The organism is Tepidanaerobacter sp. EBM-38 (genome assembly GCA_001896545.1).
Taxonomy (GTDB): domain Bacteria; phylum Bacillota; class Thermosediminibacteria; order Thermosediminibacterales; family Tepidanaerobacteraceae; genus Tepidanaerobacter.
On sequence record MPOT01000054.1, the window covers coordinates 1 to 115,343 of the forward strand.

The 115,343-nt window shown below is 38.7% G+C and carries 99 protein-coding genes and 1 riboswitch (1 of these 100 running past the window's edge); of the genes, 20 read left to right on the plus strand and 79 right to left on the minus strand.

Annotated features, from left to right (window positions below):
• From BUC45_RS05815 to BUC45_RS05920, 22 genes are all read right to left on the minus strand, one after another.
• A partial coding sequence (locus BUC45_RS05815) for an FGGY family carbohydrate kinase (RefSeq protein WP_296970947.1) occupies positions 1-522 on the minus strand: 522 nt, incomplete at its 3' end.
• A gap of 160 nt (positions 523-682) precedes the next feature.
• Positions 683-1,444 carry an SDR family NAD(P)-dependent oxidoreductase gene (locus BUC45_RS05820; RefSeq protein ID WP_296970948.1) on the minus strand — a complete coding sequence of 254 codons (762 nt, stop codon included), beginning with the start codon at positions 1,442-1,444 and terminating at the stop codon, positions 683-685.
• A 127-nt stretch (positions 1,445-1,571) separates the two neighbouring features.
• Positions 1,572-2,375 carry a 5-deoxy-glucuronate isomerase gene (locus BUC45_RS05825; RefSeq protein ID WP_281795519.1) on the minus strand — a complete coding sequence of 268 codons (804 nt, stop codon included), beginning with the start codon at positions 2,373-2,375 and terminating at the stop codon, positions 1,572-1,574.
• A 150-nt stretch (positions 2,376-2,525) separates the two neighbouring features.
• The gene (locus BUC45_RS05830; RefSeq protein WP_296970949.1) at positions 2,526-3,803 is read right to left on the minus strand and encodes a TRAP transporter large permease; all 1,278 of its coding nucleotides are present in this window, start codon (positions 3,801-3,803) and stop codon (positions 2,526-2,528) included.
• Positions 3,800-4,306 carry a TRAP transporter small permease gene (locus BUC45_RS05835; RefSeq protein ID WP_296970950.1) on the minus strand — a complete coding sequence of 169 codons (507 nt, stop codon included), beginning with the start codon at positions 4,304-4,306 and terminating at the stop codon, positions 3,800-3,802. The genes BUC45_RS05830 and BUC45_RS05835 overlap by 4 nt, the downstream gene beginning before the upstream one ends.
• A gap of 87 nt (positions 4,307-4,393) precedes the next feature.
• A complete protein-coding gene (locus tag BUC45_RS05840) occupies positions 4,394-5,398 on the minus strand; it encodes a TRAP transporter substrate-binding protein (protein WP_366749855.1) in 1,005 nt (334 codons plus the stop codon).
• A gap of 421 nt (positions 5,399-5,819) precedes the next feature.
• The gene (locus BUC45_RS05845; RefSeq protein WP_296970952.1) at positions 5,820-6,752 is read right to left on the minus strand and encodes a phosphoglycerate dehydrogenase; all 933 of its coding nucleotides are present in this window, start codon (positions 6,750-6,752) and stop codon (positions 5,820-5,822) included.
• Between the two features lie 454 nt (positions 6,753-7,206).
• The gene (locus BUC45_RS05850) at positions 7,207-7,941 is read right to left on the minus strand and encodes an amino acid ABC transporter ATP-binding protein (protein ID WP_296970953.1); all 735 of its coding nucleotides are present in this window, start codon (positions 7,939-7,941) and stop codon (positions 7,207-7,209) included.
• A gap of 61 nt (positions 7,942-8,002) precedes the next feature.
• Positions 8,003-8,731, minus strand: coding sequence for an amino acid ABC transporter permease (locus BUC45_RS05855; protein ID WP_296970954.1), 729 nt, complete (start codon positions 8,729-8,731; stop codon positions 8,003-8,005).
• A gap of 182 nt (positions 8,732-8,913) precedes the next feature.
• Entirely contained in the window at positions 8,914-9,768 is an 855-nt protein-coding gene (locus BUC45_RS05860) for a transporter substrate-binding domain-containing protein (RefSeq protein ID WP_296970955.1), read from the minus strand.
• Between the two features lie 141 nt (positions 9,769-9,909).
• Positions 9,910-10,096, minus strand: a riboswitch (Lysine riboswitch).
• A gap of 143 nt (positions 10,097-10,239) precedes the next feature.
• The gene (locus tag BUC45_RS05865) at positions 10,240-12,243 is read right to left on the minus strand and encodes a sodium-translocating pyrophosphatase (RefSeq protein WP_296970956.1); all 2,004 of its coding nucleotides are present in this window, start codon (positions 12,241-12,243) and stop codon (positions 10,240-10,242) included.
• A gap of 38 nt (positions 12,244-12,281) precedes the next feature.
• The gene (secG, locus tag BUC45_RS05870; protein WP_296970957.1) at positions 12,282-12,509 is read right to left on the minus strand and encodes a preprotein translocase subunit SecG; all 228 of its coding nucleotides are present in this window, start codon (positions 12,507-12,509) and stop codon (positions 12,282-12,284) included.
• A 265-nt stretch (positions 12,510-12,774) separates the two neighbouring features.
• Positions 12,775-15,687 carry an exodeoxyribonuclease V subunit beta gene (locus BUC45_RS05875; RefSeq protein WP_296970958.1) on the minus strand — a complete coding sequence of 971 codons (2,913 nt, stop codon included), beginning with the start codon at positions 15,685-15,687 and terminating at the stop codon, positions 12,775-12,777.
• Positions 15,687-18,152, minus strand: coding sequence for a PD-(D/E)XK nuclease family protein (locus BUC45_RS05880; protein ID WP_296970959.1), 2,466 nt, complete (start codon positions 18,150-18,152; stop codon positions 15,687-15,689). Before BUC45_RS05880 ends, BUC45_RS05875 begins: the two co-directional genes overlap by 1 nt.
• 137 nt (positions 18,153-18,289) lie before the next feature.
• Complete coding sequence (gene eno, locus BUC45_RS05885) at positions 18,290-19,576, minus strand: phosphopyruvate hydratase (RefSeq protein ID WP_296970960.1); 1,287 nt, start codon at positions 19,574-19,576, stop codon at positions 18,290-18,292.
• 140 nt (positions 19,577-19,716) lie between these two features.
• The gene (gpmI, locus tag BUC45_RS05890) at positions 19,717-21,252 is read right to left on the minus strand and encodes a 2,3-bisphosphoglycerate-independent phosphoglycerate mutase (RefSeq protein WP_296970961.1); all 1,536 of its coding nucleotides are present in this window, start codon (positions 21,250-21,252) and stop codon (positions 19,717-19,719) included.
• A 15-nt stretch (positions 21,253-21,267) separates the two neighbouring features.
• Positions 21,268-22,023, minus strand: coding sequence for a triose-phosphate isomerase (gene tpiA / locus BUC45_RS05895; RefSeq protein WP_296970962.1), 756 nt, complete (start codon positions 22,021-22,023; stop codon positions 21,268-21,270).
• Positions 22,024-22,065: 42 nt separating this feature from the next.
• Positions 22,066-23,250, minus strand: coding sequence for a phosphoglycerate kinase (locus tag BUC45_RS05900; RefSeq protein WP_296970963.1), 1,185 nt, complete (start codon positions 23,248-23,250; stop codon positions 22,066-22,068).
• On the minus strand, positions 23,231-24,283 hold the full coding sequence (locus BUC45_RS05905) for a sugar-binding domain-containing protein (RefSeq protein ID WP_296970964.1): 1,053 nt from the start codon (positions 24,281-24,283) through the stop codon (positions 23,231-23,233). The genes BUC45_RS05900 and BUC45_RS05905 overlap by 20 nt, the downstream gene beginning before the upstream one ends.
• 92 nt (positions 24,284-24,375) lie before the next feature.
• Complete coding sequence (gene gap / locus BUC45_RS05910; protein ID WP_296970965.1) at positions 24,376-25,389, minus strand: type I glyceraldehyde-3-phosphate dehydrogenase; 1,014 nt, start codon at positions 25,387-25,389, stop codon at positions 24,376-24,378.
• A 304-nt stretch (positions 25,390-25,693) separates the two neighbouring features.
• On the minus strand, positions 25,694-27,085 hold the full coding sequence (gene rpoN, locus BUC45_RS05915; protein ID WP_296970966.1) for an RNA polymerase factor sigma-54: 1,392 nt from the start codon (positions 27,083-27,085) through the stop codon (positions 25,694-25,696).
• A 307-nt stretch (positions 27,086-27,392) separates the two neighbouring features.
• The gene (locus BUC45_RS05920) at positions 27,393-27,887 is read right to left on the minus strand and encodes a general stress protein (RefSeq protein ID WP_296970968.1); all 495 of its coding nucleotides are present in this window, start codon (positions 27,885-27,887) and stop codon (positions 27,393-27,395) included.
• A 138-nt stretch (positions 27,888-28,025) separates the two neighbouring features.
• Between BUC45_RS05920 and BUC45_RS05925 the strand changes: the two genes are divergently transcribed.
• Positions 28,026-28,607 (plus strand): exonuclease SbcC, encoded by a 582-nt coding sequence (locus BUC45_RS05925; protein WP_296970969.1) that lies wholly within the window; start codon positions 28,026-28,028, stop codon positions 28,605-28,607.
• 91 nt (positions 28,608-28,698) lie between these two features.
• On the opposite strand, the gene BUC45_RS05930 is transcribed toward BUC45_RS05925, so the two are convergent.
• The 4 genes from BUC45_RS05930 to BUC45_RS05945 all read right to left on the minus strand — a co-directional run bounded on the left by BUC45_RS05930 (position 28,699) and on the right by BUC45_RS05945 (position 33,803).
• The gene (locus tag BUC45_RS05930) at positions 28,699-30,126 is read right to left on the minus strand and encodes an FG-GAP-like repeat-containing protein (protein WP_296970970.1); all 1,428 of its coding nucleotides are present in this window, start codon (positions 30,124-30,126) and stop codon (positions 28,699-28,701) included.
• Between the two features lie 111 nt (positions 30,127-30,237).
• Positions 30,238-31,251, minus strand: coding sequence for an aspartate-semialdehyde dehydrogenase (locus BUC45_RS05935; protein WP_296970971.1), 1,014 nt, complete (start codon positions 31,249-31,251; stop codon positions 30,238-30,240).
• Between the two features lie 342 nt (positions 31,252-31,593).
• Positions 31,594-32,778: an aspartate kinase gene (locus tag BUC45_RS05940; protein WP_296970972.1), complete on the minus strand. Its 1,185-nt coding sequence runs from the start codon at positions 32,776-32,778 to the stop codon at positions 31,594-31,596.
• Between the two features lie 11 nt (positions 32,779-32,789).
• Positions 32,790-33,803, minus strand: a complete 1,014-nt coding sequence (locus tag BUC45_RS05945; RefSeq protein ID WP_296970973.1) for an aspartate-semialdehyde dehydrogenase — start codon at positions 33,801-33,803, stop codon at positions 32,790-32,792.
• 642 nt (positions 33,804-34,445) lie between these two features.
• Here BUC45_RS05945 and BUC45_RS05950 point away from each other — a divergent pair.
• Positions 34,446-37,865 (plus strand): stalk domain-containing protein, encoded by a 3,420-nt coding sequence (locus BUC45_RS05950; protein WP_296970974.1) that lies wholly within the window; start codon positions 34,446-34,448, stop codon positions 37,863-37,865.
• A gap of 88 nt (positions 37,866-37,953) precedes the next feature.
• Here BUC45_RS05950 and nifJ read toward each other — a convergent pair whose 3' ends face one another.
• The 18 genes from nifJ to BUC45_RS06040 form a co-directional block, all read right to left on the minus strand.
• Entirely contained in the window at positions 37,954-41,481 is a 3,528-nt protein-coding gene (gene nifJ, locus BUC45_RS05955; RefSeq protein WP_296970976.1) for a pyruvate:ferredoxin (flavodoxin) oxidoreductase, read from the minus strand.
• Between the two features lie 438 nt (positions 41,482-41,919).
• The gene (locus BUC45_RS05960) at positions 41,920-42,765 is read right to left on the minus strand and encodes a DegV family protein (protein ID WP_296970977.1); all 846 of its coding nucleotides are present in this window, start codon (positions 42,763-42,765) and stop codon (positions 41,920-41,922) included.
• Between the two features lie 201 nt (positions 42,766-42,966).
• A complete protein-coding gene (locus tag BUC45_RS05965; RefSeq protein ID WP_296970978.1) occupies positions 42,967-43,785 on the minus strand; it encodes a purine-nucleoside phosphorylase in 819 nt (272 codons plus the stop codon).
• A gap of 155 nt (positions 43,786-43,940) precedes the next feature.
• Positions 43,941-45,119, minus strand: coding sequence for a phosphopentomutase (locus BUC45_RS05970; RefSeq protein ID WP_296970979.1), 1,179 nt, complete (start codon positions 45,117-45,119; stop codon positions 43,941-43,943).
• Between the two features lie 15 nt (positions 45,120-45,134).
• Positions 45,135-46,463 carry a pyrimidine-nucleoside phosphorylase gene (locus BUC45_RS05975; protein ID WP_296970980.1) on the minus strand — a complete coding sequence of 443 codons (1,329 nt, stop codon included), beginning with the start codon at positions 46,461-46,463 and terminating at the stop codon, positions 45,135-45,137.
• A 49-nt stretch (positions 46,464-46,512) separates the two neighbouring features.
• Positions 46,513-46,905 (minus strand): cytidine deaminase, encoded by a 393-nt coding sequence (gene cdd, locus BUC45_RS05980; protein ID WP_296970981.1) that lies wholly within the window; start codon positions 46,903-46,905, stop codon positions 46,513-46,515.
• Positions 46,906-46,927: 22 nt separating this feature from the next.
• The gene (locus BUC45_RS05985) at positions 46,928-47,647 is read right to left on the minus strand and encodes a GntR family transcriptional regulator (protein ID WP_296970982.1); all 720 of its coding nucleotides are present in this window, start codon (positions 47,645-47,647) and stop codon (positions 46,928-46,930) included.
• A 105-nt stretch (positions 47,648-47,752) separates the two neighbouring features.
• Positions 47,753-48,667, minus strand: coding sequence for an ABC transporter permease (locus tag BUC45_RS05990; protein WP_296970983.1), 915 nt, complete (start codon positions 48,665-48,667; stop codon positions 47,753-47,755).
• Positions 48,668-49,786, minus strand: a complete 1,119-nt coding sequence (locus BUC45_RS05995; RefSeq protein ID WP_296970984.1) for an ABC transporter permease — start codon at positions 49,784-49,786, stop codon at positions 48,668-48,670.
• Positions 49,783-51,309 (minus strand): ABC transporter ATP-binding protein, encoded by a 1,527-nt coding sequence (locus tag BUC45_RS06000; RefSeq protein ID WP_296970985.1) that lies wholly within the window; start codon positions 51,307-51,309, stop codon positions 49,783-49,785. The genes BUC45_RS05995 and BUC45_RS06000 overlap by 4 nt, the downstream gene beginning before the upstream one ends.
• Before the next feature lie 74 nt (positions 51,310-51,383).
• On the minus strand, positions 51,384-52,481 hold the full coding sequence (locus BUC45_RS06005) for a BMP family ABC transporter substrate-binding protein (protein WP_296970986.1): 1,098 nt from the start codon (positions 52,479-52,481) through the stop codon (positions 51,384-51,386).
• 237 nt (positions 52,482-52,718) lie between these two features.
• On the minus strand, positions 52,719-53,435 hold the full coding sequence (locus BUC45_RS06010) for an ABC transporter ATP-binding protein (protein WP_296970987.1): 717 nt from the start codon (positions 53,433-53,435) through the stop codon (positions 52,719-52,721).
• Complete coding sequence (locus BUC45_RS06015; RefSeq protein ID WP_296970988.1) at positions 53,428-54,201, minus strand: ABC transporter ATP-binding protein; 774 nt, start codon at positions 54,199-54,201, stop codon at positions 53,428-53,430. The genes BUC45_RS06010 and BUC45_RS06015 overlap by 8 nt, the downstream gene beginning before the upstream one ends.
• Positions 54,202-54,203: 2 nt before the next feature.
• Positions 54,204-55,088 (minus strand): branched-chain amino acid ABC transporter permease, encoded by an 885-nt coding sequence (locus BUC45_RS06020; RefSeq protein ID WP_296970989.1) that lies wholly within the window; start codon positions 55,086-55,088, stop codon positions 54,204-54,206.
• Between the two features lie 12 nt (positions 55,089-55,100).
• A complete protein-coding gene (locus BUC45_RS06025) occupies positions 55,101-55,973 on the minus strand; it encodes a branched-chain amino acid ABC transporter permease (protein WP_296970990.1) in 873 nt (290 codons plus the stop codon).
• A gap of 241 nt (positions 55,974-56,214) precedes the next feature.
• Positions 56,215-57,423, minus strand: coding sequence for an ABC transporter substrate-binding protein (locus BUC45_RS06030; protein WP_296970991.1), 1,209 nt, complete (start codon positions 57,421-57,423; stop codon positions 56,215-56,217).
• A 155-nt stretch (positions 57,424-57,578) separates the two neighbouring features.
• Complete coding sequence (locus BUC45_RS06035) at positions 57,579-58,484, minus strand: diaminopimelate dehydrogenase (protein ID WP_296970992.1); 906 nt, start codon at positions 58,482-58,484, stop codon at positions 57,579-57,581.
• Positions 58,485-58,815: 331 nt separating this feature from the next.
• Complete coding sequence (locus BUC45_RS06040) at positions 58,816-59,571, minus strand: carbon-nitrogen hydrolase family protein (RefSeq protein ID WP_296970993.1); 756 nt, start codon at positions 59,569-59,571, stop codon at positions 58,816-58,818.
• 325 nt (positions 59,572-59,896) lie between these two features.
• On the opposite strand from BUC45_RS06040, the gene BUC45_RS06045 reads away from it, so the two are divergent.
• The 7 genes from BUC45_RS06045 to yfcE all read left to right on the plus strand — a co-directional run bounded on the left by BUC45_RS06045 (position 59,897) and on the right by yfcE (position 64,692).
• Entirely contained in the window at positions 59,897-60,370 is a 474-nt protein-coding gene (locus BUC45_RS06045; protein WP_296970994.1) for a hypothetical protein, read from the plus strand.
• Positions 60,367-61,269, plus strand: a complete 903-nt coding sequence (locus BUC45_RS06050; RefSeq protein WP_296970995.1) for a GHKL domain-containing protein — start codon at positions 60,367-60,369, stop codon at positions 61,267-61,269. The genes BUC45_RS06045 and BUC45_RS06050 overlap by 4 nt, the downstream gene beginning before the upstream one ends.
• On the plus strand, positions 61,211-61,807 hold the full coding sequence (locus tag BUC45_RS06055) for an accessory gene regulator ArgB-like protein (protein WP_296970996.1): 597 nt from the start codon (positions 61,211-61,213) through the stop codon (positions 61,805-61,807). Before BUC45_RS06050 ends, BUC45_RS06055 begins: the two co-directional genes overlap by 59 nt.
• A 25-nt stretch (positions 61,808-61,832) precedes the next feature.
• Positions 61,833-62,549, plus strand: a complete 717-nt coding sequence (locus tag BUC45_RS06060; protein WP_296970997.1) for a LytTR family DNA-binding domain-containing protein — start codon at positions 61,833-61,835, stop codon at positions 62,547-62,549.
• A 143-nt stretch (positions 62,550-62,692) separates the two neighbouring features.
• Complete coding sequence (locus BUC45_RS06065) at positions 62,693-62,839, plus strand: cyclic lactone autoinducer peptide (protein ID WP_296970998.1); 147 nt, start codon at positions 62,693-62,695, stop codon at positions 62,837-62,839.
• A gap of 184 nt (positions 62,840-63,023) precedes the next feature.
• On the plus strand, positions 63,024-64,130 hold the full coding sequence (locus tag BUC45_RS06070) for a saccharopine dehydrogenase C-terminal domain-containing protein (protein WP_296970999.1): 1,107 nt from the start codon (positions 63,024-63,026) through the stop codon (positions 64,128-64,130).
• A 16-nt stretch (positions 64,131-64,146) separates the two neighbouring features.
• Positions 64,147-64,692, plus strand: a complete 546-nt coding sequence (gene yfcE / locus BUC45_RS06075; RefSeq protein ID WP_296971000.1) for a phosphodiesterase — start codon at positions 64,147-64,149, stop codon at positions 64,690-64,692.
• A gap of 26 nt (positions 64,693-64,718) precedes the next feature.
• On the opposite strand, the gene BUC45_RS06080 is transcribed toward yfcE, so the two are convergent.
• Positions 64,719-65,285, minus strand: coding sequence for a TIGR01440 family protein (locus BUC45_RS06080; RefSeq protein WP_296971001.1), 567 nt, complete (start codon positions 65,283-65,285; stop codon positions 64,719-64,721).
• A 213-nt stretch (positions 65,286-65,498) separates the two neighbouring features.
• On the opposite strand from BUC45_RS06080, the gene BUC45_RS06085 reads away from it, so the two are divergent.
• Positions 65,499-68,591: a DEAD/DEAH box helicase gene (locus BUC45_RS06085; protein ID WP_296971002.1), complete on the plus strand. Its 3,093-nt coding sequence runs from the start codon at positions 65,499-65,501 to the stop codon at positions 68,589-68,591.
• 11 nt (positions 68,592-68,602) lie between these two features.
• Positions 68,603-69,421, plus strand: a complete 819-nt coding sequence (locus BUC45_RS06090) for an SWIM zinc finger family protein (protein WP_296971003.1) — start codon at positions 68,603-68,605, stop codon at positions 69,419-69,421.
• A gap of 149 nt (positions 69,422-69,570) precedes the next feature.
• Here BUC45_RS06090 and larA read toward each other — a convergent pair whose 3' ends face one another.
• The 11 genes from larA to BUC45_RS06145 all read right to left on the minus strand — a co-directional run bounded on the left by larA (position 69,571) and on the right by BUC45_RS06145 (position 82,530).
• A complete protein-coding gene (gene larA / locus BUC45_RS06095; RefSeq protein ID WP_296971004.1) occupies positions 69,571-70,845 on the minus strand; it encodes a nickel-dependent lactate racemase in 1,275 nt (424 codons plus the stop codon).
• A gap of 170 nt (positions 70,846-71,015) precedes the next feature.
• Positions 71,016-72,017 (minus strand): Rpn family recombination-promoting nuclease/putative transposase, encoded by a 1,002-nt coding sequence (locus tag BUC45_RS06100; protein ID WP_296971005.1) that lies wholly within the window; start codon positions 72,015-72,017, stop codon positions 71,016-71,018.
• Between the two features lie 755 nt (positions 72,018-72,772).
• Positions 72,773-73,576 (minus strand): BtpA/SgcQ family protein, encoded by an 804-nt coding sequence (locus BUC45_RS06105; RefSeq protein ID WP_296971006.1) that lies wholly within the window; start codon positions 73,574-73,576, stop codon positions 72,773-72,775.
• 40 nt (positions 73,577-73,616) lie between these two features.
• The gene (locus BUC45_RS06110) at positions 73,617-74,450 is read right to left on the minus strand and encodes a PTS system mannose/fructose/sorbose family transporter subunit IID (RefSeq protein WP_276792050.1); all 834 of its coding nucleotides are present in this window, start codon (positions 74,448-74,450) and stop codon (positions 73,617-73,619) included.
• Positions 74,451-74,452: 2 nt separating this feature from the next.
• The gene (locus tag BUC45_RS06115; protein ID WP_296971007.1) at positions 74,453-75,202 is read right to left on the minus strand and encodes a PTS sugar transporter subunit IIC; all 750 of its coding nucleotides are present in this window, start codon (positions 75,200-75,202) and stop codon (positions 74,453-74,455) included.
• Positions 75,203-75,266: 64 nt separating this feature from the next.
• Entirely contained in the window at positions 75,267-75,740 is a 474-nt protein-coding gene (locus BUC45_RS06120; protein WP_213974634.1) for a PTS sugar transporter subunit IIB, read from the minus strand.
• A gap of 1 nt (position 75,741) precedes the next feature.
• Positions 75,742-76,161 (minus strand): hypothetical protein, encoded by a 420-nt coding sequence (locus BUC45_RS06125; RefSeq protein ID WP_213974635.1) that lies wholly within the window; start codon positions 76,159-76,161, stop codon positions 75,742-75,744.
• A 294-nt stretch (positions 76,162-76,455) separates the two neighbouring features.
• On the minus strand, positions 76,456-79,245 hold the full coding sequence (locus BUC45_RS06130; RefSeq protein ID WP_296971008.1) for a sigma 54-interacting transcriptional regulator: 2,790 nt from the start codon (positions 79,243-79,245) through the stop codon (positions 76,456-76,458).
• 38 nt (positions 79,246-79,283) lie between these two features.
• Complete coding sequence (locus BUC45_RS06135; RefSeq protein ID WP_296971009.1) at positions 79,284-80,645, minus strand: SEC-C domain-containing protein; 1,362 nt, start codon at positions 80,643-80,645, stop codon at positions 79,284-79,286.
• A gap of 168 nt (positions 80,646-80,813) precedes the next feature.
• Positions 80,814-81,995 carry a MalY/PatB family protein gene (locus BUC45_RS06140; protein ID WP_296971011.1) on the minus strand — a complete coding sequence of 394 codons (1,182 nt, stop codon included), beginning with the start codon at positions 81,993-81,995 and terminating at the stop codon, positions 80,814-80,816.
• Between the two features lie 28 nt (positions 81,996-82,023).
• A complete protein-coding gene (locus BUC45_RS06145) occupies positions 82,024-82,530 on the minus strand; it encodes a type 1 glutamine amidotransferase domain-containing protein (protein WP_296971012.1) in 507 nt (168 codons plus the stop codon).
• A gap of 608 nt (positions 82,531-83,138) precedes the next feature.
• Here BUC45_RS06145 and BUC45_RS06150 point away from each other — a divergent pair.
• The gene (locus tag BUC45_RS06150) at positions 83,139-84,233 is read left to right on the plus strand and encodes an ERCC4 domain-containing protein (RefSeq protein WP_296971013.1); all 1,095 of its coding nucleotides are present in this window, start codon (positions 83,139-83,141) and stop codon (positions 84,231-84,233) included.
• Positions 84,234-84,271: 38 nt separating this feature from the next.
• Here BUC45_RS06150 and pgmB read toward each other — a convergent pair whose 3' ends face one another.
• From pgmB to BUC45_RS06215, 13 genes are all read right to left on the minus strand, one after another.
• Entirely contained in the window at positions 84,272-85,534 is a 1,263-nt protein-coding gene (pgmB, locus tag BUC45_RS06155; protein WP_296971014.1) for a beta-phosphoglucomutase, read from the minus strand.
• A 13-nt stretch (positions 85,535-85,547) separates the two neighbouring features.
• On the minus strand, positions 85,548-86,297 hold the full coding sequence (locus tag BUC45_RS06160; RefSeq protein WP_296971016.1) for a response regulator: 750 nt from the start codon (positions 86,295-86,297) through the stop codon (positions 85,548-85,550).
• The gene (locus BUC45_RS06165) at positions 86,275-88,014 is read right to left on the minus strand and encodes a sensor histidine kinase (RefSeq protein ID WP_296971017.1); all 1,740 of its coding nucleotides are present in this window, start codon (positions 88,012-88,014) and stop codon (positions 86,275-86,277) included. The genes BUC45_RS06160 and BUC45_RS06165 overlap by 23 nt, the downstream gene beginning before the upstream one ends.
• Before the next feature lie 69 nt (positions 88,015-88,083).
• Positions 88,084-89,736, minus strand: a complete 1,653-nt coding sequence (locus BUC45_RS06170) for an iron ABC transporter permease (RefSeq protein ID WP_296971018.1) — start codon at positions 89,734-89,736, stop codon at positions 88,084-88,086.
• Positions 89,733-90,809 carry an ABC transporter ATP-binding protein gene (locus tag BUC45_RS06175; protein WP_296971019.1) on the minus strand — a complete coding sequence of 359 codons (1,077 nt, stop codon included), beginning with the start codon at positions 90,807-90,809 and terminating at the stop codon, positions 89,733-89,735. The genes BUC45_RS06170 and BUC45_RS06175 overlap by 4 nt, the downstream gene beginning before the upstream one ends.
• Positions 90,810-90,924: 115 nt before the next feature.
• Positions 90,925-91,959: an ABC transporter substrate-binding protein gene (locus BUC45_RS06180; protein ID WP_296971021.1), complete on the minus strand. Its 1,035-nt coding sequence runs from the start codon at positions 91,957-91,959 to the stop codon at positions 90,925-90,927.
• Positions 91,960-92,326: 367 nt separating this feature from the next.
• Complete coding sequence (locus tag BUC45_RS06185) at positions 92,327-94,258, minus strand: diguanylate cyclase (RefSeq protein WP_296971022.1); 1,932 nt, start codon at positions 94,256-94,258, stop codon at positions 92,327-92,329.
• A gap of 52 nt (positions 94,259-94,310) precedes the next feature.
• A complete protein-coding gene (locus BUC45_RS06190) occupies positions 94,311-94,535 on the minus strand; it encodes a hypothetical protein (protein WP_296971023.1) in 225 nt (74 codons plus the stop codon).
• Positions 94,507-94,689 (minus strand): hypothetical protein, encoded by a 183-nt coding sequence (locus BUC45_RS06195; protein ID WP_296971024.1) that lies wholly within the window; start codon positions 94,687-94,689, stop codon positions 94,507-94,509. The genes BUC45_RS06190 and BUC45_RS06195 overlap by 29 nt, the downstream gene beginning before the upstream one ends.
• 145 nt (positions 94,690-94,834) lie before the next feature.
• The gene (locus tag BUC45_RS06200) at positions 94,835-95,725 is read right to left on the minus strand and encodes an S-adenosyl-l-methionine hydroxide adenosyltransferase family protein (protein WP_366749857.1); all 891 of its coding nucleotides are present in this window, start codon (positions 95,723-95,725) and stop codon (positions 94,835-94,837) included.
• A 521-nt stretch (positions 95,726-96,246) separates the two neighbouring features.
• Positions 96,247-96,987, minus strand: a complete 741-nt coding sequence (locus BUC45_RS06205) for a hypothetical protein (RefSeq protein WP_296971026.1) — start codon at positions 96,985-96,987, stop codon at positions 96,247-96,249.
• A 22-nt stretch (positions 96,988-97,009) separates the two neighbouring features.
• Entirely contained in the window at positions 97,010-97,459 is a 450-nt protein-coding gene (locus BUC45_RS06210; RefSeq protein ID WP_296971027.1) for a protein-export chaperone SecB, read from the minus strand.
• Positions 97,449-98,072: a hypothetical protein gene (locus BUC45_RS06215; RefSeq protein WP_296971028.1), complete on the minus strand. Its 624-nt coding sequence runs from the start codon at positions 98,070-98,072 to the stop codon at positions 97,449-97,451. The genes BUC45_RS06210 and BUC45_RS06215 overlap by 11 nt, the downstream gene beginning before the upstream one ends.
• Positions 98,073-98,468: 396 nt before the next feature.
• On the opposite strand from BUC45_RS06215, the gene BUC45_RS06220 reads away from it, so the two are divergent.
• From BUC45_RS06220 to clpB, 6 genes are all read left to right on the plus strand, one after another.
• Positions 98,469-98,696 carry a DUF1659 domain-containing protein gene (locus BUC45_RS06220; protein ID WP_296971029.1) on the plus strand — a complete coding sequence of 76 codons (228 nt, stop codon included), beginning with the start codon at positions 98,469-98,471 and terminating at the stop codon, positions 98,694-98,696.
• Between the two features lie 46 nt (positions 98,697-98,742).
• Positions 98,743-98,958 (plus strand): DUF2922 domain-containing protein, encoded by a 216-nt coding sequence (locus BUC45_RS06225; RefSeq protein WP_296971030.1) that lies wholly within the window; start codon positions 98,743-98,745, stop codon positions 98,956-98,958.
• A 64-nt stretch (positions 98,959-99,022) separates the two neighbouring features.
• On the plus strand, positions 99,023-99,169 hold the full coding sequence (locus tag BUC45_RS06230) for a YvrJ family protein (protein ID WP_213974819.1): 147 nt from the start codon (positions 99,023-99,025) through the stop codon (positions 99,167-99,169).
• A 36-nt stretch (positions 99,170-99,205) separates the two neighbouring features.
• On the plus strand, positions 99,206-99,715 hold the full coding sequence (locus tag BUC45_RS06235) for a peptidoglycan recognition family protein (protein WP_296971031.1): 510 nt from the start codon (positions 99,206-99,208) through the stop codon (positions 99,713-99,715).
• A 107-nt stretch (positions 99,716-99,822) separates the two neighbouring features.
• A complete protein-coding gene (locus BUC45_RS06240) occupies positions 99,823-100,422 on the plus strand; it encodes a competence protein ComK (protein WP_296971032.1) in 600 nt (199 codons plus the stop codon).
• A 137-nt stretch (positions 100,423-100,559) separates the two neighbouring features.
• A complete protein-coding gene (gene clpB / locus BUC45_RS06245; RefSeq protein WP_366749836.1) occupies positions 100,560-103,139 on the plus strand; it encodes an ATP-dependent chaperone ClpB in 2,580 nt (859 codons plus the stop codon).
• Positions 103,140-103,194: 55 nt separating this feature from the next.
• On the opposite strand, the gene mgsA is transcribed toward clpB, so the two are convergent.
• The 8 genes from mgsA to BUC45_RS06285 all read right to left on the minus strand — a co-directional run bounded on the left by mgsA (position 103,195) and on the right by BUC45_RS06285 (position 111,549).
• The gene (mgsA, locus tag BUC45_RS06250; protein WP_276790309.1) at positions 103,195-103,602 is read right to left on the minus strand and encodes a methylglyoxal synthase; all 408 of its coding nucleotides are present in this window, start codon (positions 103,600-103,602) and stop codon (positions 103,195-103,197) included.
• A 27-nt stretch (positions 103,603-103,629) separates the two neighbouring features.
• Positions 103,630-104,475, minus strand: a complete 846-nt coding sequence (locus BUC45_RS06255) for an ATP-dependent Clp protease proteolytic subunit (protein ID WP_366749838.1) — start codon at positions 104,473-104,475, stop codon at positions 103,630-103,632.
• Between the two features lie 124 nt (positions 104,476-104,599).
• Complete coding sequence (locus BUC45_RS06260) at positions 104,600-105,781, minus strand: ABC transporter permease (RefSeq protein WP_296971047.1); 1,182 nt, start codon at positions 105,779-105,781, stop codon at positions 104,600-104,602.
• Entirely contained in the window at positions 105,782-106,465 is a 684-nt protein-coding gene (locus BUC45_RS06265; protein ID WP_296971048.1) for an ABC transporter ATP-binding protein, read from the minus strand. It abuts the gene before it with no gap.
• A 4-nt stretch (positions 106,466-106,469) separates the two neighbouring features.
• A complete protein-coding gene (locus BUC45_RS06270) occupies positions 106,470-108,107 on the minus strand; it encodes an efflux RND transporter periplasmic adaptor subunit (RefSeq protein ID WP_296971050.1) in 1,638 nt (545 codons plus the stop codon).
• Positions 108,108-108,266: 159 nt separating this feature from the next.
• The gene (truD, locus tag BUC45_RS06275) at positions 108,267-109,454 is read right to left on the minus strand and encodes a tRNA pseudouridine(13) synthase TruD (protein WP_296971052.1); all 1,188 of its coding nucleotides are present in this window, start codon (positions 109,452-109,454) and stop codon (positions 108,267-108,269) included.
• Positions 109,432-110,817 (minus strand): ATP-binding protein, encoded by a 1,386-nt coding sequence (locus BUC45_RS06280; RefSeq protein ID WP_296971053.1) that lies wholly within the window; start codon positions 110,815-110,817, stop codon positions 109,432-109,434. Before BUC45_RS06280 ends, truD begins: the two co-directional genes overlap by 23 nt.
• Positions 110,818-110,841: 24 nt before the next feature.
• Positions 110,842-111,549 (minus strand): nitrilase-related carbon-nitrogen hydrolase, encoded by a 708-nt coding sequence (locus BUC45_RS06285; protein ID WP_296971055.1) that lies wholly within the window; start codon positions 111,547-111,549, stop codon positions 110,842-110,844.
• Between the two features lie 287 nt (positions 111,550-111,836).
• Between BUC45_RS06285 and BUC45_RS06290 the strand changes: the two genes are divergently transcribed.
• Positions 111,837-112,955, plus strand: a complete 1,119-nt coding sequence (locus tag BUC45_RS06290; protein ID WP_296971057.1) for a polysaccharide deacetylase family protein — start codon at positions 111,837-111,839, stop codon at positions 112,953-112,955.
• 10 nt (positions 112,956-112,965) lie between these two features.
• The gene (locus BUC45_RS06295) at positions 112,966-113,691 is read left to right on the plus strand and encodes a pseudouridine synthase (protein WP_296971060.1); all 726 of its coding nucleotides are present in this window, start codon (positions 112,966-112,968) and stop codon (positions 113,689-113,691) included.
• 104 nt (positions 113,692-113,795) lie between these two features.
• Here the strand turns inward: BUC45_RS06295 and BUC45_RS06300 are convergent, their stop codons facing one another.
• Together BUC45_RS06300 and BUC45_RS06305 are read right to left on the minus strand one after the other, a co-directional pair.
• Positions 113,796-114,809 carry an alpha-hydroxy-acid oxidizing protein gene (locus tag BUC45_RS06300; RefSeq protein ID WP_296971061.1) on the minus strand — a complete coding sequence of 338 codons (1,014 nt, stop codon included), beginning with the start codon at positions 114,807-114,809 and terminating at the stop codon, positions 113,796-113,798.
• Between the two features lie 206 nt (positions 114,810-115,015).
• Positions 115,016-115,343, minus strand: the final stretch of a protein-coding gene (locus BUC45_RS06305; protein WP_296971063.1) for a sugar kinase. It continues 698 nt past the right edge of the window; the window shows 328 of its 1,026 coding nt (coding positions 699-1,026); its start codon lies beyond the right edge, outside the window — the gene reads right to left on this strand; the stop codon is at positions 115,016-115,018.

The window sequence follows — 115,343 nt, forward strand, 5'->3', positions numbered from 1 at the left end:
ACCGGATGCTATTGTCTTTGATTCAACGAATTCACCTGTTAGCTGTTCAAAGATATATTCTAATTGCGATGTAATGTAGGCAGCCTTCGAAAATATGTCGGGTTGAGATTCTTTAAGATGAATAATTTTCCATAGAGGATATATGCTGTGGATGGTACAGCCGGTTTTATTGTAAAAGCTTTGCCACAGCTGTTCATTTTTCCGATATTTTGCCACTGTCTCTGCAGGACGGGTATCAGCCCATGTAAATATCGGCGTAAGCGGCTTTCTGTGCTTATCCAGCAGTAAAAGACTGTGCCATATCCCGCTAAGACTAATTGCATCGATTCTATATGTCTGCGATGATAATATCTCCTTAATTTTACTTAGTAGTAAGTTATATACTCCTTCTGCATTTTGTGTAATCGTATTACTTATATTTTCATTGTATAAAATGCTTTTTACGCTCATTGGCCCTTCATCGCTGGAGTATATAGCTACTTTTAAAGCAGAAGTGCTGGTTTCTAAAGCCAATATATTCAAATAGTATCGCTCCTTAAAAATTACAGGGAATTTAAAGAATATTGAACGAATAAGAAATAAATCATCTCAATGAAAGAATTTTAATTTTATACTATCTATATTGAAAAATGAGTTTCAAACTACATCTAAATTTGCAATTTTCGATTTATAATTTGTACCTTTACATTACCAAATAACCACCATCAACAGGAATAATTGCACCATTTATATAGTCCGAAGCATGTGAAGACAGAAAAATACAACAACCCTTCATATCATTTGGAGTTCCCCATCTATGTTGGGGTATCCTGTTTGTGATTTCTTTAAACCTAGGATTTGAAGGATCAGTCAAAGCAGTATTCATGTCGGTATCCATATAGCCTGGAGCAATAGCATTTACGTTAATACCTCTACCTGCCCATTCGTTGCATAATGCTTTTGTAATTTGGCTAACTCCACCTTTGCTAGCTGCATATGCGGGTATTGTCATTCCTCCAAAAAATGAAATCATTGAAGCTATATTAATGATTTTCCCATAGCCAACCTTCAGCATTTCTCTTCCTGCTAGTTGGCAAAGTTCAAATGTCGCAGTTAAATTTACTTCAATTACATCATCCCAATCGCTTAAAGGAAAGGTTTCACTTTTATGTCTTCTCTGAATGCCTGCTGAATTTACAAGAATGTCTATCGTTCCACCAAGTAATTCCAAGCCTTCATAAAAAGCTTTTCGTCTGTCCTCACGGTTCTTTAAATCTACTTCTACACCATGACACTTAAAACCTTTTTCACAAAATTGCTCAGCAACATTGTTTACTTTTGCATTGGAGCCAAAAATAACTACTTCTGCACCTGCTTCCATTAAACCTTCTGCCATACCGTAACCAAGGCCGCGAGTTCCACCTGTAACAATCGCTTTTCTCCCAGTAATATCAAATAAATTCAATATGATATCCTCCTTGAAAATAGTTGTTAATATGAAAAATTAAGTAGACAAACCCTATTTTATCAGTAAATTCAGAATTATTATTTTGATTGTTTGTTTTAACGCCATTTTTTTAAATTATTTAGTTTCATTTTGCATTTTCAAACATCGGATCTGCAATAGCTAAATCATACCGCCTACTTTCCGGTGTAAAAGCAGCTAATATCCAAAAATATGTATTTATTGTTCCAGGGCTAGCTACTGTCGGATGATAACCACGAGGTACCTGCACGACTGTTCCAGTTTGAACTGTATGAATAACGGAATTTTCTATTTCTCCACTTTCTAAGTAGCTGATATGAAATCCAAATTTGGGTGCATCCATATCAAAATAGCAATATATTTCTTCTAGGTCCTTTTCATGTTGATGTGGAGGCCAGCTTGTCCATCCCCCATTACCGCCCCATGTTAAGCCACAAATAAGCCGTGATGCTGGAGTATTAGGATCTAGTGTGAACATAACTCTGCGGCTATATATGCCCTCTCCATGAATCTGATGTATATCGCCATAAGGTAAATTAGGATTATATTTACGAAAACTTGGTTGCCCTATTCCTTCGTATTTAGCACCTGCGATGTAAAAGATACAATCTTTCACAGCTGTGATTTTTATTGTATTTTCTGCAGGAATATAAAATGAATCGTACTTTTGCATCGTTTGTTTTAACACAGGATGCTCACTTAGTAATGCTTCACCACTTAATATAACTGGATGTATTTCCATTTCTCCACTTTCCAAAACATAACTTTCACCTGCTGGCAAATTCAGTCTATACATTTGTGCCACTTTGCAATCACAATTTTCTGGAACAATAACTTTATGAAAACCTGGCGCTTCCGGAGATTTTATACTCCAATTTTTCATATTTTCCTTATTTACGCAACCTTGCATATCTATACACACCTTTCATTTTTTATTCTTTTACATACATCTAATTGCCAGATTGGTTTATTTTATATTGTTTACAAGGCTTTTTTGTCATTGCCATTTTAGGTCGTATGTATCATGACTAAATTCCATTACAATCTACAATTTTAGTTGCTATTTAATTAAAAATGTGCTAATCCACGGGCAAAATACAACCGCAAAAAATACTGCAAGATATCCTATAAAGAAGGGTACCTGGCCTTTCGCAATTTGGTCCATTTTCAATTTTGATACACTTGCAGCTGAAAAAATATTTACAGCAACAGGAGGAGTCATAGTGCCAATTACATTAGAGATAGAAACAATCATACCAAAGTGAATTACATTTATACCAAGGCTTTCTGCAATAGGCCACAAAATAGGAACAATTAGAACCGCTGTTGCAATACCTTCTAAAAACGTACCAAAAATCAGTAATATTATTGCAACAATAAAGCAGAACATAGTTGGACCTAAGTTTAAACCAATAATAGTATCAACCAATTGTTTTGATATACCGGAAAAAGCAAATAACCATGAAAATGCTGTTGATGTTGCAATAATGAAAAGAACCATAGCACTACTTTTTGCAGAATCCAAAATAATCTGTACTAAGTCTTTCAATTGTATTTCTTTATAAATAAAAAATCCGACAATTAGCGACCAAACAACTGCAACGGCTGCAGATTCTGTAGGAGTCAAAGCTCCTGAATATATGCCACCTAATATGATAATAGGAAGCATCAACGCAGGGATTGCATTTACAAAAGCTTTTAAAAGCAATTTAGGGGTAGTTTTTTCCTGATTTTTAGGCCAATTTTCTTTATTAGCATAAATAAGAACAATTACCATAAGCACAAACATTATAACAATTCCAATGAACATGCCTGATTTGAACATATTTGTTACTGAAGCCCCTGTAATCGTTGCATAAACAACCATAATAATGCTAGGAGGAATAATCGGCCCAAGGCCTCCAGATACAACTAAAAGACCAGCTACTCTTTCCGGCGGATAACCAATTTTCACCATATCCTCATAAAGCATAACTCCAATAGCTATAACAGTTGCAGGAGCAGAACCCGAAAGTGCCGCAAAAAAAGCACATGACAACACAAGAGCTAGCGACATACCACCCCGTATATTTCCTACAATGGAATTAGAAAAATCCACTAAACGCTTAGAAATACCACCTTTTGTCATAATATTCCCAGCTAGAACAAAGAACGGAATCGCCATAATAGATGTAGATTCGAGACCCCCAAATAACCTCTGTGCAATAACAGAAACCGAAAGTGTAATATCAGGGCTGAACACTATAGCACACATAGTTGCTATACCTAATGACATTGCTATGGGTACTCCAATAATTAGTAAAACTGCAAAAGAGCCGAACATCAATATACCTGTCATGCCTTTACCACCTCTTTAGCTTTCTCTGGTTTAACTAGATTTTTAATCATCAAAATAACAGTGGCACCCTGCACTAATGTAATAATAGCAAAACTAATAGTTAAAGCAGCATATGGAATAGTCATTGGTAATTTCAAAGCCGGTGATGTTTGCCCTGATTCAATCTGCATCTGTAGCATGCCAATAGAGCTTTTAAAAATTATAACCGAAAAAAGGACAACTATAATTTTAGAAATGATTTGGACTACTTCTTTAGTCTTTCCTTGCAGTTTGTCCACTACGCCAGTAAAAGCTATCTGCGAACCATCTCTTAATCCAACTTCTGTCCCTAATAAAACCATATATATCATAGAATAAACAGCAGCCTCTTCAAACCAAGAAATCGGTAACTTAAATATATTGCGATTAACAACCTGCGCAAAAAAAGTTGTAACCATAATGCTGAAAGTAACAACTAAGACTGCGTTTTCTATACCTTGGAGAAATGTTAATATCTTCTTCATAAATCTCTCACCTTCTCTTGTTTGGCTTTAAAATCGGAAGCACCAGTAAAGGTGCCTCCACGTGTAATGCTTTATACTAAAATTCGACTAATTATTTACTGATGCAATTGCTTTGTCAACTGCAGCCTGCCATTCTGGATCAAAAGTAAACTTTCTCTTAGCTGCAGTTTCTTTATAAGCTGCCTTCAAGACATTAGTATCAATTGTATGGAATTCTACACCTAGCTCTTTCAATTTTTCCTCAGCTTCTGTATTCGCCTCTACAAGATACTGTCTCTGTGCTTCGTATCCTCTTTTAACACCTTCCAAGAAAGGTTCTCTCAAGTCTTCTGGAATCTTATTCCATGCATTGTCAGACATAGCAATTATGATATACACGAAAGCATGATTTGTATATGTAATATTCTTTGTAACCTCATAAAAACCATTTGCTAAGCAGTTCGAAATCGCATTTTCGCAAGCGTCAATTGTGCCCTGTTGAAGAGCTGTAAATTGTTCGCCAGCTGCCATAGCTACAGGCATAGCACCAAAGGATTCAAAAGCTGCCATATGATACTCATTTTGCATAGTGCGAATCTTGACACCTTTAAAATCAGATATATCTTTAATAGGCTTTTTAGAAAAAACATTGCGGAAACCAGATTCCATATACCCTATTACATGTAATCCTAATTCTTCTGCTTTTGCCTCAATTAAATCTCCAACCTCACCATCAACGGCTGCATGAGCTTGATCTGCATTATCCCATAAGTAAGCTTGGTCCAGAATGCTCATCTCAGGGATCCAGTTAGTTAATACGGAATTAGCCGCAGTTGCAATATCGAGATCGCCATTCATGGCTAATTCAACAGTACTGCGCTCATCACCTAGCGCTCCTCCAGCTACCACTTCAATATTAATTTTTCCGTTTGTTGATTTTGCAACTTCTTCAGCAATCTTCTTTGCACCTTTATAATAGTTTGATGATTCATTATCTACCATAGCAAATTTAAATGTTATGACTTCATTTTGTGCCGATTCACTTGTATTACTGGTTTCAGATGTTTTGCTATTATTGGAGCATCCACTAATTGCTATACTCGCTATAAGCATTAGAACAATTAATAAGGTAATATGTTTTTTCATTTCATAATCTCCTCTCATATTTAGCTAGTACATAATACGCTCAAATTTAGAGCATTATATATCATTAAATATTATAATTCATACCCGCCCCCTTCTTGATATGTGATTGCAAAGCCAATTAAAATTAATCTGATTATTCTCTTTCTATTATTCACCCCTTGCCACGTTATTAGGTTAACCTATATATAGATGCCTCCTTGCCCTGTTAGAACGTATCCGGCTACACATATAAGGAAAAAAATATATTAAATCCTTTTGATAGGAGCTAAGCCAAGCCTTTACTGAGCCAATAGTATGTAGTTCACCAATGACTGCCATGGTAATTATTCTAATATCGCTCAAGATGAAATTCTTGATTTTTTTGCGTTTCACATTATATATGTTAACTTTAAAATAACATTTCAATTAGATTCTTTGCCGAAGTTACAACCATACGCTCAGTTGCCTCCTTGGTATAGGCACCTATGTGAGGTGTAAGTATAAAATTGTCAAGTGCTAACAGCTTGTTTTGCTTATCTGGTGGTTCTTGAGAAAATACATCTTGAGCTGCACCAGCTATAATCCCATTTTTTAATGCATCATATAATGCATCCTCATCTACAAGTTCACCTCTTGCCGTGTTAACCAGATAAGCGGTTTGCTTCATTCTGCTCAAGGTTTTACTGTTAATGATTTTGTTTGTTTCTTCGTTTAATGGTAAATGAAGCGTTATAAAATCAGCCTTTTCCAGTATCTCATCTATGCTTGTCATTTTTACATTCATCGCTTTTGTAAGTTCTACATCATTAAAATAAGGGTCATATGCCATTATCTCCATATCTAATCCGGACGCCATCTTTGCAACTTCTCTTCCAATTGCGCCAAATCCTATAATTCCAACTATTTTTGCACCAATTTCGGTTCCTATCGCTCTGTCCCATCTGCCATCTTTTACATTTATAACAGCTTTTGGTATGCTTCTTGATAATGCGAAAAACAAACCAATTGCAAGTTCTGCTACCGAACGCGTATTGGTACCTTCTGCTCTTCTTACCTTTATCCCTAATTCTTGTGCAACATTTAAATCTATATTATCAAGACCAACACCATACTTGGATATCGCCTTGAGATTTTTTGCACTTCTGAGCACTTCTTCATCCATCGGATCAAGACCCACGATTACGCCATCGACATCCGAACATAATTCAAGCATTTGTTGCTTTGTTAGAGTTTTACCAGTATTGTTCTCTACTATTTCTAAATCATATTGACTAAAAATTTCATCTGCCTTATCTTTTGCACGAAAAAATGATTTGGGAGTAATTAGTATCTTTTTCTTCATACGAACCTCCAAGTATGTATTTATTTAGTAATCACTCTTGAAAATTAAATATAGGCCATGGGGTTGTACCATTTAATAGTGCTTTATTGATAGTTCATAACCTTTGTTTTGCCAAATGTGCTTGTTTCTTAGGCTATAAATATAAATTTTCTTTTTTATCATTTGTACATATTTCAGTTAGTTAATTATAACCTGAATATTTTCACTTACATACTACCATATTAGTATACTACTTGTCAATCATTATTTTTAATATGACTTTTGTTTACATTAATAATTAATTTGAGGCTATTACAAATAGAAAGGCAAGCAGAGTGGGATGCTGTAATTTTAAAATTAAAAGACGGTTTCCTATGGCTTAAATAGCTTAATTTTGGAAACCGTCTTTTTTAAACTTTTCTATTATTATGCGAAGGATATAAACATCCCATCGCGCTTCATCCAATTGTTATAACTATTTTAAAGTACGTCTTAAGAATTCTCTGGTTCGTTCTTTTACCGGGTTATTGAAAATTTGCTCAGGAGTGCCTTCTTCTTCAATAACACCCTTATCCATAAATACAACACGATCAGACACTTCTTTTGCAAATTCCATTTCGTGCGTGACTATAAGCATTGTGAGTCCGGTTTGGGCAAGTTTCTGCATGACCTTGAGAACTTCTTCCACCAATTCAGGATCAAGGGACGATGTAGGTTCGTCAAACAGCATAACATCCGGTTCCATTGAGAGAGCTCTGGCAATTGCAACCCGTTGTTTTTGTCCCCCTGATAATTGTTTCGGTTTTGCATTGATGTATTGTTCCATTCCAACAACTTGCAAGTATTTCATAGCAACTTTCTCCGCTTCTTCCTTTGAGCGTTTTAATACCTTTATCTGCCCTACCGTGCAGTTATTTAAAACATTGTGGTTATTGAATAAATTAAATTGTTGAAATACCATGCCTAATTTAGTGCGGTATGCGTAGATATCATGGTTACCCTCCAACATATTCTTGCCTTTATAAATTATCTTACCACCGCTTGGTTTTTCTAAAAGGTTAATACAGCGAAGGAGAGTTGACTTGCCTGAGCCGGACGAACCGATTATGCAGACAACTTCTCCTTTATCTACCGAAAAATTAATGTCCTTTAATACCTCATGAGTTCCAAAAGTTTTACTTAAATGTAATATCTCGATTATCTTTTCCATAACTCCCCTCCTCCACCATCGACAATGGCGAGTCCCACAATTTATATTTCACGGTTCGGTGTTATATTTGCACTGGATTGCCAATCACTGTAAAGTTTTCCGGACCGTCTATTTTCCTTTCCAAATAACGTAATATTCTTGTCACTGTAAAAGTCATAACAAAATATATAACAGAAGCAATAAAAAAAGTTTCGAAATACTTGTAATTATTGCCAACAATTGATTTTGTTTGGAAGAATAATTCTGTTACAGAAATTACATTAAGCACTGAGGTATCTTTAATATTTATTACAAATTCATTGCCTGTTGCAGGCAAGATATTGCGAATTACTTGCGGTAATATCACATTGACCATAGTTTGCATATGATTCATACCTACAGCATGAGCTGCTTCAAATTGCCCTTTATCTATAGATACAATGCCGCCACGAACAATTTCAGCCATATAAGCACCTGTATTAATAGATACAATCAAAAAAGCTGCTGTCAATTTATCCATGTCAAGACCTAATGCCTGAGCAGAGCCGTAATAGATTACCGTGGCCTGAACAATCATAGGTGTCCCACGAAATACTTCCACATAAGCATTTAAGAAGGCATTGATACATTTCAAAATTAGTTTTTTTACTCCTGATTCAGGTATAGGAACACTGCGTATAACACCAACTAATAGACCAATAAAAAATCCTATAATAGTGCCCGTTATGGAAATCAAAAGTGTCATACCGGCTCCACGCAGAAACATAGGCCAATATTTTAAGGTAATTCTGATTATCTGCTCAAAGCTCATATAAGTTTCCTCCTTTTGACACCGCTCTGTCTAGATTCTCGTTTTCTTAAACTAAGACTTTTTACATATAAACAAATGTATGAATTCGTGCTCCTTAAAAGTTATCAGTCTAGGCATACCAGCACTTACCCTGCTGCTTGCAGAAGCAGATGGATAAGCAATGGCATGCCATCGGATAAATGTTATTCTTCCGGCTGATTTTTGATAGCCTCATTCATGAGTTCTTCTTTTTCCGCATCCGAAATGCCTGCCAATATCCTATTTATCTCCTCAATTAATTCACTTCCCTTTACAAGACCCACAGCAATGGCAGTATCATCATCAGATGTTACAAAGCCATCGTCAAATTCAACAAATGTAAAGTTTTCATTGGCTGCCTCCGCACTGACAGCTTCCGGCTTTTCCGAAATATACCCGTCGATCATTCCTGATTCAAGAGCAACCCTCATTGCAGAGAAATCATCCATGGCCGGTTCCTTTATTACACCTTCAATTTGGTCAATTACCGTATAGTGGAATGTACTTATTTGAGCAGTTACTTTTGCGCCTTTAAAATCTTGGATAGAGGTAGCTCCTTCATACTTTCCTCCTTTTTTAACAACCATGACTAAATCTGATTTGTAGTAATTTGTCGAAAAATCTATGCTTTCTTTTCGCTCCGCCGTAGGTGACATACCTGCGATAATTGCATCAATTTTACCGGAAGTTAATGCGGGCAAAAGACCAGACCATTCAGTTTTGACAATAACCAGTTCTCTTCCCAAGCCATCGGCGATTCTTTTTGCAATTTCTACATCATACCCAGCTGCATATTCAGCGCAGCCATCTATTGGCACTGCACCATTGGAATCATCAAGTTGAGTCCAGTTAAACGGCGGATAATCACATTCAAGCCCTACTTTAAATGTTTTACCTTCCGTTGTATCCCCCACCTCCGGTGAATTTACACTTCCAGAATTATTACTTGACCCGCATCCTGTTAGCAACATAATGACTAATAAAAATATTGACATTATTGATATTACTTTTTTATTCATAATCTATACACTCCTTTTTTAATTTAAATTAAATTAATAAAAAAGATTCTTCATTTAATTCAGGATAACAAATACAAAAAGACCCGAGATGAACTCGGGTCTTAATAAACATGTTTCCCCAAATTCCTCCTCTTTCCCACCAACTGAGATAGCTCAACTCAATAAACCGGGCTGTTTATTGAGACAGTCCTACAGCTCTTAACTGCAGGCCCAGCAAATAACATGAGAGAATATTATTTGCTTCGGCAACACTTCCTTCTCCTTAATGTCATTGCTTTGCTCTCAAGCTTCACTAAGAATTGTTAAGCGTTGCGCCTCTACCCCACTTGTGAAAAGTGAGGCTTTGTATTCATTAAATTATATTTTCAGTTTACAACAAGTTACTATGTCTGTCAACCCATAATTGTTCGAGTTTCCGCATTTTTTTTGTAAACCACTATTTTTTGAAAGCAGAAACTATTTGTCAAATATTTATATAAACAAAGGTGCAAACACCAATGCTACAATAGTCATTAACTTTATTAAAATATTCAACGAAGGTCCTGATGTATCTTTGAAAGGGTCGCCCACAGTGTCTCCGACAACTGCAGCAGCATGCGTGGGGGTACCTTTCCCGCCAAAATGCCCTGATTCAATATACTTTTTGGCATTATCCCAAGCTCCGCCGGAGTTGGACATTTGAATAGCCAGCATTACTCCTGTCACCAAGGATCCTGCCAAGAGTCCTCCAAGTGCCTCAGCTCCAAACAGAAATCCTACAGCAAGAGGTGCGACAACCGCCATCATTCCCGGTACTATCATTTCTTTCAGCGCCGCCGCTGTGCTGATATCCACGCACTTAGCATAATCAGGTTTTGCCTTTTCTTCCATAATGCCGGGAATCTCTTTAAACTGACGCCTGACTTCTTCTATCATTTCAAAGGCAGCTTTCCCCACCGCTTCCATGGTCATTGCGGAAAATAGAAATGGCAGCATACCGCCTATTAAAAGTCCTACAATGACATCGGCTTCCAAAAGATTAATACCTTCCTTTAAACCTGCTGCTGTAGTGTAAGCAGAAAACAATGCCAAGGCCGTCAGTGCTGCAGAACCTATGGCAAATCCTTTTCCTATGGCAGCAGTGGTATTGCCTACTGAGTCAAGTTTATCGGTAATCTCACGAACCTCATGAGGAAGCTCTGCCATTTCTGCAATTCCACCGGCATTATCTGCAATTGGTCCGTAGGCATCAACTGCAACAGTCATACCTGTGGTAGAAAGCATACCTATGGCTGCCAATGCTATTCCATACAATCCCGAAAACCTATATGAAATAAGAATGGCAGCTGCAATAAACAATATAGGCAATGCCGTGCTTTTCATTCCCACGGCAAGTCCCGATATTATATTAGTGGCCGCTCCCGTTTGGGAAGACTCTGCAATTCCTTTCACCGGTGGTTTATCTGCCGATGTATAATATTCAGTCACCATCCCGATAATACTTCCGGCAACTATGCCTGAGGTAGTGGCAAAAAACGCATTTATCTCGCCCAATATTGATTGGCTTAAAAAGTAGGTGGCGATTATGGACAGAACTGCACTGATTAAAGTCCCATTTGTAAGAGCCTTTTGTGGGTCAGTTCCACTTGAAGCATTAACAAAAAATGTACCGATAATTGAGCTTAAAATACCTGCTGCCGCAAGCATTAGAGGAAGGATAATTCCCTTTATGCCAAAGGCTTCTCCGGTAGCAGCCGACACAGCCACAGCTCCTATGGCCATACCCGAAACAATGGAGCCTACATATGACTCGAATAGGTCAGCTCCCATACCGGCCACATCACCTACATTGTCACCCACATTATCAGCTATAACGGCAGGATTCCTGGGGTCATCCTCCGGTATGCCCGCCTCTACTTTACCCACCAAGTCGGCACCGACATCGGCGGCTTTAGTGTATATACCTCCACCCACCCTAGCAAAGAGGGCAATGGAGCTTGCGCCTAAGGCAAAACCATTTATGACATCAAAGCTCTTGACATCCAACGGATCTCCAAATAAATAATAAAGAATTCCGAGGCCTAAAAGACCTAGACCAACTACCGACATACCCATAACTGCCCCGCCTGAGAAGGCAATGCTGAGGGCCTTGTTTTGGCTTTCGCGAGCAGCATTGGCAGTCCTGACATTTGCTTTGGTAGCTATATTCATACCTATGAAGCCGGCCAATATCGATGCAATGCTGCCGGTAATATAACATATAGCTGTAGGCCAGTTGATAAAAAAGCCTACTACTACGAACATAACAGTTACAAAAGCTGACAAGATTCTGTACTCCCGGAAAAGAAATGCCATAGCTCCTTCATGAATGGCGCCGGAAATTTCCTGCATCTTAGCATTGCCTGCAGGGTTTTTAGTTACCCTGGCAGCAAGTATAAAGACAAAAGCTAGAGCTACAATCCCCATTACAGGGGCCCATATCACCAGGTTTTCCATTTGATAATTCCCTCCAGATTATTGAAAGTGTTTAAATACTAACGCAAAAAAATAATCATTATAATCGACATAGCCAGAAATACAAGTGCCAGAATCTCTGTGTATTTGGCTAACTTATCATCGATGCCCTTTTTCTTGCCAAACAGCTTTTCAGCACCGCCGGCAATACTTCCGGCCATACCGGCAGACTTGCCCGACTGCAATAAAACTAGTGCAATAAGACCAATGCAAATTAGTAGATAAACTATTGTCAAGAATATTTCCATGCCGCCTACCTCCTGTATAAGCTAATATTAGTGATTATAACACATGATTTTTTAAAAGACAACACAATTATTATAAATGATGTACTAATACATCCATGTTATCTAAATATGTGCTACACTATATTTTATATTACACATTAAATTACTTAATACTGTTCTATTATACAATATAATAACCTGATGATATGTTATTTTGAGTTTTAGCTTTAACTTCTGTTTAATAGAGCATTACTTATCCTCTCTAAGACCACCCTCTTTCCCATAATTATTCACATAATATCCCTTTATATGCACAAATACCACAAGCAGTTTTTATTTGTGTCTTTCCATTAAAATCATCGTTTTCTATCCGGTTTATGATGCTGCAGATCTGCGCTTTACATTCCTCTAATGAAGATAGTGAAATATCTAGTTCCACCATTTTTCCTTCAAATAGTGATGCAATAACAGCTTTCTTTGGTATTATGCCATAAATTTCAGATACTGCCAAGGCATAAGCCATTACCTGCAAGCGATAAGCTTTCATCAAATCTGAATCTATCATAGAATTGGTCTTAAAGTCTACTACCGTTGCCCCATCTTCTTCAAGTATCAGGTGATCAATCTTTCCCGTTATATAGCGCCGGTCACCTAAATGATACGTAAATGGCATTTCGGAATAAACGACACCCGGCGTATTGTACAAATCGCTTTCAAGGTAATTTTGCAGACATCTTTCGATAAATCTTCTGTCTTGAAAATTTAAGGGACAGCTGTTAATAGCCAAAATTTCTTCTTTATTATTCACTTTGATATTTTCTTTATGGATTTTTTCTATCAACTCATGGACGATTGTACCTCTTTCTCTTGCCGAAAGTCTCGATAAATCGCCGCAATCTTTATAGAAAAGTTTCTCCGGTATACCCAGCTGATTACTTAAATAATATCTTCGAGGGCATCTTGCAAACTCTCCTATTGATGTTACTGAAAAACTTCTCGGAACACTAATGTGCTTATTCCAATAAATTTGTTTTTTCCCAAGTTTTGGTTCCTTTTCCTGTAAATCTACAGTATTTACAGCAGCATCCGCCAACTCCCAAATTGTTTCTACAGAAATTCCATCATCTGCAGAATCTGTAATACTTTCTGGGTTCAGCCATTTTAAAAAGCTGTCCTTTTTATCGGATTTCATTTCGCCTGAAATCAGGAGATAGTCTCGTGCACGAGTAAGTGCAACATATAACAGTCTTTTAGCCTCTTCAATCTCCTTTTGATTTAAGTATTTTTTCAGCATTTCCCACTTGTCTCTGTCTTTTTTCAGTGCCAAACCTATTTTAGGTTCGAACAGTACTTCCGTAAAAATACCTGATATTTCTTGGCCGCTGTCCGCCAGAATAACTATGGGAAACTCCAAGCCTTTGGAAGAATGTATAGTAACGAATTTTACTACATCTTCCTCTTCGGACACATCTATGGCTTCCTGCTGCTCCCAGCCAAAATCCGAAAGTTCTTCTAAAAACTCTCTTAAAGTATAACCCTGTTCATCATAATCCCTGCATAAATCCAAAAACTTAAACACGTTCTCGACTTCAAGCAAGTCATTTTGAGCTGCAGCGGCTAAAAGCATGGTATCATCCGCAATCCTCTGAGCCAATTCTCTAAGTGTCGCTCTATCTTTTATTTTACACCACATTAGGATTAATTTAAAGGCTTCGGCAAGACTTTCGGAAATATCGTCATAGCTTGCATCTTCTCCAAGACCTGATATCAGCTCTTGTCGCATAAGTACATATTCCGCCAGTTCCTCATCACTTATTTTAAAAAGGTGTGCAAGTGTTCCATATAAATTTATGTTATCTTGAAAAGCTACGGTATTTAATGCACAGAGTATATTTTTTACACTGGAATCTTCCATAATGCTTCCGGTATCGGCCACATAAAACGGTATTTCATGGGCTTTAAATGCATTTACATAGTGCTTTATATGGGTCTTTCTTCTAAGAAGTACCGCAAAATCCCGGAAGCTGGGTCTGCGATATTTTTGGGTTTCTCTGTCAAATACCTTTACAGATTCATCGGAAATCATCTCGAGAATCTTTTTTGCTATCATTTCGCCTTCCTTCTGTCTCCGCTCACTCATAGTTCCCTGACTTTCCATCGTTAAAAAGCATATGTTATTTTGACCACCGTGGCGACGATTTGCTTTAATAGGTTCATACCCCTCCATAAGACTTTCGAAGCTTCGATTTACATGTTCGATTATACGCTCATCACTTCTAAAATTATCTTTTAAAGTTAGAGCTTGCCCTTGCCTTTCCAGGTCCTTTCGCAGCTTTTCAAAAAGTTCAACTCTAGCTCCTCTAAACCCATATATGGATTGCTTTTTATCACCCACAACAAAAAGATTGGTATCCTTGCCCAGCAGACGCAAAATTTCATCTTGAACAAAGTTTAAATCCTGATATTCATCAATTAAGATAAACCTAAATTTTCTCTGGTATTCACAAAGTATTGCCTTATTTTCTTTAAGCAAGTCCAAGGTTTTTTGTAAAATATCTTCATAATCTAGGAATGACTGCTCTTCTTTTTTTAAATTATACAATTTATATGTCTTTTCAATAAGCAGGGCAATAGCTTTTTCATCCTCAGTTTCAGCCATTGTATTTATAACGGCCGGACGCAGACCCTGATTTTGCATTTTACTCATTAGCTCATAAATCTCATTCGACAGTTTTGAAAAACCTAATTCTGATGTAAGTTGAAAAACAGATTTGTTTTCAAGATTATCTATTATTGTCTCTCGGATACTCTCTTTCATCCATGCCTTAGACCTATATTCTTCTATAACTTTAGCATCAGAATCAATACCAGCCTCCACGGGGTTTTCCATAAGAAGCCGCAGGCAAAAACTGTGTATTGTGCCGATATATGCAATGCCTAATTTTTCCAGGCCTTTTGAAAAATCTCCTTCATCTTTCCGTTTTATCATCTCTTTACGAAGGCGCTCTCTTATTTCTAATGCCGCTTTTTTTGTATATGTAATGGCCACAATTTCATCTATATTGGCAAGGCCTTGCTCTAAAATATAGAGAATTCGGTCAACGAGCACCTTGGTTTTTCCTGCTCCGGCTCCGGCTGTTACAACCAGATTTTGCGTTACGGTTTCAATGGCTTTTTTCTGTTCAGGAGTATATTCCATCAGTCTTCACCTTCCAAAGGACATATTCCGGTAAAATCACAAAAACTGCCATAAACATCAACCTTTGGGCATTTTTTAGGGTTTAGCAAAAACTTCGCTTCCCTTATATCATCAACATATGTCCTAATGGTAGCTCTCACTGCTTCCATCATATTATCCCATTCTTGCTGGCTCAAGATTCCTTTTTTTCGACGCTTAGATATGAACGGTAAATCCTCGTCCCTGACTAAGATATTATCAACGGCACCTTTTTTTATTGAAACAAATGCTCCACCTGCTACGGGCTTTTTAAGTAATTGCTCAGACACCATAATGTAAATAGGTAGTTGCAGATTTGTGCCGTCTTCTATCTTATTTATATCCGGTGTTGAACCTACCTTATAATCAAAAATTACCAATCTGCCCTTTGAATCCTCATCTATCCTGTCGATTTTACCCACAAGCTGAATATCCGGAGCAAAGTGCAGCGAAAAGTCGTTTTTATATCCGAAGCCCATTTCAATGAAGGCAGGTACAAAATCTCCCATCTGTTTTATATGCCATGCTAAATAGTTTACAATATTAGTTACAATGTCGCACTTTTCAATCTCCAGCAGCAATGGATGTGCAAAGCTGTCTTGGAGATTATAATTCTTTATAACCTCATCGGCAAGAGCCTTTATGTCATTTGCATATTCATCAATCATTGCAGCGTCCAATTTTTCCCGATGTCTTTTGAAAAATATTTCAAGTATTTTATGTATAACTGTCCCCCTAGCTATTGCCGTATACTCGTCTTCTTCCTCGACAGGCGATAGATTTAAAACTCTTGCGAGGAAAAATTTATACGGACATTCGCCATACATATTAAGTGCTGTAGTACTGAAAGGTATCTTGCAAAAATGCTCCTTTAGCCGCTGTTTCGTATTCCCGGTAATAACTCCTCGCTCTTGTGCAGCAATGTTTTCTAGCTTTTTACCGCAATACACCGACTCAAACCTAACATTTTCTATAGTGGCAGCCGACTTCTGACACAGCTCCTCAAGGTAAAGCGACATTAGCGAAGAAGTATTGTCTTCTAATATCATCGGATAAGAAAAATACCCTGCCGGACTTGATGATATTAAAAAGCCAAAAGACTCCCTCTCTCTTTCAAGTAATAAATCCAGCGTATCAAACTTATATCCTTTACGATTGAATTCTGCCCTATCTTTGTCCTTTAAAAGCCAATCCGGTCGGAAATCTCTTGGGAATTCCCCTTCGACCATGCCCGGAACATAAATCTTGTCAAACTTTAAACCTCTGAGCATAGCCGGAGGAAGTATCCATATCCCGTTTTTCAAAGTGCTATAGCTATAAACACTACTTTGCAGGTGAGTATCTAAAACGGTTGCAAAATCAGTAAATGATACTGCTTCTTCAGAAATCATTTTATCGGTTTCGTTCAGTTCGGTCAAAACACCTTGAAGCGACTGGAATGCATCTATATCACGCTTTACTACAGCAAGGTTATTATCATGAATATGGCAAAACTTTTCAGGATATCCCTGGACTTCTAGAAAATTCTCCAAATCAGCTATCCACTCGCTTATCGGTTTGCTTACCGAGCTGTCTTTTGCCCATTCTTCAGAAAAATAGTCGGTAAGCTCCCCATAACGAAGCAGTCTTAATAATGCTTTGATAAATGGATTTTGAAGCAGGACTGCCTGCTTATCCAAGGAGATTGGAATACACATTTCATCAAAAATATCACGGAGGAGATTTTCATAAGCATCTCTATTTCGCAAGACAATACATATATTTTCCGGCAAAAGCCCATCCTGCAGGTCCTGTAAAATAACGTGAGCAAGATTTATAATTTCAGTCCTGCGGTTTTGAGCCTTTACTGCCTTTACCTGTCTCATATTCACCGTTAAATCGGAATCAGTAATCTTAATTTTACTGCCTAAAGCTTCTAAGATTTTTTCCTGGATTATGGAAAATTTATGAAATTCCTTGAAGTGTATCGTATCATAATGTGCAATAAATTCACTTTTTAGGATATGTCTTCTACAAAGTATATAGCGATCCTCTTTATCATAGAAATGATTTTTTTCAAGAAAATCTTGATATGTTTGATAGATTATTGAAATGTCTTGATGGCAGGCCTTCTCATCTATAATTTTTTCAAAGGTTTTGGCATCGATATTCTGTTGCTTGAGTTCTCCTATGACCTCTCCGATGCGGTGTATGTACCCTGGGCGGGGTGTATCAAAATATTTCAGTTTATTCTGTTTTTTAAGCTTCCAAAATATCCTTTCGATAATAAGGTTTTTCTTAAAATCTCCTAGAAAAGTCTTTGAGGCTATATTATCTTTTATGCATTTTTCTATAAAAATTTCATAGGTGACCGGATATTCTCCGGTCACCCCTTGTTTACCTTTCAACTGTGCTGCTGTATGCTGCTTAACCAAATATGGTGTGGGGTATACAATTAACTCCTTCATACGAAGCCCCCTCACTGCCAATTTTTTTGTAAATATGTATGCATATATAGCAACGATAGTTGTCAGATGATGCAAGAGAGCAAACTGCATCATCTGACAACGTCAAGCAAAACTATGCATATAAAAATCAATCGTCTTTATCGTTTAATGTTATAAAATGCGCCAATGCCTAGATACTGGGCTGTGGTATCAAGCTCCTGCTCAATTCTTAAAAGTTGGTTGTACTTAGCTACCCGATCGGTGCGGGAAGGAGCTCCTGTTTTTATCTGGCCGGCATTGACTGCTACCACCAAATCAGCGATGGTAGTATCCTCGGTTTCACCGGAACGATGGGAAACTACTGCTGTATATTTTGCCCTTTCAGCCATAGAAATAGCATCTAAGGTTTCAGTCAATGTCCCAATCTGATTCAATTTAATTAATATGGAGTTAGCCACTCCTTTTTCAATACCGCGCTTTAGCCGCTCAGTATTTGTGACAAATAAATCATCGCCAACAAGCTGCACCTTGCTGCCTATAGCATCTGTAAGAAGTTTCCAGCCTTCCCAGTCCTCTTCAGCCATACCATCTTCTATGGAGATTATAGGATATTTTTCTACCAAGCGTGCGTAATAATCCACCATGCCTGCTGCATCATACTCTAAGCCTTCGCCTTTGAGCTGATATTTGCCGTCATTGTAAAATTCAGAAGAAGCAGGGTCTAATGCAATGAATATATCCTTACCGGGAACATATCCGGCTTTCTCAATTGCCTCGATTATATATTTTATTGCTTCCTCATTTGAGGAAAGATTTGGTGCAAAACCTCCCTCGTCCCCAACGGCTGTAGACAGACCTCTGTCGCCCAAAACTTTCTTTAATGTGTGGAATGTTTCAGCCCCCATCTGGAGAGCTTGTGCAAAGCTTTTAGCACCAGCCGGCATAATCATAAATTCCTGTAAATCTATATTATTGTCTGCATGCTCGCCGCCGTTTAATATATTCATCATGGGAACCGGCAATACCTTGGCATTTGCACCGCCGATGTATTTATACAGGCTGACCCCTAAATAATTAGCTGCTGCATGAGCTGCTGCAAGGGATACGCCTAAAATCGCATTGGCACCGAAGCGGCCTTTGTTCGGAGTGTTATCAAGATCGATTAAAAGCTGATCAATTGCAACCTGATCGAGGACATCCATGCCCTGAAGTTCAGGAGCAATTTCCTCATTTACATTTTGAACCGCCTTTAAAACGCCCTTACCGCCAAAGCGTGCCATATCTTTATCTCGAAGCTCCACCGCTTCAAACTTGCCTGTGGAAGCGCCTGATGGCACTGCAGCTCTTCCTATGGTTCCGTCTTCAAGTATAACTTCTGCTTCTACGGTGGGATTGCCCCGCGAATCTAATATTTCCCTAGCAAAGACATTTAAAATTATTGACATAAGCATTCACCTTTCTAAATTATATTAAAGTAATTTTTTATCCTTATTAATCATTATATCCTGCACACAGCCCCTGCTACATTTATCCCTTGTATCTATAGTGCAATAATGTTTCACTTTTTCAGAGGTTTCCCTGGCAATTATACTATCAATGATTCTCCTGTCATTTCCTTTGGCTGCTCTATGCCCAACAGTTCAAGCATAGTTGGTGCTATATCTGCTAATTTGCCTGATTTAAGCTTATATGCCTTATCACTTACAAGAATAAACGGAACCGGATTGCATGTGTGTGCCGTATAGGGCTCGCCGGTTACATAATCAAGCATTTGCTCGGCATTGCCGTGATCTGCAGTCACAAGCAGTGTCCCGCCTTTTTCATTAATGATTTTTACTACCTTCCCTATGCATTTATCTACTGCCTCTATGGCACTTACGGCTGCTTCAAAAATACCTGTATGACCTACCATATCCGGATTTGCAAAGTTCAATATTATTACATCATAAACATCTTCCATGATTTTTTCTATTACTGCATCGGCTACTTCATATGCACTCATCTCGGGTTTTTGGTCATATGTAGCTACTTTAGGTGATGGAATCAACACACGGTCTTCACCTGGATAGGCCTTTTCCGACCCTCCGTTAAAGAAAAACGTAACATGTGCATATTTTTCGGTTTCAGCAATTCTAAGCTGTGTAAGACCATTTTTAGACAGCACTTCAGCTAGGATGTTATCCATCGATTCTGGGCCATATGCTATCATTACATTCTTTATAGTCGCGTCATATTCGGTCATACAAACATAGCAGACAGGAAAATACCCTTTTTTCCGCTGAAATCCTTTAAACTCTTCATCGCAAAAGGCATAGGTCAATTGACGGGCTCTATCAGGTCTAAAATTAAAGAAAATAATTGAATCTCCCGATTCCACCGTCGCCACCGGTTCTCCACAGCTATCAGTAATAACAGATGGTATTACAAACTCATCCGTTTCTTTACATTCATAGCTTTGCAATAGGGCATGTTCTGCACTAGTCGCTTTCATACCATGACCCAAAACCATTGCATCATATGCTCTTTGGGTTCTTTCCCATCTTTTATCTCGATCCATGGCATAGTAGCGACCTGATATGGTGGCAATAGCTCCTACACCAATTTTATCCATGTAATTTTCTATTTCTTTAATATATTTTAAAGCATTGGCTGGGGGTACATCTCTGCCGTCTAAAAAAGCATGTAAATAAACCCTCTTTAAACCTTTTTGTTTTGCCATATCAAGCAGTGCTTTAACATGATCTATATGGCTATGAACTCCGCCGTCAGACAAAAGCCCCATAAGGTGAAGAGCTTTATTGTTATTTAGTGCGTTATCCATTGCATAAACCAATGCGGGATTTTTAAAAAATCCGCCGTTCTTTATGTCTTGACTTATCCTGGTAAAGTCCTGGTATACAATTCGCCCTGCTCCCATATTTAAATGTCCTACCTCGGAGTTACCCATCTGTCCCTCCGGCAATCCTACTGCTAGCCCGGAGGCCTCTAATATGGTGTTGGGATAATGGTTTATCAATCGGTCGTAATTAGGTGTATTGGCATTTAATATGGCATTAGCTTTCTTTTCAGGGTTTAATCCCCAGCCATCCAAAATCATTAGCATCAGCGGTTTTTTCGACACTATTTTCAACTCCTACTATAGATTAAAGGTGCAAAGTGCATAAAAACTATCCGGTTTAAGACTTGCTCCGCCTACCAAGGCTCCGTCAATATCGGCCTCTTGCATAAGTTCTTTTATATTTTCCGGTTTGACACTACCGCCATAAAGTATTCTAACCTTTTCCGCAGTATCACTGCAGTACAGCTCTGCAATCTTCTTTCTTATGGCTGAGATTACTTCCTGAGCATCAGAAGCTGAGGCAGTCTTGCCCGTACCAATAGCCCAGATAGGTTCATATGCAAATACTATTTTTTCTAATTCTTGTGAAGGGATGTCTTTTAATGCATTCTCTACCTGCGACATTATCCATGACATAGTAATGCCCTCTTCACGCTGATCAAGGCTCTCTCCTACACAAACTATAGGAAGAAGGTCATGCTGTAGAGCTGATTTTATCTTTTTATTAACAGTTTCATCTGTTTCTGCAAAATACTGCCGGCGCTCCGAATGGCCTATAATCACGTAGTCACAGGGAATCTCTTTTAACATTACCGGTGAAACCTCTCCGGTAAAAGCGCCCTTGTCTTCCCAGTGCATGTTCTGTGCCCCTAGCTTAACATCTGTACCTTCAAGCTTTTCAGCCGCTGCGAAGAGATTTGTAAAGGGTGGGCATATGACAATATCAACCGAAAGCCCTTTAGCCTTCGGCAAAAAACTATCCAAAAACTTAATGGTTTCTGTTTTAGTATTGTTCATTTTCCAATTTCCCGCTATCAAGGGTTTTCTGGACATAAATAAGCACCTCCGGTTTATTTTATGCCGATGCTGCCAATATCACTTATCGTTTAAGGCAGCTACTCCCGGCAACTCCTTGCCCTCAAGAAACTCCAACGATGCACCGCCGCCGGTAGAAATATGAGTCATATATTTGGCAAGACCCATCTGTTCAACTGCTGCAGCCGAATCTCCTCCGCCAATAATAGTTACGGCTTTTGATTCGGCCATTGCTTTTGCAACAGCTAAAGTTCCGGCAGCATATGCTTCTATCTCAAAGACTCCCATCGGACCGTTCCATATAACAGTCTTAGCTTCTTTTATGATATCTGCGAATTTATCCCGAGTCTTTTCACCTATATCGACACCCATCTTATCTTTTGGAATATCAGCTATTGAAACCGTTTCATATGGCAGCCCTTCTTTTAATTCTGAAGTAACCACCACATCATCCGGAAGCAACAACTTCACATTCTTTTCCTTCGCCTCGTTTAAAAGCGATGCGGCAAGTTCAATCTTGTCCGATTCTAGCAAGGATTTACCTATTTCATAACCTTGACTCTTTAGAAATGTATAAGCCATACCGCCGCCGATAAGCAATACATCAACTTTGCTCAGCAAATTCTTTATAACTCCTATTTTATCTCCTACCTTAGCACCGCCTAAAATTGCCACGAAAGGCCTTTCAGGATTTTCTAAAGCATTGCCCATTATCTCAATTTCCTTCTGCATTAAATATCCGGCACCTGCCGGCAAAAATTTTGCAACACCTACGGTAGAGGCATGAGCACGATGTGATGTGCCAAAAGCATCATTTATAAAGATATCAGCAAGTTGGGCAAGTTTTTTGGCAAATTCCGGATCATTTTTTTCCTCGCCCTCGTGGAACCTGACATTTTCTAGAAGTATTACATCTTTGGGTTTCATTTGGGCTACAAGATTTTCTACTGTTTTACCAATACAATCCGGCGCCATAACCACCTCTTTGTCTAAAAGCTCTGAAAGTCTCTTGGCTACAGGTGCAAGACTGTATTTAGGATTTACCTTGCCTTTGGGCCTGCCAAAATGTGATGCAAGTATAACCTTTGCGCCCTTGCTTACAAGATAGTTTATTGTTGGCAAAGCGGCCCTTATACGGGTATCGTCAGTTATATTGCCGTTTTCATCTACAGGCACATTCAGATCCACTCTGACCAGAACTCTTTTATTTTCTACTTCAAAGTCTTCAAGTGTCTTTTTGTTCATTATCTCTACCTCCTTCAAGTTCTAACAATTTTCGGGCTGCTCCTTCATCAGTGATAAAAACCGTTGGACTGTGATACCTTAAAAATGCTTGTATGGCAGGAGCTTTATTAGCACCACCGGCTATAGCAATAACAATCCTGATATTCTTAAGGTCTGCTATGGTAAGCCCTACACTAGTAGTAGTATGGACAACCTTGCCGTCTTTATTGAAGTAAAACCCGAAGGCTTCCGCCACAGCACCTTTTTTACTTATTTCATCGATTTCTTTTTCCGATAGGCCTCGCCTTCGTCCTATTTCCTCAGCTCCGCCGATGCCATGCAGCAAAATATCGGCACTGCGCACAATCTTTAGTATCTCTCGAATTCCCGGTTCGTTAATAACCGACTCCATAGTTTCCGGACTTAGATTATCTGGAATATATAATAGCTTATATTGTGCTTTGAGTTTTTTTGCAAGTTCAGCCGCTATGGTATTCGATTCAATTTCTACTTTTTCTCCTAAACCGCCTCTACCGGGAACTACGATAATATCTTTTAGACCTGAAATATTTTCCATAGCCCGAGGAATTTGAGCCATAGTAGTCCCGCCTGTTACTGCTACAATATCACCATTATTTATGGTTTTTTTAAGATACTGTGCCGCTTCTTTGCCCAATTGCATCTTTATAGTTTCATCTTCATCCGAATCTCCCGGAACTATAGAAACATAACCGCAGTTAAACTGCTGTCTTATGCTCTGAGCTATAGGATTTAAACCTCTTAAGTGATATATGAAATGCTCTAATTTAAAGATTATATTTTCACCTGTATTGGTCAGTTCCATACCTTTTGAGCTTATTTTAACCAACCCTTGCTCCTCTAACCGCTTTACTTCTGTCCTAAGCTGCCGTTCAGACAATGAAAGAATCGATGACAGAGCCCTTCGGCCAATTGGTTGATTGAAGTACATGTTTCGCAGTATGGTATAGCGGTTTCCTATAGTAAGTGCTATTTCAGGAGCTATCTGCTGTAATAATTTCACCAATTCTTCCATCTATTAATCTCCTTAAAAGAGCAGTATATGTAAGAAATGGCTGAAAAACCCTGCCTGAAAGCAAGCATTTTCCAGCCATGGTTCTTACACTCTTAGAATCCTTTAGCTGCTACATATTCAACAAGGTCCATGACTCTATTTGAGTAACCCCACTCATTATCATACCATGCAATAACCTTTACCATATCATCTTCAATCACCATTGTAGATAGGCCGTCAACAATGGATGAAAGTTCACACCCTTTGAAGTCCATAGATACTAGCGGTTCTTCGGTATATCCTAAGACACCTTTCATCTTGCCTTCCGCTGCTTGTTTCAAGGCTTCATTTATCTGTTCGACCGTTGCACTCTTGGAAAGTTGGCAGGTAAGATCTACGATGGATACTGTGGGCGTGGGCACTCGAAGGGCAAATCCATTCAACTTGCCTTTGAGTTCAGGAATTACCAATGCTACTGCTTTTGCTGCACCTGTTGTAGTTGGAATTATATTCAGTGCCGCAGCCCGGGCTCTCCTAAGGTCCTTGTGTGGAAGATCCAAAATTCGCTGGTCATTGGTATATGAGTGAATCGTGTTCATTAGGCCTTTTTCAATTCCGAAGTTGTCCATGAGCACTTTAGCTACAGGTGCAAGACAGTTAGTAGTGCATGAGGCGTTAGAGATTACATGATGCTCTTTTGGGTTGTATTTTTCCTCATTGACTCCCATAACTATGGTAATATCCTCGCCTTTTGCAGGTGCACTGATGATAACCTTTTTAGCTTTACCAGCCTCAATATGGCCCACTGCCTTCTCTTTTGAAGTGAAAACGCCGGTGGACTCTATTACAATGTCCACTCCCAAATCACCCCAAGGAATGTTGGTCAAATCTCGTTCGGCAAAAATTTTAATTTCTTTGTCGTTTACGATTATAGAAGATTCCTTGGCCTCTACTTTAGCATCAAATGTTCCAAATACTGAATCATATTTTAGAAGATGCGCCAAAGTCTTTGTGTCGTAAAGGTCATTGATAGCTACTATATCAATTTCCGGATGTTTTGAAAACGCAGCCTTTAAGGCATTTCTACCTATACGGCCAAACCCATTGATACCTACTTTGATAGACATAAAAATTCCTCCTTAAATGATAATTTTATGTATTTATTGACTGGAAAACTTAAAAAATTACTTTCCTTTATTTAGGATTTACTTAACAGCTCGGATTTTATTCAAACTCAATATAATTTAGATGTTTTGTTATAAAGGGTCAATTTATGTCCCTTGTACATATTTATTGTCCCGAGCTTTTCAAAAAAATGGGTTTTTGTTTAAAACAAAAACACCTAATGAGAATTATTTAAAGGGAAATATTGCTGATATTATATTAACTAATTCAACAAAAAATCCCAAAATCCTTCTTTAAAAACCAATTTTAATATCTTTTTCTTTTTGTTGAAGATAGTATTCCAATTTCTTCCCGATATTTAGACACTGTTCTTCTGGATATGGAGATTCCTTTCTCTTTTAACATATCTGCAATTTTCTGGTCACTTAAAGGATTATAAGGGTCTTCTTCTTCAATCATTTCCTGCATCATCTTTTTGATACTCTCTGAAGAAGTAGTGGTACCGTTGACATTGTCAAGACCACTTTGGAAGAAAAATTTTAATTCAAAAACTCCTCTGGGAGTCTGAACATATTTGCCACTGATAGCTCTAGATACGGTAGATTCGTGAACCTCCACCATATCGGCAATCTGCTTCATTGTAAGTGGCTTAAGATACATAAGGCCATTATCTAAAAAATCTTTTTGAACATCGGCAATAGATTGTATTACTTTATGAAGGGTTATGCGTCTTTGTTCAATACTTTTTATGAGCCATAAAGCCGAATCAAGTCGATTAGATAAAAACTTTGCGATGTTCGATTCCTTATCTTCAGAAGTCAGTAGCGAACGGTAATAGGCGTTTATTGAGAGCCTTGGAGAAACGGTATCATTCATGATTACCAAGTATTCGCCGCCTACCTTTTCAATGACCGCATCGGGAATTATATAATGGACATCATTTGCAGAAGTAAAATTCCTTCCTGGTTTGGGGTCAAGGGTAACTAAAATATCCTTTAAATTTTGAACTTCAGTCAAGCTGATATTCAATGCTTCAGCTATTCTGGAAAAACGTGCTTCTGCAAGGTCCACCAGGTGGTTTTTGACTAAATCCTTGATTTTAGGAGTATCGATGCCTTTTTGCTCTATTTGTATGAGTAAACATTCGGTCAAATTTCTGGCTCCGACACCCGGGGGGTCAAATGATTGAATGATTTTTAATGCCTCTTCTACCTCATTTTCTCCTACTTTTAAAAGCCTGGCCACTTCTTTTGTAGTTATTGCCAGATAGCCGTTTTTATCCAAATTGCCTATCAAAAACTCCCCAATTTTTAGAGTTGTCTTTGATACGGATGAAATATGCAGTTGCATCATAACATGCTCTTGTAAGGAAGGTGTTGATGATACAAAATTCTCATATCCTATTCCTTCTTCTTTTTGCTCACGCTGCACCCTAATTGGAGTGCTGTTAGCTTCGTCTTGAAAATACTCTTCCCAATCAATATTGTCGTCTTCCTTTTCTTCAACCTTTTCAGCAGAATCTTCATTTTTAAAAATATCTTCATTAACATCTAGCAGTGGATTCTCTAAAAGCTGATTTTCTATATATTGATCTAGCTCAAGAGTCGAAAGTTGCAAAATGGTTATGGCCTGCCGCAGCTCAGGAGTCATGACAAGCTTTTGGGTCTGTGATAGTTTCAGACTGAAATTCATCTGCATTTTTATACCCCCAAATATATGCCCTAAAATAAACCCTATTGCCTATATATTATATATATTTATATATTCTATAAGAACATTAATTTTCCCTCTTTTTTTCATAAATTATAAACACATTTTATATTATGGAATATATTATAACAAATTGTCTAAATATGCCGAATCAACATTATTATAACATAAAGTATGTTAATTAGAAAGGTTGTTAGAATAGGCAATAATGGAAAATACGAAAAGCAAGGGAACTTGTTTACAGTTTCTCCTTGCTTTTATTGTTAATCTTAGATAATTCTTGCCTTATTGAGTTTTATTGCTGTATATTAACATCACTAGCGCCGTTTTGTCTGAAAATGTCAGCCGCTTTTTCGATTTTTTGTTCATGTGTCCGCACAGCCGCCAATATCTTTCCTTGTTTAATTTCATCTTCATAATGTTTGCCCTGTTCTTCGGGTATTCCCCAATCGATGAGGCCTCCAGCTATACCACCGGTTGCTGCCCCCGACAGCAGCCCTGCAATTGGTCCTGCCGCAATAATAGGTCCGAAGCCCGGTATTGCCAAAGCACCTGCACCCATGGCAAGACCGGCAAGCCCACCCAAAGCTCCGCCCGTTGCAGTGCCGCCAGCAATCGCACCCATGTTTAAGGCAGTATCATCTTCACCGTCACCACCATATTTGTCTACCTGCTTACCTTTTGCTGCAATTGATATCTCATTTGTATCGTATCCGGATTGCCTAAGCTGTGCCACGGCTTTCTCAGCCTGGTCATAATTGTCAAATACTCCGACAACAGTTTTTACCATTTTTACAAGCATCCTCCTTGCGATGATTTTAAATCAATCTTATTCTATCCTTATTTCTTTTAAACTATTCTCTGCATGGTTAATACGGAAAAAGGGAATATTATTTAATGATGATTTCTATTTTCGAGGAGGAATTATATGACAGATAAAAAAGATACTACACAAAACAATAAATCAGACAAGGTTATGAATGAAATCAGTCAAGAATTAGGCACCAGCACAGTAAACCGGATTCAGGAAATTGCCAATGAAACCCAGCGGCTAAAAAATACTCAATATCAAAATCCGCAACATCAACAGTTTTCGCAAGAAATCAATTGTTTGGTAAATTCGGCTCGAGAACAGCAGATGTCATCACAACAGCAGCTTCAATCTACTCTCAATCAAGCTTCTACAAATCTTATCGACTCCGGACGCTTGGAAAACCTTTACGGTAATGCTCAAATGCTTCAGCAGGCGGCACAGTTAGGCATTTCAAATCTTCAAATAAATATAGAGCAGTATAAAACAATGATTGAACAGATGGAAAAGGATTGTCATCAGCAGCAAGTAGCCACTGATACACAAGTGGTGCAATCTCTGCAGCAAGCTATATCTTCTATGGCTCAAGCTCAAAATAGTCTACTTCAAAGCCAAGCAGTTGATAAAATGTTTGATTCAATAACAAAATGCCAAGATAGCCTTGCTCAAATTGAACAGATTAATCAGCAAAACAAGTAATATGCGTTTTTTGTCACACTCATTAGTAAAGCAGGTGGCCAATGGCCACCTGCTTTACTATAATAAATAATCTGTGCATACTCCTTAGCTTTTATGGGTCATAACAAAATGGTACTAATTTTACAAGCATCTCAAATAATATTGTAACTTTTACCATCCTAGGGCTTACCGCACACACATTTATATGCTCTACATTGAAATATACCAGAGCCTGCATACCTGGCGATGCGCCGCAAAGATGAATAAATTCCAAAAAAGGAATCCTCGCCTCAAAAAAGTGCACCGGCTGACTTGGTAAAGCAGCTACATAAAGAATCTTGGCAATAACTTCACCATCGACTATAATCTTGTCACACAGCACTCTTACTTCATCAATGCAAAATTTAGCCTTGGCTTCAACTCCACGTTCCGCATCGGGTTTTCCGTCAGGTATAGTCACAGTATCCTGAATTATTGCTTGAACTTTTCCCATCCAAAGTTTGCCATGATGGCGGTCGCGTCGGGCTTCGAACACATAAATATATCCATAAATGGTACCTACGACTATCTCGCCATAGCCTTGCTGATTCAATTCACCGGCTGCTACACAAAAGGCACCGTTAGGCACTGTCTGAGTCCATTCCAAAATAATTTTTCCGGATTTCCAACTATAAATATAAACATTGCTTAAACAAATTACTACCAATTCTTTCTGCCCATCACCGTCAATATCATATATCGCCACATCCTTGATGCTTTGATCGTGGGCAGGGCTATCCCAAAATGTTTTGTATGTGCCTCCCACATGATGCAGAACCCTGGCTTTACTGCCGGTACAATCTATGACTATTTCGTGTTTTCCGTCCAAGTCAAAATCACCAACTGCGAGAAACGCCTTCCCGGCATCGGGAATATGGCTGCTCCACCTTTCACACCTCTGACCGCTTCTAAAAGACAGCACATATAGCATGCACCCCTGTGGCCCATGGGTTTTTACAATCACTTCAGGACATCCATCGCCATCGGTATCCGCTGCCGCAACACAACAAACTTGATGCCTAAAAATCTCCGACTTTACAAGCACTAACCTTTCATCATAGCGAAATATGAGTATTTGAGGTTTACCTTTAACTACAGCTATAATCTCATACTTTCCATCTTTGTCTATATCCGCTACAGCTACGCTAACTACAGCTTCCCTTATTTGAGTACTTTCGGCAATCTTAATAAGTTGGCCTTTCAGCATCTTATATATATAAATACCACATGTTGTACCAACAATTATTTCATCAAGACCGTCCTTATCTATATCATGACAACCTATCCAATGAGTATCATTATTGCCCAATGATACCTGAGCCAACTGGTGATAATTCTCATTTCTATACTGAAATACGTATAAATTCGATTGCTGCCCTGATGATGCAGTAGTTCCTGCAATAATGTTCATCCTCCCAGAACCGGCCACATTTCCTAAAGCCACTCTAGATTCCTGTCCTAGGTCCTTACTTGCCCATTCTAGTTGGTATGCTTGCCTCATTTGCCTTTCCCTCCCCCGAACAAAAACTTTCACATAAAAATCAATTCTTCTTTATATCATATTCAAATGGGCGGGAAAAGGACTATCAAGCTTAATGCTTCAATAAAGATTCTATATTAGGGCATTATCCAACATACATTCAGCAATTTGCACAGCATTTAAGGCAGCGCCCTTTCGCAAGTTATCAGCAACTATCCAAAGGTTTAATCCGTTATTTACAGAAAAATCTTCCCTAATCCTTCCTACGAATACCTCATCCTTCCCGCATGCTTCATTAGGCAATGGATAGCGTTTCATTTGCGGGTCGTCTATTACCTTAATACCCGGTGCCTTTGAAAGAATTTCCCTTGCCATATTAGCCGTAAGCTTCTTTTCGGTTTCAACATTCACGGATTCCGAATGACAATTTAACACAGGGACTCTTACAGTAGTAGCTGTTACTCCAATACTATCATCATCCAGTATCTTTCTTGTCTCATATAACATCTTCCATTCTTCAAGACTATAACCTGTATCATCGAAAACATCTATATGTGGCAGTGTGTTAAAAGCTATTGGATAAGGATATATTTCATTTTTGGGATTTTCACTATTTAAAATTGCCTTTATTTGTTCCTTTAACTCCTCAATAGCCTCAAGACCCGTGCCGGATACGGCTTGGTAAGTAGAAACCACCACTCTCTTTATTTTTGCAGCATCGTGTATTGGCTTTAATGCAAGGACCATCTGAATTGTAGAACAGTTTGGATTAGCAATGATACCCTTATGTTTTTTGATATGTTCGGGATTGACCTCAGGAACAACCAGTGGCACCTTGGGATCCATCCTAAATGCATTGCTGTTATCTATTACAACAGCTCCACGTTTAACCGCCTCTGGAGCAAGTTCTGCACTCACACCTTTACCTGCAGAAAAAAGGGCTATATCTATACCTGCAAAGGAAGAAGGCATTGCCTCTTGCACTTTTACTTTTTCCCCGTTAAATTCCACCGTATTGCCGTTAGATCTGGCCGAAGCCAGAGGTAAAATGTTTTTAACCGGAAAATTGCGCTCCTCTAGAATCTTCAATATTGTTTGGCCTACAGCTCCTGTGGCTCCTACTACAGCTACATTGTATTTTTTCATTATCAGCACCCCTTACTGTATTTTTAATATTATGATATGAATATGCTATTCGGTGAGCAACGTTACTCATCATTATTTTATTATATGATAAATATTGTAATATAGTAACTGCTCAAAATCAATAGTTTTTAAAGATTTTTCTGTTAAAAACATGGTTGCAAATTTGTACGCCGTATATGCACATTTGTATTTTTATAAGAAACATTAGCATATTATATTCGACATTATATTCGAATATCCTTTTTTTTAAATAATTTTGCTAGTTTGGATATTTAATGTACATAAAAAAAGCTGCCATTATAATAGCAATAAATGGCAGCTTTTTTATTAAATGTTATGGAATCAATTTTTATTAGAAAAATATTCATTAAAAATGATGCTTACAGCTTTTGATGTATCTTTATCTTTTATTATATATTTGCTGCAGTTGTTTGAACTTGCTGCAGCAAATATTTGCACATCATTTTTTAAAAGCAAATTAGCAATACTTTCCGTTAAAGCTTTAATGTTGATTGTTGATTTATAAATAACAGAAACCTTGGCCATATCATGACAAAATTCCGCACTGCTTTTTAGTTCTTTTGCAAGATTTGCAGCCATACCCTTTTTCTCTTCTTCGATTAAAATGATATTTCCTACGGCATCGCTTAAATAGATTGAACCATCACAACTGAGCTTGAGAAGTTCTTTAATATCATCGCTGCTAAATTCATCTTCTCTTTCAAATTTGGCTACAGCGAAACCACTTTGAGGCGTAATTCCTGAAATAAGAAGGTCGCTTTCTTCTAGCCCAACCAAGGTGCCATCTCCCTCATCAAAAGTAGATTTTATTCTCAAAGCCATGCCGAACTCTTTAGCAGCTCTAACTGCCCTTGGGTGTACAACTTTGGCACCGGCATCGGCCATTGCAATAACTTCATCATAGGATATTTGCAAAATAAAAGGTGCTTCAGGGATAATACGGGGGTCTGTTACAGCTATTCCGGGAACATCTGTATAAATTTCCACCAAATCCGCCTTTAAATACCCGCCCAATACTACCGCGGTAGTATCGCTTCCGCCTCGGCCCAACGTTGTAATCTCGCCTTTTTCCGTCTGACCTTGAAACCCTGCAACCACTACTACATTGCCTTCTTTTAACTTTTCAGTAATTGGAGAAGGGTCAACTTTTATTATCTCAGCATTTCCAAAATCCGCAGTTGTCAATATCCCCGCCTGAAACCCGGTCATGGCTTCAGCTTTCACACCTTGAGCTTCTATGTAAGATGCCATAACAGCAGCCGAAATAATCTCACCGCAAGACATGATTAAGTCCTTTTTTTTCGGGCAAATCTCTCCTCCCTGAGCTTTCAAAAGATTTATCAATGTATCAGTAGCATAAGGGTCGCCTAAACGTCCCATGGCTGATACCACTATCACTACATCATGGCCTTTTTCCTTGGCCTTTAGAATATGATTTAGAACAGCTTTGCGGTTTTCAGGGGATTTGACCGATGTACCCCCGAACTTTTGCACGATAATGGCCATTCATCTACCTCCTAAACTTTTTTATATTTAATCAGAGTTTCCGCAATCTGAACAGCATTCAATGCTGCTCCCTTTCTTAAATTATCAGCCACCACCCATATATTAAGTCCGTTTTCCACTGAAAAATCTTGCCGTATCCTTCCTACATATACTTCATCTGTTCCCTTAAGTTCCGCTGCTAAAGGGTATACGTTAGCTGATATATCATCTATGACTTTAATGCTTGGGGCTTTGCTCAATACTTCTTTCGCCTCTTGTGCCTCGATAGGTTTTTCGGTTTCAATATTAATAGCTTCTGAGTGGCATCGAATTACCGGAATCCTCACTGCAGTAGGACTTACACGTATTTTTTCATCATGAAATATCTTATGGGTCTCGTGAACCATCTTCATCTCTTCTTTAGTGTAAGCATTGTCCGTAAATGTGTCAATATGTGGAATTGCATTAAATGCGATTTGATGTGGGTATACTTTCACCTTGAGCTCTCGGTTTTCAATATATGCCCTGACTTGCTCTTCCAGCTCCAAAATACCTGGCAGCCCACTGCCTGATACGGCTTGATATGTTGAAACTACAATTCTTTTGATTGTATACCTGTCATGCAGAGGCTTTAAAGCCACCAACATCTGAATAGTAGAACAATTGGGATTTGCAATGATGCCCTCATGCCACATAACATCTTCTGGATTGACCTCAGGAATCACCAATGGCACTTTGGAATCCATTCGAAAGGCGTTACTGTTGTCAATAACAATGCACCCCTCTGAAACTGCTGCCGGTGCCAAATCGCAGCTTGCAGCCTCACCTGCCGAAAATAAAGCTATATCTAAATCTCCAAAAGCTCCTTCTTGGGCTACTTGAACCTCAACTTCTCTGCCGTTAAAATATACTTTTTTGCCCTCATTTTCCTTTACATCAAGCGGTTTAATATTTTCTACCGGAAAATCCCTTTGCTCTAAAATCTTCAGCATTTCCGTGCCTACAGCGCCCATGGCACCAACAACACCAACAGAGTATCTTTTCATTGTTGACCCTCCCAGATAAAATATTTTGTGCGATAAGTGTTCCAGTCTTAGTTTGTTGATAAAAATTGTATTTATTACGTGGACATGTTGTAGCTTCATTATATTTTATCTGCAAATCACAGGTCAATACCATCCATTCCCTAGAACCATTCACGGGCTTTAAACTGTAGGCATTGAGCATTTATAAATATTAGAATAATTTACCGCTTCATTTTGCATACTTCTCAGCTAGCTTTGCATATTCTACCGCTCTGTTTTTGGTCATTTGTATGTATTCGTTGGACAAATGTCGTATCACTTTAGCAGGCATACCTACAGCTAAAGAATATTATGGTATAATATAGCATCTAAGCAAACAGCATTTACTGTTTAGCCATATTATGTTCTAAAAACATAAACTATCATTATTATATAATAGCCCTTTTAATATTACTACATTTTTGGCGGTGATGGAACATTTCTCATTTTTCTACGTCTAATATATAATGGACATATAGTATAGCAGACTAGCAAGTCCACATTTTTGAAAAAGGAAATATGCGGCTTGCATAGAACAGCTATAGCTGTGGGGGATTATGAGCAAGGAGGGATATTTGTAAAAACTTATTTATAAAAGTCATTTTAACATATGGAGGGAAATAAATGCTACATATATCAAAAAAACATTGGAAAAATTGTTTTATTTCTTTGCTTGTAACCATCCTCATTTTTACTGCGGCTCTAACGCCCGCTTTTGGCCAGGAGATACTTTTATATCAGGCAAGTGAAGGTTTTCCTGTAACAGGTGGTGTGACTTACGAAGAACAAACTTTGTTTACTTCTCTGGGATGGCAAAAAATTCATATTTTAAGAGCTGACCTAACATCGGATAATGTGGATATCGATACTATAATAGGCAGTGAAGGTCTTTCCCAACGTGCCGCCTTAAATAAAATGGTACAGGACAATGGTGCCATAGCCGGAATTAATGGAGACTTTTTCATAACGGCTACACCCTCGGCTCCAATAGGGCCTCAGATAAGCAACGGAAAGCTAATTTCTTCACCATTAAATCTTCCGGGCATGGCAGCCATAGGCCTTACATTCGATAAGATTCCTGAAATATTAAAAATGGAATTTTCTGGCCGGCTTATAGCTCCCGACCGCAGCTACTTTTTTGTAGATGGCGTAAATAAGATACGGGATAGCTATAATCATATTTTCGTGTATACACCGGACTTTGGAAAATCGACACCTAAACCCGGTGCCGGTGCACCTAATCTAACTTTTTTAACAGTAAAAGATAACCGTGTTGTAAACATTTTTGAAGGTCAAACTGCTGAAATTCCAACAGACGGCTTGGTGCTTATGGCTTGGGGTGATGGCGCCAACTTTATGAAGACACATTTTACCATAGGTGATCCGGTTGAACTAGACTTAACCATTACGCCTGACATCTCAAATTTAAAGATGGCTCTCGGCGGTGGTGCTGTTTTGGTGGATAATGGCACTATACCAAAAACTTTTTCCCATAATATTGCCGGAACACATCCTAGAACTGCAATAGGTTTTACTTCTGACAAGAAAACCATGATAATGGTGGTAGTTGACGGTCGCCAAGCGCAGAGCCGCGGGATGACTCAGCAAGAATTAGCCGAGCTTATGTTAAAACTAGGTGCTCATTATGCACTGAACCTGGATGGCGGCGGATCATCTACCATGGTAGCAAGACCTTTCTATGAATCTCAGACAAAGGTTGTCAATAGCGTATCCGAAGGTGTCCAAAGATTAATTACTAATGCCGTCGGAATCTTTTCCAAGGCTCCTTTGAGCCGAGTTCACGGTCTTAAAATAACCGCATCTTCCTTTAATATTGCTCAAGGTGGCCACAGGACTTTCGAGGTTAAGGCTTACGATAAAAACTATAACCTTGTCGACTTTGACCCAGAACAGGTCAAATGGAGTGTTGCTGGAAATATAGGTTATTTTGACGGTAATATGTTTACTGCCGAAAAGAGCGGCACAGGCCAAGTTATTGCTACTTTAGACGGCATTCAAGCTTCTGAAGATATAAGGGTTTTAAAAGACAGTGTAACACTTTCTGTAGAACCCTCAAAAGTTCAAGTAAATCCCGGTGCCAAGGCTACCTTTAAAGTTTATGTGACTGATACCGATGGATTTAAAACTCTCTTGGAACCTGCCGATATTAAATGGGAAATAGTCGGTGACATCGGCTATATGAACGGCCTTGAATTTACTGCCGGACAAGCTGCAGGCAGCGGTGCCGTAATCGCTGAGTTTTCCGGGCTAAAGGCCGGAACGCTGGTTCAAACCGGTTACCAGAGTACTTTAGTAGATGACTTTGAAAGTGGAGCAGGAAAATCTTTTAGTTCATATCCGGCCGATGTAAAAGGTGCTTTCAGCATTGCTTCATCGCCTGAACCTGTGTATGCCGGTCAGTCCTCCGGCAGGTTAGATTATGACTTTACAAGCGGAACTGCAACTTTGGCTGCTTATCTTGCTTTTGGAAACGGTGGCAAAGCTCTCCCCTCAGGTTCCACCAAGCTTAGACTATGGGTTTACGGCGAAAATAAGGGTGAATGGCTCAGAGCTGCTATCCAAGATGCTTCAGGTAAAGAAACCATCCTTGACCTTGCTAAAAATATAGACTGGGAAGGTTGGAAGCAGATTGAAGTATCAATTCCATCCGGCAAGCAGCCTTTCACATTAAAGACGATTTATGTTGTAGAAACAAATCCTGAAAAAGGCACTAAGGGAACCGTTTATTTCGACGAACTTACGGCCCTGATTGCCGGAAATTACGATGAATCGCTTTTGCCTAAAACATCTATTTGGACTGATGCAGCCAACCAAAAAGGCAGCGGCTTTACCTTCGGAGTAGTAGGTACAAAGCCCTTAACCAAAGATAATCGACCGGATTATGATAAAACATTGTCTTTAGCTGCAAAAATTATAAACAAATCAAATCCCAGCATAAACATAGTAGCGGGCCAGCCTTGGACTGACGATACTTCGCTTAAAAAACAACTGGCGGATTTTAAAAATTATAGAATAAGCGGCAAGGGTTATTCTGTTTTATCTGAAACAGATGCCAACTTTATTTTCTTAGATGCAACAAAGGGCAGCCTTCGCGCTACGGACTACAATCAATGGATAAGCCTGCAAAAAGATTTGGCTTCCCTTGATAAAGCAAAAACTCTTTTTGTCATTATAGACAGAACTCCAGAAAGTTTTTCAGATTCTTTGGAAGGAGAGCTGTTGAAAAAAGTCCTCACAGACCATGCCAAATCTTCCGGTTCCAATGTATGGGTTTTGAGTGGTGGCGGTGCGGCAGCTTTTAGCAGCAAAGCGGTAGATGGAGTTCATTATGTTTCCATACCCAGTATAAACTCGCCTGAGCCTGCTGTGGCAATCTTTAATGTTTCCGGCGGAATTGTAAATTATCAAGTCATTCCGCTAGTTGAGCAAATTATATCTGAAACTTCAACGGTTAAAGCAGGTATTGCCACCAATCTCAAGATTTACGGAATAAGTCCTACAGGCTACAAAATACCTTTGGGTTATCCTTACTCCTGTGAATGGAAGGTTGCTTATGAAAAGCCTATAGGATTTGATGCAAAAACCCTTGCTTTTAAAGCCGTAGATGCAGGCACTGCATCGGTTCAGGTTGTGGTAGGAGATATATCTAAATCCTTCCCGATTATAATTACCGATATTTCAGTGCTGGTAAATGGCAAAGAGGTCAACTTCCCTGATGAGCTGCCTTATGTAAATCAGGATAGTAGAACCATGGTTCCTGTAAGATTTGTTTCCGAAAGCCTCGGAGCTAAGGTAAGTTGGGATAATGACAACAGAATGGTTATAATTGATAAGGAAGATAAGATTATAAAATTAAAGATTGGAGAAAGCGAGGCCGATATAAATGGCAAAACCGTAGCATTCGATACCAGTGCCATAATCCAGAATGGCAGAACAATGGTGCCGGTAAGGTTTATTAGTGAAGCCCTTGGCGCAAAAGTCGGTTGGAATCAGGCAACCAAAACCGTAGAAATTGAATATTGAATTGGATATTGAGCATAGAGCAGCAAAAAAGCCCCCTGCCTTTTGAATTAGGCAGGGGGCTTTTTGAATAATTTGGAACCATCCCTAATTATTCAGCGAGTTTTTTATAGGTTTCATATCGTTCTTTTGCATCCATTGCTGCTTTTTCAAAGAGTTTTTCAGCTCTTTCGGGGAATGTTTTGGTAAGGGAGGCATAACGGACTTCGCCCATCAAGAATTCTTTAAAGTCTGCTGTGGGCTCTTTAGAATCTAAAATAAACGGATTCTTTCCTTCCTCTTTAAGCAATGGATTATAGCGATATAGATGCCAATATCCGGCTTCTACAGCCTGTTTTTCGCGAAGCTGGCTTGCACCCATACCGGCCTTGATTCCATGGTTAATACATGGTGCATAAGCAATAATCAAGGAAGGTCCTGGATAGTTTTCAGCCTCTATTAAAGCTTTAATAAGTTGGTTCTGGTTGGCGCCCATGGCTACCTGCGCAACATACACATACCCATAGCTCATGGCTATGCGTCCAAGGTCTTTCTTCTTAGTATTCTTACCTGCAGCAGCAAATTGAGCTACAGCAGCAGTAGGTGTAGATTTTGATGACTGTCCGCCTGTATTGGAATATACTTCGGTATCAAAGACCAGAACATTTACATCTTCTCCTGAAGCCAATACATGGTCAAGACCACCGAACCCTATATCATAAGCCCATCCGTCTCCGCCGAAAATCCACTGAGATTTCTTCACTAGATACTCTTTTCTATCAAGAATTTCAGCCAACAACTTGCTTGCTTTTTCGTCATTGGTTTTGTATTTTTCAAGCAGCGGAATAATGGTAAGTGCAGCTTGTTTGGTAGTACGCACATCATTCATGTTGCTAAGCCATAAATTGAAGGCATCCTTTAACTCAGCCGGTATATCTAACTCTAAGGCTTCCTTCATCAATAAAGCTAATTTTTCTCTAGTCTGCTTTACTGCCAAATACATACCTAAGCCAAATTCAGCATTGTCTTCAAACAAGGAGTTCGCCCATGATGGTCCGTGTCCGTGTTTATTAGTGCAGTAAGGTATTGACGGTGCACTACCGCCCCATATGGAAGAACAACCGGTAGCATTAGCAATCATCATTCTGTCACCAAACAACTGAGTAACTAATCTAGCATAAGGTGTCTCTCCACAGCCTGCACAAGCACCGGAAAATTCCAGCAATGGCTGTTCAAACTGACTTCCCTTCACAGTTTCAACATTCAGAGGATTATCCTTCTTTGAAAGTTCCATAGCGTAATCCCAATGAGGAATCTGGTGTGATTGACTTTCCAAGGGTTTCATAATCAGTGATTTTTGCTTGGATGGACAAGTATTGGCACATACTCCGCAGCCGGTGCAATCCAAAGGACTTACTTGGATTCTAAAGTTTAGTCCATCTAAACCACGGCCTGTCGCTTTTTTCGATACAAAGCCTTCCGGTGCATTCTTAACTTCCTCTTCATTTAGTAGGAAAGGCCTTATAGCAGCATGTGGGCAAACAAATGCACACTGATTACACTGAATACATGATTCAGCCTGCCATTCAGGAATATTTATTGCAATGCCGCGCTTTTCATATTTAGTTGTGCCTACTGGGAAAGTGCCATCTTCGCGGCCTACAAATGCACTTACCGGCAGTTTATCACCTTCTTGGCGATTCATTACATCAGCAATATTATTAATAAAGTCCGGAGCGTTGGATACAGCTGCAGCAGCAGCTTCATCTGTCGCGTCGGCCCAGGAATTAGGCACTTCCACTTTAGTCAATGCTTCAATGCCTTTGTCTACCGCTTGGTAGTTCATATTTACAATCTTTTCACCTTTATGACCGTAGGATTTTACTATAGCTTCCTTTAAATGTTTAACTGCATCCTCTAGCGGAATAATATTAGTGAGTTTGAAAAATGCCGCCTGCATTATCATATTGATTCTCCCACCGAGGCCTATTTCCTGTGCAATATCCACAGCATTGATTATATAGAAATCTATATTATGCTTTGCCAAATAATTTTTGACAGAAGCAGGGAGTTTCTCATCAAGCTCTTCTTTAGACCACTGACAGTTTAAAAGGAAAGTGCCGCCGTCTTTAAGACCTGCCAAGATGTCATATTTACCTACATATGCAGGGTTATGGCACGCAACAAAATCGGCCTTATCTATTAAATAGGTAGAGCGAATGGGTTTATGTCCGAAGCGTAGGTGTGAAATAGTTACTCCGCCTGATTTCTTGGAATCATAAGAGAAATAAGCCTGTGCATACATATCGGTATTGTCACCGATAATCTTAATAGCACTCTTGTTGGCTCCAACAGTGCCATCTGAACCTAAACCCCAGAATTTGCAGCACTTGGTTCCTTCGGGAATAGTATCAATATATTCTCCTAAGGGAAGGGATGTATTTGTCACATCATCTACAATGCCAACAGTAAAGTGGTTTTTAGGCGCATCGGCTTTTAAGTTATCAAAGACCGCTTTGATTTGCGTTGGTGTTGTATCCTTAGAGCCAAGACCATAGCGGCCGCCTACAATTATCGGCCGGTTCTCATCGCTGATGTAAGTAGTGCATACATCCTGATATAGCGGTTCACCCAAAGACCCCGGTTCCTTAGTCCTGTCGAGAACAGCTATCTTCTTGACAGTTTTAGGCATCTGAGCTAGAAAATGCTCTATCGAGAAGGGTCTGAACAGGTGTACTTTCAGGACTCCCACCTTTTCTCCCTGTGCCATTAGGTAGTCTACTGTCTCATCAATTGTTTCACATACTGAACCCATAGCTACAATTACTCTCTCGGCTTCGGGGTGGCCATAGTAATTAAATAGATTATAATTGCGCCCTGTCAGTTTGTTGATTTCTTTCATATATTCTTCTACTATCTTTGGAATGGCGAGATAGTAAGAATTGGCAGCCTCTTTAGCTTGGAAAAATATATCAGGGTTTTGAGCTGTACCGCGAGCCACCGGATTCTCTGGATTTAATGCTCTCTTTTTAAATTCCCGAACTGCATCATAGTCAACTAGTTTTGCAAGGTCTTCATAGTCGAGAACTTCTATTTTTTGTATTTCATGAGATGTTCTAAAACCATCAAAGAAGTGCACAAAGGGCACTCTTCCCTTAATAGCAGCCAGATGTGCCACACCTGCTAAATCCATTACTTCTTGAACACTTCCGGCAGCCAGCATTGCAAATCCTGTCTGCCGGCATGCCATAACATCTGAATGGTCGCCAAAAATAGACAGGGCATGTCCTGCGATTGCTCTAGCGGTAACATGGAATACGCCGGGCAATAGCTCGCCTGCAATTTTATACATATTTGGAATCATAAGCAGCAATCCCTGGGATGCTGTAAATGTTGTGGTAAGTGCGCCTGCAGCAAGGGAACCATGTACTGTACCTGCAGCACCACCTTCAGATTGCATTTCAACAACTTTAACTTCTTGCCCAAAAATATTCTTTCTTCCATGGGCACTCCACTCATCAACATACTCTGCCATGGGTGAAGATGGGGTTATCGGATAGATTGCGGCTACTTCGGTAAATGCATACGCCACATGAGCAGCAGCATTATTACCATCCATGGATTTCATAACTTTTGCCATTGATTTTTCCTCTCCTTTGTTTTAATTAAACATATATGTAAGGCTCTTTAAGTTGCTTACCAATTGTGACAATTGGCACATTACATGTGTTGTGGCAGCAAAAAGCAAAATTTGTGCTTGAGGATTTTTGATTTGTTTTTCGCAGCAACTATTTTGAACCTTAGTGCACAAACAGGAATAATTATATCATACTCTTTTTAATTTATCTACAAGGTCAAATTGGTTGAGTATGATGCGAACCCTTCGGGATGGGCGGTATGCAGGGATTTGGTGTTTATTGTATACTGCATTTCACCATTATATAAATTCTACATATGTTTCTTAAAATCCTTCCTTTATATAATATAAACACAAAAAAATCGACAGGTTAATACATAATTTTCATGTATTCTACCTGTCTTTGCACTTTTTTAATTCGCGGCTTATATCGCTTTACTTTTACGCATTTTGAAAAAATAATGCAACTGTTCCCGGGCCTGAATGAGAACCTATTACAGGACCTATCCAAGATATCATAATATCTTTTACTCCAAATTCCTTTTTAACAGCTTCCTTAAGTTCCATAGCCAGCTCTTCATTGTCTCCGTGGCTTATACCGATTAATTGATTTTCAGGATTTTTAGACCTTTCAGCCATAATTTCTATCATTCGCTTCACTATATTCCGACGGCCTCTGACATTTTCTAATGGGTGAATCGCTCCATCAACAAAATGCAAAACGGGTTTTACATTAAGAAGACCTCCTACAAAGGCCTGAGTTGCAGAAATTCTTCCTCCGCGTTTAAGATATTCTAGAGAATCTACCGTAAATATATGCTCCATATGTAATGCATAAGATTCTATCTCCTCGGCTATTTCCTGAGGCCCTTTCCCTTCTTTTGCCATTCGGGCGGCCTTTAGCACAACCAGCCCCAACCCTAAACTAGCACATTTAGTATCAATGATGATTACATCGTCAGCTTTTAGATTTTCCTTTGCAAGTAATGCTGACTCATAACTACTTGTAAGTTTTGAAGAAAGGCCTAGAACCAGCGGCACTTTTCCTTGATTTATATATTCTTCAAAGCACCGCATATAGACTGGAACTGTTACTTGTGATGTTGTAGGCATGATTTCTCCTTTTCGAATAGAATCGTAAAATTCTTTAAGTGTTAAATTTGAAATATCTGTACTAGGGTCATCTTTTAAGGACACGGGCATGGGCAAAACCTTTATGGGATACTCACCTATAACTTCCTCCGGAAGATCACAGGAGCTGTCAGTTACTACAACCACGTTTTCCATATAATATTTACCTCCAGGTTCCATATAATACCACACTTATTCTATCATGTTAGTAATTCCTATGCAATAAGCTGCAAAAGATACGATTTTGGGGTTATCCTTATTTTAATAAAATTAATAAAAGTTAAAAGTGCATCTTCTTAAATCTATTGAAGCAGCCAAAAAACCGAGCACTAAGACACTCGGTTTTTTGTTCAATAGTTATATTTCAGCTACCATATCGGTAATTATCTTAATAAAATCTTCTTTCACCCTTTGTGAAGTCTCTACTACTTCTTGGTGTGAAAGCTTATTCTTCGATATACCCGCAGCCATGTTTGTAATACATGATATTCCAAAAACCTTTATGTCCATCTGGCGCGCAGCTATAACCTCAGGCACTGTTGACATGCCAACGGCATCGGCTCCAATAATGGAAAGCATTTTTATTTCTGCCGGGGTTTCATAGCTGGGACCTTTAAAAAAGGCATATACGCCTTCCTTATAAGGCACTTCGTTTTTTGTATATACTTCTTGAGCCTTAGCTATAAGCGTACGATCATAGGCAAAAGTCATATCAAAAAATCTGGGGCCGAATTCTGGAATTTCTTCGCCAATAGCTGGGTTTTCCCCGGGGAAATTGATATGATCCTTTATGACCATAAGATCGCCTGGCTCTAAAGAGGAATTTATTCCTCCGGAAGCATTTGTTACAAACAGCGTTTCGATTCCTAAAAGACCCATTACCCTAACACCCAAAACCACCTTGGATATGGGATATCCTTCATAAAAGTGAAACCTGCCCTGCATTACTGCAACTTCTTTTCCCGCCAATTTTCCAAAAATAAGGTTTCCAGCATGGCCTTTTACAGTCGATACGGGAAAGCCCGGAATTTCCGAATAAGGTATGATAACACTATCCTGTACTTCGTTGACTAGTTCCCCTAAACCACTGCCCAATACTATACCAATTTTTGGCGGTGTATCTATCTTTTTTTTAATGTAGTCTACTGCTTGGAGCACCTCTTTCAAATAAGACATATCAACCTCCATTCCGCTGCTACTGCTGGCAGCATAGATAGTAATGAAAGCAATTAATATTTCTGTAGATTAAATTAAATTTAAACTAAATCTTTAATTTAGTACGATTTTCTGCTTGATTCTATATTATTTTTTATGATATATTCCTCCGATTATTATAAATTATAAGTTATAACTCGTTTAAAACTAATGCCGTTTCTTAGCTTTTCACATCCGAGAAAATCTGCTACGGTTTGGCCTATATCTGAAAAACAGGATAAAGTTTTAAGGTCTACACCCGGTTTGATTATATCACCGTAAACCAGTATCGGCACATACTCCCTGGAGTGATCAGTGCTCTTGGTAGTCGGGTCACATCCGTGGTCGGCAGTAATTATAAGCACATCGTCCTTTTTAAGTTTTGTGAGTATTTCAGGCAGGCGCTTGTCAAAATCCTCCAAAGCTCGGGCATACCCTATAGCATCATTTCTATGCCCATAAAGCATGTCATAATCTACCAGGTTTGTAAAGATTAGACCTTGCTTTAATTCATCCATAGCCATAAGGGTCTTATTTACGCCATCCATATTTCCATTTGTATGGATTGCCTTAGTTATACCCTGCCCCGCAAATATATCCCATATTTTACCAACTCCTACAACTTCCATGCCTGTGGCAACAACCTTATCAAGCAGGGTTTCATGTGGAGGTTTTAGTGAAAAGTCGGCTCTGTTATATGTCCTTACATAATTTCCTGATTCTCCTATAAACGGGCGTGCTATAACCCTAGCCACCGCATGTTCTCCCTGAAGTATTTCCCGGGCAATTTTACACATCTCATAGAGCTTTTCCAATGGGATCACTTCTTCATGTGCAGCTATCTGAAAGACCGAATCGGCCGATGTATATACAATTGGGTTTTTGGTCTTAACATGCTCATCGCCAAGTTCTTGTATTATTTCTGTGCCCGATGCCGGCTTGTTACCAAGAACCTTCGTACCTGTTCTTTTTTCAAACTCATTAATTATTTCAGCAGGAAAGCCGTTCGGATATACCGGAAATGGTCTGTCCATCACTACCCCTGCCAGTTCCCAATGTCCCGTAGTAGTATCCTTGCCGGGGGACTTTTCTGCTGCTTTACCATATGCACCCGCAGGTTGTTTAAGGGGTGGTACTCCCATCACATCGATAATATTGCCAATACCTAGTTTTTGCATGTTAGGCATATTAAGCCCGCCCACTGCTTTTGCCACATTACCTAAAGTATTGCTTCCTTCATCGCCGTATTTTGCCGCATCGGGCATTTCACCAACACCTACACTGTCCAGTACTATTAAGATAACTCTATTTATCATAATGACCATCCCTTTTTAAAACTTTAAAACTTCATCCTTTGTAATTTTTGCCCAAATAACCTTTCTTTTTTCTATAGGGTCCAAGGTAAATTCAAAAGCTTTGCGTGTTTCATCGACCGCCCAGCTAAGTTTTGTTTCATCATTAGCTAAAATTTTGGCAAAAACTTCACCTTTTTTTACTTTATCCCCTACTTTTTTATATACCCAAATGCCCACTGCCGGATCTATAATATCATCCTTTTTCTGTCTGCCGGCACCAAGCTTCATGGCAGTAAGGCCTAAACGCACAGCATCGATCTTTTTTACATAGCCATCTTCTGCCGCAGCAACTTCTGATTCATACTTAGCCTTTGGCAGCAGTGAGTAATCTTGTATTACTCTAGAATCTCCTCCTTGGTTGCCTATGATTTCTTTAAATTTAGCCAGTGCTTTTCCTGTTTCAATACTATCTTTTAATTTTTGAACAGCTTTTATTTTGTCACTTTCAATTTTTGCCAACAACATCATCTCTGAAGCAAATTCAAGGCAAAGCTCAAGAAGGTCTTCATGGCCTTTTCCCTTTAATACTTCTATCGCCTCTACAACCTCTATGGCATTGCCGATTGCAAGACCTAAGGGCTGCTCCATATCTGTAATATATGCGACGGTTTCCCTGCCCGCAAGTTCCCCTATCTTCACCATTAATTGCCCAAGCTCTTGAGCATCTTCAAAGGTCTTCATAAAAGCACCATTACCAAACTTCACATCTAAAATTATTTTATCGGCACCGCCTGCAATCTTTTTGCTCATTATAGAGCTTGCTATAAGCGGTATGGAATCCACTGTTGCCGTTACATCCCTTAAAGCATATAATATTTTGTCTGCCGGAACAAGGTTCTTCGACTGGCCTGTTATCGCAGCACCGACCGTATTTACAGAATCTATAAAGGTTTTGGTATCAAGTTCGCAACAAAAGCCCGGAATTGATTCCAGTTTGTCGACTGTTCCCCCGGTGTGTCCAAGGCCTCGCCCCGACATCTTGGCAACCTTTACACCCACAGACGATGCAAGTGGCAGCAAAACCAGCGTTGTAGTATCTGCAATACCTCCGGTGGAATGTTTGTCAACCTTGATGCCATCGATAGAAGATAAATCTACTATCTCACCGGAATGAGCCATAGCCATGGTTAAATCAGTTGTTTCTTCTTCATCCATGCCCTTAAAATAAATAGCCATGAGTAAAGCTGAAATCTGATAATCCGGAATGCTTCCACCTACATAACCATCAATAATAAACTGTATCTCGTCTTTAGAAAGCTTTAATCCCCGCTTTTTCTTTTCAATAATATCGGGAACAAAGAACATATAACCACCTACCTTTTATAGCAATATAGCAGCCAAAATCCGACTTAAACTACAGCTTAAATCCATATGGCAGTAACTCCTCTGCTGTCATTCTTTTAATTTTAGAGCCATCTTTGTTGGTAAGATACACGACAGCTTTGGGAGCAAGTTCTGATATAACCTGCCTACAGGCTCCGCAGGGAGAAACCGGCTCATCTACATTTGCAGCAACCGCTAAAGCCACAATATCTTTTTTCCCCTCCGAATAAGCTTTAAAAAGTGCTACTCTCTCAGCACATACAGTAAGTCCATATGATGCATTTTCAATATTGCATCCCAAAACTTCTTCTCCATCGGCGGTAACCGCACAAGCCCCCACCGGAAACTTAGAATAAGGGACATAAGCATTTTTCATAGCAGATAAAGCCTTCCTCACAAGCTCTTTCTCATCTAACGGTATCATAAGCATTCACCTCTAAATGTCGTTAAATTCGCTTCCTGACAATATAAAACCGAAACTTCTCAGGCGAAAAATAATTTGACGAGTAAAATATCGGATTGTCTTTATCGTCATAGTGAAGCTGTTCCAAGAGCAAAGCCACATTTGACTTTGATTTCATCTTTAGCTTTTTATAGACATCGGCTACCTGTGCCTTTACAGGTATTATATCCGATACGGCATATGATATATAAATACCTAAATCTTTATGCAGATACTTAAAGAGAGATTCCTCTTTAAACTCAAAATTTTTATGCACGTATTTTTCCGGAATCCTGTCAATACAGAATAAAACCGGTTCTCCGTCAGCGGTTCTTACTCTCTCAATGCGGTATATCTTTTCATTTGGCAAAAGATTCAATATAGTTGCCTCGCGCTCGCTCGGCTGTGTTAGCGATACCTCTATATCCTTTGTGCCTGGCTTCATACCCTGTTTTTCGATGAGTTTTGTTATACTTATCAACTCTTCCATACCGCTTTTTATGATAGGAGATTTGGCAACAAAGGTTCCAATGCCATGATATCGGTTTATCACGCCTTCATCTTCCAATATCCTAAAAGCTTCTCTTAGTGTAGCTCTGCTGACATTTAGCCGTTTAGCCATTTCGATTTCTGAAGGCAATTTTTCGCCTTGCAAAAGCTCACCTGTTCGTATCATTTCTTTTATTTTTTTTACGACTATTTCGTACCTAGGTGCAAAAGCCATATACGCACTTCCTTATAAGACACTAATAAATTATTTCCATGTAATCCATAAATTCTCTAAATAGCTTTTTAACTCTGCCAGAATATTCATGCTTCATCAATCTCCTTATCCAATACTGCGATCATAGGGTTCACCACTTGCCGCAGGAGGCGTAGCTTTCTTTACTATACCGGTTAAAACTGCCAATGTCAGCAAATATGGAATCATTTTTATAAACTGATATGGTATAATGCTGCCTTCACCGGCTCTTAAGCTTAAGGCCTCTGCAAAACCGAACAGCAGTGATGCCCATAATGTGCCCGTTGGTGTCCAGTTTCCAAATATCATGGCAGCCATGGCAATATATCCCTTACCTTGTGTCATGCCTTCCACATACATGCCTGTATGCTCCATTGTAAGATATGCTCCTGCCATCCCTGCAAGCATGCCGCTTATAATAACACCGGCATATCTCATGGCAAATACATTTATCCCTAGGGTATCGGCGGCCAATGGGTTTTCCCCTACTGCGCGCAATCGCAAACCAAATACCGTATTATCGATGATGTATTTCGAAATCGGCACTAAAATCAATGCTGTTATTACAATAGGTGAAATATCAGTAAACAACAGTTTTAAAAAAGGTATATCTGACAGTATCGGAACGTCTATCGGGCTAAATCCCGATACATGATGGGATGTTGTGGCTTTGCCGAAAATTACTAAGCTTAAAAACCTAGAAGCACCATATGCCAAAATATTTAATGCGACACCACTTACAACCTGATTTACGCCAAAAGTTACTGTCGTCACTGAGTGTATGAGCGCAAGAAACGCACCTGCCAGCATAGCAAAAAGTATCCCCACAAAAGGACCATAAAAGTAAGCCCCAACGCTAGCCCAAAATGAACCTACAATCATCATTCCTTCAAGACCAATATTCACAATGCCTGATCTTTCGGTATAGACGGCACCAATAGCCGTAAGTAATATAGGCACAGCCATCCTGAGGCTTGATGCTAAAAGTTCGGCTGTAAGCATTTATGCCGCCTCCTTCTTTTCCAAACGTTTTACATAATCATTGATAATTTTAGTTATAACAACAATGAATATAATCATAAGTGACTGAAGAATTACAATGGTATCCATAGGCACCTTTAGGAGAGCCTGTATTCCTTCTGAGCCGCGTTTTAAAAACCCGAAAAGCATAGCTGATGCTATAATCCCGAAGGGATTATTTTGAGCTATCAATGCTACTGCTATACCGTCAAATCCATATCCTTGTGGAAAATCCATGTCCATGTATTTAAAATATCCTAAAAGGTCGGATAGTCCGACTAAACCCGCAACAGCTCCACTTAGTAAAAAACCTTTTAAATATACTATATCCGGCTTTATACCGGCGATTTTAGAAGCTTCGGGATTATGACCCACAGCTCGAAGTTCATAGCCAAAAGGAGTATATGAAACTAAATAATATATCCCAACAGCCAGCAAGATACCTATAGGAAAGAACCAGTTAAGATATACGTGTTTAGGTAATTGTATGCCAAAAATAGACAAAAACCCGTGCATCTTTGGGATAAGAGCACTTTCTGCAAGCTTAGGGGTTCTTACCAGTACACTGCCTAAACCTTCCACCAGTGACTGCTGTTTATCCTTGAACACGTCGGCAATGAGATAGTGTATTAGTGAATAAGCCACATAGTTGAGCATGATTGTACTTATTACTTCATGAACACCCCGCTTTACTTTAAGAAAAATGGGGATAAAAGACCATAGCATGCCTCCTGCTATACCTGCCATTATGACCAATGGCAGATGAATTGCGGCAGGAAGCCCTTTTAGCGAAAAACCTACCAGTGCGGCTAAAAAAGTCCCTATTAAATATTGTCCTTCAATACCTATATTGAAAAGACCCATTTTAAACCCTATAGACACAGCCAAGGCAGAAAATATCAAGGGTGTTGCATTAAAAAAAATAATAGCTATACTGTCAAGACGGCTAAAACTAAACTTAAACATAGTATAAAACACTTGAAGTGGGTTTTTATCAATAGCTAAGATAATCAGTGAACTGATAAGTGCTGCTAAAATCATAGCTATTACTGGAGCGGCTATCTTTAAAGCCAGTATTTTATAATTGCGGTCCCTTTTCATGCACTTTCACCTGCTTTCCTATGTGCGCCTAACATGTATACTCCGATATCCTCTAAAGTTTTTTCCTCTGGTGCAAATTCAGCTACAATCTCACCGTCAAAAATTACACCGATTCTGTCCGAAAGTGATAAAACCTCTTCCAAATCAGCTGATATTAAAAGAATTGCTTTGCCTTCCTGACGTTTTTGCAAAAGCTGTCTGTGAACAAATTCCATGGCACCTATATCCAAACCTCTTGTCGGCTGAGCAGCTAAAATGACTTCAGGTTCTTGAGAAAGTTCCCTGCTTAAAATAACCTTTTGCTGATTTCCGCCGGAAAGTCCCTCAATTTCTTGATGTATCGAACTTATCATTATAGAAAATTCCTTAACATTATTTAACGTAAATTCTTCAGCTTTCTTAATATTGATAAACATTCCCTTTTTAAATTTATCCTTCCTGTGGAAACCTAAGATACTGTTCTCCCAAACCTTCATAGGCAGCACTAAGCCTTGACGATGGCGGTCTTCCGGAATGAATGCCACTCCTGAATCTCTTATCTGCTTTATTGATAAACCATGAATTGGCTTACCGCAAACCTTTATATCACCTTGATAATCTTGCCTAAGCCCGATAACGGCTTCAGCCAATTCTTTTTGACCATTGCCTTCCACACCGACAATGCCATAAATTTCTCCACCGCATACTTCTAGTGAAACACCATTTAAGGAATTCTTCCCGCCATTACCCTTCATTACTATATTGTGCAGTGAAAGCTTTACATCGCTCTTTTCGGCCGCAGCTTTATCAAGTTTCATTAAAACAGGTTTCCCTACCATCATTTTGGCCAATTCTTCTTTTGTCACCGAGTCTGCCGAAACAGTACCTACCGCCTTACCCCTTCGCAAAACCGTTATATTATCAGCTATATTAAGCACTTCATCAAGTTTATGACTGATAAAAATAATAGTTTTACCTTCCTCTTTTAACCTGCGTAAATTCACAAAAAGCTCATCGACTTCTTGTGGGGCCAACACTGCTGTTGGTTCATCCAATACTAGTATATCGGCACCTCTATACAATACCTTGATTATCTCCACTCGCTGAGCATGGCCTACTGAAATATCCTCTAGCTTCGCATCCAGGTCCAAGTTAAAGTTGTACAAGTCTAGAAGCTTTTTAATGGTTTGTCTACAAGTTTTTTTATCAATTGCAATACCTTTCTTCTTTTCGGCTCCAAGAATAATATTTTCCAAAACCGTAAAACGGTCGATTAGCATAAAATGTTGGTGCACCATACCTATCTTGAGTTCAATAGCCTTATTGGGTGAAGCGATTTTTTCCTTTTTCCCAAAAATATAAATCTCACCTTCATCTGGTTGGTAAAGACCTGCCAAGATTTTCATCAGGGTGCTTTTGCCCGCACCATTTTCACCCACAATGGCATGGATTTCACCCTTTTGTATTTGCAAATTTACTCGGTCATTTGCCACAATTCCGGGAAAGCGTTTGGTTATATTCTTTAAAACAACGGCTTCTTCCAAAATTTCTCCCTCCCTTGGGGTTCTTTCAATAATAACAACGGGGTGACCGAATAAGAGTCACCCCGCAGCATTGTTTACTTTAAAGTCTTCAAAAATTCTTCATATTCGTTTTTGTCCGCGGGTACCTTTATTTCGCCATTTACAACCTTTTCTTTAAGCTCTTCCAGTTTCGGTTGTATATCACTAATGAGATCTTTATTAAAATCATTCACCGCGTAGCCTACGCCATCATCGTTAAGTCCAAACACTCTGTACCCACCTTCAAAGCGGCCTTCGACTAAATCCTTTATCGTTTCATACACTGAATTATCAACCCGCTTTAGCATGCTTGTCAGTATATAAGGCTTTTGCTCATCGGTTGCAGTCAAAGACTGATCCGAGTCTACGCCAATAGCCAATACTTTATTGGCTGCCGCCGCCTCCAGCATGCCGACACCTGAAGCCCCTGAAGCATGGTAAATTACATCAACACCAGCTTTAATTTGTTTCAATGCTAATTCCTTAGCTTTTACAGGATCTTTGAAAGCTTCGCCGGTAGTTCCTACATAGTCCGAAAAGGTTTCAATATCAGGATTTACATACTTTGCCCCTGCTAAATAACCATATTCAAACCGCTCAATAAGAGGTGATTTCATACCGCCGATGAAACCTACCTTGCCATTTTTTGATTTCAGTGCTGCCGCCGCACCAACTAGGAAAGAACCTTCATGTTCTTTAAATAATAGGCATGAAATGTTAGAGCTACTATCAATGTCTTCCACAGCCCCATCAATGAGGCCGAATTTTACATCAGGGAATTCTTCGGCAACTTTTGCAATATGGTCTGTAAACATAAACCCGACACCAAAAATCAAGTCATAACCGTCCTCGGCCAAAAGCCTCAAAAGCTGCTCTCTGTCCTCACCACCACTTGAGGGTTCCAAATCAGTAACTTCTAAACCAAACTCCTGCTCTGCCCGCTTCAATCCGGCATAGGCACTATCATTAAATGAGAGATCACCGCGACCGCCAATATCATATACTAAACCGACTTTAATCTTCTTCTCTTCAGGCTTCTGCTCTTGCTGCTCTTTTTCATCTTTTTTCGGCTCAGCCTTTTGACCACAACCGGTCGTAAGACCTAAAACCAGCAGGATAACCAAGCTTAAAGCTAGTAACTTGCGAATCTTCACTCAAAATTCCCCCCGTAATTTTTTGTAAATCCTTTATAAGTAAGTAGGCATCCATATTATGTAAATGACCATGCCCCCTTTCTTATATTAAAAGTCTGACATCTGACATTTATATTTTAACAATTTTCAGTTGACTCTGTCAAGATATATTTTTCTTATTGATATCAAAATTAAAAAGCGTTTCGCTTATTTACATTTACATGATGAGCGAAACGCCATTTTTAAGTATTTATCATTTTAAATTATCGCATGTCTTACCCCTAAATATGCTTCTTGAACAGCTGGATTTGCCAAAAGGTCTTTGCCGGAACCTTGCAGAACCACACGGCCCGTTTCCAAAACATATGCTTTATCGGCTATCTCTAAAGCCTTCTTAGCATTTTGCTCTGCCAATAGAATGGTAGTTTTTTGAGCTTTAATCTCTAAAATGGTCTTAAACACCTCGGCTGTGTATATCGGAGAAAGCCCCAAGGACGGTTCATCTAAAAGCAGTATTTTAGGTCTTGACATGAGGCCTCTGGCTATAGCCGCCATCTGCTGCTCACCGCCGGAAAGTGTGCCTGCATATTGATTTGTCCGCTCCTTTAATATGGGAAAAAGACTATAAATATATTCAAGATCTTGCTTTATACCTTCAGTGTCTTTTCTCAAAAATGCTCCCATCATCAGGTTTTCCTTGACAGTTAGATTGGCATACAATCTTCGCCTTTCCGGCACTAGTATAATGCCGGCGGCAGCTGCATCATGAGCGGTAAGAGGGTGTGGTTTGCCATTATAGATTATCGAACCGCTTTTAGGTTTAAGAACCCCTGATAAGGTCCACATAAGCGTTGATTTTCCAGCACCATTTGCACCTACTATGGTAACAATCTCACCCTTATCAACTTCAATATTAACATCTTTTAAAGCATGAATCGTGCCATAATATACATTTAAGTCCTTAACATTAAGCATTGGCATACTCCTCCCCCAAATAAGCCTTCAACACCCTGGAATCATTCTGGACTTCCTGTGTTGTGCCTTCCATAAGCATCTCACCGAAATTGATTACTACTATCCGAGGACAAAGTTCCATTACTACATCCATGTGATGCTCTATAAGGATGATGGTAAGATCGTATGTCTTTTTTATCTTCTCAATTAGTTCTACTAAATCTACGCATTCGTCAGGATTCATACCGGCTGCCGGTTCATCAAGAAGTAGAAGCTTTGGATCAAGCGCCAGAGCTCTGGCAATTTCCAGTTTTCTCTGCAATCCATAGGGGAGGCTGTCAGCCCGATTTTTGATAAAATCCGTAAGACCTACAACTTCTAAGTATTCCAGAGATTTATCGTAAAGTTTCTTTTCTATGCGAGTTACTTTAGGTGTCCTTAGTAGTGCATCGCCAAGGCCATAATCAGCTTCACGATACAGGACAGTGCGAATGTTTTCCAAAACGCTTAGTTTATTAAAAAGACGTATGTTTTGGAATGTTCTGGCTATACCTGCGTTTACTATTGATGCCGGAGATGCACCGGTAATATCCTTACCGTCAAAAACTATATTCCCCTCGGTTGGTTTATATACTCCTGTAATTAAGTTAAAAATCGTTGTCTTTCCGGCTCCGTTCGGACCGATAAGACCGATTATTTCTCCTGAATCTACGGAAAATGACACATCCTTAACTGCTATAATTCCGCCAAATGCTTTTGTCACATTTTTCAGTTCCAGTAGTGGCATATTTATGTCCTCCTTTTATCGGCAATTTTATTGCAATTTTTTTTCCTAAAAAGATTGCCTATCCATTCAAAGGATAACTCGTGATATCCCATGATGCCGGAGGGTCTGAATATCATAATCAAAACTAGTATCAATCCATAAGCCACTAATCGCCACATATTTGCCACCCTAAGAACTTCGGGAACAGCAATAAATAAGGCAATCGCCAGTATCGGACCGGTTATGCTGCCCATACCACCTGCAACAACCGCTGATGTCAACTGAGTTGAAAGGACGGATGTAAACATAGCTGGCTGGATAAAGTTGAGATAATGAGCAAATAAACCTCCTGCTAAGCCCCCACACATGGCACTGTAAATAAGTGACAACATTCTGACCTTGAACAAATCAATCCCAGCCATTTCTGCCGCTACTGCATCTTCCCTTACAGCAATAGCATTTCGGCCAAACTTTGATAATATAAAGTTTTTTGTAAGCCATACTACCACTACTGCAAAAATAGCAGCGACCGGCAGTGTAGTATAATGCTTTATTCCCGGAAGGCCTCTTGCACCTTGTGTGATTGAAAGATTTTCTAGTATTACTCGCATGGCTTCTCCAAATCCCAGTGTTGCAATAGCAAAATAATCCCCTCTAAGTTTTGCTCGAAGTGTTGGAAAGCCCAGTATTATGCTGATTAATCCGGACATTAGCATTCCTGAAAGCAGCGCTAGCACAAAGGGCACGTGATAAAAATAAGTCAATATGGCAGAAGTATAAGCTCCTATAGCCATAAATGCAGCATGGCCCAGGGAAAATAAGCCTGTAAACCCGGTAAATACTGAAAGACCTACTGTAGCAATGATTTCTATGCATATAACCGCCATAACTCCATAAATATAATCCATTTTCCCACCCCCCTAGACCTTTTCCTCTAAATATTTGCCCAATAAGCCTGCAGGCTGTATAACAAGAAATATAATAACCATTGAAAAGCTGAAAACATCTCTAATAGTAGAAGAAATATAAACCGAAACAAAGGTTTCAAGTACTCCCAGGATTAAGCCACCTATAACCGCTCCCGGCAAACTTCCTAAACCGCCGATGACAGCGGCAATATATGCTTTGTTCGTAATCCATCCCATTGTAGGATAGACCATGTATTTTACTCCTAAAAATACTCCGGCTAAACCCGCAAAGGCTCCGGCTAGCAAAAACACTATCCCGATAAGTTTGGTCATATTGACACCATTTAGAGAAGCTGTCGTCATGTCATACGATGCAGCTCGTATGGCTGTTCCAATCTTAGTCTTGGTTAGAAAAATATGAAGTGCATAGATGCTTATTAATGAAAAAATTAAAGCCGCTAAATCCAGAGGACTTATATCGCTGCCAAAGAATTTTATTGTTGACTGTTTAAATATTTCTGGAAAGGAATAAAAATGCGAACCTACGGTCACATAAACCATGTTCTCTAAAAATATGGAAACACCCATTGCTGTTATCATTAAATAAAGAGATGGAGATCTCCGATTAATCAGTGGGTTATAAGCCAACCTAAGATTTAATAGTGATAATAGGGCAGCTCCCAGCACAGCACCAATTAATGACAGAGGAAAGCTCAGGTTAAATGATGAAATCAGAAAATAACCGATATATGCTCCTAACATTATAATAGTGCCATGAGCAAAATTACTGAAATTTAAGATTGAAAATACAAGTGAATAGCCTACTGCCATCAGAGCATATATACCACCTATTGAAAAACCTGTTATCAATGTCTGCAGAAACATTATTTCAACTCCTATCTTATAAAAGCTGCGCTAGCTAAGACCCATTATATAATGGGATACAATTATTGGCCGGCGGACATTCCAGTCCGCCAGTCAGTTATAAGCTTTACTTATTTTTGTGATTTTGCTATAGAAACCTCATTTTTCTAAATTTATAGTCAACATAAATATAGCATGCTCTTTCATGATCAGGAACGATATGTGAGTATTTTTAAGTCAAAATTGACTTTTTACAGTAGAATCATTTTGTTACATATGTTTCTACATAGACGAAATCACCGTCTTTAATCTGTTGAATTACAGCAGGTTTGTTAAGTGGGTTATGTGTTTCCGGATCTATGGTAAGTAATCCGGTAAGTACTTTAAGGTCTTTGGTATTTTCCATTGCTTCAGCCAAAGCTGTACCATCAGTAGATCCTGCTCTTTCAATAGCATCGATGAGCATGTAAAGAGCATCAATCGCCATAACGGGGTTCGGCATAACAGGTTCAGCATTGTACTTTTCCTTGTATTCCTTAACAAAATCCTGTATTTCGGGGTCTTCAAGTGATGCCAGATTTACAAAATATGCACCTTCAACAGCAGAGCCACCTAAAGATATAATGTCAGGGCTGCCCCAGTTATCTCCACCCATCAACGATGATGTTATGCCTAAATCCCTAGCCTGTTTGGCTGCTAGAGCTGCTTCTTTTTGGGCTGTTGGAATAAATAACACATCAGGATTCTGTTGTTTTATTTTACCTAACATGGCACGATAATCTAGTTCTCCGGTTCTAAAGGCTTCTTTGGCAACAAGCTTGCCTCCCTTTTCAGCAAAAGCCTCTTCGAAGTATTTAGACAGCCATGCTGAATAGTCTGAACCGACATCATATAGTATGGCAGCGGTTTTTGCATTTAATTTGTCATAGGCAAATTGGGCTGCTACGGTGCCCTGGAAAGGATCAATGAAACATGTCCTAAAGGCGTACTTTTTAACTGTACCATCTTCGTTCACTGTAACCAGAGGATTTGTAGGCGTTGTTCCAATAAATGGAACTTTTTTGTCTTCGGTAACTGACGATATGGCATTGGCAACACCGCTTTGAGCAGGCCCGATTATGGCGACAACCTTGTCCTGTTCAATGAGCCTTTTAGCAACGTTTACCGCTTCTATTGAATCGGCACGATTGTCGTAGGCAATCAATTTCAGCGGTCTTCCGTCAACACCGCCGGCAGCATTAATCTTCTCTATTTCCATTTCTAAAGCATTCTTTTCAGACTGCCCCCACATAGAAGCATCACCGGTCAAAGCCACTTCGTGACCGATCTTTATAGGTTCTTGTTCACTAGGCTGACTTTCATCGGTTTTACCCGCATCGCCTTGCTGTTGTCCCCCGCAAGCTGTCAGAAATATACTCAGTGTAAATACAACTAGTAGCAACAGACTAATATGGGAAATCTTCTTTTTCATGCTTTTTTAACCTCCTGTTTTTTTGATGGTACTCTCCCACTGTTTTAAAGAGTGGGAGTATACTAATATATTCGCCATAATTTAATTTTTACCTTTATTGCCTCTAGACTTTGTTTATTTCTTCTCATCCCCCCTTTAAGCCGCTAATGCCATCTTCACAACAGCTTGAGAATAATTTCCTCTTTTTTACCATATAGGTAATCTATGGGAGGAATCTCCGCTAAGGTATAAGCTCCCGGCTTTTGCTTAAGGCTGGCCCGAGCCGCAGATACCATAACTTGAGCCGTAGCCGCCGGGTTAGTAACTTGCATAATAAACTCCATGCGCTGATTATGTGTTCTCCCTGATACCCCTTTGCGTTCAATATGGACTCCATGCCCCATATCTATAAGATTTTCTATATCATCAACATTATAAACAATAGTCGTATCGCGCTTAAAATAAGAATCATTCTTAATAGCTTCTTCAATTTTTTTAAAATCATATCCTGGCTTTATCTTTACATAAACCAGACGTTTATGAATACCGTTTCCTTCCGGTATTGTCAGTGAAACCGCATCAGCTACACCCTCAACTGCTTTAGCGGCTACCGTATGACCCATGCTCATCCCAGGCCCGTAGTTAGTGTATGTCATACCCTTTGGAGCTATAGTCTGCATTATCGTTCTCACTACAGAATTGGTTCCCGGATCCCATCCGGCGGACAATATCGCCACCGCATCATGAGCTTTTGCTACTGAGGTTAATTCCTCCCTAAGCTTAATAATGGAATCACCATGTATGTCAAAAGCATCAATAGTATTTATTCCCATTTCGAGATAATGTGGAGCTATCTGAGGTACACATCGACTATCTACCGCAAGAATTGCAATATCAACCCTACCCAATTCTTCCACACTGGATGTTACTGGAAAATCATGGAATTTGCCTTTCATGCTTTCTACTTTTTTTGGAACTTCTACTATGCCTGCAACCTCCATATCAGGACTTTCAATAACAGCTTCCATAACTTCTTTACCTACATTTCCAAAGCCAATTATTGCAACTTTTACTCTCTGCATAAATAAAATTATCCTCCTCTCCTACTGCAAATAATTAGTTTTCTGTATATTATAATCATGCAAAAATAGTGCCAATATAGTTATAAGTGATAATCATAAGAGCAATCCATTAATCAAGCCTTACATCTGCAAGATTTGATGGAATAAACTTTTCAAAGTTTGGGAAAATTTTTATGATCTAAATACATTGAATTAGTTCGCAAAATCGAACTCATTTTATATAAGAATTCATATAAAGCCTATTTATACTGGATTATAAGCTAGTTCGATATAGCAAACCCGTTATTCCGGAATACCGGACTTATTTAAGTTTTGTAATAACTGACTTTGTCTATAATATAGAAACCGAAAGCAATGTTTCCTCACTTTCACCGGCCGATGCTACCACTGCCCCTTCAGGATCGGCAATAAGACTGTTGCCTAAGCTTATCATCCCCAAATGTGAGCCGATGAAATTTGTGAGCATTACATAAACACCATTTTCTACTGCTCGTGTTATGGGAATGGCACGATTTTTTTCCAGTTTCCATCTAGCTTCTTTAGGATTATAAAAATGTGCTGAAAGTATATAAATAAATTTTGCTCCACCGTTAACTAATTCTGCAGCAAGGCTAGGGTAGTTTTGATCCCGACATATCATGACACCAATTTTTTTGCCATTGTAATCAAATATCAGCGGATCTTTTTTACCCGGCTCGAAATACTCCAATTCTGCATTTGTTGGATACTTTTTATCATATGTATAAATGTTTCCACTGGGCAAAAATACCGAGGTACTGTTATAAAGCTTATTGCTTTTTTTATAAGGATGGCCGATAACGGCTGCAGTATTAAAGGCTTCACAAGTTTTCCTGATCTCCAAAAGAGCACTGCTTACCATATCATTCATACTCTCATCTTTTAAAAGTTCTACTGTATATCCAGTAAGTGCCATTTCTGGAAATCCGACAATATCAATATTTTGTCCTGCAGCTTGTTCAATAAATCCCATAATCTTTTTCATGTTCATATCAAGTTTTTCTGAAACGGTCATCTGACAAACTCCGAGTTTCATCATATACACCTCTTTGTCAAAAATTACATTCATAATTATTATAGCTTATATTTTTCATTCACTCAAAAGTTCCTATGAAAGTGCAGCCGCTCATACCTAAAATTCTGCCAGTTGTACCCTTGAAAACGTCAGTTGTACCTTGTAGGCAGGAAAAATAAAAATATTGCAGAAAACATCTACGACAAATAAATAATTTGAGCCAGAAAGAGGAAAAACGCAGTCAGTTTAGAATATTTTTATAAGTGATGTTTATCTACTTATAAAATATTTCTATGACTAGGGAATCTCCTCATCTGGTATTACTTGAACAAGCAAGTACCGGGAAGGGATGCCCTCTGAAAAGAAGGGAGTAATTTAAATGTTTCCCATACCCTGGTATGTAGTAATTTTTGAATCTATGCCCGAAGCCTTATTGTTACAAATCTTAACCCTAAAACTCATGAATGAAAAAAAGGTTTCTTCCTACAAACTTATTAAAGTATCGGTATTGTATGGTGTAGCTGCATTTTTTATTAGAAATATTGCCTTCAATTTAAGACAGTATTTTTTATTCAGTTTGCACACAATTTTGTTAATCTTGGTCTTGGCCCTGTTGTTCGATTTAATACATAAAATCGAACTTAATCGCTGTTTTATGCCGCTTTTCATCATTTCTTTGCTATACGGGCTTATTCAGTTTACTTTTATTCTAATTGTATTTAAGTTGTTCAATTTAAAAGTGTATAACCTTCAAGAAAATCCTTGGATTAATATTGCTTTATTTTTCCCTATAGCAGCGATTACTTACTCAGCAGTACATATCTACACCAAATACGCAGGTGAGACAAGGTGAATAGCAAAAATCTTGTAATAATTTTCACTTTAACCTTTCAGTTGATGGTAATTTTGATGCTAAACCAGGTTATATTTGTAACAAATGCCCAGCTATACTATAAAAGTCTGCCTTTTATAGTAGCTTCTTTTATAATAATGATCTTGAGCCTTTATTTCGCATTGAAATATATTGAGTATTATTCAAAAAAAGAGGTGGAATACGAATCCGTAAATTCATATTTGAAAGAAATTGAAGAATTGCTTAATACATTAAGAAGCGAAAGACATCAACATTCCCAGCACATTCAAACAATACAGGCCATGATATACACAGAAGAATATGAGGAACTTAAACAATATGTCAACGGTATAGCCGGAAATTATCGAAGCACCAGCGAATTACTGCGCCTAGGAGACTTGGGGTTAACCGCTGTTTTAAATATCAAAATGGAAACCGCAAAAAGAAATGATATAAATTTTTATGTAAAATCAAATGGAAACAAAATACGTAACCTCAAGATGAGTTCTTGGGAACTAAGTACGGTTATAGGTAATGTATTGGACAATGCCATAGAAGCCGTTATGGAAAAAACCGGTGACCGAACTATAAATCTCGAGCTGCAGGAAGATGAAAAAAATTACATCTTTAAGATTTCAAATAACGGCGTGACGATTAAAGAATCTGACATGTATAAAATTTATGATGCCGGTTTTAGTACAAAACATAAAGATGCAAGAGGTTTTGGCCTTTATGTAGTAAAAAAGATAATAGATAAATACTGCGGTAAAATCTCATTGTCAACATATGATAATTTAACAACCTTTACCATATATCTTCCAAAAAAAGGTGGTAAATTAGATGCTTCGGAATTGTTCTCAAAAGTTGTCACAGATGATAATTTCAGAGCTAGGATATGAAAAATATGATAGGGAAATATTAGAATATGGGTTTGAAATATTGCTCGGTATGACATTTAAGTTTTTTTCAATCCTCGTTGTTTCTTTAATTTTACATACCCTCCCGGAAACAATGTTAAGTCTTCTTGCCTTTGCCTTGATTAGAAATTTTGCCGGAGGTGCTCATCTTAAGACCTATGCCTCATGCTATGCAACAGGTGTTTGTATGTTTGCTTTAAATGGTTTGATAATTAAGTATTTACCTTTTTATATGAATCACCTTATCATTGTAAGTGATATTTTTTTCATCATAAGTCTTTTCATCACTTTAAAATGGGTGCCTGCCGGAACAGAAAAAAAGGTCGTTTCGGATTTATTTACCAGGCGAAAACTTAAAGGAATTACTATAATAACATTAGGTGTGTTATTTATTCTTACTCATATATTTTACTTTATCGGCAATTACAATCTGTTAAAGGCCGTTTTTTGTGGAGTATTAGAAGGAATGTTCCTCGTTACTCCGTTGGGGTATAAAATGCTAAGGGTTTCATATCACTGAGTTTTAGAAAGGTAAGGGTTGATGCATGGCAAATATACTTGTTTGTGAAGATGAAAAAAATACTTTGGCCATGATTTGCAAGCTTTTAAAGGAAAACTCTCTTGTTGAAGAAGTATTTCCTGCATCTTGTGGAAATGAAGCAGTTAAAATCATAAAAAACCAGTCTCCTCATATCTTGCTTCTAGACATCGACTTGCCCGACATTGATGGAATTGAAGTAGCCAAAATCGCTCACGCTTTTGATCCTAACACTTTTATAGTCTTTATTACGGGATATCCTGATTATGCCCATGAATCTTTTATAGTTCATCCATATGATTACATATTAAAACCTATTGACATTGAAAGATTTAATCAAACTGTGAATAATCTCATAGTCAAATGTGAGTCCAGCATGTTGGATAATAAATTAAAATCCGCTGAAATATTTCCGGTTAGAATTAAAAACAAGATACTCTTTTTAAACATAAATGATATTATATTTATTGAAAAAAACGGCAAGGATACCACTATACACACCAGAAAAGGCTCATTTATGTGTAGTGAAAACCTTAAGGACATCGAATCTAAATTAAACAGCAACTTTTATAGAACACATAAATCTTATATCGTAAACATCGGTATGATTGAATGTATAGAAAGCTTAGGCGACTCATATGAAATAAGCTTTTATGGCTATGATAAGAAGGCTTATATGAGCAAAGGAAAGTATATATTTATAAAAGACAAACTATCTGTCTAAAATTTCTATAATCATTTTTTCCATTCATGTCTAATATTCTGCCAATTATATCGTAAAAACTGCCAGTTATGCTTACCTAGCAGGAAATCCCTACCTTCTGAAGAATATTATAATTGTTAGAATGATAACAAAAATTCCTGGGGGTGAAAAAAATATTTAAGAGGTTTAAAACACAGATTCTCTCTTCCCTAGCGTCCTTTGCCACAATAATAGCTTTTTCGGGTATTTCACCAAAAAGCATGTGGATACTCTATGAGCCAGATATTCCAAAGGCTCTAAGAAACAGATAACCCAAAGTTTAAAAACCTTGCCAATTTACACTACTCCCGAATTTTAAGGGCAAATTCATATAATAGTATGATTTGCTCTCTTTTTTTTAAATAAATAGTTAACTTCTAAACCAGTACATCAATTTAAACTTTTGATGTATAATATAAGCATACATATGGTTTTAAAGTGAAAGGAGCAAAAACTATGAAGATAACAGTATTGGGCGGTGCCGGTGATATGGGTAGCCGTGCCGTAAGTGATTTGGCAAAAAGCGAAGAGGTTACAGAGCTTGTTATCGCAGATATTAATATAGCTGCTGCCAAAAAGCTGGCAGATGCACTTGGCAAAAAGGTCAAAGCTGTCTACATAGATGCTAATCGACCGGAAACCTTGATTGCAGCAATGCAGGGTAAAGACGTGGTTGCAAGTGCCATGGGCCCCTTTTATAAATTTGAAAAGGTTGCGGTAGAAGCTGCTATTGCATCCAATGTTAACTATGTCAGCATTTGCGATGATTATGATGCTGTAGAGAGTATTTTGACCTTGGACGAAAAGGCTAAAAATTTAAATCTAAGCATTTTAACCGGTTTAGGCTGGACTCCTGGTATCAGTAACATCCTTGCTCGAAAGGGTGCCGATGAATTAGATGAAGTTGAGGAAATCAATATATATTGGGCAGGCAGTGCTTCTGATGCTACCGGACTTGCTGTTACCCTTCATACTATTCACATATTTACCGGAAAGGTAACAAGTTTTATTGACGGTAAAAAGATAGAAATCCCTGCCGGCAGCGGCAAGGAAAAAGTTGAGTTTCTAGAGCCACTAGGCTTTGTCGATATGTACCATTTAGGTCATCCGGAACCAGTAACACTGCCATTATATTTAGAAGGAGTAAAAACCGTCACACTAAAAGGCGGTCTTAAAGAAAGTTACCTTAATAAACTTGCTATTGTTATTTCCAGATTGGGTTTGACAAACACCCCAAGCAAGAAACAGTTTGTAGGTAATGTCATAAAAACTGTGCTGCCTATTCTTGAAAAAATCCAGAAACCGGCTGTCCCTCTGTCAGGCATTCGGGTAGATGTGAAGGGATATTTAAACGGTAAAAGACAGCACTTGGTATACCAAGCAGTTGATCATATGAGCAATCTTACCGGCGTACCCCTTGCCATCGGTGCTCTGATGATGGGCAGGGGGGAGATAACCCGAAAAGGTGTCTTTGCTCCAGAAGCAGCAGTAAATCCCGATAGATTTATAAAAGAATTGGCTAAGCGAAATATCAAAGTTGTGCAAACTCAGGGAATTTCATAAATTGGAGGTATCAAACATGAGAATTGCCATATTAAGTGACACTCACGGAAGTTTGGATGCTTTTAACAGGGCTTTGCAAATTGCCAAGCCTTACGACTATATCATTCACGCAGGGGATATACTTTACCATGGCCCCAGAAATCCGCTGCCTGCGGGATATAATCCTCAGGAACTTGCCAGAGCCATAAATTCCATAGATATTCCCTTTATCGCTGCTGCCGGCAACTGTGATGCCCCGATTGACCAAGTAATGCTCGCAATTCCCATCCAATCCCCCTACGCCCTATTAGTCTTAGAAAAATATAAAATCCTGGTTACACATGGCCATGAAACTACGGAAGAGGAACTGATTTTACTTGCCAAAAAATGGAGGATTGATATGATCGTAACCGGCCACACACATGTAAAAGCCCTAGAAAAAAAACAAGGGCTTATCCTCTTAAACCCCGGTTCCTGTGCGCTTCCCAAAGATGGCATACCATCTATGGCTGTTTTCGAAGATTTCCATATATCTCTTCTTGACATCGAAACCGGCAATATAATTAAAAGTATCGCCCTTTAATAAAACTGTAAAATCTTATCTGTTATTTACAACCTTTTTTTATCCCAAGTTTCCGGTATCACTGCCCGAGCGCCGCCGATTAATTTAGGGCGGTACCGGGCTGCCGTCAAGTGTGCCTGTCCTATTTTATCGATACTGAGCCTTACCGGAACAGCCACATGCTTTATATGCATACCTATTAGCGTATCACCTATATCAAGGCCAAAGTGACCCTTTACATACTCCACTACTACCGGATGCTGCATATTTGCATAAACCGTAGTGGCAAAGGAACCTCCTGCATGCATTACCGGCACCACTGTTACTATTTCTAAATTGTATTGTTCGGCAACTTCTTCCTCGACAACCAATGCTCGGTTTAAGTGCTCACAGCACTGAGCCGCCAGTCTTACGTCATACTTGGGTATGACGTTTGCTATTCCCTTTACTACAGCTTCTGCAACTTCCATACTGGAAGCCTTCCCTATTCTTCCCCCCGCAACCTCGCTGGTACTGCAGCCTACCACCAGAAGTTGACCGGCTTTTACCGGCGCTATAGCAAATAATTCATCAATTGCTTTTGAAACATCACTGCTAATTAATGCTAAATCCATTTTTTTCCTCCAATCACAATAAATAAAATAGATATTTTAAAATTAACGTTCATAAGCTCGCGATTACAATTATAGCATATCGAATACAATTTTTATAACCGCAATTTCTTAAAATTATAAAAGCCTTTCAAAATGCTTGTTGATTTTTACTCTATTATAACCTTATAATTATACTTATAGACATTTTTTTATTATACCTATGAGGAGAATAATATGCCTATTGTAATTCATGGCACTTGGATACCGGATACTGATGAATCATTTATTAATACAGGAACATTCTTTCTATGGTTTGAAACTCGAAGTATCGACAGTGATTACACCGAGATATTTCATAATTCGAAAAAGCTATTCCCATATGCATACCCGATAAAAAGCATTAATGAACTCATTAAGAAACTTGACTTGCCTATAAATCATGCCTATAAAAAGACCATTATAAGCTTTCTTCTTCCTACTTGTGATGGCGAGCCTATTTCTTCTTTAGCGATAAAAAAATACGCAGAAAGAGAAACGGAAATAACTTTAAGCGATTGGTCCGTTCCAGGTATCACACTTAATATAGATGAGGCTCTTTTTACTCTTTTGTCGTTCTCAGATTTTGTAGAAGACCCGGAAGAGCTTATATTGGGCAGTGATTTAACTTACTGGGTATCCGTCACCTCTTATGTAAAAAGCCTTGTCAAATCAGAACAGTTTTTACCGGACCTTGTTCAAAGCACTGAAGGTAATTACTATGCCTTATGGAAGTTTGCAGGAGACCCTGTGGCCTATGAAAAGAGTCTGTCAAACTTTTTAAGCAGCATGCCGGGTATAGCGGAAAGTACATCTTTAGGCTTTGATGCACATAGCCTTACTGAACATTTTATAGCTGTAACCCTCGACCACCTTGTCAGAAATTTAAAAACTTCAAAAATCATAGATATGATTCTACGGGCTTTCCCTGAACATGTTGAATCCGAATTCATTCATGCTCTTCTTGACAGCAAAATGCAGCCTATAAATTTTAATGATGATTTTAAACCATTTTATAAGAAATTTAAAAAATGGCTGACTTATCATCAAACGACCTATGATATCCCCTTCCGATTATGCTTTAAGCTGGAAGAGCCCAAAGAGCAGGACGGCAACTGGGTTATCCGTTTTCTGCTGCAAGGTAGGGACGACCCAAGCCTCATAGTCCCCACCGATGAAATTTGGCAAAGGGGCGCACAAAACAGCACACTCTTTAAACTATGCAGAAATCCTCGAGAAATTTTACTGGCAAGTCTTGGAAAGGCATCTGAAATCTATCCGCCGCTTCTTAAAAGCTTGGAAAAAGATGCGCCTTCCCAGTGGGAATTGACGGCTATTGAGGCTTATGATTTCTTAAAACATGGTGCAGGAACATTAGAGGAAAACGGCTTCGGAATTTTAGTTCCTAATTGGTGGAAAAAAGATCGAGCCGACAGGAAGGTAAATGTTAAACTTAAACTAGGCTCCAAAGAAGACCATATGCCGTCAATGAGTACAGGGCTAATGGGCATAGATGCTCTGGTAGATTATGATATCGCCCTTGCTATAGGCGATGAGGAGATATCCGTTGAGGAGTGGCAGCGGTTAGTTGATATAAAAATTCCACTTGTCAATATAAATGGACAGTGGATTGAAGTTCGAAAAGATGAGATAAATAACATTTTAAATATATGGTCACAAAGAAAAGAGCAAAATCAGGGTAAACTCCGGTTGTCTGACGCCATAAATTTGTCCAACGCTGCTTTTGATGAGGAATCCATAGGACAGATAGAAACACAGGGCTGGTTTTCCGATCTTATAAAAAAACTGGAAGAACCCGACAGTTTTAATGTACATGAGCAGCCTCAAAGCTTTTACGGCAAGCTAAGAGATTACCAAAAACGCGGCATGTCCTGGATGATGTACTTAGAAAAATGGGGTCTTAGCGGTTGTCTGGCCGATGATATGGGGCTCGGCAAAACTATCCAAATTTTGGCCCTGCTCCTAAAGGAAAAAGAGGAGGGAACGGCAGGCATTCCAACACTCCTAGTGTGCCCTACTTCAGTAGTCAGAAACTGGCAACGTGAAGCCTATAAGTTTGCCCCCACTCTATCTTTAATGATACATTACGGTCAAGACCGGCTTAAGGAAAAGGATTTTAAAAAACAAGCTCTTGCCTCTGACCTGGTAATAACAAGTTTTGGTCTTGCGCGCCGAGATATCAAGGAACTTCAAAGCATTAACTGGAAAAGGGTTGTCGTAGACGAAGCCCAAAATATCAAAAACCCGACTAGTAAACAGACAAAAGCCATAAAATCAATAAAGTCCCAAACTAGAATTGCGCTTACAGGAACACCTGTAGAAAATCGTTTGGCTGAATTGTGGTCAATTATGGATTTTTTAAACCCAGGCTATCTTGGCAGCTTTAATTCCTTTAGGACAAAATTTGAACTGCCTATACAGAAATACAATAAAAAAGAACCGTTGGAAAAATTGCAGAAACTGGTAAAACCTTTTATCCTTAGACGGGTCAAAACCGATCCTCTTATTATAAAAGATTTGCCGGAAAAACAAGAAACCAAGGTCTACTGCCCTTTGACGCGGGAGCAGGCCAGCCTTTATGAAGCTGTGGTAAAGAATACCTTGGAAAAGCTCGATGATGCTGAAGGAATCGAAAGAAGGGGCCTAATACTTACAACACTGATGAAACTCAAACAAATATGCAACCATCCGACCCATTTTTTGCATGATCAAAGTAAATTAGACGGACGCTCAGGCAAACTTATCAGGCTTTCAGAAATGTTGTATGAAGCACTTCTTGAAGGCGACTCGGCCTTAGTCTTTACACAGTTTAGGGAAATGGGAGAACTGTTGAGAATTTACTTGGACAGAATCTACGATGCAGAAGTAATGTTCTTACATGGAGGTGTGCCTATAACAGCTAGGGATAATATGGTGCAGCGCTTTCAAAAGAGTAATGAGCCAAAAATATTCATCCTTTCACTGAAGGCAGGGGGAGTTGGCTTAAATTTGACGAAGGCCAATCATGTCTTCCACTTTGACCGATGGTGGAACCCTGCGGTAGAAAATCAGGCCACTGACCGGGCATTCCGCATTGGCCAGAAAAAAAATGTGCAGGTGTATAAATATATTTGTCAGGGGACTTTAGAAGAGCGGATTGATGAACTCATTGATAAAAAGCAAGAGCTAGCAGACTATATAATAGGCAGTGACGAATCGTGGCTCACAGAAATGGATAACGAGCAAATAGCAGGCCTCATTACACTGAGTCGGAAATCGGCTTTAGAATAGGAGAAGATGTTATGGCTAAGAGCAATTCATTTTCAAATACATGGTGGGGCAGACAGTGGATTAATATCTTAGAATCCTTTGGCTGGGCCAATCGCTTAGAGCGCGGAAGGCGCTATGCCAGAAATGGCAGTGTGCTTGAGTTTCATATCGAGCCGGGCAAGATAACGGCAAAAGTTCAAGGCTCGCGCTCTACGCCATACAAGGTTACCATTAAAGTTGCAAAATTAACAAAAAAAGAGTGGCAGGCTGTCCTCAAACACCTTAGCACAAAGGCATTATATGCTGCAAAACTCCTTTCCGGAGATATGCCGGAAGATATAGCAGCTATTTTTCAGGAAGTGGGAATAAGTCTGTTGCCAGCGGACGATAGCGAAATTGACGCAAGATGTTCATGCCCTGATTTTGCCGTGCCGTGCAAGCATATTGCAGCAGTTCACTATATTGTAGCCGAAGAGCTTGACAAAGACCCTTTCCTTGTCTTTAAACTCAGGGGTATGGAAAAAGAGGAGGTCTTAGACCGTCTGCTAAAATTCGATGATAAAAAAAGAAAATCCCGGGATGATAGCAATAACATCTCAACCCAGCCCAAACCTTCCACATCACTATTTTCCGGGACAACTACATCTGCCTTTGCAAAAGAAAATAACCCTGCCATCGCCTTTTCTTTAGAAGATTTTTGGAGCGGCAAACCTCTACCTGTATCCAGCCCTCCTGCGGCCCCTTCTATCCACGCAACTGCCTTTGCCGACACAAAAAACGCCTTTTGGAGTAAAGACTTCCCCCTTGCCCAAATCATGCAGGCAATATATAGAGGAAGTGGGAAGATGTAAGAAATAATTAAAATCATTACACCTCACACTAAATTGACCGATAATGATTTTTGGGTAGATAATATCGACTCAAACACACCAGAATTCGGCTTACGTGTCAATTGTGGCAAATTCATAGGTTTTTTACTTTTGCCTGTTATATCCTTTAATCATCTTTCCACTATCACAGAAACACCATCTGGAATTACGGTAATTTTCGCATCATTCCCTTTAAGTTTAAGTGCCTGCTTAATAGCATCTTCTACTGTATAGGCATGAATCATATGGCAGTCCTCAATCATTTTGGGGTCACACATATCTGTTACAAATATGACGGTATACTTGTCAAGAATCCTTGATAAAATTTGAAATTCCCATTGATCAGGTGCCGTATCTTCTGGAGGCACCTTTGCTAATCTATCCAAAATTTCCTTTGGGCTTTTTGCATTTTTCATATTGTTATAAAAAGACTCACCACCATGACCGTCATTACATGCAGCAACCATTATGATTACTCCATTCTCGCGACATGTTGCCTCTGCTGCAGTCATTCCTTTTACGGATTGATAAAGGTTTTGGTCCAAGGGATACCCTCCGTTTGTTGAAATGACAATATCTGCAGGCTTTGCCTTTACACTTGAAAGTTGTTTTACAAATTTACATCCTTCCTCATGCGCTAAAACGCTATCACCGCTAAAGGCATTTATAATCTTTTTATCTTTATCTATTACAACATTTAATATGAAGGCAAGATTGGCTGCTTTTGCCGCAAATAGCATATCTTCATGTATTGGATTATTTTCCAGGTTTCCTGTTCTCGCATAAGGGCTTGCAATAAATTTTGCACAATGATTTTCCATGACAGATGTTGCACCTGCCACGCCCGGAAGAATGCTCTTTCTTCCCCCTGAAAACCCAGCAAAAAAATGCGGTTCAATAAAACCCTCAGATATAACTAATTCTGATTCGCAAACCATTTTGTTTAAATATAGTTTTCCACCTGACGGCAGAACACCAACATATTCTAGCTGATCTTTATCGAAAGCCATATGGTTTATAATAGTTTCTGTTTTAACTATTTCTTCTCCAAATTTATCTATCATTTCTTCTTTTGTTGTCGGCCTGTGAAAACCTGTTGCAATCATGATTTTTATATCTATATTCGGATTTGCCCTTCTGATTCTATCTAGTAATATGGGCATTGTAATTTTACTCGGCACGGGTCGTGTATGGTCGCTTGTTATTATTAAAACCTCTTTCTTTCCTTTTACTAATTCTTCTAAATGTGGACTTCCTATAGGATTGTCAAGAGCAGCTTTAACTATCTCTTCCTGGGATAAGGATGGCTTATATTTATCAGCTTTTGAACTTAACACCCCTAAAAAATTTTCATCAGGGATATCAACATCTAAAAAAGTTTTGTGATATGGGAGCCTTACCTTCATTTCAAAATCCTCCTATCAAATTATATTCAATGTATCGGTATAATGGTATGGTGGTCTTACCATTAAATAAATAATATCATAATATTACATAAAATCAAAGTATAGTTATATATTTAACAATTTTGTATCTATGTTCAAAGTGTAATAAAAGGGGGCTAGCCCCCCTTTATTTAATTAATGTATTTTTTAACATCTTCCAAACTTTCATATTCAAAAATACCATCTATTATAACTTCTAAAGTTACTAAGTCCAATTTTGATATTCGGACCCTGATTTCTTCTGGCAAAGACCCAAATTTTTTAGTTAATAATTTTATTGCGGTTTTAATAAGAGCTTCTCTTCCCTCTTCTCTCCCCTCTTCTCTTCCCTCTTCTCTTCCCTCTTCCCTGAGTTTATCAGCTAAAGTCATCACGACCTCACTCCCTTTCGGATAAATATTGTCGATTTTCTTGATCATGATATCCACATCTTTTGTAGTTAAATCAGCTCTTGCGTTAAACATATACCTTATAAGCGTTTCAAAGTATTCTATTCCAGTCTGTTTATCCTCTAATTCGGCAAGACATTCTGCTGCTCTTAATACAGACTCTATTACTCCATTAATATCTTTCATCCATATATCTCGCATGATAGTCATTGCTATTCTATCTGTTGCTCTGCCTTTTATATCTTCATCTTTATATCTTGAAAGGTCATAGAGTAAATATTCATAGTTGGGAATGTATCTTCTTATGTCTTTTGGAAGTTCTTCATACCCTGTTATCATCTCTGCCAATGTTGTCTTTATTTTCCAGCTTTCTCTTCCATGGTATATTACAAGTGGTATGATTATTGGAAGTTTATTTGCTGCTTCTTTTTTAATCTTAGTTTCCCAGATCTCTACTATGTATTTAAGAAGTTGAAATGCTATATCCCTGCTCGCATAACTTTTATGTTCAAAGAGAAAATATATGTACCCTACTTGTTTATTTATTTCTACTTTAAAAAGTAAATCTGAAAAACTTTCTTTAAGTTCTCCGTTTATAAAGCTGTCCTTTTGGGGTTCTAATGTATCTATTTCTATAATATTCATTATGCTTTGCGGTAAGTAGTTACTTAAAAAGTTCTTTGCCACATCTACATTCCCAAAGGTTTCTTTAAAAAATTTATCATGTGGGTTTAGTATCCCCATTTCGTCACCTGCCTAATTTTATTATACCTTATAATTTAATAATATAATATAAAATTTGTATTTTCAATTATAAAAAAATTTGGGGCTTTGACAGCGCTAAATGCAAGTTAAAATGAAACACTTTTTATCTCTGTTAATCTGTTAATCTGTATTGCTTTCATACTTTGTAAACTCTTTCTCATACTGTCAAGCCGTCATGGCAATACAGACAAGCTATAACACTTATATAAAGGTATTTGCTCTACTGCTTTATATTCTCCAACATAAATCCCGCATCATATAAGGTTCCGAGCATTATTTAAACATTGAAATCTGGAAACTATTAACCATTGTAACAAGCTTTCCATGCCCGTCCCAGAAGCAGATATATAGCACGTAGCTCTAAAATTTTAGTATCGAACCATGAAATCGATATATTCTTCCATCTTAAACTCTTTAGCCAAAAGTCGGACATAATTCAATATGTCCTTTGCACTTAATGTGTAATTATCAACAGGAAGCGGCCAAATATCATTAGCAATTTCAACCGGTTTGAGCTTTAACTTATATTTGTGATCTACAAATTTATTGATTATATAAGTTTCATAAATTTCTTCTCCACTCCTCTCTCTTCTTCTATTATCTCACTCAGATTACTACAGCCTTTCAAAAGTTATAATTTTTAGGTTATAAAAATATACCCCTTGCAGTAAACAGTTTTTTTATTTCAACTGTCTACTACAAGGGGAAGATATCAGTCGCAATCTCTTTCAGTTTTAGAAGATACTTCGAACTTTATCCATAAGCCGCTTTACTCTTTCAGAATCTACAGGATTCTCAAATACACCATCTTTTTTTAAATAGGTACCTACAAATGCGGCATCTGCAATAGAAAATATCTCTTCTACGGTATCTGGGTTCACACCCGTATTTGCAAAAATAACTGCTTGGGGAAATGCCTCTCTCACGCGACTCATAAGCTGCACATCTGATTTTTGCCCTGCAACAGGTCCGGCAACACACAAAGCATCCGGATGATCGAGAAAATAGCAGGCCTTCATAGCTTCAACAGGATCTCTGCCGCCAATATCGGCAGCGGACTCAGGGACTACATAATAAACCATCTTCAAATCATCTCTACCAACATTGTGTCGAAGGCGGACAGCTGCACCGCCTTTGGCATTGACAATTCCAAAATTGCTGGAATAAGCACCTGTAAATGTCCCTCGAATAAATTTCGCGCCGGTAGCTGCTGCTAACGCAACACTTGCCATAGGATCGCTAATAACATTGCAACCGAAAGGTATTTTAATATCTCTTTTAAGTTCACCTATAAGCTCTGCCATAGCCACTACAGTTTCAATATTCACTTCAAGCATATAAGGCATACTAAACTCATTAGAAAAATGTATCGCATCAATGCCGCCTTCCTGCAGTGAAATGACATCCTTTCGTGCAGCTTCATATACCTTTTCCATGCCGCCATCCGCATCATATAGCGGATCTCCTGGCAACGCCTTAAAGTGGCAAAGTCCCACTATCGCCTTTTCTTTACCTATTATTTCTTTTAACCAAGACATCCTATAACCTCCATTCTATGCTAAAGCCAATCGATCTCATTTACAAAATACCTATCGCTGCTCCTACAATTCCAATTACAACCATGGAAAGCATTATTTGAGTAACCGGTTTATTCTTTTGCAGCAATGTAAATACTACAGCTACACCGCAAAGACTTAATAAATTAGGCATGATTTGATCCAATAGCGCCTGAATCTGGACCTGTGTTTCTCCGAAGGAAAGCACCAGTGGTGTAGTGATGTTTACATGAGTAGCTACCATCGAACCTGCAATAGTCATACCAAGAATACACATTGAATTAGTTATTTTCCTCATAATTGATTTATCGCTAATCTTGCTGAAAGCATTCCGTCCCAGCTTATATCCTTGGAAGAAAGTAGTATATCCTACTCCCAGTAAATATGCGGTATATAGTATAAGGAATAGAAACGGTCCAAACAAATTGCCCTTTAGGGCAAGGTCGATTCCGATTGCAAGAAACATTGTTTTTGCAAGTCCTTGTGTAATCGTATCACCTATACCCGCTAATGGGCCCATAAGTCCCGTCTTGACTGCATTTATTGTTTCATCGGAAATATCTGCACCGTTCGCACGTTCTTCTTCCATAGATGCTATTATGCCGGGAATTAAAGCACCCCAGTTATTTTCTGTATTAAAGAAAGACATATGTCTAGTTAGACCAGCGGCCAAATCTTCTTTATTTGGATATAACCTTTTCAAAATAGGCGTCATTGCATGGCAAAAACCCAAAGACATTAGGCGCTCGAAGTTTAGACAGGTCTCGCTGGTAATCTCCCAAATTGCAAAACTCTTTAACAAGTCTGACCTTCTAAGTCTTATTCCATCCTTTTTTTCAGTTTTTACTGTTCCCATAACTAAGCCGCCTCCTCATTCTTTTTATTCATATGCCAATATAACATAGCAAAAGATGCACCCAATAGGGCAATGGCTATGATATCTAACTTCAGGTAGCTGGAAAACACAAAACCGATTAGAAAAAATGGCACAAATTTTGCGTTGAAAATAGATTTCAGAAGCAGCGCAATACCAAGAGCAGGAAGTAATTTACCAACAGCTTGAAGCCCTGTAAGAACAAATTCCGGAAGTATATCAAGAAATTGCTGAAAATACTCTGCTCCAAAATACACTGCCAAAAATGCAGGAACAGCATATACTAATAAATTTATAAATTGCGGGCAGATAGTATTATAGAAGAAAATCTTTCTTGTATTGCCCTCCGCCGCTGCTTTATCTGCTTTATGTACCCAAATAGAATTTACAGTCATACGAGCATTACGAGCAAGTAGACCTAAAAAGCCAAGGGATACTGCAATCGTTATACCCATTTCCGGAGGCTGATTGGTTAGCATGGTAAGTGCAGTTGCCACACAGCCCGCAATAGCATAATCAGAAGCCGGAACTCCTCCTACAATAATTTGTCCCATATAAACCAACTGAATATTTGCACCAATAATCATTCCAGCTCTTGCATCACCTAAAATCAATCCAACAATAGTACCTCCTAAAAGAGGAGCACATGAATAAAAAGACCAACATAAAACTTCTACAACAACGCCGCCGCAAAACCACGTTAGCAAGCCGATTAAAAGTGCTTTGACAAACATACTATCACCCCTAAATTTAATCTTTTATTTTACAATTGCGCAATTAAAGTAAATTTAAAGCCATTTATCGAAGTGCCGACAACTTAACCCGTTTATCTGTAGGAGTTGCTTGGAAATAAACATTAATGCCCCTGCCCTCTAATTCTTTTAAAATAGCAACTTCTTCATCACTTGCAGAAATGTTTTTGTAAAGAGCTTTCCGATATTGATTGGCGCCCATACCGCCGACATTTAACTCTTTCAAATCTAGCCCTTCATCAAAAAGCGTTCGAGCAGTTTCTGGCGTTTTTACTAATATTAAAGTGTTTTTTTCATCGGCTTCATACGCCTTCAACTTTTCTCCAATCCCATCATTCGCTGCAATAACCAGCTCAATCCCCGATGGGGCAACCATCTGCAGAACACCAATCAGAAAATCGTCCTTTGCCACACCATCATCAACAATTAACACTCGTCTTGCCTGGTATTGTTTAATCCATGCAGTTACAACCTGACCATGAATTAAACGATCATCAATTCTTATGAATTTAATGCCCATACTACATCACCTCCCTATGTCTTTTTAAAATATCTTCTTTTGTTTGAATACCAAAAGTCCCAACTTTCTTAGCTTGTGCACATAATTCCTCAACACTCATCACATCTTTTTGCGAAAGAACCTCTATCAGCATAGGCAAATTTACTCCGGTAACAAGTGAAACATTAGATTTATCTAATGTGCTGATAATGCTGTTAAATGGCGTTCCTGCTATTAAATCCAGCATAATAAGCACATCGCATTCTGGTTCACGTAAGATTTCATCAACTAAATCTTTCCTGTATTGATCAATATCCATACCTGGCTGCAATCCTAATACATAGACATTATCAGCCTTACCCATAATCATCTGCGATGTTTCAACCAATGATTCAGCCAAATTGCCATGCGTTGCAACAATTATCTTATTATTAAACATCATCTTTGCCCTCCTTTCTTTTTTACCTGCAATTAATAAAAGCAATTTATATGCCAAGCATCTGTCGCAATAGCTTAAAAGAAGTAATTATTTTTAGAGTCTAATAACTGACTGCATTACCGGCTATTAACCGCTCACTATTAATAAAAAAACATCATATCTGTCACAACCTACTCCTATTGTTGTGACAGATATGATGTTTTTTGTGACACATAAAACTTTATTCTGTAGTATTTGCTCAAGTGTAAAAGAAACTCTTCCACCTGTACAACTTTCTACATCGAAATACAGATTAAGTCAAAGCAAAATATCTATTATATATGCTATCTCACTTTTTGGTACTTTGATATTAAAGTAACTCTCTAAATTAGAGATAGAATCTATAACGGCTTCATACAAATTACTATGCTGTAATCGATATTCTTCAGCATTTTCGTGGCTTAAAGGCGCTTTTCCGAGCACTAGCCGTTCTATCATGAAAGCAATGTGCACCGTCAACTGAACTAATTTTACCTGGTCTAGCTGCCGATTTAAATTGCAGCTCAAATTATCAAGAGAAACTTGTATGATATCCACAGCCTTTTTGGGGTCAATTGCCACCATGGTTTCCATTAAGCTTTCCAAAGAAATATACCGCGCCATCTTCTTAAAAACTATTTGCTTACTGACTTGGCTGCTATCATCACATATGATATCAAATATCCGCTCAATTCCATTATGCTGAAGTAAATCCGTAAGGGATACAAATGGCACATCTGCCAGTTCGCCGGTGTCAAAAGTTCCAACAACAACATCCGGCGGTTCTTCTGCCTTATTATATGTTTCCATAAAGCTTGTGTATTCTAACGCAATGATGTTACATGGTGTAGATAGTAAAGGATTTATTGACCTTTCCAACATTTCTTTAATCTTTTGTGCTGTGCCTATTCCTGTAATACAGACTGTCCAGATTACTCTTTGCTTACTTCTATGTTCTGCTGGCAAAAATTCCGTCCGTATCGTATTCTGGAATTTTTCCGTATCATTTACAATACTCTTTAGGTTAGTATCGCCAAAAGACAGTTTGCGAGCAACATCTAAGACCATGAGTAAATTGAATCCTGAAACAGAAGCAATTTCAATTTTTTTCCCAAAATAGAGCCACAACTTTTGAGACAAATCAACTAAAGATCCCATATCAACCATAAGCAGCACGCCTTTTAATGGTCTTTGGCTGTTTAGTAGGCCGACCAGCTGATTATAGATCTGCTCAGAATTCATATCAAGCGGCATATCAATAGCCAGCACCAACTCATCTCCTAAAAGCCTATTTGCTGTTTTTGCTATAGATGATGCTGTAGATTCCCCATGGCATAGAAGTATAACTTGATAGCTTCTGCTAATATCTCGAGTCTTATTTGGAACTGCAGTAATAATGAACATTGCCATGAACGCGGCTTCGTCTTCAGAGTATCTTAGTTTATAAGCAGCACAAACATTTCGAACATATCGGCCTGCAATTTCAAATTCCTTTGGATGAGACTCTTTAATTCGCTTTAGATTCGGGTTATAAATTGTTTTACCTTCAGCCGAACGGTCAATAAATGCTTTTGTATGCAAGGCAATACCTAAAAGCACATCATCATTTATATGAAAATTTAAGTTTTCTGAAGCTTCATTAACAAAGTGTCGAGCAAGATCCAATATGTTTTGCGGTACAATCTTGCTCATATCTAGCTTCAGTTCAACCCCTTTGCGAGATTGATTTAGTATTTTTGCAAAATGCCTATCAATTTCCTTGTAAATTCTGTTGTTTGCTTCTGCAACTGAAATATTGCTGTCTAACAGTCTTTGATACTTTGTTGAAAGATCATCATAAAAATCAGTGTCCTTATATTCATCCGGCACTTCCAGAAATTCCTTATCAATAGTGGCGACAAGCGGCTGGTTTACACCATGCGCGCCAAGACCAATATAAATATTTAGAATATCGCGATTATAACGGCTTGAATCAAAAAAATCAGCTAACGGCTCATCTATATGAAGACTATTGGAGTGATTTTCCAATGATTTTACAAAAGCTCTGGAGCAAAGGATTTGAATATTACCCTTTAGTTCACCAATATTGCCGTCTAACTCAGTAAAAAGCAGTCGATTTACTACTTCCTTATCCACAAAAATACGTTTTCCAACACGTGATGCTTCCTCTTGGAAAAACAATTTTATCAGCGAATATCGGTCGGAAAGGCTACGCTTCTCAAGCGGCGGCAGTTCTACAACAATTGGAATCCGTCGTAAAAATGTCCTTAACATTATGTCCTTTTGACTGTCTGTAGTAGCGCAGATGATCCGCACATTGCAGGGATGTTCTTCAGTGGTTTCTCCAAGCCTGCGGTAAACCTTTTTATCCATAAGAGTAAAAAGCATCTCTTGACCTTCAGGCGGCAAATTATGCACCTCATCTAGAAAAAGATATCCGCCTTCAGCCTTTGCAACTAGCCCTTCCTTTGCAGCCTCAGCTCCGGTAAAACTTCCACGGACATGACCAAACAACTGACTGGTAAGTAGTTGAGGATTTTCTGCATAATCGGCACAGTTAAATGATATAAAAGGAGCGCAAGGTGCAATCACACCCATATTTACCGCATAGCGATACATCGCGTGAGCAAAATAAGATTTGCCAACACCGGTTTTACCGATAATTAAGGTGCTCAATCCGTTGGGAGGATACATAATAGCCGCCTTTGCCTGTTCCACCTGCGTAATAATACTGGTACAGCCGGGCAAAAGATTATAAAACATATCCCTGTTTTTATCCGCTGATTTATGGGACATTTCTTTACAATTCTCGTACTCATCTGGAATACTGTTTTGCTTATGAATTCGTTGATACGTTTCAGTATCTAAAAACCTTACTGGTCTGCCACTCTGTTTAACCACAAGTCCTTCCTTTACCAACCGATTTAATTCATGGCTTACAGTATTTCTACGGATACCTAGATGCTCGCTCAGTTGCGTAGCTGAGAAACCGGCCATTTGCTTTTCTGTTGTTGAAATAGACTTGCCAAGCTCTTTTAATTTATTGTAAATTTTATCTTTTCTCAGCATGTTTTACAGTTCTCACCTCTTAAGTATTTGAGCAAAGGTCAGGCCTCACTTTTGTCCAGTTTCAGACCTAGATTATCAAAAATTTCCTTAAGGCCTGATTTTTCAATTTGGCATTTGATATTAGCTTCTTCATAAATTTCCTTTAAAAATTCAGCCTGTTCGTTTAAGCCCTTTGATTCAAGATATGAAATGTATTCATCAAAAAACTCATCGGTAATTAGTTGTTCTATAGATTCCAACACAATTGGACTATCATCAATAGCTTGTGGTAAATTCTTTATGAGTTTTTTCATTGATGTTAAAATAATCTTTTCAATTGCTAATATGTGTGCTCCTGTTGGGAGTAAGAAGAATTCGGTTACTTTTGCAAGTTTCTCTCGTAAATCATTATCTTCAGATTTCTCCATTGCTTCAATTAATGTTCTGGTAATACATCCATATGATTCGGTAATTACGATCTCTTGCTTTAAAAATGCAGACTCTGCATCAAAGAGCATATCCATAAAATTCAATTCTTTATTTATATCGACATGCGGTAAATTTTGAAGGAATATCTGAGTTATTACTGAAGTAAACTTTAGGAAAAAGCCATATATTACAAAAAACGGGAAATTGAAATCTATTTCGCTTTTCAAAATAAATTCCAGATCATCTTCGATATCCTCTAACATACGCATGCCAAAATACTCTTCAAATACCGGATATTCTCTAAATAGTTCGTGGGTTTCTGCAATATCTACTTGACAAGCAGTTTCATCCTCTTCTTTTATAATTTGTTCAAATTTTTTACCTGCTTCGTTTATATCCTCAATGCTTGCTTGAAGAATTAACTCAAAAAAACTTTGATGTGTTTCGTCTATTAGACCCATAAATATCCAATGAAAAATCTTTTCAAGTTCATCCTCTGTAAAATTATTATTGCGAATTAAATATGCTAGCATAAAAAGATTTTCCTCAATAGTAAAATTATCGGCTATTTGGGTTAAAAGCATGTCTACCTGTTCTGAATCATCAAGCTCCACATGTGCTAAAATACTTCCTGGTATTCGAAGAATCTTCAAGTTTTCATTTTCTCTGAGCATATCAGCAATATCGTTATTGAGTTTTAAAAAACTGTCTTCAGAAAACTCTTCTTGTGCATTCCATACTTGGGCAATAATATTTGATAATTTTTCTACATCAACAGCTTCAGCTTGTGTTTCGTCCAATTTAATTCCAAACATCACACTTATTACCCTTATAAGGTCCTTTGCATATGCAGTAATGCTGAAATCATCGCTTAATTTTCTCATTAACTCTGTTTCGATTTTTTCAACTGTGGGAAGGCAGCACTTTTTATATTTCTTACCACTTCCACAAATACATTCTTCGTTTCGCTGAATATCAAACACATCGGACATTTGTCAAACCTCCATATCATTAAAGGAATTTCATTTAAATCGCGTTTATGACTTCATTCTATCACACTAAGTTATTTACCGTCTATATCTGTATATTAAGCTTAAAACTGTAGTCAAAATAAAAAGAAGCCACAGATTTAAAAAACCTATGGCCCCTTATTTACACTTTTACTTTATACTTTCTACCGCCGACTTCAGTCGTTTTACTGCTTCATTTACATATGTTCTGGGACAGGCTATATTGACTCTCTGAAATCCTTCACCACCATGGCCAAACCAATAGCCACTTTCAAAAGCAAGTTTTGCCTTATTTATAATAAAGTCATTCAGTTGATGAGCATCAAATCCCAGTTCCCTGCAATCCAGCCACACCAGATATGTTCCCTCGGGTTTTACGACCTTTATCTGGGGGACATCTCTTTCTATACCCTCAGTAAATGCCCTTAAATTTCCATCCAAATACTCCAAAAGCTGGTCAAGCCATTCCTCTCCGTGCGTATATGCAGCTTCAAGAGCTACCAATCCAAAGGCATTGTTTCTGAGCAGTTGCAGTCTTTTTATGAAATTTCTGTATATGTCATAATAAGTTGCATTAGGAATTATTATGGTTGAGGTTTGAAGTCCCGCCAAGTTAAAGGTTTTGCTGGGAGCTGTGCATGTAATAGAACTTAGAGCAAATTCTTCCGATATCGATGCAAAAGGTGTATGCTTTACCCCGGGGTATAAGATATCATGGTGTATTTCATCAGATACTACCAAAATATTATTATCAATACATATTCTTCCCAGTCTTATCAACTCATCCTTCGTCCACACACGGCCTACAGGATTATGCGGGCTGCATAAAAACATGAGTTTAATACGCCGGTCCTTGACTTTTTCTTCCAAATCGTCAAAATCCATTGTATAACGCCCATCCTTATAAATCAGCGGATTATTGACAATTCTGCGGCCGTTATCTTCAATAACCCTAAAAAACGGATAATAAACCGGCTGCTGAACCAATACCTTATCTCCCGGATATGTAAAGGCATTAATAATAAAACTTAATGCTGGCACTACTCCAGGAGTATATATCATCCACTCGGTTTTCACATCCCAATTGTGTCGTTTTTTCATCCATCTAGCCACTGATTCAAAATAAGATTCCGGTCTTGACGTGTATCCATAGATTCCCTGTTTTGCTCTCTCAACTAGTGCATCTACAACCGGCTGTGGGCTCATAAAATCCATGTCGGCCACCCACATGGGCAGCAAATCATCCCGGCCAAACATTTTTTTTAGTTCATCCCATTTGGAAGAATAATTACCGCTTCGTTCGATAACAGTATCAAAATCATACTTTTGCATAATATCCTCCCCCTATTATAAGCAATTGCTATCCAATTTTTTCAATTATAGCCTTTAAAAATGCCGGCAAATCATTGGGATTCCTTGATGTTATTAAATTTCCATCTACGACTACCTCTGCATCTACATATTCCGCACCCGCATTTACAATGTCATCCTTTATTGAGAAAAATCCAGTTAATCTTTTACCCTTTAAATTACAGCAAGAAGCCATCATCCAAGGTCCATGGCAAATAGCGGCTATCGGCTTACCAAGTTTGTCCATTTCCCTTACAAAATTCAATGTATCTTCGTTCCTGCGCATATGGTCCGGAGAGTAGCCTCCCGGTATTACAACAGCATCATAATCCTTGGCCTTTACTTCCTTGGAAGAATGAGTACTTTTTTCCGAAAATGTGCTCTTTCCCACATATGCCTTGTCTTTCTCCGAACCTACTAAATGCACCTCATACCCCGCCTCTTTAAGCCGAAAATAAGGATATATTAACTCCTTTTCATCAAAAAAATTCTCTATCAATATAGCAACCTTTTTCACCTAAATCACCTCCTTGGACAAGTTTCCCCGAACATTATTGTATATATACTTTGACATCTTTTAAGAAATTCCTCTATTATATTTTAAATCCTTCAAAATCATGAGAAAACCTCCTCATGCTGCAGGTTGGGCAATTTAGACAAAAATAAATGCCGCATATAGCGGCACAAACTGCATTATATTCAGCTTTAATTAGTCTTCATACAAACTTGAAAGCATTTTTTGGACGTCTTTTTTAGCTTTTGCAATCTTTTCTTTTGCAACCTTATCTTCAAAAAGATATTTCTTCAACATATATCATCGCCTCCGTTGATAACAATTTTCAATCTCAATTAAATTATAATATGAAAATCATTATCAGTCAAGAGGCAAAACAGAAATTTCTAAAGAAATTTCAGCGATTTTTAGAGCAATTTTTCAATTTTCGGGGACTTTCGGGGAGGGATTTTTAGGGACGGTTCCAAAATATTCATGAATATTTTGGAACCGTCCCTAAAAATCGCTGAAAATTGCTGTTGCTGAGAATTGCCCCGAAAATCTTGTGCAAACCAAGTAAAACACGTATAATTAATTACATAAGCAGTGAATTTCTTAAAAGGAGAGTAACTATGTCTTCTTTATGGTGGATTCTTGAATCAACGGATAATGAAAAGTTCCCCTACAGGCTCAGCATAAAAATGGATGATAAAACAAAACTGTGCCTTAGAGTTCAAAGTAAGTGGCCTGGAGCTGGGACTCAGATTTTTTGTTTGAGAGAATCAGAAGATTATTCAGATTCCATTGAAGAAATAGAACGCGTTCCGGTAGTAAACTTAAGCCGCTATGGAAAACGACTTTCGGTAGTTCTGGATCGAGCCACCAATAAAAGATGTGAATTTTTATTTTTAAAAAAGAAGTATAAACAAAAAGAAGGCGAATATGAGCAGATATTTTGGAGAACCCAGCAGGGATTGAGGGAGAGAAAGCCAAAGGTTCGGCTTACAGCCCAAGGTAATGCACAGATTCATATCTTGATAGATACAAATGAAAAATACCCGTGGAAATTTAATGATTGCACTGTAGAGAGAAAAGCTCTTGATGCCGGAGATTACGCCCTTTTAAGAAAAGATGGAATTGTAGCCGTGGTAGAACGAAAGACCTTCGAAAACTTAAGAAGCGATTTGAGTAATCTCCCTATATTTCACCAAAAGCTTGGGGAGATGGAGGCTTATGCCCATTCTGCACTAGTAGTAGAGGCCAATTACTCGGACTTTCTAAACCCCGATAAACTAACAGTATACACGCCTTCTTTTATGGCTAAAGCTCTTGCGGAGCTTTCCGCTCTGCATCCTAAAACTAAGATCATTTTTGCTGGTAACAGAAAGCTGGCCAATGAATGGACTCTTAGGTTTTTTGAAGCTATTGAGTCCCATGAAAGTGACGTATTTCCCGACAAAGTAGCCGAACAGGCGGCAAACTACGAAACGTCTCCTAACTTTAGAGGCGGCATGTATTATGATATAAGGAAAGAAATTTTAGATGGCTTTGCAAAGAATTTTACCATCTCCGAAATCAGGGAAAGGTTCCCCAATGCCAGTGACTCAACTATAAGAAGGGTTCTACAAGAACTAAAAGAAAAAGACATTATCGAGTGTACAGGCAGAGGGAGAAATAGTCGGTGGATAAAAAAAGAAAAAATAGGGACGGTTCCAAAATATTCATGAATATTTTGGAACCGTCCCTGAAAATGGCTGAAAATGGACTAATGAACTTTGTTCCTTTTTAGGGTTTCTAATGTAATTTGCTTAATCTGAGGAAAATATGAGTCCATTTCAGTACAGTCTTTAAGTGCCTGACCGACGCCTATTGCTCTCATGTTTCCTGATTTCGCTGCTTGAATACCTGCTTTTGCATCTTCTATTACTACACAGCTTTCATAGGGAACTCCTAACTTGTCTGCTGCCAACTTGAAAACTTCCGGGTCTGGCTTTGATTGAGCTATTTCATTTCCATCTGCTACAATATCAACAAGGGGAAGTAATGCAGTTTTTTCTAATATGGCATATGCGTTCTTGCTGCTGGATGCTACGGCAGTTAGAATGCCGTTGGCTTGTAATTCCTCTAGTAATTCTCTAGCACCTTCATATATATTTTCTTCCGATAAGCTTTGCAGGTATTTTAAATACAAATCATTTTTTCGCTTAGCCATTGCCGCTTTTTCTGCATCGGAGTAATTTTCTTTGGACTCATCCAGTAAAAGCTCTAAGCATTTCATCCTGCTTACACCGCGAAATTCCCTATATTTTTCGCTGTCAAATGGAATATCTATTTCTTCAGCCAGCTGATTCCAAGCTTTATAGTGCATTTCATCCGTAGAAACTAAAATTCCATCTAAATCAAAAATAACTGCTTGTAGGTCTTTATCCAATACTCCCTTACGGCTTAATCGCCTTCTAAGGCTTTTGATATTATTTTTATAAACAAAACCATCCATGCCCAAAAAAATTGCCGCTTCTACATTCAACATATAATCATCTATAAAAAAACATTCCTCCGGAACTAATCTGTATTTATCAAGTAATCTCCTATATATATCCAAATCCGGCTTCAATAAAAGCTCGTCTGCTGATATTATCATGCCATCAAAATAAGATAATGCCGGTATTTTTTTGCAATAGTGATAAAAGCGTTTACTGGTATTTGAAAGCAAATACAAATTAAACCCTTTTGATTTCAACTGCTTTACCAAATAAAACATCTCATTTTTCCCGTGCAAATTTTCATGCCAATTGTTGAGAATATCGTCAACTGTCATATGCAAACGTTCCGGCAGTTTATCATAAAAAATACATTTAGCCTCTTTTTCCTCAATGCTTCCCCTATCCAACTGAATCCATTCGATAGACTGAAATATAGTCTCATATAGTATGTCTATATCCTGTTTATCAGCAAATTGTTCTATATATTTTTTAGGCTCATAGCTAATTAACACATTTCCCATGTCAAATATAATGTTTTGAATCATCAGATCACCTTTCTTAACATATATCTTGAAATTCTGAAGGCGTTACACCCACTAGTTTTTTAAATAGTGTTGAAAAGTAGGTAGCATCCGTATATCCTACTTGCTCAGCTACTTCATACACCTTCAATCTGCAGTCTTTCAGCAGTTTTATAGCCATATTAATCCTATAATAAGTTAAGTAATCTACAAATGTATAATCTGTATGCTTTTTGAATAACCGACTTAAGTAGCCCTCGCTCAATCCTAGATAATCTGCTACTTCGCCAATCGTTATGTCTTCTTTAAAATGCTCTGCAACATAGTCTTGCGCCTGCTCTATATACTTGCTTTTTGTGCCTTTCTTCAGGTTGTATTTGTTAAAAAACTCTTCTTCTATCGGCGCAGCAGCATCCGATGAGCAATCATTCTTAGCCTTTTTAACGGCTGCTATGAGTTCTGCATCACGAAAGGGTTTTAATAAATAGTCACATACACCAAGCCGTAAAGCACTTCTGGCATAGTCAAATTCACTATACGCGCTTAAAATAATAAATCTTGCATCACTAGATTCTTTAACCGATTCGATCATTTCGATTCCGTCCATCTTAGGCATTTGAACATCAGTGATTACAATATCTGGTTTATAACGTTTTATGGCCTCAATGCCTTCCAAGCCATCGGAAGCTTCGGCGACCACCATACAGCCCATGCTTTTCCAGTCTACCGTCAAAATGATGCCTTTGCGGACCATAAGCTCATCTTCAACAATTAAAACCTTCTGCACGTTTATCCTCACTCCTTTTGGCCGGCAAAACAACAGTGATATCCGTGCCGCAATCTATGCTGCTGGTAACGTAAAGGCCATAGTTTTGTCCATAATACAATTTTAAAATATTACTCACATTGTAAATTCCTAAATGCCCCTCATCTTTGTCAAAATCCGCTTGATTATACTTATCCACAAGTTCCGGAGGCATTCCGCAGCCATTATCCCTTACCGTTAATAATAAATTTCCATTCTCCATTTTGCCGATAATAGAAATCTGACCACTTTCTTTATCCCGCAAACCATGTATAATACTATTTTCAACTAATGGCTGCAAAATCAATTTTGGCACTTCTATATCTAACAAATCTTCCGGAACATTAATTGAATGTTTAAATTTACCAGAAAAACGTATTTTTTGAATGGCAATATAGCTTTCTACCACATCTAGTTCCCGATATAAAGGAATAAACTGATTATCACTGATGCTGCATCGTAAAATCTGTGCCAAATCATTGGCAATGTCTACCACACCTTCTATCTCATTCATTTTTGCCATCCACTTTATGGTATCTAGGGAATTGTAAAGAAAATGCGGTTTTAGTTGCGCTTGTAATAATCTTATTCGTATTTCAGAAATTTCTTTTTGGCGTTCCACAAGTTTTTCTGTATATAACTGCAGATTTTCATTCATGTGGTTAAATCTATCCAATAATTCGCCAAATTCATCTCTTCTATTTGTTATAATTCTCGTATCAAGCTGACCATTTTCCACTTTCTTAATTGCCTGTTTTAATTCATTAATGGGTTTAGTTAAGCCTCTACTTAGCAAAAAAGAAATAAACCCACAAAGAATCACAGCGACTATAAAACCCAAAAAGCCAATTGCTCTCATCAAATTTACAGCATCATTTGTTATCCCTGCAGGGGTTGTGAGAAAAATATTATAATTATAAGCCTTGTTTTCATGTAAGAATGAAAATGTATTCTTCCCCTTTAATAATGTCGGCCCATTTTCCCTCTCAAAACTTTTGGCAAAACTTTTGAGCACACTTTGTGATAAGTAGGTATTATCTGATGAATAAATCGGGTTCCAAAAAGAATCTGTAATCATAATAGTTTCATTATTCATAGTAAAACTGCTAAATAAATCAGAAAAGCCGGAAGCTGTTATTTCTATAACCACATATCCTGCAACATCATCTCTGCTTTTTATAGCCCTTGCCAGATAAAGTAAAGCTGTGCTCTTGTTTCTTCCATTTTGATTTTGATTTCCATCATATAGAACCATGCCATTATTTTCGCAGGCCTTTCTCAATACACCCCAACGGATTGGAAGCCTGCTGCCTTCCAGCGTTCCTGAAGTTCCCCAACGCATTTTTCCTGTTGCATCATAAAGTGAAATTGATGCCCCTTTTCTCATACCTTCTGTAACACGATAAAGTTCTAAGTATACATCATTTTTATTTTTATAGTCCGGTTCAATTAGTGCTTCTTGAATCAATGGATTAGTTGCAATAAGATTGGTTACGACTTGGTATTCTTTAAGGTAATTGCTAAAGCACAAATCAATCTCGTGAATTTGTCTAAATCCCAACTCTTTATTATGTTTTTCCAGTGAAACAACAAAGACTTGCATGAAACAGATAATGCATATCAGCATGGGAAGCAGGCCAACCAAAAAGTTGCCCAATAAAATACGGTGCTTGAAAGATAAACGATTAAAGAAATTCATATGTAGCCCCCACGAAAATCATTGATTTCATGGATTTATTCTAACATGTTAGAATTTTGGTGTAAACCATCACACGCTTATACTGTCACTCTTAGTTACTGCAAAGAAAATCAATAATGATATTGTTGTAACCAAAGTCAGTATTGACGCTAAAGCTGCCGCCGTCCCATATCCACCGCGGACAACTTCAGAATAAATAGCAACAGAAATCGTGCCGGTCTTGCCTGTATATAAAATAATGCTGCTGGATAACTCATTAATTGTTGTAATCCAGCTAATTACTGCGCCGCTTAAAACTCCGGGCATCATCATCGGTGCTGTTACTTTAAAGAATGTTTTAATGGGCGATACGCCTAAGCTAATAGATGCTTCATCGATGCTCTGGTCTATCTGATACAATATGCCAGTGCTCGAACGAATCGTATAAGGCAGTTTGCGAATTACATATGATAAAATCATAATTGCTGCTGTGCCGCTAATCATAATCGGAGGCTTATTAAACGCTCCAAGTAGTGTAATACCTAATACAGCCCCCGGTATTACATATGGCAGCATTATAAATACATCGATTGCAGTAGTTAGCTTATTGCGTTTTCTTACAATAAGGTAGGAAAGCAGCATACCTGCCGCTACCATAATTAATATAGCCACTGTAGAGAACGCAAAAGTATTTTTAATATTTCTGCCCAATTTATAAAAAATACTTAAATAGCTGTCAAAGGAAAACCCCTTAACAAAAATTGGGCCATTTGTCTTGATAAAGCTAGTCACTAATACAGTTATTTGCGGTAGCATGGCTAAAAATACACAAACAAAACAAAAAGCTGTAGCCAAAAATCTTGAATATGGTTTTAATTCTTTGACTTTAGGCGGTCTTAATGCACTCATCTGGTAATTTCTACGGCCAATATACCATTTCTGTAAAAACAGTATGGCTGTAGAGCAGCAGATAATTATAATACTTAGAGTGCTGGCCATGGAAGTATTGCCACCTGTTTCGCTCATGAACTCCGTGTAAACTACAACCGGTAAAACACGATACCCCTCACCTATCAGCATTGGTGTGCCAAAATCCGCAAGACTGGTCATAAAAACCATTAAGGCGCCTGCGGCTATTGTTGGCAGAACCAGAGGAAATGTCACAGTAATAAGTTTTTTCAGCCCCGAAACACCTAAATTCTCTGCCGCCTCCTCTAAGGATGAATCAATGCTTTGCAGTGCTCCTGAAACATATAAATAAACATACGGATAAAACTTCAATGTAAATACCAGTAATATTCCGCCAAATCCATATATGGTCGGGGGTGTTATACCTATGCCGCTAAGTAAATTTGTAACGAACCCATTTCTGCCTAATAACACAATCCAAGAATATGCTCCTATAAACGGCGGCGACATTAAAGATAAAATAACGCAAATATTGATAAATCGTTTGCATGGGATATTATACCGAGTAACTATGTATGCCATCGGCAAACCTATTGCAGTAGCGCCTATCGTGGCAAAAGTGCATACTATAAGACTATTTTTCAACGTGGAAAAATAATATGGTAAGCTAAAAAAATCTTTATAACTCTGAATGGAAAAAGAACCTGTTTCAAAAAAACTTTTAATAAACAAACGTATTAAAGGATAAATTATAAAAATTCCAATGATAAGCAGCGAAAAAATACTTATTAAATTCCATATAGAAAACATCTCTGCTTTTCTATTTTGTTTCATAGAAGCGCCACCTCGCCTTTGGAGTCAAACAAGTTTATCTTGTCGGTATGTATTTTTATTCTTACTTCATCCCCTGGTTTTCTGAAAGATGACACGTCTTTAGTATATTCGTTTGCCTCAATGGTTTGACCATTTTCTAATAGAATTTCATATTTAGTAAAGTCGCCTAAAAAAGTGGCTAGCTGGATTTCCCCTTTAATCGTATTATCTTTTTCTTCAGTCAAATAAACATGTTCCGGACGCAACGAAATCTTCGCTTCTCCTTCGTAATTTTCTTTTAGACTAATGGGTATTTGCACATTCACAACATCTAGATAAGTTTGAGAGCCTATTTGAATGATTTTACTTTCAATGAAATTGCTGGTCCCAATAAAATTTGCAACAAAAGCATTTTCCGGGTGTTTGTAAATAACTTCCGGACTATCGATTTGTTGTATAAACCCGTCTTTCATAACCCCTATGCGGTCCGATATAGCTAGTGCCTCTTCCTGGTCGTGAGTTACATAAATAGTTGTTATGCCTAAACTCTGCTGCAATTTTTTAATTGTGGTTCGCATTTCCACTCGAAGCTTTGCATCCAAGTTAGACAAGGGTTCATCCATTAATAAAGCACCTGGGCGAATGACAATTGCTCTGGCGAGTGCGATACGCTGCTGTTGTCCGCCGGAAAGCTGCTGGGGGGATCTATCTTTTAAACCTTCCATTTTTACCATGGTTAAAGCTTCCATGACTCTTTCGTCAATCTCTGACCTGCTAACTCCCCTTGCCTTAAGTCCATAAGCCACGTTTTCAAATACCGTCATATGAGGAAAAATCGCGTAATTTTGAAAAACCATGCCTATGTTTCTTTTATGTGCCGGTATATTGTTTATTATTTTATCATCAAAAGATATTTTACCACTGTCAATGGGATTAAAGCCTGCCACCATGCGAAGTAAGGTAGTTTTCCCGCAGCCGCTGGGTCCAAGCAGTGTAAAGAATTCACCTTTTTCCACTGTAAAACTGGCATTTTGTATTGCTCTAAACTCTCCAAAGTTTTTGCTTACTTCATCGAATCTTACTGAAAAGCTCATCCCCATAATACCTCCGAGTTTCTCTATTTAATTAATAATACCCTCGGAATTAAATTCCTCGGGTATTATTTTATATTTTTTTATTGGTATAACTTCTGCTTTATTTATATGTATTTTATTTTCCAGTCATAATCTGTTTCCAAGTATTTAGTATTTGCGCTTTATTCGCTGCCGCCCAGGCCACATCGTAATCTACAACCGGAATCTCATCAAGGGCCGCCAAACCTTGTCCCGGTGCTACATCAACGCGGACAGGCCTTCGGCTCATCTCAGATACAATCATGTTTTGAGCATCTTTGCTAACTGTAAAATCCAAAAACTTCTTTGCGTTTTCTAAATTTTTCGTTCCCTTAATGATTGCTGTACCATCAGGCACTATAGAAGTTCCTTCTGATGGATATACATACCCCACTTCTGCTCCGGCGATTACATATTTTTGTGCAGATTCCTCCAATGTAATACCAACCGCATATTCACCATCTGCCACACCTTTGAAAATCGCACTGGAACTATTTAAAATTTTCCCGTCTAAATTGTCAACAAGCTTTCGAACAAAGTCCCATCCGTCATTTTCCGGATGTGCGAGCATCATTGTAACCAGTGCGGTAAAGCAGGAACCGGATAAATTAGGATCTGTATAGGCAATTTGACCTTTCCATTTTTCATCCAGCAAATCTTCCCAGCTCTTAGGAACTTCGTTTTCAGAAACTAGTTTTTTATTGTACATAATTACTATTGGCAGTGCGGAAAATCCCGTCCATTTATTATCAGCCGTCAAAAATGCATTCCCGATGTTTACTGCTTCTTCAGATATGTAGGGTTCGAAATACTCTTTATATGCCTCCAAGGATTCAACGCCGCCTCCAAACATAATATCTCCTTGAGGATTATTAGCTTCTGTTTCAATTCTTGAAAGCATTTCGCCTGTACCTGCAGCTACAATATCTACCTGGATTCCTGTGCGCTCCTGAAATTCCTTAACAATTGGTCCATATACATCTTCTTTATGGGAAGTATAAACAACCAAAGTACCTGGATCACTTTCACTTTCTGATGGCTCCTTCTGTGCTGACCCCGCACCACACCCAACCACAGAACCCGCGATAACCACAACCAGCAATAAAGCAATTATTTTTTTTGTTGTTCTCATTTTGCCCCTCCGCAACACCCTGTCTAAGCACAGCCCAAACAGAGTTATTTTTTATTTTAATGGAGATACATAATGCTTACATCTTTTCCTTCTCATAAACCACATGGCCATTGGTTTACAACTTAAATGATAGTAATTTCAATACAAAAAAATGTTTAATTTCCCTTGCTATTATATATTGTATATAAATTTCGAATTATTAACAATACGGTAAAGCTGACATTTATTTTGCTATTCTGACGTAGATGTTTAGTGAATTTTTAAGGCAATTTTTAAGGCAATTTTTAGGGACGGTTCCAAAATATTCATTCGTGAATATTTTGGAACCGTCCCTAAAAATTTGGAACCGTCCCTAAAAATTGAAAATTTACAAGCATATTCGGTTTTTACCATTTCTTTTTGCCTGCAGTAGAGCTTGGTCGGCTCTTTTAATCAATTCATTTTTATCTGTGATTTCGTCACAAAGCTCACAAATACCGACACTTATCGTAACTTGCATGGTGGAAACATTGTCTAAATCATTGGAATTTAAACCTCTATTTGTAAACCACCGAAAGAATTTTTCCTTGATTATATCATATCCCGATTTGTATTCGTCCCGGCCGTAATCATCAGGCTTCTCATCATCTGTACCCGCTTTATAATCTTGCAAACTAAAGCTGTAATCATTAATCTTGTTTTTAATCCGCGTAAGAATGCCAAAAGCCTGTTGGGCACCTGTCTCGGGTAATATAATCGCCAATTCATCGCCGCCATAGCGTGCTAATATATCGCTGCTACGAAGGTCTTCCTGTATAAGATTTCCTATTTTTGATAACAAATAATCGCCGGCTAAATGCCCATAATAATCATTATACTTTTTAAAATTATCAACATCGATTATAGCCAAGCTGAGATCTCGTCCGTAACGCCTGGCTCTTTCAAATTCTTCTTCCAGTATCTGATGAAAATAGCGGTGATTGTAGAGGCCTGTAAGCCCGTCCTTTATCGCCAACCGTTTCAATGATTTATAAAGCATGGAATTGCCTATTGCTACCGAAACCTGAGATGCTATGGCATCAACCACTTTACATTTATCCTCCGTCAGCGGCTCGCTTGTTTCCACATTTATAGTTCCAATACAACCTTTCTTTGTTTTAAGTGGAACTGAGTAAAAGGATTTAAGTTCTTCGCCTTGTTCTTCAAACTCCTTGAATTTAGGTTCATCAAACACGTTTTTAACAAGTATGGGTTTACCCTCCTGAAACACCCTCCCCGCAATGCCTTCCCCTGGCCTCAGCTTAACCAGTCTTTCAGTATCCTCAGACAAGCCTTTGGACTTTATTATTTTCAACATTTCATCTTCAATATCCAAAAGCATCAAGGAACATGACATAGCATCAACCGCATCATATATAGTTTTTACCCCTATCTCGGCTACATCGTCTAAGTCAATGCTTTCAGCCAATTGTTTTGCCGTTTCATAGAGAATTACCACACTTTCCTTTTCTTCCTTTAATTTCCGGGTCAACCACACATTGCTTATGGCAAGCCCAATCTCCCCGGCAATATTATTCAGCAAAATAATGTCTTTGCTTTTAAACTTTTGTACTTCATAACTTCCTAATAAAATAACCCCTAAAACTTCACTACCTGCCTTAAGCGGCACCGTCATCTGCGACTTTGTTCCATGAACACAAAGTACATAACGCCTATCCTTTTCAGCATATTGCGAAAGTATCGCTTTACCTTCCTTTGCCACCGACCCAACGATGCCCTCACCGATTTGAAATGTTTTTTTAATCAAATCAGTTTCCGTTAAATTATAAGATGCTGCAGCCCGAAGCTCGTCACTGTTTTTTTCCGCATCAAAAAGAAAAACCACTCCAAAGTCTGCCCCTGAATAAGCCACCAGCCTACCAACAACAGAAACTAATAGCTGATTTAGCGAAGATGACGCATGTATGGCCGAAGTGGTATCACATAATAAATGATTCTCAAAGTTTATAACCTTGATATTCTCACTGAACTTATCAAGTAATTCAAACACTGGTAGCATCCCGAAATATTTTAAAATAGATTCAGGCAAAGCCCTATATTCATTTACTTTTACTGTACATGTTTTATTTAACACCGTTAAAACATTATAAATATCTTCAAATGCTTTAATAAAAATAAATGTTGGTATTGTTACAAGAACAAATCCGAATATCCAACTTCTTGATAATGCTCCGGCTTTTGTAAAAAACACAAATGCCACTAAAATAAAAATGCAGCATGCCAAAAAAAGCCTCGCTGCAAACCTTCTTTGTGCCCCCATCCCTACTTGCTACCCCCTATCCTCTTAAACGAAAAACGGGGACGGTTCCAAATTATTCACTCAGTCCCCTCGAAGCCAATCGCTGAACCATTGAAAAACTTAGCTCCGTCAAGTCAGCTATTTCTTTATATGTTAGCTTTATATCCTTGACTAGGTTCCCCAGCAGACTTTTCAACGCCTCCTCTGTTTCCCTTAGTTCAATGACACCGTTTACACCATATTCCGCAAGAGTCCTATAAATCAACTTACTAGCAACAGCCTTCTTTAATATAAGCATATATCCCTATACCGCTGCCAGAAATCTTTTCTGCTAAAATATTCAGCATTTGTTTTTTAGCTTCCCCGCTTTGAAAAATTCTTTCGCGGTTAATGCCTCGCATCATAATATGGTAAAATCCTGTCCTGCTAAATCTACGTGCTGTCCTAGGCATGATATAATCATCTCCTTGCGATGATTATATCATAAATATACCATCTGGTTAATAATTTAGAACCGTCCCTAAAAATCTTCTTGAGATGAATAAACGGGGACGGTTCCAAAAAATCGAATTGCTATGAAATTTAAAAATCAAAAAATCATTTTGTTATTTTTACGCTCCACTCAGCACCGGACTCGATATTATAAGTCTCGGCAAAGTTGTCCATATTGATGGCAAATGCTACATTTAATTCAGAATTCATATACAATAGAGGCTCGCCCTCTTCAACATCACCAAATGTATTTACATAAGGCATTTTACCTTCGTATACTTTTTTACCATCTTTCATTATGCATACATTTACAACATCACCTTTTTTTATACCAAAATCCTCAAAGACCTTTTTGGGAATGCTTGTCCATACATTTCCGTAGGGTTGATCTAAAACAACAACCATTCCCCAAACGGCATTATCCTTAATTTCTGCTTTTTGGTAGTTTATCATCTCCACCTTTGGCTCTAATAATTTGCCGACTTCGTCAAAGGTTATTACTCCTGACGCTAGGCGCGCACCGGTGTATGCATATACATCTCGGCCATGGAAGGTATAAGATGCTTCAGAGTCAGCCAAGCGATTTACTGCTTCATCAATTTCACGCACTGCTTCAATACCTAGGTTCTCCGACACCAATGTTAAAGTTCCGTTGTCAGGAGTTACAAAATAATGCCCTGTCTTTGTCTTTAATACAACTGATTTGCGGTCAGTACCAACACCCGGATCGACAACTGATACAAACACCGTACCCGCAGGCCAATAAGGTGCCGCACCGTTTAACCAATAAGCTGCTTCCCATATATCAAAAGCAGGAATCTCATGAGTTAAATCAAACATTTTCAAATTGGGATCCACACCAAAAGCTACGCCTTTCATAGAAGCAACGGCATCATTCTTTACACCGAAATCCGTTTGAAATACAAGTGCCGATGTAGCTGACGACAACCTTACTTGTTCTGATTTGTCCTGACTTGCAAGAACAGTTCCCACCATTCCCAAAGCTAAAATTACCACCAGACACATTACCAGTTTTTTGTTAATTTTGTGAAACATAAAACCCCTCCTATATATTTTTTGAATAAATAGGGACGGTTCCAAAATATTCAGGGACTATTTTAGTGAATAATCTGGAAGCGTCCCTAAAATCATTATAAAATCATTATATGTTTGTGCTGCATTCTTCGATTATATTTTATTCTATAATAGGCGTGGAATTCCTTCTTTTTTGACTGGAATCGTATTATTTTTAAAGATAAGATATTTTGGTTTATTCCTTTTATAATATTATAGCAGATCTTTGTTGGATTTTTTATGTGATTTATAAAAATACACTTTTAAGTTTTAAAAACCTCAAAGTGAAAGCTTTGAGGTTTTTAAAAAATCTATACCTTTTACGATTATAACTATACTGCAGTATATTATAGCTGGTTTTCTGTAATAAGATATTCGTGTTCAAGTTTCGTTATCTCTTCCATCCCAAGGAAGGAAACCAACCCCTTATGGTCTGTTTCAAATTATTTAAGAAATTTTTCAAGCATCTCGCATAAATCATCACATGACAATATCCTTACAAAATCATATCCATTAGCTTTTAACACTTGTCGGCAACTTTCAATATTTCTTCTACATGTAGCAAAATAAAAAAATATCGAATCATAATTTCTCTTTTTTTGATTAATAACATTTATTACTTCCAATTTTTTCTTGGCATCATCTGAGAAAGAATTCTTTTTACTTGGAGGACTATGTATGAATGTGTTAATATCAATTTTACATTCAATTACTTCTGCATAAAGAACATTGTCTTCGTGTAAATTATGATGTTTTGTAAAAACATAGAAAGCCACATCAAAATCCATATCGGAACATAATTCTCCGTTTATAGCAATTTTGCACTCACTTATCCTATTTAATCCTTCACTATTTAATTTGTATGGTCCAATTTTATAAACAATATAATCTAGTAGTTTGCCTTTGTTAATTTTATTATCATTATATTCTAGGAAAAGCTTTAGAAAATAATCAGTATTTGCTTTTACAGTTTTATCTGCTATTGCCAACGCTTTTAATCTTTGCTGCATTCTATTTATATCATAAATTCTGTTATTATCGGTTCTTTTTTTACAGGTTATCAGAATATCCATAGTAAAATAAAAAAAATCAGGCTGCGAAATTAGAAAACTGCCTAATTTATAATTAATGTTATCACTCATTGACCGCTCATCAATTTGGTGACCTTGGAAACTCCAATACATAACTCCCCCTCCTTTTTGAAAACTAAAAGACCTTATATAATCCAATATTCAGAGGAGGTAAACCCATTTTAGATGTTAAGTTGCTTATAATTTCGCGGCCGTAAGGCCAAGCATTTAAAGGAACATTCCTCTTAATGAACTCTTCAATAGCCCTATCTTCACACTCTTCTTTTACTTCATATATCAATAAAAACGACGATTCTATTTTAAATAGCTTTTCATTTTTATCATCTTCAAAAACATTTACATTAAAATTCGCTTCAGCACATATTGTTTTTTCATCTTTACTTTTTAAATTAAATGAAGGCTTAAAGTCCACTTTAGCTTGTCCTGGACCTAGTTGTTTAAATATATCACTGTTTAATTGGCAGTTTAAGCTACATAAGACAATTCTTTTTAGTTCAATGCATTTGATTAACTTATTATACTCTTCTTTTACCAATAAAAGCACCCCACTTTTATCAAGCTGCATAAGAGCCATCGTTTGAAGGGCTCTTCCCACCTTTATATTCATTTAAATTATAGAATTCGAGCTTATTGATTGTTTCTTCTTGATTTGTTACAAGTTTTTTTGCGAAGCCTTTAAGTAAATATAATGCATCTTCAATCCAGTCAATCATGTCACTATAAATATCAATTTCCGGGTTCATTCTCTTAAAATTATCATACTCTTCTTTTAAAATATTGATTATTTCATTTAGTTTAGCTAATGAAGATTCATTTAGCTGCATCATCAACTCTTCGAAATTATTTAAGTAAAATAAATCGAAGTCAAAGTCCTGCAAAAAACTGTCTACTCTAGATAACAAATAATCTGTATCTTCTACTCGATGTCTTTTGATCAGCTTCATTTTCAAGCTTTCTAATTCATCAATAAGGAATAAATAAAAATCATGAATTATTAAATAATTTACTGATATTGCTTTGCCTTCAAAATCACGCACTTCATATTCTTTTATATTATTTATATCATATTTTATAATACTCTTTTCACCAAACAACATGTTGTCATCCCCTATGGTTAAAACAATAATATAATTATCAAAAAATTTTCTGTCTAGTAGATAGCTGATATTTAAATTCATTTTACCATGATTCTCCTTTATTGTCTATCTTTATGATCATGCTTCTCTTTGTAATAAATTATGCAGCAAAAGATGAATTATGATATCAATAAATATTTTGGAACCGTCCCTAAAAATTGGTCTCTAAATATTTACTATTCATGGTTTTGGTGTAAGCAGGTTATTTAGGTTTATTAGAATGGCACGAGTTACTGCTGCTGCCTATATTTGTCAAGCTGACTTGCTTAAAAAATAGTCCGGTAAAGCCGGGCGGCTTATCTACTTAAGGCTGCTGGGCTTTTTTGTTTTTTCTTGTATTCCCATATAATGAAACCACAAACACGCCGCAGCAGTTTTTTGAAGGAGGTGGTCTGAGATTTTAAGCGGTGTGGGGAAAATGAAGGGAGGTGAAAAAATATGGCGATAGTTTCAACACCGTTAAACTCTAGTCTTCGCATCGTTGTGGTAGCCGGTAAGGATGAGAATAATAAAACCATCTATAAAACCAGGTCTTTCAACAATGTAAAGACTAGCGCCGCTGACGAGGATCTGATGAGCATAGCGACTCAGTTAGCAGACATTCAGATTCATCCGGTATATGCGTTTCGCCGGACAGTGGAAAGTGAACTTAGCGAAATAGTCTAGGAAATGGTAAATCTAATCTATAAAATCTTGAGGGGAGGTGAAAAATGTGGATACGAATCTGGAGCTTGTTTTTAGGAATACGGCAGGCAAAAGTGCCAAGATTTCGGTGCAGGACCCTAAGGATGACCTTACTGCCGATGAAGTCCAGGCCTTGATGGATAACATTGTAGCAAAAAATGTATTTGAAACGGCCGGCGGCGACCTGATTGAAGCGGTAGAAGCCCGCCTTATACAGAAAGAAGTTGTACAGCTTATCGGTTAGTTAGAAAAATCTCGGCCGGGCACTGGATGTGTCCGGCTAAACTACTATGGAAAGGAGGATTTTTATGGATGAGTTGGTTGCTCATGTAGCTAATGTGGGATTTCCCATTGCCGTTTCCATTTACCTTTTGGTAAGAGTGGAAACTAAGATTGAAAGCCTCACCTGCAGCATCTATGAGCTGGCCAAGGTTATCGAAGGCATAAAGAATTAGTTGGAAAAATATCATTAATTTTAGAGGAGTGGTCATATGGAAAGACTTTACCCGAGATTTATAGTAATACATCATACGGCAGGTTTCGATGTGCCGGCGCTCACTATAGATAAGTACCATGCCGAAAGGGGTTTTGGCATAAAGATTGCCTCACCTAAGCCTCTGGTGGAAGAATATGCAAGGAGAGGTTTTAAGTGTGTTTCGGACGGAGTTATAGTAAGTATTGGATATCACTATCTAATCCGAGCCGATGGTTGTGTGGAAAAAGGCAGGCCGGATTTTGCAAGGGGAGCTCACTGCACAGCTCAGAGCATGAATTTTCAATCTATCGGGGTAACGCTCACCGGCAACTTTGACTCCAAGGACAATCCTTCCGGCAAGAAAGGGCATATTGCACCTACGGCAGGGCAAATTGAGGCTTTGAAAAAGCTCGTTTTTTACCTGATGGAGATATATCAGATTCCAGAGGAGAACGTAATCGGGCATAAGCAGGTAAGGAATGCTTCCACTAGTTGTCCGGGAGATAGGTTTGAATTTAAGGTATGACGCCGCCTATATTTTTTTACCTTGACATCGAACATATGTTTGGTTTATAATGGAATTGCTTTCGCCTCTTGCAAAATATTTTGATTACTATGTTGGGGGTATAGTTTATGGATATGAAAGAGATTTTAGAGAATGGCCTTGCTGCTTTGTTCCCGGTATATAATGAAGGCAATGTTACTATGATTTTTACCGGTGACGGCGAACAGTTATTGGTCAGAAGAACCTGTAAAACGGTTTTAAAAAACCTGGCTAGGTTTTATGGTATAGACCTTACTGCGGTTCGAGAACACTACGGCAATTTCATCAATAAGAAACAGGGTGTGCCCATCCCTATGGCAGTTAATCTGTTGCTTATACCGGTCAAGGTCAGAAAGAGTCCCCTGGGCGAAAATGACGGTACTTTTGGGTATGTGAACTTTCGGGAGATTAAACAAGTTGCCGATGCTGCAGATGGAAAATGCAGTATCACTTTTCGATGTGATAAAAGCCTTCTTGTGCTTGTGAGCCAATCCACTATGAGGGAATATATGAAAAATGCGCAGCTTGCGGAAAATATTTTCCTAAATCAGCATTTTCACGGATATGATGAAGCTGTAGGCAGGTCTTGGGAAAACTCGTTAGAGCATAATGAGGTATTGCTTAGGGAGTATCTTTTAAAACTACTGATGGAAATAATTGATTTGCAAAGGAATCAGGCCTTAAAATAGGGCCTGATTTTTATTTTTGAGTTTTATTAAAGTTGTAGGTCTAATAGTCTGAAAATGGCTTTAAAAAATATTGACTTTCTTTGACCTTTGTAGTATTATAGAATAAGAAAAAACAGGAAGAAAGGATGGTGACAGCCTTGGATCTTAATAAATATACTCAAAAATCTCAAGAAGCCATTTTGAATGCTCAAAATCTTGCATTAGAGCATCATCATCAGGAAATGACTTCAAAGCATTTACTTCACGCCCTTGTATTTCAGAAGGACGGTATTGTACCGCTGATTATAGAAAGAGCGGGAGTCAATATCAATCAAGTTAAATCATTGGCCGAAGACCTGTTAAAACGTATACCTTCGGTTCACGGTTATGATGGACCATTGGCCATGAATGCAAATCTTGCCAGGGTTTTTATCCGGGCAGAGCGCGAAGCTCAAAACATGAAGGATGAATTTGTAAGTGTCGAGCACCTGCTTCTGGCATTGTTGGAAGAAGGTGACACAGATGTAAGGAATGCCTTAAAAAAGGTAGGCCTGGATAGGGTAGCCATACTGACAGGTCTAAAACAAGTTCGCGGCAGTCAGCAGGTTACCAGTGAAAATCCCGAAGCTACTTATAATGCTCTTGAAAAATACGGCCGAGACCTTACTCGCTTGGCTCGCGACGGCAAGCTTGACCCGGTTATTGGTAGAGATGACGAGATAAGGCGGGTCATCGAGATTCTGTCAAGACGAACAAAAAACAACCCTGTTCTCATAGGTGAAGCCGGCGTAGGAAAAACTGCCATAGTAGAAGGTCTTGCCCGACGCATCGTGGCAGGGGATGTTCCGGAAGGATTAAAGAATAAACAGATAATAGCCTTAGATATGGGCTCCCTTATAGCCGGAGCAAAATTCAGAGGAGAATTTGAAGAAAGGCTTAAGGCGGTTCTACAGGAAGTGCAGGAGTCGGACGGTCAAATCATACTCTTTATCGATGAGCTTCATACCGTAGTCGGTGCCGGTGCTGCCGAGGGGGCTTTGGATGCCGGGAATATCTTAAAACCCTTGTTGGCACGCGGAGAGCTTAGGGTTATCGGTGCTACCACTATTGATGAGTACCGTAAATACATCGAAAAAGATGCTGCTCTTGAACGCCGTTTCCAGCCGGTAATGGTCAATCCCCCATCGGTGGAAGATACTATTTCCATCTTGAGAGGCCTTAAAGAAAGATATGAGGTGTTCCACGGTGTCCGGATAAAGGACAATGCCATAGTCGCAGCCGCAACACTTTCAGATAGATATATCACCGATCGTTTCCTGCCGGACAAGGCTATCGACTTAATGGATGAAGCTGCGGCTCGCCTTCGCACTGAAATTGACAGCATGCCCGTAGAACTTGATGAAATAAAACGTAAAATAATTCAGCTTCAGATTGAAGAAACTGCATTGAAGAAGGAAAAGGACGAAGCATCGCTTAAGAGGCTTGAAAAGATACAAGAGGAAATGAGGAAACTGCAAGATGAGTTTGACAGGCTAAATGTCCTGTGGCAGCAAGAAAAGGAAGAAATAAGCAGGATTCATAAAATAAAATCGGAAATTGAAAAGGTAAAGCTTGAAATTGAAAAGGCAGAACGTGAATATGACCTTAATAAAGTTGCAGAGCTTAAGTTCGGAAGGCTGAATGAACTTGAAAGGCAGTTAAAAGCTGAAGAGGAGGCCATCCGACAAAGGCAGAAAGAAGGCGGACTTTTAAAGGAAGAGGTAGACGAGGAAGAAATTGCAAGGGTGGTCAGTCAGTGGACCGGTGTTCCCGTTGACAAGCTCCTTGAAGGTGAAAAAGAAAAGCTGCTTCACCTGGAAGATATACTGCACCGCCGGGTAGTCGGTCAGGATGAAGCGGTTAAGGCCGTTGCAGATGCCATACTGCGTGCCAGGGCCGGTATCAAAGACCCGTCAAGACCTATTGGAAGCTTTATATTCCTCGGTCCTACCGGTGTTGGCAAGACTGAACTGGCTAAGGCTTTGGCGGAGGCCTTGTTTGATGATGAGAGAAATATTATCCGGATAGATATGTCTGAATACATGGAAAAACATGCAGTCTCAAGACTTATAGGAGCGCCTCCGGGATATGTGGGCTATGAAGAAGGCGGGCAGCTCACTGAAGCTGTGCGCACACACCCCTATTCCGTAATACTCTTTGATGAAATTGAAAAGGCTCATAATGACGTATTTAATGTGCTTCTCCAGATATTAGACGACGGTCGGCTTACCGACGGCAAGGGCCGTACCATAAACTTTAAAAACACCGTATTGATTATGACATCGAATATTGGAAGTCAGGAAATTCTTGAATACCAATCCTCGAGAGATAAAAACTTTTCACAAATTAAAGAGAAGGTTTTGAATTTATTAAAACACTACTTTAAACCGGAGTTTTTAAACCGCGTTGATGAGATAATAGTATTCCATCCCTTAGAGCCTGAGCATGTGGAGAAAATTGCCGAGCTGCTTTTGAATAATTTTGCTCAAAGGGTAAAGAATACTGCAGGAATTAATTTGACATGGTCGGAAAAATCCGTAAGGTATTTAGCTGAGAAGGGCTATGATCCGCTGTTCGGAGCTCGGCCGTTGAAGCGGCTAATACAGCAAGAAATAGAAACACCTTTAAGCCGGAAAATTATTGAGGGAGTAAAACCCGGAGAAGTGATAAACATCGATGAAATCTTAAAAGTTGGTTGAGGGTTTATTAAGACAGTAAAGGCAGTTCCTTAGTTTCGGAACTGCCTTTCTTTTTTTACTGTAAAGTCGGATTTATAATTTTTCTCCAGTCCAAATCTCCCCGCATCAATCCTTTTATAAGTATCTCCGCTGTTGCGATGTTAGTTGCCAACGGCACATTGTGAACATCGCACACTCGAAGGAGTGCATTTATATCAGGTTCATGAGGCTGAGAAGTCAACGGATCCCTCATAAATATTACCATATCTATACCTTCGTCAGCTACCATCCCGCCAATCTGCTGATCCCCGCCCAAAGGCCCGGATTGGACGCGTTCAACCTTCAAGTCTGTTGCTTCCATTATCCTTTTGCCTGTGGTGCCTGTTGCATAAAGCTTATGAGGTTTTAAGATGTCTTCATAAGCAATAGCAAACTCTACCATCTTCTCTTTTTTTGCATCATGTGCTATAAGTGCTATATTCATATATACAACCCCCGTTTTTAATTTTTGCTAAAACCGTCTATGTGTTCTGCGATCTATGACACCATGTTCTACCGATGGTGTAGCTTGTACAGGCTGCGGAAACAGATTCATGAGCTGGTATATTTCGGGCGGAACATCTGTGCTTACATTAAGGCCCAGTCCGCGAGCCACATCTACATTTATTGGGAAATCATGTGTCCAAATGCCCTGTGTCAATATCTCTGCTATGTTTTTCTTCTCATCGAAAGAATATCTGTCCGGAAGCAAATCCAGTATGCCATTTTTCAGCTGACTTATAGCCTTCTGGGAAATATCCGCTAAAATCAGCGTTTCATCACTGATGCTTGCCATAGGCTTTTGTTTTAGGACATTAACAATCGATGGAGCAGGATACTGGCCTAACTGCGGGTCTACCGGGCCCAGCATGGCATTATCTCCCATAACTATCTCGTCGGCGGCCAGTGCGATTAGAGTGCCGCCGGACATGGCATAGTGGGGGATAAACACTCTAACTTTTCCCTTATGCAGTTTTAAAGCTCTGGCTATTTGAAGTGCTGCTAATGCCACTCCTCCCGGGGTATGCAAGATCATATCTATGGGCATATTGGGGTCAGTCATCTGTATTGCGCGTATAATTTTTTCCGAATCATTGATATCAATATAGCGCATTACCGGAAAACCCAGTATACTCATGGTCTCTTGCCGATGTATAAGGGTAATTACTCTGGATTTGTTTTTTTCTTCGATTTTAGATATCAATCTTTGGCGCGACATTTTTAGCATTCCCTGAGTAACTACAGGCTGCAATGCTGAAATCATAAAAAATAACATTAGCATATCAAGAAACATTCTTACACAGCCCCTTTCTTGCATATTCTTTCCTACATTATATCAGATAACCAGTTTTTGGGCAAAGCAAATGACAGCATCTGCTGTCATAAGGCCAAAGGGACGGTTCCAAAATATTCATGAATATTTTAGAACCGTCCCCGATTATTCATTCGTATCGCAATGCTTCGATAGGTTTTAGGCTGCTGGCTTTGTTGGCGGGATATATTCCGAAGAATACTCCGACCAGCATGGAAAAACCAAAGGCGATGGCTGTCACTGAGTAGGTTGTTTTCGCATTTATTCCAATTAACTGGGCTATTCCCCTGCTTAATAAAACTCCAATGATGATGCCTATGATTCCACCGATGCCGCTGATTACCAGCGACTCTATCAGAAACTGGCTCATTATATCCCGCTTTCTTGCGCCAAGGGCTTTTCTGATACCTATTTCCCTTGTGCGCTCAGTTACAGACACCAGCATAATATTCATAATTCCGATTCCGCCGACCAGAAGTGAGATAGCCGCAATACCGCCCAACATCATAGTAAGTGTTCCCGTGGTCTGGTTTATTGTATCAAGCATCTCAGTCTGGTCAAGAATTCTGTAGCTTTGAAAATCGCTATCGGAGCTTGTCTTAAACATGCGGGAAAGCTTGGAGGATATTTCTTCAGTTGCTTGGCTTACAGTATCCTTGGATGCGGCTTGGATATATAGTACTCTTACGCCTCTGCTCTGTAAAAGCCTTTCGGCTACGGTTATCGGAATGTATATCTCTTCATCGTTGGATCCCATCATGGAGCTGGAAGATTCAAGAATGCCGACTACTTTAAAAATCTGGCCTCCTATTTTTACTTCCTGCCCGATAGGATTTACTAATCCGAAAAGGTCTTCTGCTATTTGTGAACCAAGAATCGCTACTTTTTGGCGCATGTTAACATCGGCCGGTGTTATAAATCTGCCCTGTGACAATTTGTAGTTTCTTACAGTCAGAAAGTCGGCATTTGTTCCTTGAATCTGAACACTGCTGTTTTTGTTGGCGTGTTTTACCGTAGCATTTCCGGTCACTACCGGGGCCACCCCGCTGATGTAAGGACTTTCCGCAAATTCCATGGCGTCTTTATAGCTTAGGGTGGTATTTGCTCCTCTTCCCATTATATTTACGGTAAGCAGGTTTGAACCTAAGCTTTGGATTTGTTCGGTTACCTGCGAAGTGGCTCCCTGACCTATGGAAACAAGAGCAATAACCGATGTTACTCCTATAATTATGCCGAGCATGGTTAAAAACGACCGCAGTTTATTATCTAAAATGCCTCTTAGGGCTATTTTTATGGTCTGGAGTGTATCCATTTATCCGACCACCTTTACATCATTTACTATTTTGCCGTCTTGAATGTGGACATTTCTTTCGGCTTGATTTGCTACACTTATATCATGTGTTATAAGGATGATAGTTTTTCCGCTTAAATGCAATTCTTTTAATATCTCCATGATTTCGCGGCCGGATTTTGTATCAAGGTTGCCTGTGGGCTCATCCGCCAATATAATCGGCGGGTCCGTAGACAGTGCTCGAGCTATGGCAACTCTCTGCTGCTGACCTCCGGAAAGTTCGGATGGTTTATGGTGTATCCTGTTGCCCAATCCTACTGCATTTAGCATTTCAACGGCACGCTCCCTTCTGACCGAGCCTTTTTTCCCCGCATAGGTAAGCGGCAGTTCCACATTTTCCACTGCATCAAGCTTGGGAAGCAGGTTGAAACTCTGGAATACAAATCCTATATGCCGGTTGCGTATGACTGCAAGCTGATCATCGTTTAGCTTGGATATATCTTTATCTTCAAATATATATGTACCATCGCTCGGCGTATCAAGGCATCCTAAAATATTCATCATTGTTGATTTTCCTGAGCCGGAGGGACCTACAATTGCCACGAATTCTCTGTTTTCGATTTGCAGTGTCACGCCGTCAAGTGCGTGCACGGCTGTGTCACCTCTTTTATATATTTTATAGATGTTTTCTAAGCTTATAAGCATATGATTACCTCCGATTACCCATTCCACCGCCACCACCTGACGGCATTGGTCCCATCGGTGCCATTTGGCCTGCAGGTTGGTTGTCAAATCTGGTGCTGTTGCTGCTGCTTGTAGAATTAGATAGTAAAACTCTGTCTCCTTGCTTTACGCCGCTTACAATTTCTACATACTCATCGTTGCTGATGCCGGTCTCAACTTCCACCATATTGCTCGAAGACGTTTCTCCGTTATTTGAGGCCAGCATAACATAGCTCTTGTTATTTCGATATTGTATCGCTGTTATAGGCAGCATAAGGACATCTTGTTTGCTGGCTACGACCATCTCCACATCAACAGTCATGCCTGCTTTAAGTTCATCAACTTTATCTGTGGTTATTGTAACATCGAAAGTTGAAACATTGTTTTGGCTTTGACCCTGCTCTGCAATTTTTTCTACCCGACCCTCAAATACCTGATCCGGTACGGCCTCTGCCGTTATTTTAACAGGCATGCCAATCTCAACATTGTTAATGTCAAGTTCATCTACAGGCAATACTACCTGCATTTTTGCATAGTTTACAATAACCGCTGCAGGGTCGCTGCTGGAACTGCTGCTTGTGGACGGCCGGATCAGATCACCTTCTCGAACGTTTTGCTCTATAATTGTTCCATCTATGGGAGAATATACAAGAAGATTTTCTAATTGAGACATCTTGGATTTAAGGTCAAGTTCAGCCTGCTGTAAAGTTAACTGCTGTTTTTCTATATCCGTATTGATATCTTTTAAGTCCAGCGAAAATAGCTTCTGACCTTTTTTGACTACTTCACCTTCTTCAGCATATATCTCTTTAACCTTCGAGGATATTTCCGACTTTACATCCACTGCTTCTTCCGGCTCAACCAGGGCCTGTTCCATGCCTTGTTCTTTACCGCTGTCGGTAATAACATACACTTGAACCGCTGTATCCTTTCCATCAACGTAATAGTTGCTGTTCATGGTAATGGTTACATAGTAGTAAATGCTGCCGGTAGATGTAAGTGTGCCTACTGTATCGGTTTTTGTTACTTCGCCTTCTACGGTATATATGGGATCTAAAAACATAACTTCGGCTTTTTGCCCCTGCTTTATATTTTTTATCTGTGACGAAATAAAGGGCACTTTAACCTGACATTTGTTTTGATCTTGTATGGTCGCAAGCACGCTGTTGGCATTTACCGAATCACCAACCTTTACATCAACAGATTTTACGATGCCGTCTTCAGGAGCATATATTACGGCTTTTTGTTTTTGTTCATTTATCTCTTGCAGGTTAATCTGCTGTTGTATCAGGGAAAGTTGAGATTTTTCAAGACTTATTGAAAGGTCTTCATCCTCTAATTCAAAGAGCAGATCACCTTTTTTAACAACATCTCCTTCTTCAAAGTATACTTTTTTTACGGTGCCGTCTACTTTCAGATTAATGGTTTCCTGCTCCATGGGTAAAAGCGTGCCCGAGCCTTTTAAAACCACTTCTAAATCTCCTTTTGTAACTTGGGCTGATGATACTTGCTGTGCCGCTGTTTTTCGCATTGAACTGTTTTTTTGTTTCCAAAAATACCCGGTAAAAATCACTGCAATAATTAAAACACCTATTACTGCTATCTTTATAACTTTTTTTGACAAACGTTCTTCCTCCCTTAAGGTGACAAGTAGTAGCTCCTTTGTCCCCTTTCTTTAAAGTAACTCAAATTAATTTTAGTTTATCCTTTAAAAGCGGATAAATTGTGATGGAAATATGGGATTTTGTGGTGAACGAGAAAAACGTTCCCGCTACCCCTCTAATTAACTCTCTAAGCTTTTTACCAGCATGGTAGCAAAGCTTCCGGGCGGGAGGATAAATCTTATCTTAAGTTTTAGATATCCGGGGTAAATATCATCTTTTGCAAAAGATTGCAGGAGATCTGATGAATCAAAAGGAACCGTCCCTAAAAATTGGGGGATGGTGATGGCGGGGCGGGGGAAGGTTTTGAAGAAGGATTTTCGGATTTTGGTAAGGTTGAAGTCGGATGGTTTTAGGTTCCGCTCGGAGAGGACTTCTAGGACAGCGTCGGTAGCTTTGGAATCTCCTAAGATTTTGTAGGATACGGTTGGGATGTTGAGCTGCTTTAATGTATTTAAAGTATTTTCTTCAAGGGTTTCATAGAAGTAGTAGTCCATAATCCTTCCTTTTATTTTGATGGGGTTTGTTATATATTGGAGGAGTATGCGTTCTAAGCTTTGATTCCACAAAAAGCTTTGATATGCAGAAAAATGCATTGAAAGTTCTTCTTTCGGAATGGCATTGATGGCTTTTACTAATTGATATTTACTTTCTCCCTTGGTAAGAATCTTTACAATGTCTTTTTCGGCTGCTGTGCGGCATAGGGGGAGTATTGCCTGCCAGTCTCCCCACTGTTTTTCTATTGCCCTTTTTCTTTCCTTCTCTTTGCCTCTGTCTTCCGGGTATATGCTGGTTAAGTAAAGTTTCAAGGCACCCTTGTAATGTTTTCTTATAATCCTTTCCGCTAAAAACTCTTCAGGATTTATTACACTGCCAAAGCGCTGATCATCAAAGTAATTTGGAAAGCCGTAGCGGGCAACTTCATTTAAGCGCTTTGCTACTGATGTTTTTTGTGCTGTCGGTATTTTCCTAAGTGTCAATTCAAAGTAATTTCCTTTTAATATTGCGGGAGATACATAGTCATCCGCAAAACCTATAAAGGTAAGCTTGATTTTTGGCATATTGAAAGAAAGGTCATACTCCCTGGGCACGGAGATATATTGATATGTGAGAGCATGCCGGTCTTTTCGGCCTCCATATCCTATCCGTGCCATGGGCATCTTGTTTTGCCGGGCAATAGCCAAAAGTGCATCCATGGTATTCCAATGGCGTTTTTCCAGAAGGTATATGCGGTATGCACCATCATCCTTGATTTCTAAATCTATCAGTTCCTTTACGATAAAGTCCTCAGTTGTTGCTTTTATTTTCAATTACATCATCCTCTTTATTACTTGCCATTTTGCCCAGCAGGTCTTCTACAAACTGTTTGGCGGTTCGGCCGGAGCGGCTGTTATGCCAAAGCTCCCATTTTAGTGCCATTTCACGAAGTTGTTTGGGCTCTATGTTTATACCTTTGCTTTCGGCTATGCCCTCGACTATGTCAAGATATTTTTCCTGGTCGGGAGAAAGGTATACTACCGTAATGCCAAAGCGATCCGATAGGGAAAGTTTTTCTTGAAGCGTATCCTGGGCTTTTGCCTCATCTTCGGCCCGGTCACTGTGAAATTCCCGGATAAGATGGCGGCGGTTAGAGGTTGCGTATATCAGTACATTTTCCGGAGCCGGTTCCAAACTTCCTTCCAGAATGGCTTTTAAATACTTGTATTCTGTCTCGTGTTCTTCAAAGGAAAGGTCGTCTACAAAAATAATAAAGCGGTAGGGACGGTCTCTCAGTTCTGCAACGATATTGGAAAGGTCTATTAACCGGTCTTTGGTTACTTCCACCATTCGCAAGCCATCTTCTCCGAATTCATGGATTAATGCCTTAATCGTAGAAGACTTGCCGGTGCCTCTGTCCCCGTATAGCAGCATGTTGTTTGCTCCAAAGCCTTGGACAAACTGTCGGGTATTTCGCAATACTTCATTTTTCTGTTCTTCATAACCGATAAGGTTTTCCAACAGAATGGGGTCCGGTTCCGGTATGCCAACAAGTTTGCCGCCGTTTTCGGTATCTACCCATTTGAAAGCCCAGTATCTGGCAAACTTTCCACAGCCCGTATTCTTATAGAATTTTGCCAAGTCGCTGATATTTTTATTCCAAGCCGGGGAATTATTCAACAGTATTTTTATTTTTTGTTTTTGTTCATAATAGGTTTTGGGGTATGGAAAAGATTTACTGCCTTTCATAGTAAGCATTGCGGTAAAATCTGTGCATTGAGCTGACTTTTCTTGTATATGGGAAGTAAATGCCATAAAATTGAAATCGTGTAATATCTTCAATAGCGCTAAATCCCTTTCTGCAAGTTCTATAAGCGGCTGCTCTATTTCATGTAATCCGATTTTTTCACATCTGAGGCTAAAAGGGTTTTCATCTGCAAGAATAAGATTTAAGATATGGTCTTGCCAAAGGTTGCCCACTAAAGGTTCCCCACAAATTTTGTTTTCTTCTATAAGGCTGCTTAAAAAATCGTGGTATACTGAAACAAGAGCCGGTATAGGCTTTTCTTCCGAGGTAATTTCAAGCATTTTTAAATATTTCTTAACAATTTGGTCATTTAGAAGAAGGTTTCTATAAATAACCAGGGAATTTGCAGCTAGCTGTGTGTCAAATATTTGTTGTTGAATTTTATTCATATGTATCTCCTTTCAATCACTGTGTTAATTAGCTGTTATGTCATTTAGTACCGGATTTTGACCTCTGGCTCTTTCAACCAGGCCCACATCTATAACAGTCGTTAAAATTTCGGGGCTCTCATCACTTTCAGCAAGTATTTTGCCCCAAGGGTCTACAACCATAGACATGCCTGAACATGCACCGGTCCGGGGTTTGCCCGCAGAATTTACTGCTACAACAAAAAATTGATTTTCAATGGCTCTTACTATGTTTAAAAGCTTCCAGTGAATTTCTCGAAGCTTCGGCCATTTTCCTAAAACAAAGAGAACTTTTGCACCTTTAAGAGCCGACTGTCTTACAACTTCTGGAAATCTTAAATCACAACCCGGGATAATCCCACAGCTGATGCCGTCTAAATCAAATATACAGCTTTCGGGCTGCATTTCATTAGCTTGATTACAGCTTGCAATAATATGACCTTGTCTGTCTACCGCATATGCGGTATCAAAGGTGCAGGAAGTCACTATATTGACGGAGTTTTGCGCTGCCAGCTTTTGTAATTGATTTACGGCAGCGGCTTCCTGCTCATTTGAGCCGGCTGCCAAGATTGCAGGCAGAACCAGCACATTAGGCTTTTTTCGACGGTTTAAAGCCTTGCTTATCATGATTTCGGCTTGACTCAAATTCGCCTTAAAATCGCGGTAAATTGTATCAGTTTGAAGTAATGATATCTTTAGTTCAATATGTTCCAACTTATATCCGCTTCCTTTAAAAGATTAATCAAAAAGCTTTACTCGATTATATCAAAAATAAAGCGCTTTTGTATAATATTTCTGCAAAATTTATGTTATTTACTCTGTGTTGGCAATGTGATAGGATACTGTTTGAGCATATAAATTTCGAAATTAAAAATCAGATGTGCAGTCTATTGTTGCTTATGTCATTGATTTTGAAAGGAGCATGTATAATTATGCAGTTTTTGCGACATTTTAAACTTCAGCAATCGAAGAATATTGTTTTACTTTTATTATCGTTTTTTATGCTCACTTTAAATTTTCCCGCACCTTCATTTGCTGCACAGAATTTACCGACAGAGCAAAAGGACTCGTTGACTGTTCTATGTTATCATCATATTGTTCCTGAGGAATCACCGATAAATACGAATGCTATTATTTCTGTTTCGGAATTTGAGCAGCAGATGAAATATCTATATGAACATGGTTATTATACTGCAAAATTAAATGATATTGAGGAGTTTTTGTATACCAAGAAGGCACTTCCGGAAAATACGGTGCTTATTACATTTGATGACGGTTATGAATCCAATTATACATATGCTTATCCCATATTAAAAAAATACGGTTTAAATGCATTAATTTTTTTGATAGGCGGCAGCATAGAAAGTAAGCCGCAAGACTTAAAAATCATCCCAAAGCTTTCTTTTGACCAAATACGTGAAATGACCGACAGCGGTCTTATAGAGTTTGGCAGCCACACTTTTAATGCTCATTATCTTATAAATGAAGAATCTGCTTTTGTTGCTATGAGTCAGGAGTTGTTATATGAAGACTTTGACAATATGAATGAATTTTTCGACCAAATCGGCTCTCCGAAAATCAAAAGTATTGCATATCCTTATGGCAAGTTTAATGAGATGTCAATAGCCGCTTCAAGGTTAAACGGCTACAGCCTTGGGTTTACTGTTAATCAGGGTTTTGTATATCAAGATGCTTGTCCCATGGCTTTAAATCGGATAATTGTGCTGCCCGGTACGACTTTGGAGAAATTTAAAGTTTTAATTCACGATAATTCTTTTGTTCTTCCGGAATACTTTGACGGTTCAGTCGTGCTCCGCTTGGATTCTGCAACTGCGTATCGGAATAAAAGGCCGGTGCAGCTGGATACTGCCGCAGCTTTTGTAGATGGAAAATTTACGGCACCGCTGAATTTCTTTGTGAAAAATTTGGGGTGGAATCTGCTTTGGGATTCTAATTCGCATAAAGTTACAAAGCAGCTCACCAATCAAACGGAAAAATGGTTTACGGTTCCAACTTATTTGGCAGGCGAACAGGTAATGGTGCCCGTAAGGGAACTGGCAGAGGCCATGGGATACGAGGTAATATGGCATCAGGATGATAAGACAGTTGAAATAAAATGAGGTGTAAGCAATGAAAAGTCAAAAACCTGCACGCATCGATAAAATCCTTGCTTCATGCGGCTACGGCAGCCGAAAGGATGTTAAGAAACTTATTAAATCGGGCCAAGTGTCGATAAACGGTGTGATTATCAATGATGCCGGCACTTTGGTGAATCCCTCTCTTGATGAGATAATCGTGGCAGGGGAATGTATTTTGTATGAAGATAATGTATATATTATGATGAACAAGCCCCAGGATGTTGTTTCTTCAACCTATGATGATTTTGAAACAACTGTCATTGATTTGCTGGAAGGGGAATATTTCCATCGAAAACTATTCCCGGTAGGCAGGCTTGATAAAGATGCCGAAGGGCTTATATTCTTAACCGATGACGGTAAGATGGCCCATCGGCTTCTGTCACCTAAAAATCGGGTACCTAAAACCTATTATGTAGAAGTTCGGGGAAGGCTTGATGAAAGTGATATTAAAGCCTTTGCCGCAGGTATGGAACTTGAAGATTTTACGGCACTACCTGCAGAACTTGATATTTTGGAAAAAAATAATATTTCAAGTGCATATGTTACCATATATGAAGGCAAATTTCATCAGATAAAGCGGATGATGAAGGCCAGGGGTAAGGAGGTTATTTATCTAAAGCGGCTGTCTCTTGGGCCGTTAAGGCTCGATGAAGAGCTTGAGCCGGGCATGTGGCGCAAGCTCACAAAGGAAGAATTGGATTTGCTAAGAGCTATTTAAAGCTCACGGCACATCAATCTTACTCCCCGGCAACGATGTATAAACCAATCACAAACTTCTGCAAGAGGGTATACCCATAATGAGGTAATTTTTAGACCACAATTTTAATATATGACTGATGAATTTATGCTTTTAATATCCTTACAGCCTGTGAGAATCATGGCCTGTTTTAACTCATTTGCCATTGTTTCCAATACCAGTCGCACACCTTCAGCTCCGCCGCCAAAAGCGCCGATGATGACAGGTCTTCCTACAAGTACCGCATCTGCCCCCAAAGCTAAATATTTCAGCACATCCACACCGGAACGCACTCCTCCGTCGGCGAGAATGGTTATTTTACCCTTCAGCTTATCGGCTATTGCGGGGAGGACTTGTGCAACTCCAGGCGTGCTGTCCAGTATGCGTCCGCCGTGGTTTGATACGACTATTGCAGCAGCCCCCGCCTCCAAAGCCAGCTTTGCCTCATCTACGGTCATGATACCCTTTAATATAAAAGGCAGGTCAACAGCCGATATTATTTCTTTTATTTCCTGAAGATTTTTAGGACCTACTGGCTGTCCCATTAATGCCATGGTCACAAGACCCGCTCCGTCAATATCCATGCCAACGGCAGGGGCATTTATCTCCTCGGCCTGTTTCGCCATTTCAATCACTCTGTGATTTTCCCTGGGTTTTATGATAGGTATTCCATGCCCGTTTTCTTTTTTAATTGCTTCAATACCCGAAGTATAAAATACGGGATTTCCGCCGTCGCCGCACATACCGACAGTTCCCGCATATTTACTGCCTGACATGACCATGCCGATGTACTCGGCCTCAGGTATGGCCCCGCCCATATTGTAATCTGAGCCGGTTATAGGCGCTGAAAGAATCGGCATGGAAAGGTCAATTCCTAAAATATTTGTGGAAATATCCGGAGTCTTTGCATCATGCAGTGTCCTCAGATTAAGCTTTACATTGGCCAGTGCCTCTATGTTTGCCGTAAAAGAAGAACCGGTGCCTATCCCTCCCATTCCGGGAACTTCACCGGCACAAGCTATTCCGTTACAGTTCTTGCATACTCGGCAATAACCTTTCATCTTATCACGCGCTGTTTGTTTTATTTCCTCAAGATTCAATTTGCTTTCACTCCTCGCTTATCTCAATATATATATTTATTATTTCGACAAGCCAAGGTTATTGTCCTGCTAATTCTTCCTGGCAATATTCAAGTATACTACGGCAAATAGCAATTGAGCGTTGCAAAAAATTCTGTCTTTCGCACAGTTTGCAACGCTCTTTATAAATTTTCTCAAGAAATATGTTTTTCGTATTGCCTATTTATCTATCTCTGGACTCTTCCGGAGGCATCACCTTTTGCCAAGTTTTCAACTTCCTTTACTGTCATGTGGTTAAAATCGCCTACGATGGTGTGTTTCAGACAGGAAGCCGCTACGGCAAATTCTACCGCATCCTGTGGAGCATATCCGTTGAGGAGGGCGTAGATTAGACCGCCGCCAAAGGAGTCTCCTCCGCCGACTCTGTCTACTATATGCACTTTATATTTTCTTGAAGTGTATATTTCTTTTCCGTCATAATACATTGCAGACCAGCCGTTGTCAGATGCCGAGTAGCTTTCTCTAAGCGTGATGGCCACACCTTTTAATGAAAAC

Bases quoted from the DNA above. Each gene is read 5' to 3' on its own strand.
- BUC45_RS05825 (WP_281795519.1), bottom strand. From the start codon at position 2,375: ATGCAAGGTTGCGTAAATAAGGAAAATATGAAAAATTGGAGTATAAAA.
- BUC45_RS05925 (WP_296970969.1), top strand. From the start codon at position 28,026: ATGACAGATAAAAAAGATACTACACAAAACAATAAATCAGACAAGGTT.
- yfcE (WP_296971000.1), top strand. From the start codon at position 64,147: ATGAGAATTGCCATATTAAGTGACACTCACGGAAGTTTGGATGCTTTT.
- BUC45_RS06295 (WP_296971060.1), top strand. From the start codon at position 112,966: ATGAAAAGTCAAAAACCTGCACGCATCGATAAAATCCTTGCTTCATGC.
- BUC45_RS06165 (WP_296971017.1), bottom strand. From the start codon at position 88,014: ATGAATTTCTTTAATCGTTTATCTTTCAAGCACCGTATTTTATTGGGC.
- BUC45_RS06180 (WP_296971021.1), bottom strand. From the start codon at position 91,959: ATGAGAACAACAAAAAAAATAATTGCTTTATTGCTGGTTGTGGTTATC.
- BUC45_RS06170 (WP_296971018.1), bottom strand. From the start codon at position 89,736: ATGAAACAAAATAGAAAAGCAGAGATGTTTTCTATATGGAATTTAATA.
- BUC45_RS05840 (WP_366749855.1), bottom strand. From the start codon at position 5,398: ATGCTTATAGCGAGTATAGCAATTAGTGGATGCTCCAATAATAGCAAA.
- BUC45_RS06185 (WP_296971022.1), bottom strand. From the start codon at position 94,258: ATGGGGGCACAAAGAAGGTTTGCAGCGAGGCTTTTTTTGGCATGCTGC.
- BUC45_RS05935 (WP_296970971.1), bottom strand. From the start codon at position 31,251: ATGAAAAAATACAATGTAGCTGTAGTAGGAGCCACAGGAGCTGTAGGC.
- BUC45_RS05950 (WP_296970974.1), top strand. From the start codon at position 34,446: ATGCTACATATATCAAAAAAACATTGGAAAAATTGTTTTATTTCTTTG.
- BUC45_RS05905 (WP_296970964.1), bottom strand. From the start codon at position 24,283: ATGGAAGAATTGGTGAAATTATTACAGCAGATAGCTCCTGAAATAGCA.
- BUC45_RS06055 (WP_296970996.1), top strand. From the start codon at position 61,211: ATGCTTCGGAATTGTTCTCAAAAGTTGTCACAGATGATAATTTCAGAG.
- BUC45_RS05875 (WP_296970958.1), bottom strand. From the start codon at position 15,687: ATGGAATATACTCCTGAACAGAAAAAAGCCATTGAAACCGTAACGCAA.
- secG (WP_296970957.1), bottom strand. From the start codon at position 12,509: ATGGAAATATTCTTGACAATAGTTTATCTACTAATTTGCATTGGTCTT.
- BUC45_RS06140 (WP_296971011.1), bottom strand. From the start codon at position 81,995: ATGCAAAAGTATGATTTTGATACTGTTATCGAACGAAGCGGTAATTAT.
- BUC45_RS05975 (WP_296970980.1), bottom strand. From the start codon at position 46,463: ATGTTCTTTGTTCCCGATATTATTGAAAAGAAAAAGCGGGGATTAAAG.
- cdd (WP_296970981.1), bottom strand. From the start codon at position 46,905: ATGATACCGTTAGATGAGAAAGAGCTTGTGAGGAAGGCTTTATCTGCT.
- BUC45_RS06150 (WP_296971013.1), top strand. From the start codon at position 83,139: ATGTCTTCTTTATGGTGGATTCTTGAATCAACGGATAATGAAAAGTTC.
- BUC45_RS05835 (WP_296970950.1), bottom strand. From the start codon at position 4,306: ATGAAGAAGATATTAACATTTCTCCAAGGTATAGAAAACGCAGTCTTA.
- BUC45_RS06090 (WP_296971003.1), top strand. From the start codon at position 68,603: ATGGCTAAGAGCAATTCATTTTCAAATACATGGTGGGGCAGACAGTGG.
- BUC45_RS05845 (WP_296970952.1), bottom strand. From the start codon at position 6,752: ATGAAGAAAAAGATACTAATTACTCCCAAATCATTTTTTCGTGCAAAA.
- BUC45_RS05945 (WP_296970973.1), bottom strand. From the start codon at position 33,803: ATGAAAAGATACTCTGTTGGTGTTGTTGGTGCCATGGGCGCTGTAGGC.
- larA (WP_296971004.1), bottom strand. From the start codon at position 70,845: ATGAAGGTAAGGCTCCCATATCACAAAACTTTTTTAGATGTTGATATC.
- BUC45_RS06190 (WP_296971023.1), bottom strand. From the start codon at position 94,535: ATGCTTATATTAAAGAAGGCTGTTGCTAGTAAGTTGATTTATAGGACT.
- BUC45_RS06280 (WP_296971053.1), bottom strand. From the start codon at position 110,817: ATGAATAAAATTCAACAACAAATATTTGACACACAGCTAGCTGCAAAT.
- BUC45_RS06080 (WP_296971001.1), bottom strand. From the start codon at position 65,285: ATGGATTTAGCATTAATTAGCAGTGATGTTTCAAAAGCAATTGATGAA.
- eno (WP_296970960.1), bottom strand. From the start codon at position 19,576: ATGTCAATAATTTTAAATGTCTTTGCTAGGGAAATATTAGATTCGCGG.
- BUC45_RS06175 (WP_296971019.1), bottom strand. From the start codon at position 90,809: ATGAGCTTTTCAGTAAGATTCGATGAAGTAAGCAAAAACTTTGGAGAG.
- BUC45_RS05985 (WP_296970982.1), bottom strand. From the start codon at position 47,647: ATGGCTTTTGCACCTAGGTACGAAATAGTCGTAAAAAAAATAAAAGAA.
- BUC45_RS06255 (WP_366749838.1), bottom strand. From the start codon at position 104,475: ATGCAAGAAAGGGGCTGTGTAAGAATGTTTCTTGATATGCTAATGTTA.
- rpoN (WP_296970966.1), bottom strand. From the start codon at position 27,085: ATGCAGATGAATTTCAGTCTGAAACTATCACAGACCCAAAAGCTTGTC.
- BUC45_RS06135 (WP_296971009.1), bottom strand. From the start codon at position 80,645: ATGTCCGATGTGTTTGATATTCAGCGAAACGAAGAATGTATTTGTGGA.
- BUC45_RS05880 (WP_296970959.1), bottom strand. From the start codon at position 18,152: ATGAAGGAGTTAATTGTATACCCCACACCATATTTGGTTAAGCAGCAT.
- BUC45_RS06210 (WP_296971027.1), bottom strand. From the start codon at position 97,459: ATGCAGCTTGATAAAAGTGGGGTGCTTTTATTGGTAAAAGAAGAGTAT.
- BUC45_RS06030 (WP_296970991.1), bottom strand. From the start codon at position 57,423: ATGAAAAAGAAGATTTCCCATATTAGTCTGTTGCTACTAGTTGTATTT.
- BUC45_RS05995 (WP_296970984.1), bottom strand. From the start codon at position 49,786: ATGAAAAGGGACCGCAATTATAAAATACTGGCTTTAAAGATAGCCGCT.
- BUC45_RS06070 (WP_296970999.1), top strand. From the start codon at position 63,024: ATGAAGATAACAGTATTGGGCGGTGCCGGTGATATGGGTAGCCGTGCC.
- BUC45_RS05850 (WP_296970953.1), bottom strand. From the start codon at position 7,941: ATGGAAAAGATAATCGAGATATTACATTTAAGTAAAACTTTTGGAACT.
- BUC45_RS05920 (WP_296970968.1), bottom strand. From the start codon at position 27,887: ATGGTAAAAACTGTTGTCGGAGTATTTGACAATTATGACCAGGCTGAG.
- BUC45_RS06045 (WP_296970994.1), top strand. From the start codon at position 59,897: ATGTTTCCCATACCCTGGTATGTAGTAATTTTTGAATCTATGCCCGAA.
- BUC45_RS06220 (WP_296971029.1), top strand. From the start codon at position 98,469: ATGGCGATAGTTTCAACACCGTTAAACTCTAGTCTTCGCATCGTTGTG.
- BUC45_RS06025 (WP_296970990.1), bottom strand. From the start codon at position 55,973: ATGTTTCTGCAGACATTGATAACAGGTTTTTCAATAGGTGGTATATAT.
- BUC45_RS06240 (WP_296971032.1), top strand. From the start codon at position 99,823: ATGGATATGAAAGAGATTTTAGAGAATGGCCTTGCTGCTTTGTTCCCG.
- BUC45_RS05930 (WP_296970970.1), bottom strand. From the start codon at position 30,126: ATGAGGCAAGCATACCAACTAGAATGGGCAAGTAAGGACCTAGGACAG.
- BUC45_RS05860 (WP_296970955.1), bottom strand. From the start codon at position 9,768: ATGAATAAAAAAGTAATATCAATAATGTCAATATTTTTATTAGTCATT.
- BUC45_RS06115 (WP_296971007.1), bottom strand. From the start codon at position 75,202: ATGTTTGTCAAAGCACTTTTAATCGGCTTGCTAACGTGGTTTTGCGGC.
- BUC45_RS06205 (WP_296971026.1), bottom strand. From the start codon at position 96,987: ATGTATTGGAGTTTCCAAGGTCACCAAATTGATGAGCGGTCAATGAGT.
- BUC45_RS05990 (WP_296970983.1), bottom strand. From the start codon at position 48,667: ATGCTTACAGCCGAACTTTTAGCATCAAGCCTCAGGATGGCTGTGCCT.
- BUC45_RS05900 (WP_296970963.1), bottom strand. From the start codon at position 23,250: ATGAACAAAAAGACACTTGAAGACTTTGAAGTAGAAAATAAAAGAGTT.
- BUC45_RS06100 (WP_296971005.1), bottom strand. From the start codon at position 72,017: ATGGGGATACTAAACCCACATGATAAATTTTTTAAAGAAACCTTTGGG.
- tpiA (WP_296970962.1), bottom strand. From the start codon at position 22,023: ATGTCCAGAAAACCCTTGATAGCGGGAAATTGGAAAATGAACAATACT.
- BUC45_RS06110 (WP_276792050.1), bottom strand. From the start codon at position 74,450: ATGGGAACAGTAAAAACTGAAAAAAAGGATGGAATAAGACTTAGAAGG.
- BUC45_RS06010 (WP_296970987.1), bottom strand. From the start codon at position 53,435: ATGCTTAATGTTAAGGACTTAAATGTATATTATGGCACGATTCATGCT.
- BUC45_RS06215 (WP_296971028.1), bottom strand. From the start codon at position 98,072: ATGAATTTAAATATCAGCTATCTACTAGACAGAAAATTTTTTGATAAT.
- pgmB (WP_296971014.1), bottom strand. From the start codon at position 85,534: ATGATTCAAAACATTATATTTGACATGGGAAATGTGTTAATTAGCTAT.
- BUC45_RS05865 (WP_296970956.1), bottom strand. From the start codon at position 12,243: ATGGAAAACCTGGTGATATGGGCCCCTGTAATGGGGATTGTAGCTCTA.
- BUC45_RS06120 (WP_213974634.1), bottom strand. From the start codon at position 75,740: ATGGGCATTAAATTCATAAGAATTGATGATCGTTTAATTCATGGTCAG.
- BUC45_RS06040 (WP_296970993.1), bottom strand. From the start codon at position 59,571: ATGAATGTAATTTTTGACAAAGAGGTGTATATGATGAAACTCGGAGTT.
- BUC45_RS06195 (WP_296971024.1), bottom strand. From the start codon at position 94,689: ATGCCTAGGACAGCACGTAGATTTAGCAGGACAGGATTTTACCATATT.
- BUC45_RS06020 (WP_296970989.1), bottom strand. From the start codon at position 55,088: ATGGATTATATTTATGGAGTTATGGCGGTTATATGCATAGAAATCATT.
- BUC45_RS06105 (WP_296971006.1), bottom strand. From the start codon at position 73,576: ATGTCTTGGTTAAAAGAAATAATAGGTAAAGAAAAGGCGATAGTGGGA.
- BUC45_RS05960 (WP_296970977.1), bottom strand. From the start codon at position 42,765: ATGGAAAACGTGGTTGTAGTAACTGACAGCTCCTGTGATCTTCCGGAG.
- BUC45_RS05830 (WP_296970949.1), bottom strand. From the start codon at position 3,803: ATGACAGGTATATTGATGTTCGGCTCTTTTGCAGTTTTACTAATTATT.
- BUC45_RS06260 (WP_296971047.1), bottom strand. From the start codon at position 105,781: ATGGATACACTCCAGACCATAAAAATAGCCCTAAGAGGCATTTTAGAT.
- BUC45_RS05855 (WP_296970954.1), bottom strand. From the start codon at position 8,731: ATGAGCTTTGAGCAGATAATCAGAATTACCTTAAAATATTGGCCTATG.
- BUC45_RS06130 (WP_296971008.1), bottom strand. From the start codon at position 79,245: ATGCTGAGAAAAGATAAAATTTACAATAAATTAAAAGAGCTTGGCAAG.
- BUC45_RS05940 (WP_296970972.1), bottom strand. From the start codon at position 32,778: ATGGCCATTATCGTGCAAAAGTTCGGGGGTACATCGGTCAAATCCCCT.
- BUC45_RS06235 (WP_296971031.1), top strand. From the start codon at position 99,206: ATGGAAAGACTTTACCCGAGATTTATAGTAATACATCATACGGCAGGT.
- BUC45_RS05970 (WP_296970979.1), bottom strand. From the start codon at position 45,119: ATGATAAATAGAGTTATCTTAATAGTACTGGACAGTGTAGGTGTTGGT.
- nifJ (WP_296970976.1), bottom strand. From the start codon at position 41,481: ATGGCAAAAGTTATGAAATCCATGGATGGTAATAATGCTGCTGCTCAT.
- BUC45_RS05965 (WP_296970978.1), bottom strand. From the start codon at position 43,785: ATGTCTTATTTGAAAGAGGTGCTCCAAGCAGTAGACTACATTAAAAAA.
- BUC45_RS06060 (WP_296970997.1), top strand. From the start codon at position 61,833: ATGGCAAATATACTTGTTTGTGAAGATGAAAAAAATACTTTGGCCATG.
- gap (WP_296970965.1), bottom strand. From the start codon at position 25,389: ATGTCTATCAAAGTAGGTATCAATGGGTTTGGCCGTATAGGTAGAAAT.
- BUC45_RS06125 (WP_213974635.1), bottom strand. From the start codon at position 76,161: ATGATGTTTAATAATAAGATAATTGTTGCAACGCATGGCAATTTGGCT.
- BUC45_RS06035 (WP_296970992.1), bottom strand. From the start codon at position 58,484: ATGCAGAGAGTAAAAGTTGCAATAATTGGCTTTGGAAATGTAGGTAAA.
- BUC45_RS06230 (WP_213974819.1), top strand. From the start codon at position 99,023: ATGGATGAGTTGGTTGCTCATGTAGCTAATGTGGGATTTCCCATTGCC.
- BUC45_RS06085 (WP_296971002.1), top strand. From the start codon at position 65,499: ATGCCTATTGTAATTCATGGCACTTGGATACCGGATACTGATGAATCA.
- BUC45_RS06015 (WP_296970988.1), bottom strand. From the start codon at position 54,201: ATGCCACTACTGGAACTGAAAAATGTGACAAAAGCATTTGGCGGAATT.
- mgsA (WP_276790309.1), bottom strand. From the start codon at position 103,602: ATGAATATAGCACTTATAGCACATGATGCAAAAAAAGAGAAGATGGTA.
- BUC45_RS06265 (WP_296971048.1), bottom strand. From the start codon at position 106,465: ATGCTTATAAGCTTAGAAAACATCTATAAAATATATAAAAGAGGTGAC.
- BUC45_RS06290 (WP_296971057.1), top strand. From the start codon at position 111,837: ATGCTCACTTTAAATTTTCCCGCACCTTCATTTGCTGCACAGAATTTA.
- BUC45_RS06200 (WP_366749857.1), bottom strand. From the start codon at position 95,725: ATGGTGGGAACTGTTCTTGCAAGTCAGGACAAATCAGAACAAGTAAGG.